This is a genomic window from Paenibacillus silvae (assembly GCF_014639235.1).
GTDB lineage: Bacteria > Bacillota > Bacilli > Paenibacillales > Paenibacillaceae > Paenibacillus > Paenibacillus silvae.
In genome coordinates this window covers 1-115343 of sequence record NZ_BMFU01000012.1, presented here as the reverse complement: position 1 = coordinate 115343, position 115343 = coordinate 1, and the positions used below count along the sequence as shown (strand labels likewise).

General features: G+C 45.7%; 93 protein-coding genes, 1 tRNA gene, 1 other RNA gene and 2 pseudogenes (1 of these 97 running past the window's edge). 73 read left to right on the top strand and 24 right to left on the bottom strand.

Annotation, left to right across the window (positions count from 1 at the left end; translation table 11 throughout):
- The 9 genes from trxB to IEW26_RS25560 all read left to right on the top strand — a co-directional run.
- A protein-coding gene (gene trxB / locus IEW26_RS25600; protein WP_145405837.1) for a thioredoxin-disulfide reductase crosses the window boundary here: on the top strand, positions 1-110 show its end. 850 nt of this gene lie to the left of the window's left edge; only the last 110 of its 960 coding nucleotides appear in the window; the start codon falls outside the window, past its left edge; it ends in the stop codon at positions 108-110.
- Between the two features lie 163 nt (positions 111-273).
- Positions 274-1305, top strand: a complete 1032-nt coding sequence (locus IEW26_RS25595; RefSeq protein WP_145405860.1) for an AI-2E family transporter — start codon at positions 274-276, stop codon at positions 1303-1305.
- Positions 1306-1581: 276 nt separating this feature from the next.
- A complete protein-coding gene (locus tag IEW26_RS25590; RefSeq protein WP_145405836.1) occupies positions 1582-2532 on the top strand; it encodes an ROK family glucokinase in 951 nt (316 codons plus the stop codon).
- 51 nt (positions 2533-2583) lie between these two features.
- Complete coding sequence (rapZ, locus tag IEW26_RS25585) at positions 2584-3483, top strand: RNase adapter RapZ (RefSeq protein WP_111270238.1); 900 nt, start codon at positions 2584-2586, stop codon at positions 3481-3483.
- A gap of 13 nt (positions 3484-3496) precedes the next feature.
- A complete protein-coding gene (gene mgfK / locus IEW26_RS25580) occupies positions 3497-4483 on the top strand; it encodes a gluconeogenesis morphogenetic factor MgfK (RefSeq protein ID WP_111270237.1) in 987 nt (328 codons plus the stop codon).
- Positions 4484-4489: 6 nt separating this feature from the next.
- On the top strand, positions 4490-5428 hold the full coding sequence (gene whiA, locus IEW26_RS25575) for a DNA-binding protein WhiA (RefSeq protein WP_188594430.1): 939 nt from the start codon (positions 4490-4492) through the stop codon (positions 5426-5428).
- Positions 5429-5531: 103 nt separating this feature from the next.
- Entirely contained in the window at positions 5532-5801 is a 270-nt protein-coding gene (locus IEW26_RS25570) for an HPr family phosphocarrier protein (RefSeq protein ID WP_090924792.1), read from the top strand.
- 218 nt (positions 5802-6019) lie between these two features.
- The gene (locus IEW26_RS25565) at positions 6020-6772 is read left to right on the top strand and encodes an SIMPL domain-containing protein (RefSeq protein WP_188594429.1); all 753 of its coding nucleotides are present in this window, start codon (positions 6020-6022) and stop codon (positions 6770-6772) included.
- Positions 6773-7237: 465 nt separating this feature from the next.
- Positions 7238-8335: a stalk domain-containing protein gene (locus IEW26_RS25560; protein WP_188594428.1), complete on the top strand. Its 1098-nt coding sequence runs from the start codon at positions 7238-7240 to the stop codon at positions 8333-8335.
- A 250-nt stretch (positions 8336-8585) separates the two neighbouring features.
- Here IEW26_RS25560 and clpP read toward each other — a convergent pair whose 3' ends face one another.
- On the bottom strand, positions 8586-9182 hold the full coding sequence (clpP, locus tag IEW26_RS25555; protein ID WP_090924795.1) for an ATP-dependent Clp endopeptidase proteolytic subunit ClpP: 597 nt from the start codon (positions 9180-9182) through the stop codon (positions 8586-8588).
- A 180-nt stretch (positions 9183-9362) separates the two neighbouring features.
- Positions 9363-9437 (bottom strand) — tRNA-Arg (locus tag IEW26_RS25550).
- A 503-nt stretch (positions 9438-9940) separates the two neighbouring features.
- Between IEW26_RS25550 and IEW26_RS25545 the strand changes: the two genes are divergently transcribed.
- The 10 genes from IEW26_RS25545 to ssrA all read left to right on the top strand — a co-directional run bounded on the left by IEW26_RS25545 (position 9941) and on the right by ssrA (position 22835).
- The gene (locus IEW26_RS25545; protein WP_145405832.1) at positions 9941-10966 is read left to right on the top strand and encodes a sugar-binding transcriptional regulator; all 1026 of its coding nucleotides are present in this window, start codon (positions 9941-9943) and stop codon (positions 10964-10966) included.
- A 125-nt stretch (positions 10967-11091) separates the two neighbouring features.
- On the top strand, positions 11092-12099 hold the full coding sequence (gap, locus tag IEW26_RS25540; RefSeq protein WP_111270233.1) for a type I glyceraldehyde-3-phosphate dehydrogenase: 1008 nt from the start codon (positions 11092-11094) through the stop codon (positions 12097-12099).
- A 149-nt stretch (positions 12100-12248) separates the two neighbouring features.
- Positions 12249-13430 carry a phosphoglycerate kinase gene (locus tag IEW26_RS25535; RefSeq protein WP_188594427.1) on the top strand — a complete coding sequence of 394 codons (1182 nt, stop codon included), beginning with the start codon at positions 12249-12251 and terminating at the stop codon, positions 13428-13430.
- Positions 13431-13463: 33 nt separating this feature from the next.
- Complete coding sequence (tpiA, locus tag IEW26_RS25530; protein WP_188594426.1) at positions 13464-14216, top strand: triose-phosphate isomerase; 753 nt, start codon at positions 13464-13466, stop codon at positions 14214-14216.
- Between the two features lies 1 nt (position 14217).
- Positions 14218-15762: a 2,3-bisphosphoglycerate-independent phosphoglycerate mutase gene (gene gpmI / locus IEW26_RS25525; RefSeq protein WP_188594425.1), complete on the top strand. Its 1545-nt coding sequence runs from the start codon at positions 14218-14220 to the stop codon at positions 15760-15762.
- Positions 15763-16005: 243 nt separating this feature from the next.
- The gene (eno, locus tag IEW26_RS25520; RefSeq protein WP_110898842.1) at positions 16006-17292 is read left to right on the top strand and encodes a phosphopyruvate hydratase; all 1287 of its coding nucleotides are present in this window, start codon (positions 16006-16008) and stop codon (positions 17290-17292) included.
- Positions 17293-17477: 185 nt separating this feature from the next.
- Entirely contained in the window at positions 17478-17711 is a 234-nt protein-coding gene (gene secG, locus IEW26_RS25515) for a preprotein translocase subunit SecG (protein ID WP_111270229.1), read from the top strand.
- 545 nt (positions 17712-18256) lie between these two features.
- A complete protein-coding gene (gene rnr, locus IEW26_RS25510) occupies positions 18257-21073 on the top strand; it encodes a ribonuclease R (RefSeq protein WP_188594424.1) in 2817 nt (938 codons plus the stop codon).
- A 171-nt stretch (positions 21074-21244) separates the two neighbouring features.
- The gene (gene smpB, locus IEW26_RS25505) at positions 21245-21727 is read left to right on the top strand and encodes an SsrA-binding protein SmpB (protein ID WP_111270227.1); all 483 of its coding nucleotides are present in this window, start codon (positions 21245-21247) and stop codon (positions 21725-21727) included.
- Between the two features lie 743 nt (positions 21728-22470).
- Positions 22471-22835: a transfer-messenger RNA gene (gene ssrA / locus IEW26_RS25500) on the top strand.
- A 157-nt stretch (positions 22836-22992) separates the two neighbouring features.
- Here the strand turns inward: ssrA and IEW26_RS25495 are convergent.
- The 4 genes from IEW26_RS25495 to IEW26_RS25480 form a co-directional block, all read right to left on the bottom strand.
- Positions 22993-24594 carry a recombinase family protein gene (locus IEW26_RS25495; RefSeq protein WP_188594423.1) on the bottom strand — a complete coding sequence of 534 codons (1602 nt, stop codon included), beginning with the start codon at positions 24592-24594 and terminating at the stop codon, positions 22993-22995.
- Positions 24595-24674: 80 nt separating this feature from the next.
- A complete protein-coding gene (locus tag IEW26_RS25490; protein WP_188594422.1) occupies positions 24675-25526 on the bottom strand; it encodes a recombinase family protein in 852 nt (283 codons plus the stop codon).
- Positions 25527-25858: 332 nt separating this feature from the next.
- Positions 25859-26500: a hypothetical protein gene (locus IEW26_RS25485; protein ID WP_229730037.1), complete on the bottom strand. Its 642-nt coding sequence runs from the start codon at positions 26498-26500 to the stop codon at positions 25859-25861.
- Positions 26493-27047, bottom strand: a complete 555-nt coding sequence (locus IEW26_RS25480) for a hypothetical protein (protein ID WP_188594420.1) — start codon at positions 27045-27047, stop codon at positions 26493-26495. Before IEW26_RS25480 ends, IEW26_RS25485 begins: the two co-directional genes overlap by 8 nt.
- 313 nt (positions 27048-27360) lie before the next feature.
- On the opposite strand from IEW26_RS25480, the gene IEW26_RS25475 reads away from it, so the two are divergent.
- Positions 27361-28617, top strand: coding sequence for a reverse transcriptase domain-containing protein (locus IEW26_RS25475; RefSeq protein ID WP_188594419.1), 1257 nt, complete (start codon positions 27361-27363; stop codon positions 28615-28617).
- A 278-nt stretch (positions 28618-28895) separates the two neighbouring features.
- On the opposite strand, the gene radC is transcribed toward IEW26_RS25475, so the two are convergent.
- The 3 genes from radC to IEW26_RS25460 all read right to left on the bottom strand — a co-directional run bounded on the left by radC (position 28896) and on the right by IEW26_RS25460 (position 30958).
- Entirely contained in the window at positions 28896-29501 is a 606-nt protein-coding gene (radC, locus tag IEW26_RS25470) for a RadC family protein (protein ID WP_188594418.1), read from the bottom strand.
- Between the two features lie 408 nt (positions 29502-29909).
- Positions 29910-30470 (bottom strand): hypothetical protein, encoded by a 561-nt coding sequence (locus IEW26_RS25465; RefSeq protein ID WP_188594417.1) that lies wholly within the window; start codon positions 30468-30470, stop codon positions 29910-29912.
- A 143-nt stretch (positions 30471-30613) separates the two neighbouring features.
- On the bottom strand, positions 30614-30958 hold the full coding sequence (locus IEW26_RS25460) for a helix-turn-helix domain-containing protein (RefSeq protein ID WP_188594416.1): 345 nt from the start codon (positions 30956-30958) through the stop codon (positions 30614-30616).
- 676 nt (positions 30959-31634) lie between these two features.
- Between IEW26_RS25460 and IEW26_RS25455 the strand changes: the two genes are divergently transcribed.
- The 4 genes from IEW26_RS25455 (at position 31635) to IEW26_RS25440 (ending at position 38697) form a co-directional block, all read left to right on the top strand.
- Positions 31635-32708 (top strand): DUF3993 domain-containing protein, encoded by a 1074-nt coding sequence (locus tag IEW26_RS25455; RefSeq protein WP_188594415.1) that lies wholly within the window; start codon positions 31635-31637, stop codon positions 32706-32708.
- A gap of 280 nt (positions 32709-32988) precedes the next feature.
- On the top strand, positions 32989-34485 hold the full coding sequence (locus IEW26_RS25450) for a type I restriction-modification system subunit M (protein ID WP_188594414.1): 1497 nt from the start codon (positions 32989-32991) through the stop codon (positions 34483-34485).
- Positions 34478-35761 (top strand): restriction endonuclease subunit S, encoded by a 1284-nt coding sequence (locus IEW26_RS25445; RefSeq protein ID WP_188594413.1) that lies wholly within the window; start codon positions 34478-34480, stop codon positions 35759-35761. The genes IEW26_RS25450 and IEW26_RS25445 overlap by 8 nt, the downstream gene beginning before the upstream one ends.
- Positions 35758-38697, top strand: coding sequence for a type I restriction endonuclease subunit R (locus IEW26_RS25440; RefSeq protein WP_188594412.1), 2940 nt, complete (start codon positions 35758-35760; stop codon positions 38695-38697). The genes IEW26_RS25445 and IEW26_RS25440 overlap by 4 nt, the downstream gene beginning before the upstream one ends.
- A gap of 41 nt (positions 38698-38738) precedes the next feature.
- Here IEW26_RS25440 and IEW26_RS25435 read toward each other — a convergent pair whose 3' ends face one another.
- Positions 38739-39467, bottom strand: coding sequence for a M48 family metallopeptidase (locus IEW26_RS25435; RefSeq protein WP_188594411.1), 729 nt, complete (start codon positions 39465-39467; stop codon positions 38739-38741).
- A 127-nt stretch (positions 39468-39594) separates the two neighbouring features.
- Here IEW26_RS25435 and IEW26_RS25430 point away from each other — a divergent pair, with 127 nt between their 5' ends.
- The 5 genes from IEW26_RS25430 to IEW26_RS25410 all read left to right on the top strand — a co-directional run bounded on the left by IEW26_RS25430 (position 39595) and on the right by IEW26_RS25410 (position 44967).
- A complete protein-coding gene (locus tag IEW26_RS25430) occupies positions 39595-40347 on the top strand; it encodes a hypothetical protein (RefSeq protein WP_188594410.1) in 753 nt (250 codons plus the stop codon).
- A gap of 293 nt (positions 40348-40640) precedes the next feature.
- The gene (locus tag IEW26_RS25425; RefSeq protein WP_229730036.1) at positions 40641-41309 is read left to right on the top strand and encodes a vWA domain-containing protein; all 669 of its coding nucleotides are present in this window, start codon (positions 40641-40643) and stop codon (positions 41307-41309) included.
- Between the two features lies 1 nt (position 41310).
- Complete coding sequence (locus IEW26_RS25420; protein WP_188594409.1) at positions 41311-42108, top strand: PP2C family serine/threonine-protein phosphatase; 798 nt, start codon at positions 41311-41313, stop codon at positions 42106-42108.
- Positions 42109-42159: 51 nt separating this feature from the next.
- Positions 42160-44064, top strand: coding sequence for a protein kinase domain-containing protein (locus IEW26_RS25415; protein ID WP_229730035.1), 1905 nt, complete (start codon positions 42160-42162; stop codon positions 44062-44064).
- Positions 44065-44130: 66 nt separating this feature from the next.
- The gene (locus IEW26_RS25410; RefSeq protein WP_188594407.1) at positions 44131-44967 is read left to right on the top strand and encodes a TIR domain-containing protein; all 837 of its coding nucleotides are present in this window, start codon (positions 44131-44133) and stop codon (positions 44965-44967) included.
- Positions 44968-45216: 249 nt separating this feature from the next.
- Here IEW26_RS25410 and IEW26_RS25405 read toward each other — a convergent pair whose 3' ends face one another.
- Entirely contained in the window at positions 45217-47070 is a 1854-nt protein-coding gene (locus tag IEW26_RS25405; protein WP_188594406.1) for a hypothetical protein, read from the bottom strand.
- Positions 47070-47672, bottom strand: a complete 603-nt coding sequence (locus IEW26_RS25400) for a hypothetical protein (protein ID WP_188594405.1) — start codon at positions 47670-47672, stop codon at positions 47070-47072. Before IEW26_RS25400 ends, IEW26_RS25405 begins: the two co-directional genes overlap by 1 nt.
- A 1188-nt stretch (positions 47673-48860) precedes the next feature.
- Here IEW26_RS25400 and IEW26_RS25395 point away from each other — a divergent pair.
- The 20 genes from IEW26_RS25395 to IEW26_RS25290 all read left to right on the top strand — a co-directional run bounded on the left by IEW26_RS25395 (position 48861) and on the right by IEW26_RS25290 (position 72868).
- On the top strand, positions 48861-49490 hold the full coding sequence (locus tag IEW26_RS25395; protein WP_229730034.1) for a response regulator transcription factor: 630 nt from the start codon (positions 48861-48863) through the stop codon (positions 49488-49490).
- A gap of 201 nt (positions 49491-49691) precedes the next feature.
- A complete protein-coding gene (locus tag IEW26_RS25390; RefSeq protein ID WP_188594403.1) occupies positions 49692-49871 on the top strand; it encodes a class II lanthipeptide, LchA2/BrtA2 family in 180 nt (59 codons plus the stop codon).
- Between the two features lie 35 nt (positions 49872-49906).
- Complete coding sequence (lanM, locus tag IEW26_RS25385) at positions 49907-53053, top strand: type 2 lanthipeptide synthetase LanM (RefSeq protein WP_229730033.1); 3147 nt, start codon at positions 49907-49909, stop codon at positions 53051-53053.
- Positions 53050-55254, top strand: coding sequence for a peptidase domain-containing ABC transporter (locus IEW26_RS25380; RefSeq protein WP_188594401.1), 2205 nt, complete (start codon positions 53050-53052; stop codon positions 55252-55254). The genes lanM and IEW26_RS25380 overlap by 4 nt, the downstream gene beginning before the upstream one ends.
- The gene (locus IEW26_RS25375; RefSeq protein ID WP_111270220.1) at positions 55211-55447 is read left to right on the top strand and encodes a plantaricin C family lantibiotic; all 237 of its coding nucleotides are present in this window, start codon (positions 55211-55213) and stop codon (positions 55445-55447) included. The genes IEW26_RS25380 and IEW26_RS25375 overlap by 44 nt, the downstream gene beginning before the upstream one ends.
- Positions 55448-55516: 69 nt before the next feature.
- Positions 55517-58768: a type 2 lanthipeptide synthetase LanM family protein gene (locus tag IEW26_RS25370; protein ID WP_188594400.1), complete on the top strand. Its 3252-nt coding sequence runs from the start codon at positions 55517-55519 to the stop codon at positions 58766-58768.
- Between the two features lie 111 nt (positions 58769-58879).
- Entirely contained in the window at positions 58880-59077 is a 198-nt protein-coding gene (locus tag IEW26_RS25365) for a helix-turn-helix transcriptional regulator (RefSeq protein ID WP_111270267.1), read from the top strand.
- Positions 59078-59084: 7 nt separating this feature from the next.
- Entirely contained in the window at positions 59085-59372 is a 288-nt protein-coding gene (locus tag IEW26_RS25360) for a hypothetical protein (protein WP_111270218.1), read from the top strand.
- An 11-nt stretch (positions 59373-59383) separates the two neighbouring features.
- On the top strand, positions 59384-60307 hold the full coding sequence (locus IEW26_RS25355) for an ABC transporter ATP-binding protein (protein ID WP_188594399.1): 924 nt from the start codon (positions 59384-59386) through the stop codon (positions 60305-60307).
- Positions 60307-61254 carry a DUF2705 family protein gene (locus IEW26_RS25350; protein ID WP_229730032.1) on the top strand — a complete coding sequence of 316 codons (948 nt, stop codon included), beginning with the start codon at positions 60307-60309 and terminating at the stop codon, positions 61252-61254. The genes IEW26_RS25355 and IEW26_RS25350 overlap by 1 nt, the downstream gene beginning before the upstream one ends.
- 185 nt (positions 61255-61439) lie before the next feature.
- On the top strand, positions 61440-62414 hold the full coding sequence (locus IEW26_RS25345; RefSeq protein ID WP_188594397.1) for a helix-turn-helix transcriptional regulator: 975 nt from the start codon (positions 61440-61442) through the stop codon (positions 62412-62414).
- 100 nt (positions 62415-62514) lie between these two features.
- On the top strand, positions 62515-63147 hold the full coding sequence (locus IEW26_RS25340) for a type 1 glutamine amidotransferase family protein (protein ID WP_188594396.1): 633 nt from the start codon (positions 62515-62517) through the stop codon (positions 63145-63147).
- Between the two features lie 366 nt (positions 63148-63513).
- The gene (locus IEW26_RS25335; protein WP_145405815.1) at positions 63514-63810 is read left to right on the top strand and encodes a hypothetical protein; all 297 of its coding nucleotides are present in this window, start codon (positions 63514-63516) and stop codon (positions 63808-63810) included.
- A 370-nt stretch (positions 63811-64180) separates the two neighbouring features.
- Positions 64181-64543 (top strand): hypothetical protein, encoded by a 363-nt coding sequence (locus IEW26_RS25325; RefSeq protein ID WP_188594393.1) that lies wholly within the window; start codon positions 64181-64183, stop codon positions 64541-64543.
- Positions 64544-64876: 333 nt separating this feature from the next.
- Positions 64877-67099, top strand: coding sequence for a cache domain-containing sensor histidine kinase (locus IEW26_RS30465; protein ID WP_229730031.1), 2223 nt, complete (start codon positions 64877-64879; stop codon positions 67097-67099).
- On the top strand, positions 67087-68697 hold the full coding sequence (locus IEW26_RS25310; RefSeq protein ID WP_188594392.1) for a response regulator transcription factor: 1611 nt from the start codon (positions 67087-67089) through the stop codon (positions 68695-68697). Before IEW26_RS30465 ends, IEW26_RS25310 begins: the two co-directional genes overlap by 13 nt.
- Positions 68698-68836: 139 nt before the next feature.
- Positions 68837-70156 (top strand): extracellular solute-binding protein, encoded by a 1320-nt coding sequence (locus IEW26_RS25305; RefSeq protein ID WP_229730030.1) that lies wholly within the window; start codon positions 68837-68839, stop codon positions 70154-70156.
- A 183-nt stretch (positions 70157-70339) separates the two neighbouring features.
- The gene (locus tag IEW26_RS25300; RefSeq protein ID WP_188594390.1) at positions 70340-71209 is read left to right on the top strand and encodes a carbohydrate ABC transporter permease; all 870 of its coding nucleotides are present in this window, start codon (positions 70340-70342) and stop codon (positions 71207-71209) included.
- A 14-nt stretch (positions 71210-71223) separates the two neighbouring features.
- Positions 71224-72102, top strand: coding sequence for a carbohydrate ABC transporter permease (locus IEW26_RS25295; protein ID WP_206098645.1), 879 nt, complete (start codon positions 71224-71226; stop codon positions 72100-72102).
- 151 nt (positions 72103-72253) lie between these two features.
- The gene (locus IEW26_RS25290; protein ID WP_188594389.1) at positions 72254-72868 is read left to right on the top strand and encodes a polysaccharide deacetylase family protein; all 615 of its coding nucleotides are present in this window, start codon (positions 72254-72256) and stop codon (positions 72866-72868) included.
- Between the two features lie 165 nt (positions 72869-73033).
- Here the strand turns inward: IEW26_RS25290 and IEW26_RS25285 are convergent, their stop codons facing one another.
- The 4 genes from IEW26_RS25285 to IEW26_RS25270 form a co-directional block, all read right to left on the bottom strand.
- Complete coding sequence (locus tag IEW26_RS25285) at positions 73034-73621, bottom strand: nitroreductase family protein (protein WP_229730029.1); 588 nt, start codon at positions 73619-73621, stop codon at positions 73034-73036.
- Between the two features lie 48 nt (positions 73622-73669).
- A complete protein-coding gene (locus tag IEW26_RS25280) occupies positions 73670-74692 on the bottom strand; it encodes an ABC transporter substrate-binding protein (RefSeq protein WP_188594388.1) in 1023 nt (340 codons plus the stop codon).
- A 160-nt stretch (positions 74693-74852) separates the two neighbouring features.
- A complete protein-coding gene (locus IEW26_RS25275) occupies positions 74853-76568 on the bottom strand; it encodes a helix-turn-helix domain-containing protein (protein ID WP_188594387.1) in 1716 nt (571 codons plus the stop codon).
- A 210-nt stretch (positions 76569-76778) separates the two neighbouring features.
- The gene (locus IEW26_RS25270) at positions 76779-77372 is read right to left on the bottom strand and encodes a hypothetical protein (protein ID WP_188594446.1); all 594 of its coding nucleotides are present in this window, start codon (positions 77370-77372) and stop codon (positions 76779-76781) included.
- A gap of 309 nt (positions 77373-77681) precedes the next feature.
- Here IEW26_RS25270 and IEW26_RS25265 point away from each other — a divergent pair, with 309 nt between their 5' ends.
- The 4 genes from IEW26_RS25265 (at position 77682) to IEW26_RS25250 (ending at position 82330) form a co-directional block, all read left to right on the top strand.
- Positions 77682-78941: a mechanosensitive ion channel family protein gene (locus IEW26_RS25265; RefSeq protein ID WP_188594386.1), complete on the top strand. Its 1260-nt coding sequence runs from the start codon at positions 77682-77684 to the stop codon at positions 78939-78941.
- Positions 78942-79122: 181 nt separating this feature from the next.
- On the top strand, positions 79123-81120 hold the full coding sequence (locus tag IEW26_RS25260; RefSeq protein WP_188594385.1) for an AraC family transcriptional regulator: 1998 nt from the start codon (positions 79123-79125) through the stop codon (positions 81118-81120).
- A 148-nt stretch (positions 81121-81268) separates the two neighbouring features.
- Positions 81269-82120 (top strand): aldo/keto reductase, encoded by an 852-nt coding sequence (locus IEW26_RS25255; protein ID WP_188594384.1) that lies wholly within the window; start codon positions 81269-81271, stop codon positions 82118-82120.
- A 30-nt stretch (positions 82121-82150) separates the two neighbouring features.
- Positions 82151-82330, top strand: a complete 180-nt coding sequence (locus IEW26_RS25250; protein WP_188594383.1) for a hypothetical protein — start codon at positions 82151-82153, stop codon at positions 82328-82330.
- An 83-nt stretch (positions 82331-82413) separates the two neighbouring features.
- Here the strand turns inward: IEW26_RS25250 and IEW26_RS25245 are convergent, their stop codons facing one another.
- Positions 82414-85593, bottom strand: coding sequence for an alpha-mannosidase (locus IEW26_RS25245; protein ID WP_188594382.1), 3180 nt, complete (start codon positions 85591-85593; stop codon positions 82414-82416).
- A gap of 216 nt (positions 85594-85809) precedes the next feature.
- On the opposite strand from IEW26_RS25245, the gene IEW26_RS25240 reads away from it, so the two are divergent.
- Entirely contained in the window at positions 85810-86739 is a 930-nt protein-coding gene (locus IEW26_RS25240) for a helix-turn-helix transcriptional regulator (protein ID WP_188594381.1), read from the top strand.
- Positions 86740-86901: 162 nt separating this feature from the next.
- Here IEW26_RS25240 and IEW26_RS25235 read toward each other — a convergent pair.
- From IEW26_RS25235 to IEW26_RS25225, 3 genes and pseudogenes are all read right to left on the bottom strand, one after another.
- A pseudogene (locus tag IEW26_RS25235) lies at positions 86902-87588 on the bottom strand (ABC transporter ATP-binding protein).
- Positions 87588-88064: pseudogene (locus IEW26_RS25230) on the bottom strand (ABC transporter permease); the annotation flags it as partial. The pseudogenes IEW26_RS25235 and IEW26_RS25230, both read right to left, overlap by 1 nt.
- A gap of 26 nt (positions 88065-88090) precedes the next feature.
- Entirely contained in the window at positions 88091-88426 is a 336-nt protein-coding gene (locus IEW26_RS25225; protein WP_188594380.1) for a winged helix-turn-helix transcriptional regulator, read from the bottom strand.
- A gap of 105 nt (positions 88427-88531) precedes the next feature.
- Between IEW26_RS25225 and IEW26_RS25220 the strand changes: the two genes are divergently transcribed.
- The 3 genes from IEW26_RS25220 (at position 88532) to IEW26_RS25210 (ending at position 90515) form a co-directional block, all read left to right on the top strand.
- Positions 88532-88912, top strand: coding sequence for a RidA family protein (locus IEW26_RS25220; RefSeq protein ID WP_145405801.1), 381 nt, complete (start codon positions 88532-88534; stop codon positions 88910-88912).
- Between the two features lie 78 nt (positions 88913-88990).
- Complete coding sequence (locus IEW26_RS25215) at positions 88991-89974, top strand: carbohydrate deacetylase (protein WP_188594379.1); 984 nt, start codon at positions 88991-88993, stop codon at positions 89972-89974.
- A gap of 265 nt (positions 89975-90239) precedes the next feature.
- Positions 90240-90515 carry an AbrB/MazE/SpoVT family DNA-binding domain-containing protein gene (locus IEW26_RS25210; protein ID WP_229730028.1) on the top strand — a complete coding sequence of 92 codons (276 nt, stop codon included), beginning with the start codon at positions 90240-90242 and terminating at the stop codon, positions 90513-90515.
- Positions 90516-90685: 170 nt separating this feature from the next.
- On the opposite strand, the gene pdxA is transcribed toward IEW26_RS25210, so the two are convergent.
- The 4 genes from pdxA to IEW26_RS25190 all read right to left on the bottom strand — a co-directional run bounded on the left by pdxA (position 90686) and on the right by IEW26_RS25190 (position 96166).
- Entirely contained in the window at positions 90686-91687 is a 1002-nt protein-coding gene (gene pdxA / locus IEW26_RS25205; protein WP_188594378.1) for a 4-hydroxythreonine-4-phosphate dehydrogenase PdxA, read from the bottom strand.
- Complete coding sequence (locus IEW26_RS25200) at positions 91684-92979, bottom strand: four-carbon acid sugar kinase family protein (RefSeq protein ID WP_188594377.1); 1296 nt, start codon at positions 92977-92979, stop codon at positions 91684-91686. The genes pdxA and IEW26_RS25200 overlap by 4 nt, the downstream gene beginning before the upstream one ends.
- Positions 92980-93241: 262 nt before the next feature.
- Positions 93242-94228 (bottom strand): 2-keto-3-deoxygluconate permease, encoded by a 987-nt coding sequence (locus IEW26_RS25195; protein ID WP_188594376.1) that lies wholly within the window; start codon positions 94226-94228, stop codon positions 93242-93244.
- A gap of 249 nt (positions 94229-94477) precedes the next feature.
- The gene (locus IEW26_RS25190) at positions 94478-96166 is read right to left on the bottom strand and encodes a PrpR N-terminal domain-containing protein (protein ID WP_188594375.1); all 1689 of its coding nucleotides are present in this window, start codon (positions 96164-96166) and stop codon (positions 94478-94480) included.
- Between the two features lie 146 nt (positions 96167-96312).
- On the opposite strand from IEW26_RS25190, the gene IEW26_RS25185 reads away from it, so the two are divergent.
- The 16 genes from IEW26_RS25185 to IEW26_RS25110 all read left to right on the top strand — a co-directional run bounded on the left by IEW26_RS25185 (position 96313) and on the right by IEW26_RS25110 (position 114968).
- Positions 96313-96531, top strand: coding sequence for a hypothetical protein (locus tag IEW26_RS25185; protein ID WP_188594374.1), 219 nt, complete (start codon positions 96313-96315; stop codon positions 96529-96531).
- Positions 96532-96682: 151 nt separating this feature from the next.
- A complete protein-coding gene (locus tag IEW26_RS25180; protein WP_188594373.1) occupies positions 96683-97390 on the top strand; it encodes a PspA/IM30 family protein in 708 nt (235 codons plus the stop codon).
- 42 nt (positions 97391-97432) lie between these two features.
- Positions 97433-98464, top strand: coding sequence for a TFIIB-type zinc ribbon-containing protein (locus IEW26_RS25175; protein WP_188594372.1), 1032 nt, complete (start codon positions 97433-97435; stop codon positions 98462-98464).
- Positions 98461-99258 (top strand): TPM domain-containing protein, encoded by a 798-nt coding sequence (locus tag IEW26_RS25170; protein ID WP_229730027.1) that lies wholly within the window; start codon positions 98461-98463, stop codon positions 99256-99258. Before IEW26_RS25175 ends, IEW26_RS25170 begins: the two co-directional genes overlap by 4 nt.
- 21 nt (positions 99259-99279) lie before the next feature.
- Positions 99280-100317, top strand: coding sequence for an SPFH domain-containing protein (locus IEW26_RS25165; protein ID WP_145405794.1), 1038 nt, complete (start codon positions 99280-99282; stop codon positions 100315-100317).
- An 859-nt stretch (positions 100318-101176) separates the two neighbouring features.
- Positions 101177-101404 (top strand): DUF896 domain-containing protein, encoded by a 228-nt coding sequence (locus IEW26_RS25160; protein ID WP_090924289.1) that lies wholly within the window; start codon positions 101177-101179, stop codon positions 101402-101404.
- Between the two features lie 150 nt (positions 101405-101554).
- Positions 101555-102514: a ring-cleaving dioxygenase gene (locus IEW26_RS25155; protein ID WP_188594370.1), complete on the top strand. Its 960-nt coding sequence runs from the start codon at positions 101555-101557 to the stop codon at positions 102512-102514.
- 74 nt (positions 102515-102588) lie between these two features.
- A complete protein-coding gene (locus IEW26_RS25150; RefSeq protein WP_145405792.1) occupies positions 102589-103677 on the top strand; it encodes a low temperature requirement protein A in 1089 nt (362 codons plus the stop codon).
- Positions 103678-103873: 196 nt separating this feature from the next.
- Positions 103874-106657, top strand: a complete 2784-nt coding sequence (locus tag IEW26_RS25145) for a glycoside hydrolase family 3 C-terminal domain-containing protein (RefSeq protein WP_188594369.1) — start codon at positions 103874-103876, stop codon at positions 106655-106657.
- Positions 106658-106849: 192 nt separating this feature from the next.
- On the top strand, positions 106850-107041 hold the full coding sequence (locus IEW26_RS25140) for a hypothetical protein (protein WP_090924244.1): 192 nt from the start codon (positions 106850-106852) through the stop codon (positions 107039-107041).
- A gap of 404 nt (positions 107042-107445) precedes the next feature.
- The gene (locus IEW26_RS25135; protein WP_188594368.1) at positions 107446-108468 is read left to right on the top strand and encodes a sialidase family protein; all 1023 of its coding nucleotides are present in this window, start codon (positions 107446-107448) and stop codon (positions 108466-108468) included.
- 96 nt (positions 108469-108564) lie between these two features.
- A complete protein-coding gene (locus IEW26_RS25130) occupies positions 108565-109317 on the top strand; it encodes a copper homeostasis protein CutC (protein ID WP_188594367.1) in 753 nt (250 codons plus the stop codon).
- Positions 109318-109548: 231 nt separating this feature from the next.
- Positions 109549-111015, top strand: coding sequence for an alpha-L-fucosidase (locus tag IEW26_RS25125; RefSeq protein WP_188594366.1), 1467 nt, complete (start codon positions 109549-109551; stop codon positions 111013-111015).
- A 1-nt stretch (position 111016) separates the two neighbouring features.
- Entirely contained in the window at positions 111017-112840 is a 1824-nt protein-coding gene (locus tag IEW26_RS25120; RefSeq protein WP_188594365.1) for a glycoside hydrolase family 35 protein, read from the top strand.
- A 109-nt stretch (positions 112841-112949) separates the two neighbouring features.
- Positions 112950-113816, top strand: coding sequence for a sugar phosphate isomerase/epimerase family protein (locus tag IEW26_RS25115; RefSeq protein WP_188594444.1), 867 nt, complete (start codon positions 112950-112952; stop codon positions 113814-113816).
- Between the two features lie 93 nt (positions 113817-113909).
- A complete protein-coding gene (locus IEW26_RS25110; protein ID WP_188594364.1) occupies positions 113910-114968 on the top strand; it encodes a Gfo/Idh/MocA family protein in 1059 nt (352 codons plus the stop codon).
- Positions 114969-115343 lie beyond the last annotated feature (375 nt).

Sequence of the window (115343 nt, the reverse complement as noted above, 5' to 3'; positions counted from 1 at the left end):
ATCGCCAAGCCATTACAGCCGCAGGCTCGGGATGTATGGCAGCGATGGACTGTGAAAAGTTCCTGGAGGGAAGCATCGTTCACGATTGGAGCGAAACGCTGAATAAGTAATACGCATGTCAGGCTTCTGGCTTGGCATAAGCTAGATATAAGGGACGACGGGAAGTCTCATACACTGAGAGAAGCCGGAGGGCTTCTCTTTTTTTTCAACAATGGACATGATATGGACATACATATAGGTTATATTAGCTGTGAGGTGAAGAATTTGGGGGAAATGATAAAAGGGTGGTTACAAAATGCAACAGTCAGGCGTTTTTTGATTTTACTGCTGTTTTGCTTGATTTTGTTCAGTATGGGAAGCATGCTCCATATGATTCTGCTGTTATTCCTGGTGACCTATGTTATGAACAGGCTGCAGCATCTGATTACACGAGGGTTGAACCGATTTTTTCCAATTAACTACAAAGTTGTGGTTATCCTGCTTTACATGATTGTTATTGCCGGCATTGTGCTTGGAATATCAAGATATTCACCACGAATTGTTGATCAGGTTGTGCAGCTGACCAATGAAATTATGAAGTTCCTTGACACGGCAGATGGCGATAATGTTGCCTCCAAGATTGCAGGTTACCTGCAGTCCTTCGACATTAAAAATTATACGAATGAAGCATTGAAATACATTTTTGCTTTGAGTAAATGGCTGGAGTTCATTCTGCTGGTTATTATTTTGAGCTTGTTCTTCCTGTTGCAGAAGAAAGAGATTTATAAATTTACGTCCAAATTCAAAACGAGTAAAATCGGCTGGTTCTATAATGAAGTAGCATATCTGGGCGACAAGTTTGTATCTTCTTTTGGTAAAGTGATTGAAGCGCAGCTCCTGATTGCTGTATTTAATACGGTTCTCACGATGCTCGGTCTGTGGATTCTGGGGTATCCGTACCTGTTTGCCTTGACGATTATGGTATTTCTGCTGAGTCTCGTGCCGGTTGCGGGCGTGATGATCTCCCTTGTGCCGCTCTGTCTGATCGGGTATCAGTTGGGTGGACTGCAGATGAGTATTATCGTGATTATTATGATCATCATCATTCATGCCTTGGAGACGTATTTCCTTAATCCGAAGCTGATGGCGCACAAAACCAAACTGCCGATGTTCTACACCTTTATTGTGTTGATTCTATCGCAGCACTTTCTTGGAATCTGGGGATTGATTATTGGTATTCCCATCTTTGTGTTCATGCTCGACATTCTCGATGTCAACAAGATGGAGAGAACCGACGAGCCGGTGCGCGTTGAGTCGAAGCTGTAATTTTTGTTTCATCTAATGTTGAAAAAGGAAAAACGCCTCCATTACACTGGAAGGCGTTTTTTTGCGCTGTCTGCACCTGCGGATTCAACGCATGATGCGTTTTAAATAGATATAAAATCAGGATGTATGCGCATACAAAAAATGTGTGACATCGTTCACAATGCCTCAGGGACCGGGTATGTCCAGAGGTCTTCTCGTCTTGACCCCGGCGTATCCTTCAATTATAGTTGGTACGTAGGACTAAACTATTTTAGATAGATAAAGGTGGCTTGCAGCATGTCTGAGAAAATCTACGTTGGGGTCGATCTCGGCGGAACAGCAATCAAGGTCGGTATATGTGATGATCAAGGTCAGCTTATGCATACGTATGAAGGACCGACTGAAGTGGATCAGGGCGTTGACACGGTTATCGCCAACATCGAGAAGTATGTCCGTCATATCATTGCCGAATCGCCATACAGTTGGGAACAGCTTGAAGGTGTCGGTGCAGGAGTTGCCGGTTTCACGAATGTACGCGAGGGAATTATTGTTCATGCCCCTAACATCGGATTTCGGAATGTTGCCATTCGTTCGGTTCTGGAGGAACGACTGGGCAAGCCTGTCAAAATAGATAATGATGCAAACGTTGCTGCTCTTGGTGAAGCCTGGGCAGGAGCTGGCAAGGGCGTAGACGACTGTGTATGCTTTACACTCGGCACAGGCGTTGGTGGTGGTCTTATTTTGAATGGGAAAATCTATCAGGGCTTCTCAGGTATGGCGGGAGAGCTGGGCCACATCAGTGTTGTGCCAGATCTTGAGGCGATCAAGTGCGGCTGTGGTAAAATGGGATGTGTAGAGACGGTATCCTCGGCAACGGGTATTATTCAGATGGCCAAGGATGCTGTCGAGCGCGGTGACCACACATCGCTTGCACTGGTAGACAAGATTGCTGCCAAGGAAGTGTTTGATGCAGCCAAAGCAGGCGACGAAGTAGCGCTGCGTATTGTCAAGCGTGCAGCCTTCTATCTGGGTAAAACGATGGCGACTGTTGCAGCTGTGCTGAATCCTGAATTGTTCATTGTTGGCGGCGGTGTCTCCAAAGCGGGGGACTTCCTGTTTGATGAGATTCGTACAGTATTCGCGCAACTGACTCCAGAGCCTCTGCAGCAGGGTGTTCAGATTCTGGAAGCTACATTGGGTAATAATGCAGGTATCGTAGGTGCTGCAGGTCTTCTCTTGCGTTCGTAGTAACCTCGTAACAAGATCATCCGACAGCAATATGATAAGGAGGGGACATTTATGCTTGAAGGTGAGGGCTCACCGGGCACAGGCGCCACGCTCATTATCATTACGGGCATGTCCGGAGCGGGTAAAACGATAGCTGTGCAAAGCCTGGAGGATCTGGGTTTTTTCTGTGTAGACAATTTGCCGCCTGTTTTGATTCCCAAATTTGCAGAGTTGATTGAACAATCAAATGGCAAGATTGGCAAGGTGGCATTGGTCATCGATCTGCGGGGACGTGAATTCTTTACTGCATTGTCTGAATCATTGAACTACATTAAAGATCATTTTACGATTCACTGCGAAATTTTGTTCCTGGATGCCACCGATTCTGTGCTTGTGCAGCGCTATAAAGAGAGCAGACGCAGACATCCGCTGGCACCGGAAGGCATGCCGCTGGATGGCATCAAGCTGGAGCGCAAGATGCTGGAAGAGCTCAAAAACTCGGCAACGCAGGTGCTGAATACGAGCACGATGAAGCCTGCTCAACTGAAGGAGCGCATCATTTCGCGTTTCTCCCATCTGGAGAGCCAGATGTTATCGGTGAACATTACGTCCTTCGGATTCAAATACGGCATCCCGATTGATGCAGATCTCGTATTTGATGTTCGTTTTTTACCGAATCCGCATTATATTGAACATTTGCGGCCGAATACGGGGCAGAATAGTGAAGTATACGAATATGTTATGAAATGGCCTGAAACGCAAGCGTTTCTGACCAAGCTGCTGGATATGCTGCATTTTCTGATTCCGCAATACCGGAAGGAAGGCAAAAGCCAGGTTATTATTGGAATCGGCTGTACCGGAGGCAAGCATCGTTCGGTAGCAATATCGGAATACTTGGGCAAAATGCTCGGGAGCAGCGAGACTGAAGCTGTTACCGTAAGCCATCGCGACGCCGACCGGGACCGTCATTGAAGAGGGTGAAGGGATGAAAGAGGCCGGACCACGAAGAGAACGTCCGAGAATCGTTGTAATGGGCGGTGGAACCGGATTATCCGTGATGCTTCGCGGTTTGAAGGAAAAACCGATGGATATCACGGCCATCGTTACGGTTGCAGATGATGGTGGAAGTTCGGGCATCCTGCGCAGTGAGCTGCAAATGCCGCCCCCGGGCGACATTCGTAACGTGCTTACCGCGCTGGCAGATGTTGAACCGCTGCTCTCAGACATGTTAAAATATCGTTTTAATACAGGCGCTGGGCTTGCAGGCCACAGCCTGGGCAATCTCATATTGGCTGCAATGACGGATATATCAGGCGACTTTGTGACCGCTGTGCGGGAGCTTAGCCGCGTGTTTGCCGTTAGGGGTCAGGTGCTCCCGGCAGCTGGTCAGGCGGTTGTGCTGCATGCGGAGATGGAGGATGGTTCCATTGTTACAGGCGAGTCCAAAATTCCTGAAGCAGGCGGACGCATTAAACGGGTTTTCCTTGAACCGGATCACGTGGAGCCGTTGCCAGAAGCGGTAGAGGCGATTCGCCAGGCGGATGCGATTCTGATCGGCCCGGGCAGTCTATATACAAGTATCCTTCCCAATCTGCTTGTACCCAAGCTGGCAGAGGCCGTTGTTGAAGCGGATGCAGTAAAGATGTTTATCTGTAATGTAATGACACAGCCGGGAGAGACGGATAATTACACCGTGAGCGATCACCTTGTAGCCGTTCAGGAGCATATCGGTCATCAGCTCTTCGACTATGTGATCGTAAACAATGGTGAAATTCCGCTGCAAGTGCAAAATAAGTATGCGGAAAAAGGTGCAAAGCCAGTTGTGCTTGATATGAATGTACTGAAAAGCTCGGGTTATCAGGTTGTCGCAGATACGCTTGTACTGTTCAAAACTTATCTGCGTCATGACGCCGACAAGCTTAGTCATCACATTTACCAGCTGGTTCAAAATTGGATGTTACGGAAGAGGTGAAGTCTCATGTCATTTGCAGCACAAACCAAAAAAGAATTAACGATGATTGAAAGCGAACCGTGCTGCGAACAGGCGGAACTCTCAGCTCTTATCCGAATGCTCGGTGCAGTGCAGTTATCGAATAAAAAAGTCATCTTGGATATTTCGACAGAGAATGCTGCCATTGCAAGACGGGCATACTCTCTGCTTAAAAAGCATTTTCAAGTGCATACTGAATTGCTGGTACGCAAGAAAATGCGGCTGAAAAAGAACAATGTATATATTGTTCGTGTTCCGTCAATGGTGCAAGAGATTCTGAAGAAGCTGCATATTGTTTCTGAAGGGTTCCTGTTTACGCCCGGCATCAACGAAGAGCTGCTGGAGAAAAACTGCTGTAAGCGGGCTTATCTTCGCGGTGCATTTCTGGCTGGCGGATCAGTAAACAACCCGGAGGGTTCGTCGTACCACCTGGAGATTGCGTCGATGTATGAGGAGCATTGCCAGGCTTTGGTTGATCTGGCGAATGAATTTCATCTCAATGCCCGGTGTATAGAAAGGAAAAAAGGATTCATCCTATACATTAAGGAAGGCGAGAAAATCATTGAGCTGCTCAGCATTATCGGTGCGCACCAGGCTTTGTTCAAGTTCGAAGATGTTCGTATCATGAGGGATATGCGCAATTCAGTGAATCGGATCGTGAACTGTGAGACAGCCAATCTGAACAAAACAATCGGAGCGGCCGTCAGACAGATCGACAATATTCGTTTACTGCAAAAGGAAGTGGGCCTTGAATCGCTTCCAGATAAGCTGCGAGAAGTGGCAGAGGTAAGACTCGCCCATCCCGACATCAACCTGAAGGAAGTTGGCGAATTACTCAAGGGCACCGTCAGCAAATCTGGTGTCAACCATCGACTGCGGAAGATTGATGAGCTGGCTGAGAAAGTACGTGCAGAGCGTTATAGCTGATGGTTTTTTTTCTTCTAGTGTCCTGCACGGGTTAATGGTATAATGTTGTATAAATATAATTGTGTATTTAATGTCCAGATTTCATAATAGGGGGTAAGTTTCTATGACAAAGCACCCGGTAGTTGTCCGTTTGAAAACGGGTCTCCATGCCAGACCTGCAGCACTGTTCGTTCAAGAAGCGAATAAGTACTCATCTGAAGTGTTCGTCGAGAAGGACGATAAAAAAGTGAATGCTAAAAGTATTATGGGAATTATGAGCCTTGCGATCAGCACAGGTACGGAAATCCATATCAGTGCAGAGGGCGCGGACGCCGATCAGGCTGTAAACGCTTTAGTTAGTCTGGTTAGCAAGGAAGAGCTCGAAAACCAATAAGCATAAAGTTGTTATATGTTTTGAAAGTGATGAAGAAGTCCCGCAAGGGGCTTTTTTGCGTTATATATAAGTTGAACCAAGAATGTTTATACGTGCACACAGATATAAATTTGTATGTTATCGGCGCCGTCAAGTGCAACATTATGGAATTTGTCCCGTCTGTTAAGGTATCAAATCGCTTCAAGTTTGAGAAGTTAAATATGAGGAGGTTAATCGTAATGGGTAAACAATGGATGAAGCCGTTCGGCGCGGTACTGGTGGCAAGCTCTTTATTGGTTGGAGGCACAGCCTGGGTTGCACCAGGGAACTACGCATATGCGGCAGAGGTTCAGGGAGTGCAGCAAAATGTGATCAATGTTGTAGGTAAGGGTGAAATTCAGGTGAAGCCGGATATTGCCTATCTGTCCATTGGTGTGAACAGTACTGCAGAAACTGCGGCATCAGCGCAGAAAGCAAACGCTGCTAAAATTCAAAAGGTGACCATTCTGCTGAAAAACACTTGGAAGGTCAGTGCAGACGATATTCAAACAAGCCAATTCTACGTGCAGCCGAACTACACGTACAGTGAAAAAGACGGGCAGAAGATCAAAGGGTATACGGCTCATCACACGTTGACTGTGACGTATCGTGATATGGACAAGATTGGTGAGTTGCTGGATGCAGCTTCACAGGCAGGAGCCAACAATATCGAAAATGTGCGTTTCACAGTAGAGAACCCGGAGAAATACGAATCCGAAGTGATTGCTAAGGCAGTAGCTAATGCAGATGTGAAAGCCGGAGCAATTGCTAAAGCGGTTAAACGCCAGCTTGGTACGGTGCTTTCAGTCAGTCAGCCAGATGCTAACGTTCCAGTGTTCTATGTAGGGGAGGCAATGTCTTCAGCGAAGAGTGAATCCGATGCAGGTACACAGATTGAAGCCGGTCAGGTTAAGGTAAGCACGGTTCTTAATATCACCTATGAGATGAAATAAAAGCTTCTGACCCCTAATAAATAAAATAGTTAAAAATCAAAAATTTATAAAAATGACAAAGATGCTGTCCTCTGGACAGTGTCTTTTTTGTTGTATGAGCGCAATTTAAGGAAGCGAGAGAACATTATTCTCCTGGCAGTATGCAGGGGAGTGGAGCTAATCATGTCGTTTTTGTATAGATGTTCGTGACAAAATGTTCATTTTCTGCTTTTTTTTCAGCACGACTTTCATCAACATTGTAACTGGAGCTGTAAATCATTCAATGATGTGGCTAGTTATAATAAACAACGTAACCACGAGCAGCAGGAGTCAGGAGTATGTTCTCACAAACTTCAGCATCAGCTGCAAATCCAGCTCGAAATGGGTTAATGGTTAGTAAGAGTTGAGCGTATGACATATGCAATTACAATTGTGGCTGATATACGCAATAAAACTGATGGTGAATAAAAGAGAGGAGTTTTATAGATGAATACATGGAAAAAGTGGACGAGTGCATTATTGGCAGCAGGGGTAATTATGGGAGGCAGCACAGCGTGGGTGGATCAATCTGTTCAAGCTGCTTCGGTAACTTCCAAAGTAACTGCACCAGCTGAGGTGACCTTAAAATCAGGTGGCAAAACGCTCGCGCAAAAAGGATTGCTTCAAGGTGGTTCGACCTGGGTGTCACTGACAGCGGTCAAAGATGTAGCAGGTGGTACACTCAAATATGATGCCAAAACGAAGTCATACACGGTAACCGCAGCTAACAACGCGATGACCGTTAGTCTGATGGATGGACAGCCGAACGTGTACATTAACGGTTATTACCCTCAGGTGGAAGCAAAATTAATTCAGGGCCGATTGTACATTCCGTTCTCTGCCATGAGAGATTATTTGGGTGTGCAGGGCAGTTGGGATGCCAAAACGAAAACATTGACCCTGAACAAAGTGAAGCAAAACAACGTGAAGGTGAAATCGACGAAAGTAAATATGACGGTTAAAAATGCCGAGGTAGATGTACAGTATCCTCAGGTGAGCGGACTTGCCAGCAAAGAGGCTGAAGCGGCGATCAACAAAGTGCTCAAAGATGAAGTGGACAAGGCCGCTGCTGCTTTCAAAAAACAAACGTCTGAATTTGGTGGAGCAACCGCCAAACGTCCATATGCCTTTGAAACCTCGTATGTGGTGACATACAACGAAAATGGCGTACTGGGTCTGATCACCCAACATTATGAGGACTATGCAGGAGCACACGGCATGACATATCGTGCAGGACACACGTTTGCCCTGGATACAGGTAAAGAGCTGACACTGGATGATGTACTGCAAAACAGCAAATCCATGCGTGAAACGATCAGCAAAAAGGTTGGTGAGCAATTAAAAGCAAGTGGTGGATATTTAGACGGATACAAAGGCTTGAATAAAGACCAGGACTTCTATGTAACTCCAACGGGTGTCGTGGTGTTCTTCCAACTGTATGAGTACACAGCTTACGCGGAAGGCTTCCCGGAAATGACATTCTCTTATAAAGAAATTCTGCCTAAAGGTGCTGCACCGTTCGGCAACGTAACATCCGAAAAATAACCGGGCATTTCGAACAAACGTATATTCGCATCTCCACATCAAGAGCCCTTATTCATTTATACTTTTTGAAAAAGGTAAAGAGAAAACCCTCGTCATGTTTCAAGTGACGAGGGTTTTCTCTTTGTCAGGCAATGCACCCTGTTAACGGGTGGTGGTATTGCCTGTTCATATCAATATGGCACAGGGCGGATTCACCTATATATCGGTGAATCCGCCCTGTGTATGGAACGGCATGCCTCCAGGCTGCAGCTTAGATGCCTTGGGAGCCTACGTTTTGAATTACTTTATCGATGATACCGTAATCGGCTGCTTCAGCAGCACTCATGAAGTAATCACGATCTGTATCTTTTTCGATGCGTTCCAGTGGTTGGCCTGTACGCTCGGAGATGATGCGGTTCAACGTATCACGCATTTTCAAGATGCGGCGTGCGCGAATCTCGATGTCCGATGCTTGACCTTGTGCACCACCCAGCGGCTGGTGAATCATGATTTCGCTGTTCGGCAGCGCAAAACGTTTGCCTTTAGCCCCTGCGTTCAGCAGGAATGCACCCATAGAAGCCGCCATACCTACACAGATGGTAGATACATCCGGTTTGATGAATTGCATTGTATCGTAGATGGCCATACCCGCGGTGATCGATCCGCCCGGGCTGTTGATGTATAAGTGAATGTCTTTCTCCGGATCTTCCGCTGCCAGGAACAACATCTGTGCCATGATGGCATTAGCCACAACGTCATTCACGTCGCTGCCAAGGAAAATAATACGATCCTTCAGCAATCTGGAATAAATATCATAGGCGCGCTCACCCCGGTTGCTCTGCTCAACGACCATTGGAATATAACTCACGTGAAAAACCTCCTCGGAAATGTAAATGTTAAATTGGTGTTTATATTTAAACTGTTACCGTATTAACCACATCATAAACAATCTCAAACAAAAAGTCAAAGAAAGTCAAACTAACTTTGAAAAAAAAGAAACCTTTCCGGTTTCGTTGGTTAAATGCATTATGAGCTGTTGTAAAATAAGTGGCGCGCCCGCCAAGAATCGAACTTGGATCTCAGGCTTCGGAGGCCTACGTCATATCCATTGGACCACGGGCGCAAATTATGTGACAGCAATAATGATTATAGCCTATGGAGTAGGGAAATGCAAGCCATTGCTTTGCAGGGCAATGGTTTCACTTATTCGGCAGGTGGTTTGAATTGATTGCGAAATGATCATGATAAAGAAGAATGGATAAAGTCTGGTTGAGTACATGCTATAAGAAGCTTTGGACATGCCTGCCAGAAAGTAAAGTGCGCCACATATAGACGTTAATGACGCCTTTCTTCTATATGTAGTACGAAGCATCTCATCGTATGGTGTGAAACCATCTCATATTCAATGTGAAGCTTCGAGGTAGCTCATTGTGTCCATAACGAAAGTGCGGAGATTGTGAAAATAGGCGCGTACAGAAGCCCGCAAACGTATCGAAATAAGCCATCGAAACACTTGCATATCGCGTCAGTTTTAGGTAGAATAAACGTGGGACTTAAAAAGTTAACCCGGGACATTTTAGGGCCATGAAAGAAGCTTGGAGCGAGAAGCTTGCGGGAGTGGAAAGCATGCGAACGATTTTAGAAGTGCAAAAGCAGCTTCTGCCCGATCTCATGGATGTCTTGAAGAAGCGCTATACGATTCTGCAGCAGATCATGTTATCGGATGTGATCGGACGGAGAACGTTAGCCAATTCCATGCAGATGACCGAGCGGGTTCTGAGAGCTGAGACCGATCTGTTAAAGGCTCAGGGACTTATCGAAATTGACAGTGCCGGCATGAAGATCAGTGAGGCGGGTTATGAGTTGCTGCAGCAGTTGGAGCCTGTCGCAAAAGAGCTGTTCGGATTATCCGAGCTGGAAGAGCGAATCAAGCAAGCCTACGGCCTGCAAAAGGTAGTCGTAGTTCCTGGCGATTCGGACGTATCTCCTTTTGCCAAGAGAGAACTGGGAAGGGCCGGAGCGAAGGCTCTCGGCAGCGTTATGAATGACAACGACGTTGTAGCCGTCACAGGCGGATCAACAACGGCCGAAGTTGCAGAACAGCTCACACCACCCACTTCGCTCAAGGGTGTCTGGTTTGTACCAGCCCGTGGCGGACTGGGAGAAAGTCTTGAAATTCAAGCAAATACGATTGCATCCACGATGGCAAAGCGGGCAGGAGCTCAGTACAAACTTCTGCATGTACCGGATTTGCTTAGTGACCATGCCTATGAATCACTGCTTCAGGACCCGAGTGTTCAGGAGATTTTGCAGCTGATCAGGCAATCACGCATCGTTATTCACGGCATCGGTGATGCGGTAGAAATGGCGAAGAGACGCAAGCTTGCCCCGGAGATTATTGACGAACTTCAGGAGCAGGGCGCTGTATCGGAGTCTTTCGGGTATTATTTCAACGATCAGGGTGAGGTGGTACATACCATGCTTACACTGGGGATGCGGCTTCAGGATATCGAACGCACCGATGTGGTGATCGGCATTGCGGGTGGCACAAGCAAGGCAGCTGCCATTCATTCCGTACTGCGGTTCGGGCAGGAGGATATTCTGATTATTGATGAGGCTGCGGCCAAAATCATTGTCGCGGAAATGGAATGATTCCATTTTCAGAGCTGAAATGGTTTTATTTTCAACACAACTCTTGTTGTCTTGACGGACTTCACCGTCTGTCTTGAATATATAAGTTTCATAAAAATCAATCAAAACTTGGGAGGAACTTACTCATGATTAAAGTAGGTATTAACGGTTTTGGACGTATCGGTCGCTTGGCATTCCGCCGTATTCAAAATGTAGAGGGCATTGAAGTAGTAGCAATCAACGACTTGACTGACGCTAAAATGCTGGCTCATTTGCTCAAATATGATACAACTCAAGGTCGCTTTGACGGCGATGTTGAAGTACACGACGGCTTCTTCAAAGTGAACGGCAAAGAAGTTAAAGTACTCGCTAACCGCAACCCTGAAGAACTGCCTTGGGGAGACCTGGGTGTAGATATCGTTCTGGAATGTACTGGTTTCTTCACAACAAAAGAAGCTGCTGAGAAACACTTGAAAGGTGGAGCTAAGAAAGTCGTTATCTCCGCACCAGCTACTGGCGACATGAAAACCATCGTTTACAACGTAAACCATGACATCCTTGATGGAACTGAAACTGTAATCTCCGGCGCATCTTGCACAACAAACTGCCTGGCTCCTATGGCAAAAACACTGCAAGACAAATTCGGAATCGTTCAAGGTTTGATGACTACAATTCACGCTTACACTGGCGACCAAAACACTTTGGATGCTCCACACCCTAAAGGTGACTTCCGTCGTGCTCGCGCAGCAGCTGAAAACATCATCCCTAACACAACTGGTGCTGCTAAAGCAATCGGTCTGGTTATCCCTGAACTGCAAGGCAAATTGGATGGTGCAGCTCAACGCGTACCAACACCAACAGGTTCCCTGACTGAGCTGGTAACTGTTCTTGGTAAAAAAGTAACAGCTGACGAAGTTAACGCGGCTATGAAAGAAGCTTCCGATCCACAAACTTTCGGATACACTGAAGACGAAATCGTATCTTCCGACATCGTAGGTATCACTTACGGTTCCCTGTTCGATGCGACTCAAACTAAAGTTCTGACAGTGGGCGACCAACAACTGGTTAAAACTGTAGCTTGGTATGACAACGAAATGTCCTACACAGCTCAACTGGTTCGCACATTGGAGCACTTTGCAAAAATGATCAAGTAATAACTTGAAATAACATAGAGCGGAAACAGATTGCCATTGTTTCCGCTCTTTATATATGAAACTTTTGCAAATTTCTCATGAACACCAGGGCTGACAAGGGATGAGAGCCTTGAAAGTCCACCAAATACATGGGTGCGGAGGAAATAGAGATGAACAAAAAAAGTGTACGTGATATCGAATTGAATGGAAAACGGGCATTCGTGCGCGTAGATTTCAATGTGCCGCTCGAAGATGGTAAAATTACAGATGACAAACGTATTCGTGCAACACTGCCAACGATTAACTACCTGATCGAAAAAGGTGCTAAAGTCATCCTGGCAAGCCACATGGGTCGTCCAAAAGGCGAAGTTGTTGAATCTATGCGTTTGACTCCAGCTGCAGAGCGTTTGTCCGAATTGCTCGGCAAAACGGTTGTTAAAGCGGATGATTCCGTTGGCGAAGCGGTTAAAGCTCAAATCGTGGCAATGAACGATGGCGACGTATTGTTGCTTGAGAACGTTCGTTTCCACGCAGGTGAAGAGAAAAACGATCCGGAACTGGCTAAACAATTTGCTGAGCTGGCTGACGTATTCGTTAACGATGCATTTGGTGCGGCTCACAGAGCACATGCTTCAACAGAAGGAATCGCTCACTTGCTGCCGGCAGTATCCGGTTTGTTGATGGAGAAAGAGCTGGACGTGTTGGGTAAAGCATTGTCCAACCCTGAGCGTCCTTTCACAGCGATCATCGGTGGTTCCAAAGTTAAAGACAAAATCGATGTGATCGACAACCTGCTGAACATTGCAGACAACGTAATCATCGGTGGCGGTCTGTCCTATACATTCATGAAGGCTCAAGGTTATGAAGTAGGTCAATCCCTGCTGGATGAGTCCAAACTGGATGTTGCTCTGGGCTTCATCGAAAAAGCCAAAAAACTGGGCAAAAACTTCTACCTGCCAGTGGATATCGTAATTTCTGACGATTTCAGTGCGGATGCAAACACTAAAATTGTTGAAGTTGGCGACATTCCTGCAGATTGGGAAGGCATCGACATCGGTCCAAAAACACGTGAGATCTATGCTGACGTTGTTAAAAACTCCAAACTCGTTGTATGGAACGGACCAATGGGCGTATTCGAAATCGAACCTTTCTCCCATGGTACTCGTGCAGTAGCAGAAGCTTGTGCTACAACATCTGCTTACACAGTCATCGGCGGTGGCGACTCTGCAGCAGCAGCTGAGAAGTTCAAACTGGCTGACAAAATGGACCACATCTCCACAGGTGGCGGTGCATCGCTCGAGTTCATGGAAGGCAAACAGCTTCCAGGCGTAGTTGCATTGAACGACAAGTAAGCTTTAAGCTATAGCATGAAGGAGTTGAAACCAATGAGAACACCAATTATCGCGGGTAACTGGAAAATGTTCAAAACGGTTTCCGAATCCAATGACTTCATTCAGGAAGTTAAAGGAAAAGCGGAAGTCGAAGGCGTGGAAACGGTAATCTGCGCACCTTTTACAAATCTGCCATCCCTGGTAGAGGCTGTGAAAGGCACTAGCATCAAAATCGGAGCACAAAATCTTCACTTCGAAGACAACGGTGCATTCACTGGTGAAATCAGCGGTGTTATGCTGAAAGAACTGGGTGTAGATTACGTGATTATCGGTCACTCGGAGCGCCGTCAATATTTTGCGGAAACCGATGAGACTGTCAATAAAAAGCTGCATGCAGCATTCCGTCATGGATTGACTCCAATCTTCTGTCTTGGTGAAACGCTTGAAGAGCGTGAAGCGAACCAAACAAAAGACGTATGCAAAGTACAAACTGAAGCAGCTCTGGCAGGCTTGACTGCTGAGCAAGCAGCACAAGTGGTTATCGCTTATGAGCCAATCTGGGCGATTGGTACAGGCAAATCCTCCACATCCCAGGATGCGAATGAAGTTATTGCTTACATCCGCACGCTGGTGAAGGATCTGTACAACGAGAAGGTTGCAAATGCAGTTCGTATTCAATACGGCGGCAGCGTGAAACCGGAAAACGTAACAGAATACCTCGGACAAAGCGACATCGACGGCGCACTTGTTGGCGGTGCCAGCTTGCAACCGGCTTCGTTCATCGCACTTGTTGAGGGGGCGAAGTAAGATGACAGCTCCAAAACCTGTAGCACTGATCATTATGGACGGCTTCGGTCTGCGGAACACGGTGGAAGGCAATGCGGTAGCGCAAGCCAAAAAACCGAACTATGACCGTTTCATGAGCCAGTTCCCACATACAACACTGACTGCTTGCGGTGAAGCTGTAGGTTTGCCAGAAGGCCAGATGGGGAATTCCGAGGTAGGTCACCTGAACATTGGTGCCGGCCGGATCGTATATCAGGATTTGACCCGTATCTCCAAATCCATTCGTGACGGCGAGTTTTATGACAATGAAACACTTGTCAAAGCGGTGCGCGAAGCGAAGCAGAACGGTAAAAAGCTTCATCTCTACGGCTTGTTGTCCGATGGTGGCGTACATAGCCACATCGACCACCTGTTCGCTATGCTGGATCTGGCTAAAAAAGAAGAAATGAACGAAGTATATATTCATGCCTTCCTGGATGGCCGCGATGTTATGCCGGACAGCGGTAAAGACTTCATGCAGAAGCTGATCGCTAAAATTGATGAGGTTGGTGTAGGGAAAATCGCTACAGTCCAAGGTCGCTATTATGCAATGGACCGTGACAAACGCTGGGAGCGTGTAGAGAAATCTTACCGCGCCATCGTTTATGGCGATGGACCGAAATACACTGATCCGCTCAAAGCGGTTGAAGAATCATATGAGAAATCCGTATTTGACGAGTTCGTTGAACCAACGGTTATCGTTAAAGCGGATGGTGAGCCGGTAGGTTTGGTGGAAAGCGGCGATTCCGTTGTATTCCTTAACTTCCGTCCTGACCGTGCAATCCAGTTGTCACAAGTGTTCACCAACTCCGATTTCCGCGGTTTTGACCGTGGACCGAAGTTCCCTGTGGGCCTGCACTTTGTGTGCTTGACGCTGTTCAGTGAGACAGTTGAGGGTTATGTGGCTTATGAGCCGAAGAACCTCGACAATACCCTGGGCGAAGTGCTGGTACAGAACAACAAAAAACAACTGCGCATTGCAGAAACCGAGAAATACCCGCACGTAACCTTCTTCTTCAGCGGCGGCCGTGACGTAGAGCTTCCGGGCGAAACTCGCGTGCTGATCAACTCGCCTAAGGTTGCAACCTATGATTTGCAGCCAGAGATGAGTGCTTATGAAGTTGCGGATGCAGCGGTTCGTGAGATCGAAGCAGATAAACACGACGCAATCATCCTGAACTTTGCTAACCCTGACATGGTTGGACACTCCGGAATGCTGGAGCCAACGATCAAAGCGGTTGAAGTTACAGATGAGTGCATGGGCCGTGTCGTAGACGCAGTTCTTGCCAAAGGCGGCGTGGTACTGATTACTGCGGATCACGGTAACGCGGATATGGTGTTTGATGAGCAAGGACGTCCGTTCACAGCTCATACAACAAACCCGGTTCCATTTATCGTTACAGATCCGAACGTAACGCTGCGTGAAGGCGGAATTCTGGCCGACATCGCTCCAACCATTCTTGACCTGATGCAATTGCCTAAGCCGGAAGAAATGACAGGTACATCCGTTATTGCTTCCCGCAAATAAGTTGCACAGCCACTATATATGAAATCGGGAAGTTTGGCGTTTACCTCGAAACGAAGGCAGCAGAAATGGTCTGAAGAAGCGTTAGCGTTCGCCTTTATCACAGGATTCCAGCTTATGAAAATAAGTTCAAAGGAATCCGGGGATAACAGCGATCGGAGGACGATTCTGCTGACGAAGTGGATATGGGGAAACACAAGTGGTCCTGATTTTAAATAAACTTAAAATTAAAGGAGACTATCACTCATGACTATTATTACTGACGTGTACGCACGCGAAGTCCTTGACTCCCGCGGTAACCCTACAGTTGAAGTTGAAGTATATCTGGAGTCCGGCGCACTCGGACGCGCAATCGTTCCATCTGGTGCATCTACTGGTGCCCACGAAGCGGTTGAGCTTCGCGATGGTGACAAATCCCGTTACCTCGGTAAAGGCGTACTGCAAGCTGTTAAAAACGTAAATGAAGTTATCGCTCCAGAAGTTATCGGTATGGACGCTTTGGATCAACTGGGCATCGACAAAATGATGATCGCTCTGGACGGTACACCAAACAAAGGTAAATTGGGTGCAAACGCAATTCTGGCTGTATCCATGGCAGTAGCTCGCGCAGCTGCTGACGCTTTGGAAGTTCCACTGTATGTTTACCTGGGCGGATTCAACGCGAAAACTCTGCCAGTTCCAATGATGAACATCATCAACGGTGGTGAGCACGCGGACAACAACATCGACGTACAAGAGTTCATGGTACTGCCAGTTGGCGCACCAACATTCAAAGAAGCTCTTCGCGTTGGCGCAGAGATCTTCCACAACCTGAAATCCGTACTGAGCTCCAAAGGCTTGAACACAGCTGTAGGTGACGAAGGTGGTTTCGCTCCAAACCTGGGTTCCAATGAAGAAGCGATCACTACAATCATCGAAGCAATCGAAAAAGCAGGTTACAAACCAGGCGTTGACGTATTCCTGGGTATGGACGTTGCTTCTACTGAGTTCTACAAAGATGGTAAATACACACTCGCTGGCGAAGGCAAATCTTACACTTCCGCTGAGTATGTTGACCTGTTGGCTTCATGGGTTGAGAAGTACCCGATCATCACAATCGAAGACGGTATGTCCGAAGACGACTGGGAAGGTTGGAAATTGCTCACTGAGAAATTGGGAGACAAAGTTCAACTCGTTGGTGATGACTTGTTCGTAACAAACACAGAGCGTCTGTCCCAAGGTATTGAAAAAGGTATCGGTAACTCCATCCTGATCAAAGTTAACCAAATCGGTACGCTGACTGAAACTTTCGATGCAATCGAAATGGCTAAACGTGCAGGATACACAGCTGTTATCTCCCACCGTTCCGGTGAGTCCGAAGATAGCACAATCGCAGACATCGCGGTTGCAACAAACGCTGGACAGATCAAAACAGGTGCTCCTTCCCGTACAGACCGTATCGCGAAGTACAACCAATTGCTCCGCATCGAGGATCAACTGGATACACGCGCTCAATACATCGGTCTTAAAGGCTTCTACAACCTTAAAAAATAAGCTGTATTCACAGCTTTTTAGGCAAGCCGGGTGACCGGCTTGTCTTTTTCTTTGGAAAGGCAGAGTTAAATATCCGGGAAAACGTCTGCCGTGTACTACTTGTATCAAACCCGTTGCTATGCTACAATTATAGTAACTGTTTTTATGGTGAGATGTTATGCCCACATGGGTAGGAGGTGGAAAGAATGGATATTGCTTTGAAATTGCTGCTCGTTGTTTTCTCGATCGGTCTAATCACTGTAGTATTGCTGCAGCACGGAAAAAGCGCTGGTTTGGCGGGTGCCATCTCCGGTGGTGCGGAACATCTTTTCGGTAAAACGAAAGCGCGCGGACTGGATCTTTTCTTGCAACGTGCAACGGTGGTACTTGGTGCAGGATTTATGATCTTGGCTATTATTGTTACGGTGGTTTCCAAGTAACCTCAAGTTATCTGGATTCCCGAATTGAATTAAATAGCTGAAGCCCCATGGCTTAACGGATAAAAACCTTCGTTTCGTGCTGAAACGGAGGTTTTTTAATAGAAATTTATTGAACCAAAGTTTTCCAACTGTTAAATAAAAAATGAAGGAAAGTTTGAACTTTTTGCTTCTGTACGATTCCCCTTTTGCTGCGACGTATCCCCGAAAATAGCAGGGCATGCTCTTGCCAGTGCTGAATATTCCTAATGTATATACTCAGTTGTGCTTTTTTTTATAAAAATGCTGATGAAGTTCAGATCGGGCAGTCTGCTGGCTGCATAAACTGTGTGAAGAAATTCATTACTGCCGAGCGGGTGCAGTGGACCCTGTAGTTTTTTGGTGCGGTACGGATGGGCTGGATTGAATTCGTGTATACTAGGGTATGAGATAGTGAGGCCGCAGGTTTTAACATTTGTCCTATGGCACCTGTATGATTACGGCGCGAATTCCGATACATAAAGAGAAGAGATCAGACTACACTCTTACGTTTCCCGAGGTGAAAACTAATGATAACCGAACAACAATTACTTGACTTCATGCGGGAGACCGCTTATAAACCGATGACTTATCAGGAGCTGGAACAGCACTTTCAGATTGAGGATGCTGCGGATTTCAGAGCCTTTTTGATTATGCTGAACACGCTGGAGGAATCCGGCCAAATTTTGCTGACGAGCAATAATCGCTATGGTATGCCCGAACGTATGAATCTGGTGCGTGGGCGCTTGCAAGCGCATGCGAAGGGTTTTGCCTTTTTGATCCCCGAAGACCGGGAGCATCCGGATGTCTACATCCATGCCAATGATATGAAAAGTGCAATGAATGGGGACACTGTGCTTGTTAAAGTGACGTCCCAAGGCCCGTCTGGCGGACGGCTGGAGGGTGAAATTGTACGCATCGTGAATCGTGCGATTACACAGGTTGTGGGTGTTTTTCAGAGCCACGAAGTATATGGATTTGTTATTCCGGATGATAAACGGATTAATCGTGATATTTTTATCCCGCGTACGAATTTTGCAGGGGCTGTAGATGGACAGAAGGTCGTTGCCAAGATTGTCAGCTATCCAGAAGGCCGCGCGGCGGCTGAAGGAGAGATTATCGAGATTCTGGGTCACAAGGATGAGCCAGGCATTGATATTTTATCGGTCATACGCAAACATCAGCTGCCTGAGGCATTCCCGGATGAAGTGATGGAAGAAGCGGAGAAAGCGCCCGATTCCATTACGGAAGAAGAGATCGTTCAGCAGGGACGCCGCGATCTGCGCGGATTGAACATCGTGACGATTGATGGCGAGGATGCGAAGGACCTGGATGATGCAGTTAATGTGGAGAAGCTTCCGAACGGCAACTACCGTCTGGGTGTGCACATTGCCGATGTGGGTTATTACGTGCGAGAAAACTCCAAGCTGGATCAGGAAGCGTATAACCGTGGATGCAGTGTGTACCTCGTAGACCGGGTTATTCCGATGCTGCCACAGCGTCTGTCCAACGGGATTTGCAGCTTGAATCCGCAGGTGGATCGTCTGACGTTGTCCTGTGAGATGGAATTCAACGACCAGATGAAGGTTGTGAAACATGATATTTTCACCAGTGTGATCAAGACCAAGGAACGCATGACGTATTCGAATGTGCGTAAAATCCTTGAAGGCGAAGAGCCGGAGTTGCTTGAACGATATAAAGATCTCGTGGATGACTTCCACCTGATGAAAGAAATTGCTCTGAAGCTGCGTGCGATGCGTATGCGCCGCGGGGCGGTTGACTTTGATTTTGAAGAGTCCAAAATCATTGTCGATGAGAACTGCAAACCGGTTGATATTGTGAAACGGGAGCGTTCGATTGCGGAGCAAATCATTGAGGAGTTCATGCTTGCAGCGAATGAGACGGTTGCCGAGCATTTCCACTGGCTCAAAGTGCCGTTCATCTATCGTGTGCATGAGGACCCCGATCAGGAAAAGCTGCAAAATTTCCTCGCCTTTGCGGCGAATTTCGGACATCACGTCAAAGGACGTGGCAATTCCGTTCATCCACGCGCGCTTCAATCGCTCTTGGAAGATATCAACGGCACGAAGGAGCAGACGGTCATTAGCACGATGATGCTTCGTTCGATGAAGCAGGCGAAGTATGACTCTGAAATGTCAGGTCACTTTGGCCTGGCGGCAGAGTTCTATAGTCACTTTACATCACCGATCCGTCGTTATCCCGATCTCGTTATTCACCGCGTCATTCGTGAAGTCATCGAGAATAATGGAGCACTGCCGGAGAATCGTCAGGAATATCTGGCAAGCCGGATGTCGGATATCGCACAGCAGTCGTCGGAGCGTGAACGTGTGGCGGTTGAAGCGGAGCGGGATACGGAGAAAATGAAAAAAGCCGAGTACATGCTCGATAAGGTCGGCGAAGAATTCGAAGGCATGATCAGCAGCGTTACGAGCTTCGGTATGTTCATCGAACTGGAGAACACGGTAGAAGGTCTGATTCGTCTCAGCGCTCTGACCGACGACTATTACCATTTTGATGATCAGCACATGGCACTCATTGGGGAGCGCACCTCGAAGGTGTTCCGTATCGGTGACGAAGTGAAGATTCGCGTGGCTCGTGTAAGCATGGAAGAGTATACGATTGATTTCGAGATGGTCGATATGAAACCTCGCAGAGAGCGTGAAGGCGGCTTCGAACGAGGTGGTCGCTCTGGCGGTAAAGGTGGTCGCCCGGGAAGCGGCGGCGGACGAGGCGGAGCCAAAGGTGGCTTCGGTGGAGGACGTGGCGGTAAATCCGGTGCGGGTGCAGGCGGCGGCAAACGCGAGCGCGGTGGCCGATCGGCGAGCGAGGGTGGCAAAGGTGCTCGTGCGGGCCGCGGCGCTGCTCCTGCAGGAGCGAATGCTGGTTCAGGTTCAAGCGCGGGCTCCACGACAGGTGGTTTTACTGGCAAACGGGGTGGTAAACCGAAAGGTGAGCGCCGTGGAGGCGAACATGGTGGTGCGAGCAGCCGTGGGCAAGGTGCGGTTAGCTTTGGGTTTGGCTCGGGTAAAGGCGGCTACAGCTCTGCACCGATGGGCCAGGACAGTGCTTCTGCAGGCGGACAAGGAAGTGGCCTGAACGGCAGCGGCCGTGGCGAAGGCGGCTTCAAATCCGGTAAGGGCGGTAGCGGTAAAGGTGGCAAAGGCGGAGGTAAACGTAAGAATACATCGCCTAGTGGTATTTTTATCGGTGAAAATGCCACACCAGGCGGTACGCAGGAAGAAGGAGCGCCACGCCGCAAGCGCAAGAAAAACAAAGGCGGAGCCGGAAATGCCACAGCGGCGTTTGTACGGAAGAAAAAGAAGTAAGCGAGAAGCCTATAACGTGTATTGAGGAGGGGCGGCAGAGACCGCCTCTTTCTTGATTTTAACAGCCGTCCTTGCTACAATTAAGGTCTGGCACAGGGTATAATGGTGCATCATGGATGCTGGTTTAATACAGCATGGTACGGGTATATTTTACAAAGAAGGAGTGAGGACATGGGCAAGAATGACGGGCAAAATAAAGTGCTTGCACAGAACAAAAAGGCTTCCCATGACTACTTCATTGAAGATACGTATGAAGCGGGCATGGTACTGACCGGTACGGAGATCAAGTCTATTCGCAACGGTCGTGCGAACATCGGGGATGCGTTTGCTACGATTCGCAACGGGGAGATTCATATTCACAACATGCATATTAGCCCTTTTGAACAAGGGAATCGTCACAATCCGCTCGATCCGACGCGTACACGCAAGCTGCTGCTGCACAAGGCGCAGATTCACAAGCTGCTGGGGTTGTCGAAGCAGGATGGATACAGCATTGTGCCTTTGAAAATCTATGTGCGTAACGGGTATGCAAAGCTGTTGCTCGGACTTGGTAAAGGTAAGAAGCAATTTGACAAGCGTGAATCTGCTGCGAAGCGGGATGCTCAACGTGATATTCAACGTGCGCTGCGCGAGAAGCAGAAGGTTGCGCGTTAAGAGAGAATCACATTTCGTGCGAACCGAAAAGGTGTGCCCATCATGTGGCTGACTACCTTGTCATGAGGAAGGGCACCGCGTGCTGGGAGCCAGGTTACAATTAGTCTGCCGGCTAACCTGTTGGATGGAGTAATGAACGCTAGGAGTCCTCACATCTTGCCATGGGTTGACGCGAGTGGGGTTTTTTTATGATGGTTATTGCGTAAAGTGGTTTGATGGTGGGTAAGTTAATGTCACCAAGGGTGTCAAATTGGATTGGAAATGGATGAAGAAGAATAGGATCAGGTAAGAATGTATAGTGTTTTCGCTTGATAATTCTGGTGAATGGCGAAATCGACTTAGCATTATCTGTATGATGTGCGTTACAGGTGGTGCACGGTTTGCCGGATGTTAATCTTCAGGATAAAGGTGTGTCGGCACATAATTACAAGACATAATGTGTGTTTGGGCAAACTTTACTTCCGATGATTGACGCGGTATAATATGTAGACGATTGAGCTTGATGTGTCAGGTTGAGTGATCTGATCAAGTCGGATATTGGATAACCTTGCATCTGCGCTCAGTTTACTGGATTGCCTTCCAGCAATCTGCACTATATCGGTGATTCAGGCTGTGATATGATTATTCATGTAGCAGACAGGAATGCCGAGTATGAAAGAAGCATCTTTTCACCTTGGAGGGATTAGATGTGCAGCACCTTTGCTCCGTATTCACGGATTAATCCTGGAGCCCTTCTTATATGAGGGGGCGTTTATGGATTCGACGGGGATAGTTCGAGCATGGGTAGCGGGTAGTGGGGACGCGTCCGCTTCATCAACGCTAAAGCCTATTAAACGGCAAACAACAAACAAACTACGCTTTCGCAGCCTAAGAAACTGTGTGCGTGCTTCTACCCTGCATCGCCCATGTGACAGGACTAGGGGCTAACAAGTAGTGGGATACGCTGTCACATCTCCGCCTGGGGTGTGCTGAAGAAGACAATCAGGCTGACCCAACGTATAGCCGGTTACGGGGCGATACTCGGGTGACATCAAAACTGTGACTACACCCGTAGAAGCTTATGTGTCGTTATCTTCGGACAGGGGTTCGACTCCCCTCGCCTCCATTAGTAGTATCAGAAGAAGCACCTTGATGGGTGCTTTTTTTCTTTGTTCTTATACATGGTGGTTTGAGAAACCCTACAATTACTGGGGTTTTACCAGTAACTATAGGGCATCAGAATTATTTTGTTTGATTTAAGGTGTGGTGGCACAATGAATCAGAACTTACTTCCATTCGCTCACCATTGTTTTTTCATACATAAGCTTGTCATTCATAGTCAGTTGGAGACTCAAATAGATCTTTTTAGTATCTCTGTTGATGTAAAGCTTCGAGATATACTTACTAGCTAAAGCATGCAATAACTGTGGATTGGGCACTTCTTGATCTAGTAGACTAATGAAAGAATGAATATCATATCGGATACCTGCAACGTACTCCTTAGGCACATGGAATTCGGACCAGTTAGATGTTAGCCGTAGGTAAGACTCTGACTTCTCCCTCAACTCGTTTTGCATCTCTGCGAGCATTTCCTGATGATAAGGCTTTGCCTTTCCTATTGAGATGTCATCTTCGATTAACTCTATTCGTTTTTTCAAAAATTCGAGTTCGCTTTCCATAATTATTTTCTGAGTAGTATGTTGCTGATTACTCTCGGTGTAGAATTGTCGCATTTCTTCGACTAGATTATTCCCCATGAGCAGACTCATTATATGGATGCGTAAACGATTAGAGACAATCTCTTCTATCCGTTCCTTATTCCATCCAGCATATGGACAGAAGTCCTTACCTTTTCTAAGGTAACCGCCGCATACATAGTATTGTTTTTTTCCACCTTTCATTTTACTTGATGTGGAGTTACCTACCATTCGTGAACCGCACTTTTCGCATACCATAACCCCTCGTAACCAGAAAGGGGAGGCTAGTTTGCTATCAAAAGGCTTATGTGTTTCTCCACCGCCAGTATTTCTTTTCTTTGCGTTCTCTTGGCATTTGTTAAATATATCTTCCGATATAATTGAAGGGTGGGCATTTTCTGTAATGATCCACTCTGAACGGTCACGCCACTTTTTACCTTTGGTTTGATAATCTTGCTTGTTCCAGCAACGCCGACCAACATAAGCCTCGTTAAAAATGATGGCTCTGATTGTGCTGGATGCCCATGTGCCGCCTTTCTGGGAGGGGATTTGTCGGCGGTTAAGTTCAGAGGCTATCTTTGTATAACCAATTCCTTCATGAGCATACTGGTTGAAGATCCATTTTACGACATCTATCTCTTCACGTGGGCCGAGTACCCATACTGCTTTGGTTTTACTATTTCCAAGAGCAATATGTTCTGTACGATATCCATATGGTGGCGTGCCACCATTGTTGTATCCTAGCTTCGCATTCTGCGTCATACCCTTTCTTACCTCAGTAGCTAAGTTCGCATTGAAGAACTCTGAAATGACCTCCAGCATCCCTTCCAGCAACATGTCCTGCGGCGTCTCTGCCTCTGTCTGCTCCGTGACTGAGATGACCTTCACACCAGATTGATTCAGTAATGCTTTGTAGATAACGTGGTCATCTCGTTTGCGAGAAAACCGATCAAACTTGTGAACAACAACCGCGTCGAACGGTCGATTTGGACGTTTAGCTAATGCAATCATCTTCTGGAACTCTGGACGATCATCCGTCTTTGCTGATTTTCCTTTCTCAATGAACTCATTGACGATGATCCAACCTTTCTCCAGACAATATTGCTGAATGGCTTTAACCTGCGCTGGAACGGACAACTCTTTCTCTACTTGGCGATCTGAAGACACACGGACATAAATAGATACTTTCATTTGAAGACAGCTCCTTTTTCTTGTTTTAGGCATAAAAAAACAGGTACACCGTTTTGGAGTACCTGTGATGAAACTGCATACTATTTTGTTTTAGTGACTTTCCTTGCCATCAACGATGCATGAGCGGCATCCCAAGTCTCTTGATTAACAATGGCTGGATGTGCGTTCTCTGTGACGATCCACTCGGAAATATCATTCTGTTTCCCATGTGCATCCGACTTCTTATTCCATACACGCTTGCCGAGATACACTGGATTGTCGAGGATGGCAAGCACTGTGGATGGAGCCCACCTTCTCCCCTTAATAATGTTTTGATTATTCAATTCACGGGCAATTCGCTTGCCTCCATGACCTTCTGCCGCCATCTGGAACATTTGCTGGACTAGTTTGACCTCTTTATCCGTGCCAAGCTCATACGTGACTTTTCTGCCTGTCTGAACACGTCGATAACCGAATGGTACTCTGCCACCACAATGAAATCCTTGAGATGCATTTTCCCGCATCCCCTTCAATGTCTCGTGACGCAGGTTAACGTTGTAAAACTCACTGATTACTTCCAGCATCGACTCCAGCAGAAAACCATGTGGAGTATCCGCATCAACAGGCTCGGATGCAGATACTACGGTAACACCGTGCTTTTTCAGCAATGCTTTGTAGATGGCATGGTCAGCACGATTGCGACTGAACCGATCAAACTTGTGGACGACAATTGCATCAAAGTGTTTATCTGTTTTCTGAGCATCCGCAATCATCCGTTGAAAATCTGGTCTTCCATCTGTCTTTGCAGATTTTGCTTCATCTATATATTCATTCACGATAGACCATCCAAGCTCATCCGCATATGATTGCAGTGCTTCTCGTTGAGCAGGGATGGATAGTTCACGTTCTGCTTGTTGTTCAGATGATACACGAAGATAAGTCACTACATTCATTTTCCATCATTTCCTTTCCTCTGTGTCAGTCACTATTAAGTAAATGCAGTCTATCCACATTTCTTTTTTGAGCGCTTCTCACCACTCGATATTCACTGTGAAAAGCAAAAAGCCCGAATCCTATTGGATTCAGGTATATGAGATCGTTAAGTTGATAGTAAGGCAGTCAAGGCTGAGCGATAGCGAATTCATTTTAGCCTGGATTGGCGTTTTTACTAAGCCAACGCATGTATCATGCCCTTGGCTAAATGCCAAGGGGCGGCTCACGCCGAGTGCTGGGATTGCAAAGGGTAGAACCCTTTGTGTGTCCCCTCAGGGGACGGAAGGGGGACTTAAACTATTAAATCTAAAGGATGCTGATCGTAATGGAGCCATGCATAGTCGACTGTTTTCCAAAACAAGGATTCCACATGTGGTTTGTCAAAAAACACCCATCCATTTTTATATTTTCCCGATGATAGTTCAATTGGTAGTTCTATTGAGTTGGGTATATTCACGTGACGGTTACTTTTTTTGATCTCGCGAAAGTGGAGGGATCTTTTGGTGAGTACAAAACAAGATATGTTGTAACAAATTCCTCGAAGGTAAACTTGGAGATCAACACCTTGGGCTACATCATCATGAATTGAATACTCTACTTGATTAAACAGACATGACTCACTTACCAGACTATAGAAGTGTACCTCTCTGGTTATAGAAGGATAGGTGCGTAACACTCTGGCTTTAACCGCATTTTGAGGGAGGTTCTGGAGTACATCTTTGTGAACTTTTAAGTAGTAATCCAAGAACTGATTCTGTGAAGGATACTTTTGGAGGAGTACAATCAGAGACCAAAGAGTGATCATCATGTTTGGGAAGCGAGTAGTAAATTCGACTTTGCTATCCACCTCTGAAATGAAAACGGGCGCAACTGAAGTTACTGCTTCCTCTATATGTGCAGAAGATAGTGCTATACCCTTTGCAAGATCAATCATTCTCTTCATTCCTCATTAGTTTGTCATAGGCATCATCCAGTTGTCCCTGCTTAACCAGTCCTTTTTTTATCCAGCTCTCAAGCATTTTGATCATATCACACAGTTGTTCAAAATCCATGTGTCTTAAAGTAAGGTCAGATATAAGAGGTTGCGTTTCAACCTCACCGCTAGGTTTCTCAAGTGTGGCTGATAAATTGAGCCTATAGAATGGCCCACGTACATCTGAGGACTTTAATTTGGACTTTGGTTTTCCGAGATAGAAACGCTCAGGTGTTGGCTCGGTAAAAACCTCCAAGGGGATATTATAGAACTCTGAGAGTGCTTTGAGCGTGGAATGTCTAGGTCTTGATCCCTCTTCGTTCTCAAGTTTTCTAAGTCCTTGTGCTGTAATTACTTTACACTGATCAGCCACTTTGGGAGGGGTGTACTCTCCAGGATAGATTGCATTAAATTCATTTCTGATCCATGCCTCTCTTTGTCCAGGAGTGTTGTTTGTGTTGATAAAATGAAGCAATTCTTCTGTCTCGATCCATCTTGGTAAACTCATTACAGGCACGTCCCCTTTCAATATAGATATAGGGTAAGCTATATGGTTAACGAATGCAAGTATAAGTTTTTGTTATAAAGAAACAAAACAAACTAGTTGCTTTTTTTTGTGCGGGATAGTTTAATATACATTCATAACCCAGATGTACTCAAACGCATAACCTTCTTCTTAATGAGTACAAGGAGGAGGCGGCTTAGCTGGGATCGGAACAACAATTCGGACTTATCAAGGGAGGGAACGCGAGAATCAGAGCTCGAAGCAGAATAAGAGAACGATTTACTTGCTACCCCCTTGTAACAGAGGAGAGGATAGAATGGCAAGAAATCGAATAAAGGGTAAGCGGCTGGGTGGCCAAATCACCCCGACTCGCAAATCTTCCGAGAAGAACTTGTATGATCAAGTTACTTCATGGGATAACCTGCAAGCTGCTTCTAAGAAGGTGATTGCTAATAAGGGATCATACGGCACTGATGGAATGAACATTAAACAATATAAAGCAAACGAACAGACTTACCTAAAGGATATACAGGAACAGCTGATTAAAATGGAATATGTCACGAGTCCCCTTAGAACAGTGGAGATACCCAAGGATCTAACAAGCAAAAGATTGATATACATCCCCACGGTAACCGATCGTATTGCCCAGCAAGCAGTCCTTAATGTTATTGAACCACTCTTTGAAAAGATATTCCTAGAATGCAGCTATGGTTTCCGCCCGAGTCGTAGTGCGCACACGGCTTTAATAAGGGTAAAAGAATTAGCTGATTCAGGTTATCAGTATGTGGTCAAAGGAGATATTAGTCGATGCTTTGACACCATACCTCACAAGAAGTTAAGAAGAACCTTCGCTAATATAATTGAGGATGCAAACATAAATGAATTGGTAAACCGCATGATAGCAGGATGTGGAGGGGAAGAGGTTAGAGGTAAAGGGGTACCTCAAGGGAGCGTCATAGGACCAATACTAGCAAATGTATACCTACATGAGTTAGACGAGTACGCGGAAACTCAAGGGTGGAAGTTGATAAGGTACGCGGACGATTACCTGCTTATGTTTAAAAGCGAGCAGGAGGCCGAAATTGCGGCAAATAAGTGTAGGGCCTACATTGAGATGAACCTAGGATTGGAATCTAAGAACAAAGATGAGGTAGGTAAGAATGTCCTGAAGGTCACAGAGGGAGTCGCATTCTTGGGCTACCACATTTATAGAGGTGGAATAAAGCCATCCAGTAAGGCTAAGCAGAAGCTTATCAACGGTATTGAGAAGTTGGTTAGCGCGCCGATAAGGATGGGAGAAAGCCCCGAAAGCCTAGTAGAGGAATGTAATGGGGTTATCCGTGGCTGGCTCAATTACTACAGCTTAGGCAACGGAACAGCTGAAATAAGACAATTAGAAAGACAAGTCATGGCAATCATCCATAAAGGGATACAGAAGAGAATTTCGAGTAAAGAACCAGTTACAAAAGGTACTTTGAAACAACTCGGGATTATCCCAATGTATGAGGAGTTCAAGAGAGCACAAGAAAGAAATCAGGAGCTCCATAGCCAGACGGTTACAAGAGATAGTTGAGCCACCAAGCGCGGCCCGCCCAGCGCGAACAACGGTAGTAAGAGTAAGCACCTATCCTATGAAGATAACGTAGTACGATAGAGAGACCTACCTGTAGCCAATAGGAGTGCACCGTGGAGAGTAAGAGATACCTTGGGTAACCATAAGCTATCTAGAGATATCCTAAGTTAAGCTTGGGTTACTAGAATGAGAGGGTTTTTAGGTTTTAAGCATTATACTGAGGATTAGCTATTTGGCAGCTAGTCTTCTTTGTATTTGTGCTAACCTTGGGAAATGAGTTACATGTAGCCCCTCTCTTTTAATGATACATAGCTACCATCACCTATGATCATATGGTCGAGCAAGGGTATACCGATGAGATTTCCGACTTCAACCAGCCGTTTGGTAAGAATAATGTCTTCATTGGATGGTGTAGGATCGCCACTAGGGTGATTGTGAGCACAAATAACAGATGCGCTTGCCCTTTTTATAGCTGAGCGAAACAATTCTCTAGGGTGAACTATGGCTGCGTTAAGACTGCCTATGGATATGATTTCTTTGGCAATCAAGTAGTTCTTAGTGTTAAGAAACAAGCAAACGAAAAACTCCCTATTCTTTAGAGCAAGATCGTTGTGTAATACTTCATATGCGTTTTTAGGAGAGCGAATTATAGTCTTTGCCTGTCTAGGAGTGTTAAGCATTTTGACTATCTCAATTGCAGATATAATCTGACTTGCTTTGACTTTGCCTATACCTTGTATTTCCATCAATTCTTCCTGAGTAGTATCAAGCAGATCATGTGGTGTTGAGAATCTTTCAATGAACTGATTTACGGTATAACTTTCTATATTCTCACGCAAAGTTCTAGCGATAAATGTTCTGTACAGATGTGCATTGTGTTCCATTGATTTATTAATCCTCCGTTCAAGAATCAGGTATAGTGCCTTTCTTGTATGTTTTAGGAAATCCAAATAGCGTATTAGTATCAACCTTTAGGATCGCTTTGCGGAGCGATTCTTTTTATATCTGCTTTTCAGACTGACGATGATGCTTAGCTACTTGAGAGGGGAAGTATTTAGTAAAGTATCGGGAGACATAATAATCAGAAAGCTGATCATCGAGTTTCCAAGATCGTTTGAAGTATACGTAGAGAACTGTCCCAGCCATCTGGATGTGTCAGTTCATTACAAGTTGTCGCAGTGTAATTGTTAGATTCTCAGGTAAACCCTTCTTATCATTCAATAGATTCACGCTCCTTTCATGGACTACTCTCACTCATCCTATTTTCTCTGTATAGCAAAAAGGCCATTCCTCTAGTTATTAGAAGAATGGCCTTTATTTTTTGGATTTAATTTATCTGGAATTTTCAGTCCTCTTAAAGCTCCGTAGGCAGTTGTTAACCTCGTTGCCCGTGAAACATATTTCTCTGAATTTTTCACTGGTAGGGGTGGCGGTCCCTCGAGCTCTATTTGTGTCTTTCGAAGAAGTGTCTTCTCAGCAACTTTCCCAAAGGGGCTTTTCCAATGATTGTTGCACCAAGTCAAAGTCTCCTCTTTTACAGTGCGGTAAATCAGATTTCGATCCAGTATAGGGGAACGACATAGAAGATTACTTAGATAGTTAACTTCGTACTGTTGGCAAGATAGTGGGCCTAGGTCCCATTCATAGAACTCTAGTTCACTTCCATATACTGTTTGTCTAATCATTAGCCCATAAGTTTCAATGAGTGTGAACCCATGAAGCACCCCGTATTTTTTACTAAAGAAAGGAGGTACATAATAGTTTATAGGCTGTCTGTACAGAGTTATATTCCATTGAATATTATCATTACTAATGTGTTTTTTTACGAACAAAATCTCCTTTTGGTTGTCCATGTAATACACTCCTTCATTGTTATTTGAACTTTTTGTTTTTGAATTTCTATCTTAGTAATTTTAAGAAGCAAGTTTATGTTTTTCTCACCTCCTTTCATGTCAAAAGCAGTTTCCCCATGCTGAGAGAAACTGCTTTATTAAAACTAGTCATTCCAACTGAGGACAAGTTGAAGAAGTTCGAGCGCCTTTTGTTGATCTGTTTCAGTTCTATTTTGAAGCAGTGTTATGATCTTGGCTAATGTGTATGGAGCAGGTATATTTTCATGACCTATTGGTTTAATGTGTTCAAATAATTCTGATATAGGCATGTCCAATGCTGTGGTGACTTTCTCTAGGCTTCGAACTGTAATGTTCTTCTCTCCTCGTTCAATCTTACCAATATAAGAAGCGTTAAGCTCGGACATCTCTGCTAGACGTTCTTGGCTTAACCCTTTACTTATACGTGATGCTCTTATTCGGGCTCCGATTACAATGAGCCAATCAGACATATTATCACCTCTAGAGCCACGTTAACGAAAAGATAAGAATGGTTCTAGGGATTATAAGGACAATAAAACATTTTAATATACCTTTTAAGGACTATAAGTGATATAAATAAGATATATGAAAGGGACTAGTCTTTAGATTGATTAGAAAATACAAATTAGAATGCTTGAGTAAGAGGAGAGGAGGAAGTATTGGAATATATGCTGTAGGGGGACTTTACTATGATAATTGCATTATTGATTGGTCTAATATTTATAATTGGGTTATTTTTCTCTGCGACCACAAAGAAGGACACGTTTAAGTATGGCTGTCTAATCATTTTTATATTATTGATTGTCATTGCTGCTGGTATATTCAGCTTACTTCTATTGTTATAGATGACAATGGCAGGAGGGGGTGGCCGATTCTAAATGAATCACTGATTTATAATGATAAGTAACTAGGGTTGGAAAAATGTTGATTTTTAGCCTGGTAATAGAGAATTTATCATGTATACGATCATATTATGCAACAACTCCCCCTGTATTAGTCCGCTTGTTGTATAGAAAACCCCAATATATGATATCAACCTCGAAACGCTGTTCTAATAAGCTTTTGAAAACAAATTAGCGAACACAATGTGTAATGAAATTAAAATCTATATATTATATAGGTCTGCACCTAAAAGGAGATGTCAAAATGATAAGAAAAATCACTGCTGCATTATTGGTTACATCTATATTGGTACTGGGAATATCCTCATTGTCCTCAGTTTATTCTGCTGGCTCTGCTCAAATACAATCAGCGTATACTGCTCAGGCAAGCTTTGCGAAAGAGTTTCAATTAGACATCAAAACGGTCTCAAGCCCAATGTTCTATGATATCAATAATGATAAGTCTGAAGAGATAGTGATTACAGCTACAAGCAAAGTTCAAGGGGACTGGATTATTGGTTACATAGGTATTTACACTAAAGACGGAAAGAAAATAACATCTAAGAGTGTAGAAGGACAAAACGTTGTAGGGCTTAAGAAAATTAAAAATAAAACCTATAAAAATGCATTAGCTATAGTCTATGGTACTGGGAATGGTGGGGTATCCGTTGATGTCACTTTACTTCAATCTGGAAAGTTAAATAAGATTTATAGTACAGGGTCATTGGTGAGAGAAGAAGCCATCATTAAGGACTCTGATAAAGACGGAAGTGATGAAATTTATGGTTTGCAATATTATGATGCTTTAGAAACACGCTCTCTCTCCAAAGCAGATGGTATTTACGATAAGATGGTTTATAAATGGGATGTGAGCAAGAAAAAATACATTAAGGTCATCTATGGTCAGGATGGTATTGAGGATACTAAACGGAAAAAAGTAGATAGTATCACTTCTAAAACGGCTTTGAATCTTTTGCAAAATGCTCGTACAAGACAGGTGTCGATGTCAGTTCCCACAACCCTTAATAATTTTAATAAGAAACTAGAGCCACTTTTTACCTATAACTTCTTGGATCGAGTCAATGCAGAAGGGTTGTTGTCTGACAGTGAGGGGCGAGTGACCCCTCAATATTTGGGTAGTGATGATTACACTTGGCTACTGCCTGCTTTCAACCCGAATAAAAAAGCAACGTTCAAACTCTCATCCGATAAGCAATCAGCTACGGTGACTCAATCTATTACTGAGAATGTAGAAGGTGATCTGTATACTGTAACCTATAGTGCAACTCTGGTGAAAACAAAGTATGGCTGGAAAGTAGACAGATTTAAAACGATGTAGTAATTGAAGTATAGCTGTAGAGATTAAAATCCAGGGTACCCTTAAAAGGGTACTCTATTTTTTGTTAAGTCTATGGTTGATGCCAGACTGACTATCTTTTTAAATAGATTCCTTAGTTCAATTATATTTATATTCTGAAAAATTATGTAATATGGAATTGTAACTACATGAGGACAAAGGGATTGTAGTATGATGTAAAGGACAATGTTTGTTGAATTGACAACGCTAAGATATTTATATCAACTTGAAATTAAGCAAGACAAGGATTTAGGAGGCCAGCATGAGCGCACTTACTTTGCAACAACTTGAATCCCATTTATGGGAATCTGCTAATATTCTAAGAGGAAGTATTGATTCCTCTGACTATAAAAACTATATTTTTGGGATGCTTTTCCTCAAGCGTCTGAACGACGTATTCGTCGAAGTTGCTGAGAAGATCGAAAAAGAGGAAGGCGAGTCATATGGTTGGACGGACAGAGACGAGCACCAGTTCTTTGTGCCAGAACGTGCACGCTGGGCTTACCTGTCTTCGCTTACCAGCGACTTGGGCGCTGCTATCAATGTGGCTTTTGAGAAGCTGGAAGAAGAGAATTCGAAGCTTCAAGGCGTATTGGCCAGCATTGACTTCAATGATCGAGAGAAGCTGCCAGACAAGCTGATCTTGCGTCTAATTCAACATTTCGGAACTTTGAACCTTCGTAACGACAACTTGACCGAGCCTGATATGTTGGGACGCGCTTATGAGTACTTAATCAAACAGTTCGCTGACGATGCAGGTAAAAAAGGCGGAGAGTTTTACACGCCAAGCAAAGTCGTTGAACTGATCGTCAACCTGATCAAACCTGAAGAAGGCATGCGGATTTGCGACCCTACAGCAGGTTCAGGCGGTATGTTGATTCAGTCCGTCGATTATATTAAGTCCAAAGGCGGCAATCCTCGCAACCTGACGCTGCATGGACAAGAGCGCAACCTAAATACATGGGCAATCTGCAAAATGAACCTGCTCCTGCACGGACTGAGCGATCACCGCATCGAAAGAGGCGATACAATCCGCGAGCCGAAGCTGGTTGAAGACGGCGAATTGATCCTCTATGATCGCGTAATCGCGAATCCGCCGTTCTCCCTGAGTAACTGGGGACGCGAAGAAGCGGAAGTTGATCCTTACGGCCGATTCCGTTTTGGTATTCCACCGAAGGATAAGGGAGATCTTGGTTTTGTGCAGCACATGGCTTCGACGCTTAACTATAACGGCAAAGCAGGCGTTGTGATGCCGCATGGCATCCTGTTCCGCGGAGGGGCCGAACGAAAGATTCGCGAAGGTCTGTTGGAAGGTGTCTATGGCGAAGAAGGACTGGTTGAAGCTGTAATCGGCCTTCCATCCAACCTCTTTTATGGAACGAGTATTCCTGCTTGTATCGTACTCTTAAACCGTAATAAGGAAGAGCGTAAAAAAGGCAAAGTTTTGTTCATTAACGGCGCGCAGGGCTACCAAGAAGGCAAGAATCAGAATACGCTGAGAGAACAAGATATTGAAAAGATTGTATCCGCCTATGATACTTGGCAGGACGTTGAGAAATACGCTCGTGTAGTCAGCCTGGACGATGTCCGACAGAACGATTACAACCTGAACATCGCTCGTTATATTGATTCTGCAGAAGTCGAGGAAGAGATTGAGGTAGAAGAGGCGATTGCAGCTTTGCAGCAGCTGGAAATAGAGCGCAAAGAAATTGAAGCCAGGATGTACGGTTTTTTGAAGGAGTTGGGTTACAATGCATGAAAGAACAAAGGTAGCAGATTTTAAAAAAACAAAAATTGGCAACTTAGCAGAAGTTTATACAGGTGGGACTCCCAATAAGAGTATACCTACGTATTGGAATAATGGAACAATTCCTTGGATGGCTTCGGGAGATATACACTTGAAAAGAATTAAGAAAGTTCCTGGAAGTATAAGTAAACTGGGATTTCAAAATTCAAATACAAGAATGTTGCCTAAAGATACAGTGATGATAGCTATGAATGGTCAAGGGAGAACAAGAGGTACTGTGGCAATACTGGAATCAGAACTATGTTGCAATCAGTCTTTAGCAGGGATAGTGCCGAACGCTTCACTTGCAATTCCAAGGTATGTTTTTTATAACCTTGAATCAAGATATGAAGAGATACGAAATATAACAGGTAATGATACAAGATCTGGTTTAAACTTAAAGTTAATTCGTGACATTGATATTGACCTTCCTCCTCTTAAAGAACAACAAAAAATCGCTGAAATCCTTTCTTCTATCGATGAAGCCATTGAAAAAACAGAAGTGATTATCAAGCAGACGGAAATCGTAAAGAAGGGGCTTATGCAGCAGTTGCTGACAAAGGGGATTGGGCATACGGCATATAAGCATACCGAGATTGGAAAAACACCTGTAAACTGGAGTGTCGTTCCACTAAGTAAGCTTATAAACAATCTGCAAGCTGGTGTAAGTGTGAATTCGGAAAATCGCTCAGTATGTGAAGGAGAGAAAGGCATCCTTAAAACAAGTGCTGTAACCAATAGAGCATTTAATCCGAGCGAGCATAAAGCGATATTACCAACTGAAGTGGTGAGGGCTAAAACATCACCTAAAAAAAATTCTATCATTATAAGTCGTATGAATACTCCTGCATTAGTAGGAGCAAGTTCATTTGTAGATAAAGATTATACTGATTTGTATTTGCCTGATAGACTCTGGCAAGCTGAGATTAACTCGGAATATGCTATTTCTCTATGGTTAAGCTACGTATTAACATGGAGTACTATGAGAGAGCGTATCAGTAATATAGCCACAGGTACAAGTGGAAGTATGAAAAATATAACAAAAGCGGCCTTTTTGAGCTTATCTATTGCTCTCCCCTCGCTTGTTGAGCAAAAACAGATTGCGGATATTCTTTTCTCTATTGATCAGAAGTTGGAGAGTGAAGAGCAAAAAGTAGGAAAGCTAAATTCTTTAAAGAGATCCTTAATGCAATCTCTACTTACAGGAAAAGTCCGCGTCAACGTCTATCAACCTGAGGTGCTGATATGAGTATCAACAAAGAATGGAACGAAAAGAAACTGGTCGAGAACCGACTGATCCAGCAACTTCAGGAGATGGGCTATGCTTATGCGCATGGTCCTTCCCTAGATGCGGAGCGCAAGTCGGGACTTGAGGTCATTCTAACCGAACGATTATCACATGCTATCCTTCGCCTGAACCCATGGATATCTGAGAACAACCTGAGCAAGGTCGTCCGCTCTATCACTCACATCGATGCCGTCAACCTGATGGAAGCCAACGAAAAGATCCATAACATGCTCGTTAACTACATCTCCGTCCAGCAGGATCTTGGTAAAGGCAAAAAGGGACAAACTATCAAACTGATTGACTTTAATAATCCAGATAACAATGAGTTTCTGGTCGTCGATCAGTTCTCTGTAAAGGGCGGAGAAGAGAAGGGGATTCGACCTGACCTGATCCTCTTCATCAACGGCCTGCCGCTTGTTCTGATTGAATGCAAAAGTCCAATGGTTTCTATCGACGAGCAGATCGGCAAAGCAGTCAAGCAAATCCTTCGATACCAGAAGAACTATGAGCACCTTTTTCACTACAACCAGATCCTGATTGCAACCAGCAACGATAGAGCCAAAGCGGGAACCATCATGGCACAGTTACAACACTATGGAGAATGGAAAGATCCTTATCCTCTGACAAATCCAGAAGTAGGGGACAAACCTACACCGCAGGATATTCTTGTAGCGGGTATGTTGTCCAAGACCAACCTGCTTGACCTGATTCAGAACTTTATCGTCTTCGAACCCGAGGGTGGCAGAGTCATCAAGAAACTAGCTCGTTACCAGCAGTTCCGTGCTGTAGGTAAGGCGATCAACCGCATTCTTTCGGCAAAAAATTCGAGAGACCGCGGTGGAGTAGTCTGGCATACGCAGGGAAGTGGGAAATCGCTGACCATGCTGTATCTGGCTGTTAAGCTAAGGCGAATTGAAGAACTGCGTAACCCAACCATTGTCATTGTGACAGATCGCAAGGATCTAGACAACCAGATCACAAATACGTTCCGACGGTGTGGGTTCGCAAATCCTCAGCAAGCCGACGGGGTTAGGAACCTGAAGAAACTGCTGCTGCAGGGACCAGGGGCGACGATCATGACGTTGGTACAGAAGTTCCAGACTGATAAAGAAGAAGAGCATTTCCCTGAACTATCTACAGCTTCCAACATTATTGTCATGATCGACGAATCGCACCGTTCGCAGTACAAAGGCCTGGCGATGAACATGCGTACCGCTATGCCGAATGCTTGTTACCTCGGTTTTACAGGAACGCCGATCGACAAGGAAGACAAAAGCACGACGCGTACCTTTGGCTCGTACATAGACAAATACACTATCCAGCAGGCTGTTGACGATGGAGCGACCGTCCCGATCTTCTACGAAGCGAGAATGACCAATATGCATGTGGAAGGTGAAACGCTGGATCAGCTTTTTGACCGAAAATTCCGTGAATACGATGCCAAGACGCGGGAGCGAATTCAGGAGAAGTATGTTAACGAAGAAGCTATCATTGCCAGCCCGAAACGTATTGAACAGATTGTGCTTGATCTCATTAAGCACTATGAGGAACATATTCAACCGAACGGATTCAAGGCGCAGATTGTGGCTGTCTCACGAGATGCAGCAGCAACATATAAGGAAAAGATGGACGAACTGAGCGATCTGGAGTCGGCAGTGATTTATTCGTCCACAAATGATGATGACGATCATAAGAAGAGGTATGCCATCTCGAAGGATGAGGAGAAGGTACTAATTGAGCGGTTCAAGAAGCCGCTGGAGGAAGATAAGTTGGCCTTTCTAATTGTTTGCGACAAGCTGCTAACAGGATTTGATGCACCTATTGAGCAGGTGATGTACTTGGACAAGCCACTCAAGGAGCATAATCTGCTGCAAGCGATTGCTCGTACAAACCGAACATATAACGGTAAGGACTACGGCTTGATTGTCGATTACTTCGGCGTTTCTAGCTTTCTGGAAAAGGCGCTCGATATTTTCTCTAAGGACGATATTCAGGGTGCCCTTATGCCGATTGAAAGCGAACTGCCAAGACTACAGACTCGACATCGTGCCGCTATGCGTTTCTTTGATTATATTCGACGCGATGATCTGGAGAGTTGCATACAAATATTGCAGCCAGAGGATGTAAGAAATGAATTTGATCACCTTTTCAAACAATTTGCTAAGAGTATGGACATGGTGATGCCGAACCCCCTTGCGCAACCTTACGTCAATGATCTAGGGTTTCTAGGAAAGGTAAGACAGGCTGCTAAGTCGAGATACAAAGTGGAAGGCATGGATATTAGCGATTTGGGAGAGAAGGTAAGGCAATTAATAGCTGATCATCTTAGCGCTTCGAATGTCGAAATTCTTCATGATCCAATAGATATCCTGTCTAGTAAGTTCGAGAGTCATGTAAATCAGTTCCAGGGAGAGGCAAAGGCATCCGAAATGGAGCATGCAATTAAGCATGAAATCCGTATTAAGCTTGAGGAGAATCCTGTCTACTATACATCTCTTCGAGAACGACTGAAGAAGATCATTGATGCTCGTAAACAGAAGCAGATGGACATTTTCGAGATGATGAAGAAAATGCAGGACATTATCGACGACATGCGGAACACAGCCAAGCAGGGCGAGAGTCTAGGACTGGCTAAAGAGCAGTACCCGTTCTTCCTGATGCTGGAGAAGCAGCTTCCTGAGGAAAAAGACAAGGAGGCTCTCAAAGTCCTGACGGAGGTTATTACGGAGAAGATTCAGGAATTGGCTGTTATTGAATGGACACAGAAAGATGATGTTAAGCGTGAAATGCGCAAACAAACAAAGCGGCAGCTTCGTGTCTTTAAGTGTCCAGAAGATAAGTTGGAGTCGCTGACAGTCCAACTTGTTGACTTGGGAAGGATTCATTATAAAAAGTAACGGAAGAGGGCTGGTGACAGATTCCATCCTGATGAGGATATTTACAGGATAAGCGTAGGGCCATTAATTCTAAGCCATTCCTTCCGTTCCTCGTAATCTGGCATAACAGAGCGGAGGTAACTCCAGAATGCTTCGGAGTGGTCAGGGATTTTTAAATGAACCATTTCATGCAAAACAACATAATCGACAATGCGAAGGGGAGCCATCATGATGCGCCAGTTGATGAGAAGATCGCCATTCTTGGTGCAACTCCCCCATCTCTTTTCTTGATCTTTGAGTGTAACAGAAGTGGGCATGAGTTCAGTAAGCTTACTGTAATGTTTAATTCTCTCTCGAAGTTTAGAAGTTCCCTGGAGTTTGTACCAGTTGATGCAGAGTTGCTTCAATTCCTCGGTTTGCTGTTGTTGGTTATAGCACGAAGGGAGGGATGCAATGAATCTTCCGTTTTTAAAAGAGAGCGAAGGCTGACCAGTGTTCTGTTTTATTACTTTGAGTCTGTATCCTCTCCCTAGGTAACGAATTTTCTCGCCGCTCAAAAATTCAAGAGGAGTAGATTCAATTTCGATCTCACGGAAGGCATACTGCTTCTTTAAGATCCAGGGTGCTTTCTGATACATAATTTCATCAAGACGCTGCTGTGAAACCGAAACAGGCGCAACAACTTGGACTCCTTCAAGTAAGTCCACGATGATGGAAATGTCCTTTTTATTAGGTTTGTGTGTAAGCCTATATTCAATAACGGTTGTACCGTATTTAAGATGATGCAGCATATAATAATAGCTCCTTTTAATTATGTCTGTACTAATTATATTATGATTACATTCTAACGTCATAAACCATATTAATATCGATAATGTTAGTCTTCTTGTCATAATCTTTATAAGGAGATGGTAACAGATGTACAAGTTACTTACTTTTGAATCCTGGGTAACTCGAAATACATGGTACACATATGCAAAAAAGTTTGTAGAGAGAGTGCCTTATATGCTAGTGGATCGATCTCCTTGTACTGATCCCTTTTTTGATCCATTTGCTTTCTCAAGTGAGAGGCGTCCTTTAATAAGTGGACTTTGTAGAGCTCGCAAAAATTTTAATGTAGGAGATATCTACATTTATGTAACACGTATAGACAAAAGTATTCTAAAAGATCTAGGTATAGCTAACATAAGTAATTCCCCTACATATTTTGGGGTTGCTGCTATAAGAATAAAAAAAGTATATAATTCCCATGAGGAAGCATCTTTAGCATTCACTCCTCGTCGGTATATTGTAAATCCAAACTTAACACCGTATCCACCCAATCTTGCTTTTAATTCTTGCGGGAGTAAAGCATCGCCAGAAGCTGCTGTTGATAAAGATAGTTGTATAATATTTGATGAAAAAAGAAGGCCAAGAATACCTGGGGAATCATCGGTTGATCAGTGGAAAGCGCATTACAACGAGTATTACATACGGCAAAGGAACCGAAGTCTAAGAGCAGCTGAATGTGAAATCGTCAGTTTAGATAATAAAGAAGCTCTAAAGCTGGATACACATAGCGCTCCAATACTTACTAATAATGATTGGGACGGTATGCAACTCAATGTCCAGGGACTAAACCTGACAGATGATGTTGGGAGTAGGCTTGTAAAAAGGATTGCTGAAAATTAGGGACTCTTTAACTCAATAAGATTCATTAATATTTCAATAAAGAGTTTTTAAAAGTAAGTGGCATTGAGAACATTAATACAAAGAAGAGTTAACGAATGCATTGTTTAATGTAGTACTAATTTAAAGCTCTTAAAAGTAGAATTAGACAATAATTGAGGAGTTTCTTCCCACTAATGGAGGGGAAAAGTCGCATATAGTCGAATTGTTTCAAACAGAGGTGTTGGATTATGAGAATGATATTTAGCTCAAAGTCTTAGCACACATTTAAAGGATACAATAAGGAGTGTATTATAGTGAGTTTTGATCAGATTCCTTTTGCCGCTGAATTTGCGGAAAACCCAGAGCCAAGATGTCCGTGTATCTTATTGCTTGATACATCGTATTCTATGAATGGAAGTCCAATTACTGAGCTAAATAATGGGTTATCAATCTTAAAAGAAGAACTTACTTCTGATGCAATGGCAGCTAAAAGGGTTGAATTAGCAATAGTAACCTTTGGACCTGTTCAGAATGTATCTGACTTTCAAACACCAGATGAGTTTTATCCTCCAACATTGGTGGCTAACAACGATACTCCTATGGGAAGTGCAATTGAATATGCTCTAGAAATGTTAAGGTCACGTAAAGAAGTGTATAACCAGAACGGTATTTCCTATTATAGACCGTGGATATTTTTAATTACAGATGGTACTCCAACGGACAATTGGCAACGAGCTGCGTCACTTGTGAAGGATGGAGAAGAATCAAAATCATTTATGTTTTTTGCTGTTGGTGTGGAGGATGCTGATATGAACACACTTAAACAAATCTCTGTGAGAGATCCATTAAAGTTAAAAGGACTTAGATTCAAAGAACTTTTTTCATGGCTATCTAATTCCCTGAGCTCTGTTTCCCATTCTACTCCTGGTGATCAGATTAAACTTGAGAATCCAGCAAGTCCTGACGGGTGGGGCGTGATCTGAAGTGTGGAAATATGCAAATGCATCTGTACGAGGTACCTCACATGAAAAGAGTGGAATTCCTTGCCAAGACTATTCATTATGCCATTTAATTCAGACATCTAATGATAATGAAGTTCTTATAGCAGTATTATCTGATGGTGCAGGTAGCGCTAAGCATTCGGAAATTGGTTCGGAACTTGCGTGCTCGCTCTTCGTAGATGAAATCACTTCATATGTTAGTACAGGTAACTATATTCACGATCTTAATCGAGAATTTTATGAAGAATGGATAATACGCTTCCAGAATGAGATTAAAGTACGAGCTGAGGCCAAGGAACTATCTACAAGAGAATTTGCTTGTACATACTTGTCAGTGGTAATTGATCGTTCCTGTGCTGTGTTTGCCCAGATTGGTGATGGGGCGATCGTTACAAATAGTCCTGAGGAAGAAGATGAATATAACTGGCAATTTTGGCCTCAGCAGGGTGAGTATGAGAATACAACATTTTTTTTAACCCAAACAAATGCTAGGGAAATGCTTCAATTCAGCTTGTTATCAGGTAGAATTTGTTCTGAAATTGCTCTGTTTTCAGATGGTATTCAAAGATTGGCTCTTCATTATCAATCACAAAGTGCATACAGTCCTTTTTTCCGCCCATTTTTTTCAGCACTTAGAGATCAACAAGAAACTGAATCTATCAATTATATTAATTCACTTGGGGCTTTTCTGGATTCTGATAATGTGAATAGTCGTACCGATGATGATAAAAGCTTGATTTTAGCAACAAGAAGACAAACTATGAATTTTGAACATTATTGACTTATGAAAGTCTTAACAAGCGTAATCAACAGTACAGGTAATGTTGTGTATTTGGACAGTGAACTTGGTAGGGGCGGAGAAGGAAGCGTCTATTCTGTTAAGTCTAACAATAGTGTCGTTGCCAAAATATATCATCAGTCGATAACGAGCGATAAGCAAGAAAAAATAAAGACAATGGTGAATTTAAGAAAGGACTCACTCTCATCATTTACTACATGGCCTACTGATATATTATTTAATGCTAGTGGTAATGTAATAGGATTTCTTATGCCTAAGTTGACAGGAAAAGAGATTCATAAGCTATATGGGCCTAAAACAAGGTTGCAAGAGTTCCCTGATGCGACATATTCTTTCCTTGTCCGTACAGCAGCAAATTTAGCGCGTGCCTTTGCTTCGGTGCATGAAAGTGGACATGTTATTGGTGACATTAATCATGGGAATTTTTATGTTACAGATAAAGCTACAGTCAAATTGTTGGACTGTGACAGTTTTCAGATTGGAACAGCTAATAAGCTATTCAAATGTGAAGTTGGAATACCAATGTATCAGCCTCCAGAACTACAAAACATATCATCCTTTAGGGATATTACAAGAACTCCAAACCATGACAATTTTGGTCTAGCACTATTTATATTCCTGCTATTATTTATGGGGAGGCATCCTTTTGCAGGGCGGTATCTTGGTTCAGGAGATATGCCCATAGAGAAGGCAATTAAAGAGTACAGATTTGCGTATAGTAATTCAGCTTCATTAATGATGATGCAACCACCGCCAGGAACTGTTCATATGGAGGCAATACCTTTTGAAGTTTCTGATTTGTTCGAAAGGGCCTTTTCAAAAGAAAGTGGCAGAGAAAATTCCAGACCCAAGCCCGAAGATTGGATAAAAAAGCTGGATTTGCTGGAAAAGAAATTGCGAAAATGTAACCATAAGGAAGGACACCTATTCTCTGATGTTAATAAAGGGTGCCCATGGTGTGATCTAGAGCAAAAAACAGGAGTAGTTCTTTTTCATGCAGCTATAGCTACAGCCACACAACTTATCAGTGCTTTTAATTTACAACGAGTATGGCAACAAATAACTGGAGTTACGGAGCCTGGCGCCGCAAAACGTTTGCCAAATCCGATCACAGTTAGCGTAGATCCTGATCCACAACTCGTTGAGAAATACCAAAAATCTAAGGTTCGAAAAAAACTTTCTGCTATCCCTCCAGTCATTGGATTTGCGATGTTTTTGCTGATTCCAGAAGCTTGGTTTGTTATTGCACTAGTGGTCGCTATTGTTACGTCTGCAATCTATAGATCAGATGGATACTCTCAACTGAATCAAATTTGGGAGATAAAGAGGAGGGAAGCGCAGCAACGTTGGGAGCAGGTATCTCAACGCTGGCTTAGAGAAGCTAGTGATGAGTTGTTTACGCAAAAAAGATTTCAACTTGAGAAATGTAAGCAAGATTACGAAGGGCTAGAACAACTTAAGGCTGAAAAATTAAAACGATTGAAAAGTGAACGTCATAGAATGCAACTTCAATCGTATTTACAGCGACACAGGATAGAAAGTGCAACTATTGAAGGCATTGGTTCAAGTCGCAAGGCAACTTTGGAGTCATTTGGAATTGAGACTGCACTAGATATCAATTCTAATACAATCCTTAAAGTGCCAGGATTTGGACCAACCTACACTAGGAAATTAATGGACTGGAAAAACAAAATCGAGAAAAGTTTTGTCTTCAATCCGAATCAAGAGATACCTCAATCAGAGATCGCAAAGGTCGATAGAGAAATTTTCTCGTTGAAAAAGAAGTTAGAGCAAGAATTGTATTCTGGCTCAAGTGAGTTAATGAAGATATCTAACCAGATCAAGGTAAGGCGAAATGCTCTTTGGTTTGAGGTGGAGAAGAATGCTAAGGAGCTTGCTCAGGCAGCCTGTAATGTACAGTACTTAAAGGGAGAATAATGCGTTCAAAGAGAATTAGAATGTCTACTTAATAGAAGTTGAGATGGTAGCGTCGAGGAGGAAAAAATGGAGATTTTAACACTTGGAACTAGAGAAAGAACAAAAGATGGTAAGGAAAATAGACTGTACCGAGATTGGACTATTAGTGGTACAGGAGAATTTAGTGACATTAAAAAAGGTTTTTTTTACAATAACAAAAAAGTTAAAGAGTTATTGGATAGAAAAAGTAAGCCTTTCTATGCAATTGGACATGTTCATGATCATACAACTTCTGATGTTTCATTATTGTTAATCAAGGATTATTACTTAAATGAAGTTACAGGGTCCTTTACATTTAATTACGAATTCATTGAAAGAATACCTAACGTTACGACGAAAGATATAAAAACTAATCAACTTATTGCTTACATTAACGTAAGTAATCTAGAAATCCCACTTGATCTCAATGGTCCAAAAAAAGAAAAAATAAAATTATTCATAGGCTCTTCAACTGAATCAAAAGAAGATGTTAGATTTCTTCTCGGTTATCTAAACGAGCAGTTTGAGAATGAAATAGATCTATATCCTTGGTATGAGGAATTTAAGCCAGGAGACCATGTTGGAAATAGAATTTTAGAATTGGCTAGCGAAATGGACAAGGCAGTATTTATTTTTAGTGATGATGATATAACTAGTAATCCAAAAAGAGGAGAAAAAATAAAAACTCGTGACAATGTAATATTTGAATATGGCGTTATGGTTTCAAAAAAAGGTCTAAAGGACGTTATAGTAGTACGTAAAGGCAATGTAGTAAAACCCACAGATCTAGATGGGATTACAGATGTTTTGTTCAACAATGAACTGGAGAAAGCTTATAAAGCTCATAATATTATTAGAAAACACATAAAAGAGAGTTGGCTCTAGATGTATATATTTTGTGTGTATATTAAAGCTACAGGTAAGAAACCTTGTAAACAAAATTACAAAGGTTGAAATATGAACTGTTATTATCGACATCAGAAGTGTAACCCTATCCATAGATAACAATCGGGCTTTATCTTCGGGATAGGATTAATCCTCTCAGCTCAATATGAAAAGGAAAAAGACCCTCCTTTATTAGGAAGGTCTTTTTAGTTTGTGTCTGTGAATATGTTTACTTACTGAAATAACTGCTTACTGATTTATGAGTTTATCAACGTTAAGAATCTCGGCAACAGAAATAGCACGCTGTCTATTTTTGAGATAGACAAAAAAACAAATTCTTTTTTTGGCTCGAAGTAAAAAAGGTTTTATTTCATTCCAATAATGACGATCAATACCAACGATTCGAAAGTCATCTAAGCTAGGATTGTATCTCAGATATTCAACAGCATCCTGATTGGAAATAAAGAAAAGTGGATAATCTTGTTTTGTTACTGTTATAATGTCGCCCGTGTTATGCTTCCCCTTAAACTCCATCACAGCGTAAAAGGGCTGGGCTTCTGTCCATAAAGTTGGCAGGGCAGCTAATTGGCGGTAGTAATTTTTTTGCTTTATTTGGAAGACAGTGTTCATCAATGTACGAGTGAAATCAAAAGATAATTTTATGGCAGAATCTTGGAGTGATGAGAACTCTCCTTTAGTGTTGGTAAGAAAAACCATAAACCAATGAATAACTTTCAGCATGTTTGCCTCATTTGATAAATAAGAGAAAATTTTAAGGAATTCTTTTTGATTAGAATATAATACTCTATCACTTAATTTATTCTTTTCAATTAACTTCTTCCCTAATCTTTTAATTGTAGGGAACACAAAAATTGTATCGGGGTTATTACGTCGAGCAAAAAACAAAACTGTGAAAAAGTTATTTACAGATTCATCATAAAGGTCTCCAATATAAACCTCTCCCTTTGAAAGTTCGCAAGTTAACCAGTTGTCACATTCTTGATATTCTTCAAAAAGTACAATAACTAACTTACCAATTGATTCTAGATATCTAGGCTGGTTGTTGTTCAGGTCATACTCTCTCAAAGGTATAGCGACACATAGTCTATTTTGGATCAGTTTCATGGTAGATTTCTTCGAAGATTCCTCACTAATATACTTTGATTTTCCATCGTCGACTATATGGTCAATTAAATAAAAATTATTCTCGGCATCGTCGAGATTTGCACATTCCTTAATGGAAAAAAGTCCCACAGAATCACGTTCCGAAAATGAGGGATCCCTAAACACATTAATTGCACTTAAGTCAAATGCTTGAATGCTTTCTTCCATTCGATCATTATAAAGAGAAATAATATTTTTTATTTCACCACTTTCTTTGTGGGCCTTGTTATATTCCTTTAAAACTTCAGTCCAATCTAGATGTTTCAGTATGCCATCTAACTGAATTTGTTTTGCAAATTTGTTAATATCATATGCTGAATGTCCAGACAAGCTTTCTAATTTGCCTTGGTTATACATAATTATCGCTTTTTTTAGGCGTTGAGAAGGATGTCGTTCATTGTTAAAGAATTGCGAAAGTCTATCATTACGTAGCGAATCTATGAATTCTGTTAATAATGAATCAATGTTCATTGCATACATACATATTAGTTCTATATGTTGTTGCTTCTCTAAAGTGTTCATTGTTTTGTCTTCAGTAATAATTTTCAAGGTGTCACAATAATTCTGGTATTTCATAGTCTTAGAATTATAAGCTTTTCTTTCAAATTCTGGTCCGATATTCTCACGGATCCAAAGTAACTCCATATTATTAGCGTAAACTTCATGAACTTCCAGAGCCCTTTCACTCATTATATCTATAAATTTCTTGATCCGATTACTTTGTTTCATATCTAATTCTTCAGACATTACTCTTTCTAATTCAAAAATACTTATAATTGAACCTAGTGTTGTCATATTCGTAAGATGCATATGATACATTTCATGGACTTGTGTAGTATGTTCCGTACCAAATTCCATGTTGGGTCCAATAAAGAGCTGGATAGAGCCTCCTCCTCTAGTCTTGTAAAACCCTAAAACTGTAACATTTTCTGATTTCATTATCTTACCTCCAGTAAGTATACCCAGGTTTGATTTCTTGTATTTTGATCTAAATTTTTTGCGTAATTAATAATTTCTTGAAAGTTAAATTCTTGTTGCTCTTGAACTATTGTATTTTGAAGTGTGCTAGAAAATCTGGATGAGAAATCACTCCAGATTCTCAATGATTTCAAACTTGAGTGAACAATATTAGTTTTAGTTTCCTTCTTGTTTTGATTTTGTTTTAAAGAAAATGCGAGCCTATTGGATTCTATAAAATAAGTATTATCGATTCCGCTAAACCAAAGATTAGTATTAATGAAAGCAGGAAGGGCATAATACGTTTGTAAAGCGTAGGATTGGCTATTTATAACACTTAGTTGAGTTTTATCAATTTGCCAACTACATTTTGAGTCTAATACCTCGAAAGAAAATGGGCGTTTATATTGAATATAAAAAGACTTAGAAGAGAAAGTATAACCGAAATCAAAACCTTTACTATTTTCTTCAATTTGACTGATACTGAATGGATATAGAAGACGATCATATCTTTCCTTAAATTCATTAACTAAATGATGTGTTATGCAGGCTTCATAATATTTTTCTGGAGGGAAATTACCCATATGTAGCACTCCTATATTTTTAGTGGTAACGGGAAATAAGATAGAGCATATTTCAGGAGAAAATATGTATTCTTAAACCAACAAAATGCCCCTTACATTTCTTATGGTAAAGTGCTTCTAATTATTTTCCATGAAAGGGGCAGGTGTGTCGCTGCCTGCATCGGAATTCTGTAGGGGGTCTGAAGCGCTCAACTAACAGATAACATTCTCTAGAGCACTTTCTAGTTTGATGATTGTGAATGAATACCTCAGTGTTTGGTAAGCTCTTGATTATAATTCTCCTACGAGTGTACAAGACCATATCATTTCAGAATAAAGTGATCTCCTATGTTATGTGAATGCTTGACATAATTTCATTCAATGCGCAAAGCAAATAAATTTTTTTGGATTTACTGCATGTGGAAGCTATTTGTTTTTGATGATGTTGCTCCCTACATATCTTGTTTGGTAACTAGATACTAGCATAAACTTTACGAAGTGGGAATTACACCCTTTTTATTACGGGGCGATACTCGGGTGACATCAAAACTGTGACTACACCCGTAGAAGCTTATGTGTCGTTATCTTCGGACAGGGGTTCGACTCCCCTCGCCTCCATTAGAGTCAAGGAACCATCAACCTTTCTGGTTGGTGGTTTTTTCTTTTCATTATATAATCAAGCGTATTTTCAAGATTGGGATGCGATGTTAGAGAATCAAGAACAGCATTCAACATTCCAACATACTCCGTGAGCATGAGCACTAACGAAACACGGGGTAAAAATCATATAACAACTCATTTACAATTATAAAAGCGGTTACAAATGGCAATTTGTCATGGTATAATATGAGGAAATTTATAATAATTTCTATATTTTTTGCGGGAGGAGGACGTAGGAGGTAAGAAGTATGAAGGTAATGTTTCTGGGGTCAATTACGTTCGTTTAATATGCAGTGAAGTATAATTAGAATGGAGTGAATGACGCATGGACTTGAAAAAGTTATCGTTAGTGTGGTGTAACAGCTTGGATAAGTTGTTGCTACTGCTCGCCCCTATCTTTGTAACTGCGGAATCTTCTGAATCTCATTACGTATCCGGTATGGATCAATCTACAGGGTGGAATAAGGCATGTGTTGGAAACAGTCGATTAAATTGTTGCCCTTCCACACTTAATAGCCTATGACAATAGATACATTAGATACACAACAGATGTCGTTGCTGACGGGAAAAAAAGTGGTCAAGATTATTATGAACTATGGCTCCATTATATTCGGTCTCAAGCATATTATTGAACAATTTGAATTTATCGAGAATGTAGTTATAAGCCACGGCCTGGATTCGGGTGACGTTGAACGGATGAAGCCTGATATTTTAATGCTGCAAGATTCGATTGCTTATCGATATGCCTCCCAACTGGCGAAGTGGAAAAGCAATGGGATTGTTGATCATATTATCGTTTTGTACGATAAAGATAGTGAGCTGAGGGTAGACCAATTATGGAAATGTCAGATCGTCAGCTACTTGCCATCTTACTCAGATGCCAAACAACTGCTGATTGCGCTTGAAGGTCAATTGAGAGGTTTTTCTATTATACCTACGCATATTACCGAGCATATCGAATTAAGACAAAAATCGCAGAATTCGATGCGTTTACTGACTCAAAATGAGCAGCGGGTGCTCAAGCTGGTGGCAGCGGGGCAGACCAATACAGAAATTGCACAAGCCATGCATCTAAGTGTCCGTACGGTGGAGACATATCTGAACAAAATATACCGAAAGCTTGACGTACGTAACCGAGCAGAAGCGGTTTGCAAATATTATCAAATTAATGCACATTAATTCAACTTATATTAGCCGAAATCTGAGACATGAACAGTCTTGGTTTTCGGCTTTTTTCATCAAATTTTGTAGTTATATGGAAAACCACATGGAAAAATGTGGTTTATACGGATAGGCGGTCATGTCATCTTTGAATAATATAAATGTAACAGGATGCTGCTGAGTGAGACAGTTTAGATTAATGGAAGGAGGTGAGAACCTATGAAGGCGTTGGAAATGATAGGCGAAATTAATGAACAGGAATTGATGGAATTGTCGGGTGCCACAGAAGTACAAGCGGCTTCTTCCTGGCCTTGTGCCATTGTACCGCCAGTAGTCATTTGGACAATCACTGATTCGGCTAATTCTTGCCCGTCGACAGCATGTTCTTCAAGATGCTAATTTTTTCGAATTAAAAAGGAAGGTGGGGATATCAGATGGTTACTTTTCATTCGGATCATCCATATATGAAGGCCTCATATGTATCGGAGCGAATTCCGGCTGGAGCTAATCCTCTCCGTCTGAGAGATCGTTCGGACACATTGTTATCATGGATGGGACAATCCAAAGCAACCGAGCAGGAATTCGCAACAAGGTTACAATCGAAAGGCTTGAATCTTGACGAATTCAATCACTTGCTCGCTAACAAAGATATCCCCGCCACCTTACATACAGGGTGGATGGATGATCTGGATTCAATCTTAGACCAAACACCAGAATCATGGTTGACTCAATATGTACATATGGGAATCGGTGTTGTAGTACTTCCTTTTTTATACGAATATTCTGAACAAGTACGGCGTTGGTTTTCGCTCTCAACCACAGAGAAAATCCTGCAGGAACCCGTCTTGAATTCGTTGCAGGCAGGTTTCTTGCGTGACTTGCGAATGGTAGCTGATCGGACGAGTGTCTATATGTATCACTTGGCAAAGGAGCAGGAGGCTGAACTGACGCTCGATACGTATGTGAAACGGTTAGCTTCGGGAATGACTGAAATCAGAAAAATGTTAGAGCAGTTCCCTGTGTTGGCTAGAATTTTGACAGAGATGTCTCTTCGAGCGGCCAATAATACGATTGAAATGTTAGAGCGATTTCAGAATGATTATGACGAGATTGCTGCAATGTATTTTAATGGAAGACAGCTTCGATTGAAATCAGTACAGACCGGTGCAGGTGACAGCCATCAAAATGGCAGAACAGTCACTATTCTGGAATTTGATTCGAACATCAAGTTGATATACAAACCGCGTTCGCTGGATACAGATCTTGCTTTTGCCGGGTGGCTGCGTTATTTAAAGAATAAAGGACTCCGTTATGAGTTAAAGGGACCGCTGACTTTGTCTAAACAGCAGTACGGTTGGCAGGAGTTCGTGGAGCATCGTGCCTGCCAGAATGAAGCTGAAGTGAGAAAGTATTATTATCGCATGGGTATGCTCTGTGGAATTTTGTATGCGTTTCAATCTACGGACATGCATTATGAAAACATCGTTGCTTGCGGTGACATGCCTTATATTATCGATTATGAGACGCTTCTGGCGAATAATATATATGATGAAGAGAAGCTGGATTTCCCGATGTCCATGCTTTACCGAAGTGTATTTCTTTCAGGCTTAATCCCTGTTGGACAAGTGTTCCGCTCCCAGATTGATTTTGATCTGAGCGGGATCGGCGGCAAGCCAGACCAAACCTCAACAAATATGAAAGGTTGGGTGCTCAAACAAGACAATACGGATGAAGTCCAATTTGTAGAAGTGCCTTTTAAAACGGCTCAGCTCCAACACCTGGTACAACTGAATGGCCAGACGATTGAGCCAGTTCGCTATTTAGCAGAGATTAGCGAAGGTTTTAGGGAAATATATCAGATCATGGCGAATGAAAAGGAAACCATAAAAAGAGAAATTCGAGAGCGGTTTGGTAAGTTAACAGGGAGAGCCTTGTTGCGTCCAACATTTTTATACGGTCGTTTCTTGGCAGCATCCCAGCATCCGAAGTATTTACGAAACGGGTTAGATCGCGAGAAATTGCTTGAAATGTTATGGAATATCGTGAAAGTTGATAAGCGTTTTGAACAGATTGTACCCACTGAGATTGATGATTTGCTTAACAATGATATACCGTACTATACCTTTCCGATAGATGAAACATGTCTATACACGAGTGATCAAAGGAAGATACAGAATATATTCAAAAAAACGTGCTTAACATGGATTGAAGAAAAACTTGATCAGTACAGTGAAAGAGATTTAGCTAACCAGTTACACTTTTTGCAATACGCTATTCATTCCGCTCAGGTCGAACATATGGAATTGCCTGAAATGGAAGCCTTGGACTATGTGGAATCACTTCCTTTAACATTGAGTCAATTTGATCCTACAGCCACGGCAATCAATATAGCGGATTATCTACTTGATTACCGATTAACAGAGCAAGGTCATTCAACCTGGCTGGGTCTCAGAAATCAAGATAATCGCTTTCGCTTGACCTTGTTAGATTTCTCACTCTACAGTGGAACTTTGGGGATTTCTATATTTCTCGGCCTTATGTATGTGCAAACTGGAAATTCTGAATATAAAAATGTCGCCATGGAGAACTTTCGATACGTCATTTCCGTTTTTGAACGGGTTGCGGATGATGAATTACCACCATCGGTGTTTAATGGTAGAGGCTCCGTTGTCTATGCTGGATTTTTCCTGGATGCGCTCTTTGACTTTCCAGAAGCACGTGAAGCAGCCATATTGCAGTTAACAAAGGTAAAACAATATTCTGCGCAACCGCCGTCTGCTCAGCCGGTGGACGAACTGCAGTCAAATCTGGACTTTCTTGATGGATACGCCGGGATTATCACGTTATGTGTGCATATTTGGGAAAGGTTTGCTGAACCGGAGGCTCTTGAGACAGCACGCATATATGCGGAAAGACTCTGTCAGCACTTGAAACAGAATCAAGCAAAATTGGTCGGCTTCGCCCATGGTTCCTCGGGGATGATATATGCTCTTCGAAAGATAGAGGCATATGACTTGCTTTCTCCTGATGAAGACGTGCTGAACACTTTGTTGCAATTTGAGCGAAGTAATTATGACTTTACACGAGCCAACTGGATGGATTTGAGGGGTCATGTAGAGGACCCATTGGGCTCGTATTATTGGTGCCATGGAGCTCCGGGTGTACTGCTAGGTCGCAGTGAGTTAGATGAAACCATAGATGAAGCTGAGAGAGTGAAGATTCTGGCCGCTATGGTTGAACACGCAACAACCAATCCTAGACTATCTCTATGCCACGGTGTTTTTGGGATGCTGGAAATCTTGCTGAACTTAACTAATAATCCTGGTTGGCAAGCGTCGAGCTCGATGATTCATGATGCGATATGGGGTCTGGTCAACAGGGCGAGTGTTTCCTCCCAGATTGAGGGCATGAAAGATCGCGGTTTAGTAGGCATAATGCTGGGCGTTTCTGGAATTGGCTGGACCTGCCTGCGGCTTGCGGATGCAGAACTCCCCTCTGTGATGACGCTGCAATTTCCAGCCAGAACCGTCTCGATCACGGAACAGGCGAATGCCGTACTTGCTGAGGAGGGGGCGCGTTGATTCGAAAACGGAACATTCCGTTCATTGAACAGATGAGTCAAACGGAATGCGGAATTGCATGTATGGCGATGCTCTGTGCCTATTACGGAAAACATGTAACCTTGTTTGAATTGCGCGATCGCATTGGCAGCGGCAGGGATGGAAACACATTATATGATCTGAAACGGTTAGGCGAAGACCTAGGTTTGGAGGCAAAGTGCTACAAAATCGAGGATTTAAATTTATTATCCCAATTAAAAGAACCGTTAATTTGTTTCTGGGAACAAAAACATTATGTCTTATTGGAAAGGATTAGTTCTAAATATTACTACATTCTGGACCCTGCTCAAGGGCGAATGAAATTAAATAAAGAACAATTCATGCATTCTTTTTCTAACTATGTCCTGCATGGTAAACCGGGCACGGCGTTTCAACAACAAAAGCCGAAGAGTCTATGGAAGCCGTACTTGGAAATGTTATGGAAAAAACCGAAATTGCTCACATTTATGCTGTTCACCAACTTGTTGCTTCAATTATTTGTACTGATTTCTCCCATCTTTGTACAGCAGATGATTGATAATATCGCAATTCAGGATAATAGCAAGTACATAAATATCTACTTGCTTGGAATGATTGTTTCGTTCGCACTATATTTTGTTTTTGCACTCATTAAAAATGAAGTATCCATTCATGTGTTCAAATATTTAGATCGTTCGATGTCCTGGCAGTATTTTCGTCACCTGCTTGTGATTCCGTACAACTTTTTTCAGATTCGCAGCACAGGTGATCTGATGTATCGTTTCTCTAATTTGCGATCTATTCGGCTGATTCTGTCCAACCAGGTTATGAAAAGTATTTTGGATGCTATTTTGTTCATTGTCATTGTGAGTTATATGCTTGTGAAATCGCCATTGTTATCACTCTATGTATTCTTGTTTGCAGGATTGCTCTATCTCGGGATTCAACTGTTAAGGCCGCATTTACATGAAGCAAGCCGTAATGAACTGTCTAAAGATACCAAGCTGTTTTCCTATCAGAATGAATCTGTATCAGGGATTTTAAACATCAAAATTACTGGAGCCGAAGAGACGGTATCACAGCGGTGGAAATCATACTATGACCATTTTGTTAAAGCGTTTGTCACTCGCGAACGGCTGTATGGTATTTTAGGTGCATTTTCTGGCGGATTGACCATGTATATGCCTCTATTCATCATCTGGATAGGTGCGGGTCATGTAGCTGCAGGAGGCCTGTCCTTAGGGGAATTGATCGCTTTTCAAACCATTGCAGTTTACTTTATAAGCACGGCGAATTCACTGATTTTGTCCTTGGAAACATTTTATCAGCTAAAAGTGTATTTGCGAAGAATTCGAGATGTGGTAGATACCCCGGCTGAGGTTCCCCAAGAAACGAAGCTGCTTCAGGCAGAACTGACAGGCGATATTGCTTTTGACCAGGTATCCTTTGCCTACACAATGTATTCTGAACCCGTATTAAAGGATTTAAATTTTCAAATTCAAGCAGGTCAGAAAATTGCGATCATCGGGGCTTCTGGATCTGGAAAAAGTACATTGGCAAATTTACTTGTGGGCTTGTACCGACCAAGTGAAGGTGAGATTTACTATGGTCCGCATCGGTTGGAAGAGCTCGATAAACCGTATACTCGTCAACAGATGGGGATCGTTAACCAACAACCATTTATGTTCAACCAATCGATTGTTGACAATATTAAGGGCAATAACGAGCAAGTAACGATGGAAGATATCGTGCAGGCTGCCAAAGTGGCACAAATTCATGATGAAATTATGAACATGCCGATGAAATACGAAACTCTTTTATCAGAGAACGCTCAAAATATGTCCGGCGGGCAAAGACAGCGATTGGCCATTGCCAGAGCCCTCGTGCATTTGCCCAAAGTTATTGTGTTCGATGAAGCAACCAATGCGTTAGATAGCATTAATGAGAAGAAGATTGATGAATTTCTATCACAATTACAATGTACAAGAATTGTAATTGCACATCGCCTTTCAACGATTATGGATGCGGATCAAATCTTTGTGATGTCGAATGGAAGCATTATAGAGAAAGGAAGACATGATGAATTAATTCAAACGAGCACCTATTATCAAAATCTGGTTGAAGCCTATCGCTTTATGGATATGAAAGGAGGTGAGAAACATGTCATATCAAGCGTTGAAAAACCCGTATTCCAGAACTCATAACAACGTACTTCCCATTGAGAATCCGCTTGTCGAATTGAAAGAGGATGAACTTTTGAAAGCGGGCGGTGCAGCACAACCGGAATGGGTAGAAGTTATCATTACAAGCTTAGCATGTGCCGCTGCGAGTTATTTCATGGGTAACCCAGGGCATGTGTGCACATTGACAGTTGAATGTCAGAAGTCTTGTAACTGATTAGGCAAAAAATAGAGAGACCGAAGGTTTTTACCTCGTCTCTCTATTATCATTTTTGGGGGTGATTCGATGTCCAGCTTCAATTCGACGATCGCATACAATGCGCTTTATATTCAAGAACGTAAATTGTGCGGACCGATGGAGTCTAATGCTGATCTTTCTTTGGTTATTCCATATTGGCAGCAACTTTTGGATTTTGAAGACGAGCAGTCTTTCCAATCACATATTGAACGCCACTATCAGATCGATACTTCCTTTCTTCGTCGTCACTTTTCTGCAGGTTCATCTGGTTTCAGTAAAGTGACTTCCCTCGAATCTGCAGCATCAAGCTGGCTTGAATACATGACACACATTTTTGATAATCCGCTATTGCCACAAGATGATGGAACAGATTATAAGCGGGATATGGAAGGAACGAATTTATCCGCTTTTCCATTTCATAGCTTCTATGAATTTTTTCTTCGAGATTTATACTTTGATTTGTTTAGAGACAAAAGTATAACTGCCAAGACGACGATATCCCGGCTGGCAAAGCATAATATTATTCAGTATTACCTCGATCAATTGTACGCAGTCACACACAAGACCCTTATGTTGGAGATTAATTACTTGCGGATGGAAGGCAAGCTGAAAGGGGAAAGCCCCGAGCAAAGATATTCAGCCTACGTCACAGATTTCCTTGGAGATCACAACTATCTCCAGAGCTTGGTGGAAGAATATCCGGTCATGTTTAGGCTCATCGCAGAAAAAACTCGAAATCTCAAACAATTTGTTCGTGAGATCATCGCTCATCTGGAGCAGGATCGATCTGAATTACAGCAACAATTTGGTCTGAAAGAAACTGAAATTGTTCAATTTATGTTGGGGAGTGGTGATGCCCATAAACAAGGGAAAACGGTTGTTATTCTTGAATTTGCCTGTGGTACAAAGTTGGTTTATAAGCCTCGTCATATGGGAATTGATGAAACATTTCAGCAGTTTTTACAATGGATGAATGAGCAGGTGCATGATGGGAGACCGCTCCGGATCGTCGGCGTGTTGAACAAACACAAGTACGGCTGGATGGAGTTCATTCCTTACCAAGCTTGTATATCGAATGAAGAGCGCAAGCGGTTTTATTACCGTCTAGGTAAACTGCTGTCTGTGCTACATACGATGAATGCTACTGATTTTCACTATGAAAATATTATTGCGAATTCGGATCAGCCTGTATTAATTGATCTGGAATCGCTGTTTCATCATACGATTATTCAAGATCATAATTATACAGAGAGTGGCGCTATTAATAGGGCGCTTACCTTGATTCGGGATTCGGTTTTATCGACTGGAATAGTGCCCACTAACATCAATCGGGAGCAGACGTTTGACATTAGTGGAATCGGTGGGATAGGAGAGCAGCAAAGTCCCTTTCAAATTCAAAAAGTAGAAGGTCAGAATACAGATGAAATCCGCTTGGTCAAGCAATTCGGCACGTTAAATTCCGGGTATAATTCCCCTCTATCAACTAGTGATGGAAACGGAGAAAACGATGAAATTATGAACTATCTGGACGATCTGTCAGATGGTTTTCGCTCAGGATATAACTTATTTCTATCTCAGAGAGACGAAGCGGCAAGACAACTGGAAGCATTTAAGGATTGCGAAATTCGCAAGATATTAAAAAGTACAATGGTCTACGGTAAGTTGCTTCACTTGAGCTATCATCCTGATTTTTTGCGCAATCAGTTGGACCGGGAGCTCTTGCTTAATCGAATTGCTCTTTCAGCGGATCACTTGGATAAACAAATCATTCGAGCTGAGATTGCGGACTTGTTAGAGGGTGACATTCCATACTTTTCTGCAACGCCTTACGGCACATGGATACAGGATTCACGTGGTCAGATGATTAATGGTGTATTTGTTGAGGATGGGTTAACGAGAAGCTTGCAGAAGTTATCCCAGTTTTCCAAAAGTGATTTAGACCAACAGATACAGATTATTAGAGCAACCGTGTCCGCGGTGTATGCCAAGGAAGATATTAAGATTGTTCAGTTGAAAAACTGGAGAGTGCCTGAATCTGAACCGATTAATTTGCTCGATAAGGCAAAGATTATTGGAAGTATGTTAATCCGCGAGGCCATTCAATATGAAGGGGAGCAAGGTTTGGAATTTTGCTGGACCAGTATGGTGACCAAGGGAGGAAGGAAGCATTTTTGGCAATATTCCGTGACTGGGCCAGGTATATACGATGGTAACCCAGGTGTTGCCTTGTTCTTTGCTCAACTTTGGAACTTGACGAGGGAAGAAGTATATCGGGATGCGTGTCTGGCTACCATTCGACCGATTCAAATGATTTTGGAAGAATTAATCCATCCAGATCAGATCAATCTGGGGGCATTTTTGGGTTTAGGTGGTATGGCATATGGTTTTGCACAACTGAGCAGTGTGTTAAATGATCCAGCTATGAAGCAAAGTGCTGACCGCTTATTACAGGAAATCCCCAGATTGCTTCCGCAGGATCGATTGTATGATTTGATTGGAGGGAGTGCCGGGGCATTGGCTGTTATAGCAAGCATGCTTGAACAGAATCAAGAAGATACCTGGTTAATTGACATTGGGGAACAGATCGTAAAACATCTGATTCAATCCGCTGCTCCAATGGAGATCGGGGTAGCGTGGAAGCCGGGGAACTCTCCCGAGAGTCCGTATATCGGTTTTTCTCATGGAAACGCGGGCATTATCTTTGCGTTATGTCGTTTTATGCCTTGGTCTGGACAACAAGCAGCTATCCATAAGATTGTGCGGGAGGCGATTGATTACGAAAACCGCTTTTATGATGAATCGGTTGAAAATTGGTTCAGTGAACATTTGAATCACCATTCCATTGCGTGGTGTCATGGTGCGCCTGGTATTTTGCTTTCACGTATAGAAGCCGTCCGTCGTCAAGTTGATCACGGGTTACTGGAACGTGACTGTCAAGCTGCTCTGGCGACAACTCTCGATGTATCGTTAGGCAGCAATTTTTCATTATGTCATGGAAACCTGGGTAATCTCGATGTGTTGTTGCTGGCTTCACATAGTTTAAACACGCAACAACAATTCTTGATCAAAGAAAAACAAAGTGTAATATTGAATGATTTGTTCCGCTGTTCTGATGTCATTCATGCGGACATTAACGCTATAGGCGTGATGAATGGTTTGGCCAGTATTGGATATGGACTGTTAAGAATAGCGGAACCACAATACGTTCCCTCCCTCCTGACCTTAGAGCTAAAAGGGCCGAAGGGGGCGGTTACCCCAAGTGGAGACTTCTCTCGGTTAGCAAATGCAATGCGCCAATAGTAATTTATTTCTTACTTAATGTAATATATTCTTGACTTTAGGTAGGGAATAATTTACAATTGCTGTAAAGGAGGGAGTGACTTGTCAGAACTACTATCAAACAACATTTATATGCAGCGTGCCGAAAGAAGGTGGTCACAGCAGCATCTGGCCGATCTAGTCGGTGTCAGTAGACAGACCATCCTCTCACTTGAAGCGAATCGCTACAATCCTTCCTTAGTTTTAGCATTTCGCATTGCAGAGGTTTTCGAGGTGGGAATTGAAGATGTATTTCAATACCGTCCTCAACAACCGAAAGGGGATGAGTGATCTGTTTATGACGTATTTGCTGCCAGCCGCTTTGTTTATCTTCTTTTTGTCCAGCTTATATTTTTTGCTTGTTTTTCCTCGGGAAAAGGATGAACGCTACAATTTAATTATGATGTATTCTTTCAAGTATGCTTACTATGCCTTGATGGTGATGTTACTCGCAACATTTATTTTTTCTGAATTATTGAATTTTGAAGTCGTCAATGAATACTTTACTGAAGCAATTCTGGTCGATCTGCTTATATCTCATCTAGCCTTTACACTAACGGCCATCATTTTAAATAAAAGGATGTAGGTGATGATGGGATGAGCATGCAACCAGTTCTTGCTGTTAATCAGGTGACCAAAAAAATGGGCAACGAGCAGATTATACGCTCGGTTTCCTTTAACATTGAGCGAGGTGCAGTATTCGGTCTGATCGGGGAAAACGGTGCAGGAAAAACAACAACCCTCGGGATGATCTGCGGGCTGATTAGACCGACCTCCGGCTCCGTATATATTGAAGGGATTCCTGTGAGTTCGAGGCGAAAACATGTGCTCCGACAGGTTGGTGCATTAATTGAAGAGCCTCAGTTCTACAAGTACCTGACTGGGATGGAGCATCTGCTTTACGGAAGTCGTCTGTACGGTAAAGTCACAACCGAGCGTCTGGATGAGGTGCTTTCTTTATTGAAAATGAAGGACTTCATCCACAAAAAAGTGGGACACTATTCGCTGGGCATGAAAAAACGACTTGCGATAGCTCAATGTCTATTGCATCGCCCTTCATTGCTGATCCTGGACGAACCAACTAATGGACTCGACCCGGGAGCCATGATTGAATTCCGTGAACTTGTTCAAAGCATTACAAGCAAATTTGAAATTTCCGTTCTAATTTCCAGTCATCACCTCAAAGAAATTGAATCGGTATGTGACCAGTTTGGCTTGCTGCAAAAGGGTGAGTTAACATTGCTTGGCGGTAACAAATCCAGTTCTTCCAATAGTGTTGTCTTTGTTATTGAAGCGAAGGAGCTTGATAAGGCTCTTAACCTGCTCCAACAACAGAACTACATTTTTGAGCCGAAGCTTTATGATCACGATAAGATCACATTTAAGATGGACCGTACTCACTATTCTTCACTGCTTATGCTGCTTAGCCAAGTCGAAGTGCAGTCGATAAAGGAAAAGTCATTTGATTTAGAGGAAGCATATCTGGAATTGACCCGCGTGGATGAATGGGGTGGAAGCTGATGTTGGCATTGTTGCAGGGTGAATGGTTGAAGATTCGGCGGCAGAAAGTGTTATATCTGGTGCTTTCAGGACTTTTCGTGTTAACGCTTGTGCATGGGATATTTCAAGCGTTTCAACAACCTGCTGATCCAATACCGGAGTCGTGGCAACCAGCTTTGCAGAGTGAGTTGGCCCGATTGCAAGAAAAGCAGCCTGAGTTGAATCCGGGTACATTAATGTATGAGGTCAATCGAGATAAAATCTTACTGTATCAATATCAGCTTGAGCATCAAATTCCGCCGAACAACAGCCAAAGCGCATGGAAATTCCTCTCCAGCAACAAGATGCTGCTGACGATTTCAGGATTGTATCTCATTACGATGTCTGCTTATATTGTAGCGTCTGAATATCAACAGGGCACCGTCAAATTTCTTTTTTTAAAGCCAGTGTCTCGTGTGTCCGTCATGATAGCAAAATGGTTAATGATTTGCTTGTTGCTGTTGATAACTGTGGGCTTTTTTATAATCGTTTCGTTTCTAACCGGGCTTGTCCTATTCGGTAATTCCGGGCCAGCAGAAACTCTTGTGGTGGTGGGAGACGAGGTAATTGTTCAAAACGTAGCCTTTGCTACTCTCCGCTATTATTTTTTCTCGGTCTTAGGAATAGGCGTGTTGTGTGCAGGTGCATTTACGTTAGCTTGTGTGATAAGAAGTGTAGCTGTTGTCACGGCCATCTCGCTGTTCCTGTATTATTCGGGAGAGCTGGTAACCCGACTATTGGCTGCCAGATTCGATGTGGCTAAATATTTATTATTTGCACATACGGATTTGAATATGTACTTTGAAGGCAGGGCATTCGCCGAGGGAATGAGTATACAGTTTTCATTAACGATCCTGTCCATTTATCTGCTCTTCTTTGCTGCTGTTGTATGGAGGAGTGTTTATCGGAAAGATGTTCCCTTGTCTTGAACATGAGAGTTTATTGTGTTGTTCCAACTGTATAACATGTCAAGACAAAGAGCGGCTACTTATAAGATAGCTGCTCTTTTTTGGGAATGATGCGCTCACCAATGTATAATGAGCATATCAGTGAAGGGCTACGGCTTATCAGCTGGAAGATGAGATTACGGGTTAATCAAAAGTGAGGTCAGGTTATGTCCAAACATGATAATATGCTTGCCATTCTATGGATGTTAAACTCGGGAGAGAAATGCACGGCGAAGCACATATCGGAAAAGTTAGAAATACATATAAGGACGGTTTATCGGTACATCGATGCACTATGTGCAAGTGGCGTCCCGATTATATCTGACACAGGACACAATGGTGGGTATAGTTTGCTGCACAATTTTATCAAGTCTCCTCTATTATTCAGTATTGATGAAAAAAAGACATTGCTCCAAGCTGCTCAATTTGCCAAAGAAGCCGGATATCCTTCGAGTGAGACATTAGACAGTGCCACTTCTAAGTTGAAAAGGTATTCGAATCAGGAGCAGGAGGCATTGCTAAGCAATCATTTAACCGGCTTAGAAGTCATAAACCGTAAGGGGTACCCCGCTCTTCAGCCGGTTTTGCAGGAATTGGAATACGCTGTAGCTAAAGAATGGTCTGTCGAAATTTCTTATCGAAACAGTCATGAAGAGCATTCCTCCGATAGGGTCATAGACCCCTATGGCTTGGTTAATTGGAACAACAAATGGTACACCACTGCATTTTGCCATCTGCGTAATGAAATCCGCCGTTTTCGGGTAGATCGAATTATGAACATCACACGCACACCATTATCCTTTAAGCGTCCCCATGAATTTTCAGCTCGTAGTTTTTTTATGAAAAATCTGTTGCCAGATGTAGCGGATCAATCCGAATTCATTTCTTTTATTATTAGGGGCAGGGCAGAGTCACTGGATGATTTATGTATTCATTGGTTTCTGGAGCATCATCTGCAGGAGCGGACCTCAACACAAGCTATTTTTTTAATGGAGGAAAAAACACTGTACACACACATTCCGTATATCATTCTTCCCTATGGGAAATCCATTCAAGTTATCGAACCGCAGCGTTTGAAGAATAAACTTGTGGAAATTGCTTCAGAGCTAATGGAATATTACCAAGACGAACACGTTCACTGACAGGAGTTGTCAGTGAACGTGTTTTATTATAAGAGCAAGCAGGCACCCATCATAGATGAAGACTGCTGTCACCGAATGAACTATAAGAGGAGAGTTAAAAATGAATAGCAATAGTACAGTATATCTCTATGTGTTTGACACAATGGCCGATTGGGAAGTAGGTTATTTAACTGCCGAACTGAACTCTGGAAGATACTTTAGAAAAGGATTGGAAAGAGCAAAAGTAATTACTGTTGGAATGGAAAAAACACCAGTCACGACAATGGGTGGATTGAAAATTATACCTGATGTTATCGTACATGAATGCAACATTACAAGCATCGATGCACTGATTTTACCAGGTGGGAATACATGGACAGAAGCTGTTCACGGGCCCATATTAAAAATGGCCGAGATGTGTTTAAAGGAAGAGATAGTCGTTGGGGCAATTTGTGGTGCTACCTTGGGATTAGCTCAAGCAGGCCTGCTAAATTCACGTTGGCACACAAGCAATGACTTGGATTATCTTAAAATGGTGTGCCCTTCTTATACGGGAGAAGAATATTACAACAGGCAATTGGCTGTTACCGATGGGACATTGATCACTGCATCCGGAGTAGCTCCGTTAGAGTTTACTAGTCATGTTTTAAAAAGGCTTGATGTATTTTCTGACAGGACATTAGACGCTTGGTATCATCTTAATAAAACGCATGAGCCTAAATATTTCTACGAACTAATGAGTTCGATCCAATGATCCGGGCGATTCGATATCTGAATACTTCGGATTTCTTGAGACACTGCACTGGGAGGCGGGTTCCTGAGAATGGACTCGCTTTTTTTATTCATTAAATGCCTGAGAAGAGTTTGTTAAAACCTTGCGGGATAAGAAGAAGTATAAGTATAAGTAAACCTATAGTTGTTGATTAATAGTTTTCTAGATAATACAATATAAACAAAATATTTGGAGGTCAGAAAAATTAAACATATCACTACAATATTATTGTCATTATTGATTTCGATAGGTGCTTTTATCCTCTTGTACATATACGCTATTGATTCAACTAATGGGTCAGAGATAACAGATGTATCTGGTCCTATCCAGGTACTAACATCAACAGTAATGAGTAACGAAGACCTTGCTGGAACTTCAACAACAAAACAGTTCAATATTCCAGCAGGATATGGTTATGTACAAGTGACTTTTAGAAACACAGGCTCAAAACAATTCACGTTTACGATTAACCAAGGATCAGCTGCTGGCGCAATGCAGATGTCTGGTACTGTCCCAGCTGATGGCGAAGAATATGAATTTTCTAATGACGAAGCTTGGTCAACTGGAGAATTCTATATAAGCACATCTTCCGCACAAGGAATGTCAGGTACATTGGATGTACATTTGGGTACATTGAACTTTTGATGAAGAACTATGGCAGCCAATCCGTCGTCGCTAGCTTGACACACAAAGATACCGACAAAGTATATTTTTCTCAAAAAATACCTGGAAAAGGAATGATTACGTGGAGAAACTTTGAGCATGGTTACGAAATGGGACTACGCGGAGGAGATTATATACTTCAATGGAGTGGAGGCGGAAGCCGTGTGAATGGGGAGTTTTCGGGAGAAATGGGTTCTTCCATTTCAGTTTTCACCAATTGAATCATGTCTGAATCTGAGAGAATGCTTCTTGTTATTTATATAACTACATATAGAATTTATAGTATTTACGCTCAACTTGAATAGCGGGACATATCGATTTTAATATTAATAATGAATCGGAGGGAATCCAAATGACCGAGAAACATTGGCTTGTCGTGCAGTATCCGCTGAAGAGTGCCAAGGGCAGCAAGCGTGATCAGTGGTTGAAGGAGAAGGTCATGGAGTATCTTGAAGCTGCGCTGACTCAGCATGATCTGGGAGAGGTGGATGGATGTGACCTGGGGAGCAGTGTGGCCGATCCGAACAAATTTGTACTGAATATTTTTTGTGTGGTGACGGATGAAGATCGAGGTATAGCAATGGTTAAAAAGGTACTGCGAGAGAGTCGGCTGGATTATACCCGTATCAACATTGCGACCATGCCTTACGGCACAGAAGGAAGTTACACGCTGAAATATGCTTCCAAAAAGGGTATTACCGAGTTCTCGCTATAAATCGCAAGAGTAGCGTTTTTAACGAAGCTCCGCTTTCGCCTGTAGAGGTTAGCTACGCGCTTGCGGGAGTCAACGGGCCTATCCACATTCCCGACATAACTAATATGAGCGACGTTCACTTATGTACGGTGAGGGTCGTTTTTCTATGCCGTCCAATGTAAATTCATTCATTCCCTTTGGAAATCACCTAGCTTACCAGCTCTCTACCAAAACAAACCTGCTAAAGCGATAAAAACAGTTGAGGTCCTTCGAGATTCAAGCATATAATATACAATTGTATAAAATCCGAGAGAGTGTATACGCCCGGAAAATTTGAGCCGTTGGGAGGGCCTGATGTTGAGAAGGAAGCTCCAGCTAAAGTTTCATTGGAGAGAGTTGATGCAGCGTAAGCCCAGGACACTTGCTTTTAAAATCCCCTTTGCGTACTTTGTCATTATTCTGCTAACGGTGGCGTTCAGTGCGCTGGTGCTGAATCGTATTTCGGAAAATGATGCGCAGCAGAAAATTAACGAAGCATCTCTGCAGACGATTACCTCTATCCAGACAAACGTGAATCTCATGATGGAGAATGTGAACAATTATTCGAAAATGATTTTCTCCGACCCCAATCTGCAAAACCTGCTGCGGCAGGGCAATGTGTATTCAAATTTGCAGACACAATCCAAGGTCAGTGCTTATTTGACCAACCTTATGCAAGCGGTTCCAATTATTGATTCAGTCTATATCTATGATAACTCGGGGCATCGCTTTTCGGTAGGAACACAGCAATGGCCTGCTTTTCTCGAAGCAAAGGTGGAGGATGCGCCATGGTATGAGCAGGCTTTGAAGTACAAAGGGCGGTATCTGCTTAGACTTAATGGTGGGGACAGCAGCGAAAACGAGGTTGAATCGGTAACGGTGGCTGACAAGGAAACAAACAGGAGCTCGAAAAACAATGATCAAGGCATTGGGCAACCTGGTCGAAACAATCGTGATAACAATAGCGGGAATATTGGTGAAAACAGCAGTCCAAAAGGGAATGTCCCTCCAGCCGTTGGAATGAACGCGGAACAAGAATATGAACAAGAAAAGGAAAACCAGCAAGAAAATGAAAGGGACGCCGGGAGAGAAGTTGATAAAGAGAGAGTTGTCTCTTTTATTCGTTTAATGCGTGATCTGGATGACACATCCCCGCTTGGCTTTCTGGTCATGAACATTAAAGAGAAATCCATTGCTCAAGCTTACGCCAATCTGCCTGCATCTGATTCGTTTCAGGTGGCTATTCTGGATGAGCATCAGCGAGTCATCGCAACCAATGCCGCAGCAAACGTTGCTAGAAATACCGCTACAAACACGCCTTCTCCAGCCTACACAGCTGCGGCTCAGAAACAGGCAGGTATGCAGGAGATTTTACAGGCCAATCAGGCCAGGTTGTCCCAAGCATTTCAGGAACAGCCCTCGGGTGTTGTGACACTGCATTCCGGCGGGCAGGATTACGCAGTAACCTATCTCTCCGTTGGTGAAGATCAGTGGAAATATATCAGCATGAGTCCATACCGTGCAACAGATACCCGTAACAAATCATTGGTGCTGCTTGCACTTATGCTGCTTGCGGTGAACGGGTCTGTCTTTTTCATCAGCTCCTTTATCATCTCTCGAAGTGTAATCAAGCCCATCCATAAGCTGCTTCGGTCCATGCAGAAAGCACCAAGCGGTAATTTTCGCAAAGTCAAAGTGGAGCTGAACAGTTCCGAATTCGAACAGCTGTACAGCGGTTATAACCAGATGATCGAGCAGATTGAACAGATGCTGAAGCGTATTATTCAGGAGCAGCAGACGATCCGCCGAGCCGAGCTGAACACGCTTCAAGCGCAGATCAAGCCGCATTTTCTATACAATACGCTGGATTCGATCACATCCCTGGCAATGTCGGGTATGAACGACAAGGTATGCGAGTTGCTGGAGGCGCTCGGAAGCTACTACCGGCTAAGTGTAAGCAAAGGTAATGAGGTGATTACACTGCATGAAGAGGTTGAGATTGTTCGTCATTATCTGACCATTCAGCAGGTACGTTATCCGGGAGTATTTGAAGTGCAGTATGATATTGATCCTGGCTGCGAGCGGGTTATGATGCCAAAGCTCGTACTCCAGCCACTGGTGGAAAATTCACTGTATCATGGCATTCGTGCCAAAGGCAGCCCGGGCATGATGCGTATTCAGGCTCGGCAATCGGCAGATGCTGTCACCCTAACACTTACTGACGACGGAGTGGGTATGTCCGGAGAACAATTGCAGCAGATTCAGCGTTCAGAAAAGCAAAGATCCTTTTGGCCAATGCTCAAGCCATCGCAATCTGGCACCAACAGTTCCATTCAGGCCTCTTCTGTCTCGACTTCTGCCTCCAAATCCAAATCAGACGCTAATGTGAATGCGAGCTTTGGCCTGTGGGGAACGATGGAGCGGCTGCGTATTTATTATGATCGTGAAGATGTAATGAAGCTTGAGAGTGAGCCTGGAAAAGGAACCACCATAACCATTACCATCCCGAAGGGAGAAGGTGCACCATGGAACCATTAAAAGTATTGATTGTGGATGACGAGTATCTCATCCGAAATCTGCTGCGGATGCGCATCGACTGGAAGCAGCAGGGCATGCAGATTGTTGGCGAAGCCTCCGATGCTGCGGAGGCTCTGGAGCAGGTAGAGCAGCTGCATCCAGACATCGTGTTCACGGATATTTATATGCCCAAGATGGACGGCATTGAGCTGAGCAAACGGATTCTGGAGCGTTATCCGAACATTAAAGTCGTAGTGGTGACGGGACATGATGAATTTGAATATGCACGTCAGAGCGTGAAGCTGGGCATATCCGATTTTATTTTGAAACCGATTCGGGCCTCCGAGTTATTGCAGGTTACCGCCAAGCTGCGAGCATCCATTAAGCAGGAGAGAGGGAGAGAGATTGAACTGGTGAAGCTGCGGGAGGAGATGGAGCGCAGTCTGCCGTATCTCAAGGAGCGATTTGTGAACCAGTGGCTGCAGGGGGCGCTGCATGAAGAAGAGGTACGTGAGCAGATGCGTTTTTTCGACATTTCCATCCCGTCAGGCATGCCGGAATCTCAAATAGCTGTAATCGAGATCGATGCCCCTGTCCATCCATATGTCACAGAGGAGATCCCGATCATGCTGCGTTTGCAGGGTTTACAGCACGTCCAGGCCTACTACCATGAGAATCCGCACATCATTATCGTGAATGACACACATAACCGCATTGTCACCCTCTCGATCGCCTCTCAAGACAGTCTTGTTGCTCAGATGGAGCTTCTCCAGGAGAAACTGCAGCATTCGCTTGCCCTCGAAGGCATTGCAGTACAAGTAACGGTCGGGATCGGACAGAAGCATGCCGGGTGGGAGGGGGTCTGTACGGCGTATCGGGAGGCTTGTCGGGCGCTGGAATACCAGGCATTTGCGGGGAAAAATCAGGTCATTTGCTTCGAGGATCTCGTGATGGACGGACGCAATCACAATCAGCCCTATCGCTCCGACACCAGCCTGCTTCAGCAGCTGCAATTTTGTGTCAGTGTAGGTGCGGGGCAAGAGGCACTGTCTCTGCTCGCCAAAATCTTCGCTGCTCCATTCTCCAATGTGGCACAGTTTCGTATGGCTGCCATGGATGTAATTACGGAATGCCAGCGCGCCGCTATGGAGCAGCAGCTTGAGGGTGAGCAGGTGTTTAACAAGGAAGCTGTTGCCATGATGCTGACGGCAGAGCATCTGCCCGACCTGAAAATGCTGCTGGAGCAGCATGTCCGCACCATAGCGGATGTGATTCAGTCGAAACGTCAAGCGAGGGAAGGCAATCTGATTGATCAGGTCAAGGCATACCTTGAAGAGCAGATGGGCAATGCAGATGTGGGGCTGTCGAGCACAGCGGCGGCTTTTTACGTAAGTCCGGGTCATTTGGGGCGGCTGATGAAAAAAGAAACCGGGCAGACGTTTGTTGAATATTTAACGCAGCTTCGCATGAAGAAGGCAGAGTCGCTGCTGAAGCAGACCGATCTGAAGGGGTATGAGATCGGGGAGCAGGTAGGCATCCCGGACCCGCATTATTTCAGCGTGTTGTTCAAAAAACAGTTCGGCCGCTCCATGAATGAGTATCGGAACGTCAAGAGTTAGTGCTATCCGCACTCCGCAATTTGGTCGCGCTTTCATACATGTTTGAATATTACAAAGTGATGCCTGTTTTCTAAATGGAGCACACTGCACACGTTTACTAAAATGTGGATAGAACCAACAAAAAGATCAGGGAGGTCATATGATGAAAGCGCTATTAAAGAAATCTTTACATCTGTTTCTGGCTCTGGGGCTTGCGGGAAGTCTGGCGGCATGCTCGTCTGGATCAAGCGGCGGGTCACAGGGAGAAAGCAATGGCAAAATCAAGCTGACACTGTGGGATCAATCGGTCGGTACAACAGACCCATCAGCCAAGCTGCTGCCCGAGATTGTGGAGAAATGGAACAGCGAGCATCCCGACATCCAGGTTGAACGTACAGGCACCACAGGAGAGCAATATAAAACCAAGGTGAAAACCTCTATCGCGGCAGGTGAGGCGCCAGACCTGTTTTACGGAATGGGCGGGGGCAGCTTTATGCAGCCTTATATCAAATCCGGCAACATCCTGGAGATTACAGAATATTTGACAGACGATATCAAGGAGCGAATGGGTCCAGGGATGGCAGAGGCGATTAACATGGACGGTAAAATCTACACACTGCCTGTATACACACACATCGCTAATCTTTACGTGAATACAGACCTGTTTGACAAGGCGGGTGCCAAAATTCCGACAACATATAACGAGCTGCTGGATGCTGTCACCAAGCTGAAGGCGGCGGGGATTACGCCAGCTGTCATTGGCGAGAAGGATCGCTGGCCGGGCATGTACTGGTATGACATTATTGCGATGCGTCAAGCAGGCAATGCGGCCGTAATCGAGGCCTTCAAAGACCCGTCCAAGTGGGATTCCCCGGATTTTGTAGCTGCTGCCACCAAAATGCAGCAGCTCGCTAAGGCTGGAGCGTTCAACAGCAGTATGTTCAGTATGAGCTATGACGAGATGCTAGGGGCGTTTAACGCTGGCAATGGAGCGATGATGTTCCAGGCCAACTGGGTGAATGCAGGTATTGAAGACCCTTCGTCTTCGGCGGTAAAAGGCAAAGTAAAGGTCATCCCGTTCCCGGTATTTGAGGATGGCAAAGGCACCAATACCGAAATCTTCGGCGGAGCGGTCGATGGATTCTACATCAGTCAGACGACTCAGCATCCGAAGGAAGCCGTGGAATTCCTCATGTATCTGAGCGAGCAGCTGGGTACGCAGGGTTTTCTGGCAGGAGCCGGACTGCCGAGCTGGAAGACGGATTCCCTCGATACGTCCAGCCTGTCCTCTCTAGACCTGTCTGCTGCGGACATTATGAAAACGGCAACCTCCTTCATCGCCTGGTGGGATAACATTCTGCCTGCCGAATCGGCCGAAGCACATAAAAACCTGATCGCACAGCTGCTGGCTGGTGATGTGACGCCAGAGGAGTTCTGCAAGCAGATGGCACAGCTGAAGCCAACGGAGCTAAGCCTGTAGGTTAAGCAGGCAAACAAGTATATGCTTATGCAGCGTGCGCGTCCTTTCGAAGTTTCTACGAAGTTTGAATGCATATACATCTTGTATAACAGGCTCTCTCTGCTGCCTTCTAGCAATCCAAATAAAGCCCAAACGAGGCGTGGTCCGGGAGTTCCCGGTCACGCCTTTGAGAGGAGAAGAGTAATGAACGCTGTATTTTCCAATAAAGGCACGATTGCTGTTTTCGTCCTGCCCACACTGATTCTGTTCTGCGGCATTGTGCTGATCCCGATTTTCATCTCCAGCTATTACAGTCTGCTCGATTGGAACGGGGTAGGAAAGGGCACATTTATCGGACTGGACAACTATGTAGAGATGTTCAAGGATACCCGGGTGCTCAACTCGATCAAAAATTCCCTGCTCTTTGCAGGTGCCTCTGTATTCATTCAATTACCTATATCGCTGGTACTGGCGCTGATTCTGGCCTCCAACGTGAAGGGGGAAGGATTTTACCGGACGGTATATTTCATTCCTGTACTGATCTCCACGGTGGTCATTGCCCAGCTATGGTCCAAAATCTACAATGCGGACTACGGGCTGCTAAACGTCCTGCTGCAGAATCTCGGTCTGTCCAGCTGGGCGCAGGATTGGCTCGGACAGAAGCATACGGCTTTGACGGCTTCGTTTATCCCTACGCTGTGGCAGTACATGGGATATCATATGCTGCTTATGTACGCGGGAGCGAAATCTGTGTCCCAGGATGTGCTCGAGGCGGCCCGTATGGACGGTGCTTCCCGTATACGTGTGGCCTGGTCTATTATGATCCCGCTGATGAAGCCGATTCTCAAGGTGTGTCTCGTATTTTCGGTCATCGGGGCATTCAAAGTGTTTGACCTGATCTATGTCTTGACAGGCGGCGGTCCGTTCTACAGCACAGAGGTGCCAAGCACGCTGATGTACAGCACGATTTTTGACATGTTCCGGTACGGATACGGCAGTGCCATTTCAGTATTTATCATTGTGGAATGTCTGGTGTGCACCATTCTCATTAATTCGTTGTTCAAGACAGAGTAGAGGAGGGAAGACGTATGAGTACCCTTAATGTGATGCTGCAAAAAAAGCCCCGGCCTCAGCGCTCCATCACTGGAGCCATCGGCAAAGTGCTGCTGCAGGCGTGTCTGATGCTGATCGCCTTCATTCAGATTTATCCGCTGATCTGGCTGGCGCTGTTTTCCTTGAAGGATAACAGTGAAATTTTCAGCGGGGATGTGGTCGGGCTGCCCAAGGCCTTCTTATGGAGTAATTATAGCAGGGCGCTGTCTGACGGGCATGTGCTGAACTATTTTATGAATAGTGTGCTGGTTACGGTGGTATCCATTATTCTCGTGCTGATTCTGTCCTCGATGACGGGATATGCGATTACAAGAATGAACTGGAAGCTGAGCGGACTGACGATGACGCTGATTCTGCTGGGCATGATGGTGCCGATTCATGCGGCGCTGCTGCCGCTGTTTATTATTTTGAAAAACCTGAGTCTGCTCAACAGCTATTGGGCCCTCATTATCCCCTATGTGGCCTTCGGTATTCCGATGGCGGTATTCATTCTGGGCAGTTTTTTCAAAGGCATTCCGAGAGAGATGGAAGAGTCTGCGGTCATGGATGGGTGCGGCATATATCGCACGTTTTTCTCTATTATTCTTCCGCTCGTAACCCCGGCTATCTCCACGGTAGCGATTTTTACGTTTTTGTCGTGCTGGAATGAGCTGATGTTTGCAGTGACTTTTATTAACAATACCGCTTATCAGACGCTGACGGTGGGTATGATGTCCATGGTCGGAACGTACATTACGCAGTGGGGCATCATCGGAGCAGGTCTGATGATTACAACGGTGCCAACGGTGGTAATCTACCTGCTGCTGAATAAACAGGTGCAGAAGAGCATGATTGCAGGTGCAATCAAGGGGTAGCCTTTAAGGCTCCAAGGTTGCCTCCACTGTTCTGTCATCGGCGTGTTCGTGTACACATGTTCAACTTTTTATGGACTAGACCCGGGCTTTGGGCCATGGAATAATAAGGTAGAGTGAATCCGAGCAGTCAGAGAGAGGGGAACGAGGTTATATGGCAGAACAATCGATCATTGAGCAGGTATCGGTGCAGGAAAAGGTTGTAGCTTTTACATTTGATGATGGCCCGCATCCGGTGTATACCCCGCAAGTGCTGGACATTTTCCGCCGCGCAGGCGGTCATGCGACATTTTTTATGATTGGCGAGGAGATGGAGGCACACCCGGACATTGCGGCAGAGGTACACCGTGCAGGGCATGAGATTGCCAATCATACCTATACTCATCCGAACCTGACCGAGCTTACGCTGGAAGAGGCCGGGGAGGAGCTGCGGCGGGCAGAACAGCTGGTTCAGAAGGTCACGGGCGGGTCTGCCCGTAGCTTCAGGCCGCCTTATTTTGGCGTCAACGATGATATTCTGGCTCTGGCTGCGGAGCGTGGATATCGCACAATTGGTGCAGCGAACGGCGCCGCCAGGGATTGGGACAATCCCGGAACCCAGCATATTGTGGAACATAGCCGCTCGGCAGTGAAGCCTGGCAGTGTGCTGATTTTCCATGACGGATATGGAGATCGCTCTCAGACTGTTGAGGCCGTGCGTGTGCTGGTGGAGGAGCTGACGGCAGACGGATATCGTTTGGTTACAGTGAGTGAGCTGTTAGATATGTAATGCGCTGAAGTGAATATGCAGGTATGAAAATAAAACAAAAATACTCCCCGTAGAAGCGGACAGATCATTGCAAGCATGATAACCGTACCGTTCATGGGGAGTATTTCATTTAGTATGGACTTATTTGCTCGTGGCTATATTTCCGTTTACTAGATATTGGAAGTGTTATACGGAGTCCACCAATGTCAATAACTCGGATACAGGTGTACGTGGTCTGGCGCGGCGAACCTTCGACGGATCGAAATATCCCATATGCAGGGTTCCAACCACCTTCTGGCCTGGTTTCACACCCGCCGCCTCCCGGAATACAGGACTCCAGTTGTAGTCATTCGTTTTCCAGACAACGCCGATGCCTCGTTCCCAGGCTAACAGCTGCAAGTTTTGAATGAGAGCACTTGCCGCTGACAGAGCTTCTTCCCATTCCTTCCAACGGGGCTCCTCGTCAATCAGCACCAGCAGGTGCACCGGGACCTCGGAGCAGTAGGCCTGCTCAACTCGTTCGCCGTACTGCTCACGCTTGTCCGCGGTATATGTAGCAAGCACTGCATCCGAGAAACGCTTGCGCCCTTCGCCAACAAACATGAGGAACCGCCAAGGCTCCTTGCGGGAGTGAAAGGGTGCCCATACGGCGGCATCCAGCAGCTCCATGATGAGCGGTACAGGCACGTCCTCGCCTGTAAAATGATTCACGGTGCGCCGTTCGCGGATCGTTTTTTCAATAGCCTGGTAGGTTTCTTCCATCCTCTGCTCCATGCTCAATTCCCTCCTGATTATGCATATCTTCAGTACATACAATTACGATCATTTGACGAGTGCCTGCAGCACATCATCCACCTTTTTGTTGTAAGCGAGCGGCCCGAAGGTCATCCAATGATCCATGCTTACCTCGTAGGTGTGATTGTTTTTCACGGCAGGGAGGGATTTCCAGATATTGCTGTTGATCAACTCCTGCGCCAGATCTTTGCCGCCCTCATCGTAAGTGATGAACAGATGATCTGCTGTAATCTCCGGGATGACCTCTTGAGAGATGACCGCCATGCCGGAATCGTCACCCCAAGCCAAATCTTTAGCAATCTGCGGTGGGTTCAATCCCAGATCGGTATAGAGGACATTACCGACATATCCCCTTGGTCCGCCATAGAGCCGAATTTCCTTATTGCTGCGAACACGGACAAAACCGACCGTTTCATCTCCGATGGCGGCTTTAAGCTTGGCCTTGGCATCCTTCACCTTGCTGTTATAGCTCTGGAGAACCTTCTCTGCTTCGGCCTGCTTGCCCGTTAGCTCCCCGATGGTCCGTAAGGCTTCTCGCCACTGATCTGGAGCATCTGCTCCGAAAACATAAGTAGGTGCAATGCTGGAAAACTTGTCGTAATTCCCGTCATTCGCATAACTAGGGAAGGCAAGCAGGATCAGATCGGGTCTGGCAGCGAGCATCGCCTCGTAATCGATAGCGCTGGTATCCACTTTAGGCAAATCCCCGATGGATGACTGCAAGTATTTCAACGAGAACGAGCCGATAACCGTCTGCGTCACGGGTTTGATTCCCAGAGCTACAAGGTAATCTTCCAGATATAAACCCGCAATCCGCTGGGGGTGGGCAGGTACTTCAATACTTCCAAAGTCATGTTTGAAAGTGTTCACCTGAGCTCCGTCCTGCTGTGCGGTTGTTGTTGATGCTTGGTTGTCGCCGGATGCCTCTGCTGTTTGGTCTGAACGGCTATCCTGAGTGGAACTTGCTGGATTCGTGCTCCCACAAGCGGTTAGAACAGCGAATACTAAAACGATCAAGCACACCAGCAAGTGGTCACGTAGATTCCTCATGTTGTATCCTCCTATATGATAAAGATTATCATTATCATATGGATTCTAACATGGGCTCTGGCGAATCGACCATACAGAATTGTTCGATTTCATTTATGAGATTGTACGTTTCATCCGTGCACAGCCTTACTTCACCGTTGCCGAATCGCGTTTATAGAGTTTATTTTCTGCGGCTCCGTATAGAGTCCAGTAGCTGCTGGATTTTTCGTTCATGTCCGAGCACACCAAAGGTCATCCAGATATCGGTTGTACCCATGTACACCTGATTTTTTCGAACTGCGCCGAGTTCAGTCCAATAAGGACTTTGAAACAGCAGCTGTGCCTGTTCAGTCTGAGCATCGTCCACAATAACCAGCAGATGATCTGCTTCAAGCTGGCTTAGACTCTCGGGTCTGATCGGAATGACTACACCTGCAGGGTGGCGAGACCATTCCTGAAGCAGCGGAGGCATGTTCAGGCCTAAATCCTCGTATAACACAGAGCCGGTGTAGCTTTCAGGCCCACCATACAAGCATAATCCTTCTCTGAAATGAAACCGGAGCAAAGCCACGGATTCATCTCCGATCATGTCTGCCAACTCCTGCCTGGCCCTGAGTGCCTGCTCATCGTATCGTTGAACCACTTGCTGAGCTCGTTCCTCCTGGTGCACCAGATCTGCGATGCTCATTAACGTTGATCGCCAGTCCAACCCGGCTTGCTGGAATATATACGTGGGGGCAATCTCCGCGAACTGCTCGTATCGTGCATCTGCTGCAAAGTCGGGAAATGCAAGCAGGATCAGATCAGGACGCAAGCTTCGCAGCAAGCCAAAGTCGATGCGGCTTACATCCAGCTTCTGCACACCGTCCAGAGCGCTCGACAAGTATCTCTGATAGTAACCGGAGCGTGAATACTGCACAATAGGCTGGATGCCCAGTACAGTTAAGTAATCTTCCAGAAAGAGACCGACAATTCGCTCAGGCGGTCGGTTTTCGGCTGCTGCCGGAGAAATGGAAGCACGCAGATGAGTAGTATACAGCAGGGAGCTGGCGATGCTTCGTTCTTGATTACGCTGCACATATGCCGTCGGTGGCAGGCCCACCACCTGTTTAAAGCGTGAGCTGAAGTAATATGGCGTACTGAAGCCAACAGATTGGGCGATCTCGCGTATAGGTTTATCGGAAGAGACCAGCATTTGTTTTGCATGTTTGATTCGAATCTCGGCAAGCCTGTCCATCGGGCTTGTACCCGTTTCTTTGCGAAATAGAGATGAATAATAACCAGGGCTCATATCAGCGATCTGTGCAAGCTGCTCGCGAGTCAGCTCCTGATCATACTGTTGCTCCATATAGAGAATGGACCGCTGGATGGCCGGGTTGATGTCTGGAGCCGAGGTCTCCAACCAGTCTGCCTGTTCCCACACATGATCCAGCAGATCCATGAAGAGCCGTTGCCTCTGAAACTCCTGTCGTTCATCAGACTGCCCACGTCTCGCATATAATTGATCTATCATCTGGCCGATCTGTGGCTGCTCGTACCAGCAGATTTCTCCTTCGTACGGGAATCTTGCGGGTACACGCCTAATCTGTCCTTTTGCATGATAAGCTTCGATGATGCGTATCCCGTCAAAGACGAGTTCATACCCTTGCAGAGGTGCTTCTTCTTCCTCCATAGAGAGATAATATGCCGTTTCCGGCGAGAGCAAAAAGCAGCTTCCCGAACGCACGGGACATGACGGCTTGTCCTTCCATTGGAGCCATCCCTGCCCTGAAGTAATATAGATCAACCTGTGGCCGTCGAAGCGAGGTGTATTTCCCTCCTGTCCGTACAGCTGTCTTATATGTAGAAGCACAAAGGTCAGAGATGACGGTCCATGCGATGTATATGAATTCATCATGATGGGATTCCATTCCTTTCACATATCGTGGACGAGTTAATTCCTTCGTCTATCGTCCATCGTTTAAAGCCATTATAGAAACTTGCAGGCAAGGAGGCAATGCATCAACCTAATCATAACCAAGGGAAACAAGACAAAAGGACGAAGCCAGTTACGTCGCTGCTTCGCCTCTTTTATCTCCAGTGTTTGATTCATCTCAGTACTCCGTGCTTACTGGTTATTGAACATGGGCTCTGTCCGCAGCAGATAGTTGCCTCTGACTTCAGCTGTCCAGTTGGCAAAGACCTCTCTCCACTGCACACTGTTAAAAAATTCATCAACGGACTGGTTGTCAGAATCCCAATCGACGAATATGTTAAGCGGGGTAATCCCTCCTGCCCAGATACCGTTGCTGACGTCCGTTCCTGTCTCTCGTACCAGCAGGATCGGGATGCCAAATTGGAATGCCATGGCAGGTTCAATCTGCGAAAAGGTCGAGCCCTCCCAGAACGGTGTTGTCGTTGGAGGATCACCTACATTGGAGCGAAGAATCTCCACATAAAATCTGCGGAAATTGATAGCCAGCAGACCATAGCTGGAAAATACGAGCCGCCGGATATTCGTCAGAATATTTTCCGGGTATTGTTCACTAACAGGCAGTGTGCGCGGAAATAATAACGCATCTTCAATCTCCAATACGAGACGGTTCAAAAACAGCCCCTGTACATCATTGACCGTATTGGTTGTACTCAGGAAGATCGGAATACGAAAAGCACGATCGACACAGGTCTGGATCGAGGAAGGTGCGTCCTTCACCACAGACATCGATTTGCTGCGCGGGGTGGAGGCAAGAGCAGATGTCCGCACCTGTCCACGGACGTGCGGCAGTTCGGTTACAAAGCTGACAGGTGAATGGTTTTTCATCGGAACCTGCTGTGTTTTGGTGGTTTTCGCCTTACCTTTGGATTGATTCAATGTTCACATCTCCAATGCACAAGATTCGGGTTCAATCGTTAACCCCAGCCTATGCACATTAGCCCATCCGTGTGACCGGGCAAGTGTATTGAAATTTTACTTCGTGCAGGAATCTACTTTATAATAGTAGGCTAAACCAGACTGCGTCAGGAGGTAATCATGGATTTTATCAGAAAACAGCTAGAGGAACTTGGCATGAGTGAACCCTCCATCGGGTATCTTTCCAACGTCATTATGGTTGTATGGATCGCACTAATCTCGATTATTGCCAATTATATCGCCAAAAGACTTGTATTGAAGACCGTGCATCGGATCGTGAGCCACAATCGGTTTAAATGGGGACACATCGTTGTTCAGAAACAGCTATTCCAGAGGCTGTCCCATCTTGTACCGGCTGTTATTATCTATTACACTGCGTATATTTTCCCGGCCTATCAGGCTTTGATTGAAAAAGCGGCAATGACCTACATGATTGTGATCATGATAACGGTACTGAATGCACTGCTTAATGTGTTTGACGATATTTATCGTACCTACGAAGTGTCCAAAATTCGCCCAATCAAGAGCTACATTCAGGTAGCTAAAATTGTCCTGTTTATTATCGGCGGCATCATCGTCATCTCCAGCCTGATTGGACAGAATCCGTTAATTATTCTTAGTGGACTTGGTGCGTTATCAGCGGTGCTGATGCTGATCTTCAAGGATTCCATTCTGGGTCTCGTTGCAGGTGTGCAGCTGTCGTCCAATGATATGGTGCGTGTTGGCGACTGGATTGAGATGCCCAAGTACAACGCCGATGGCGATGTAATCGACATTACCCTGAATACAGTGAAGGTCATGAATTTTGATAAGACCATTACGATGATCCCGAGCTATGCGCTCATTTCGGACTCGTTCCGCAACTGGCGAGGTATGCAGGTGTCAGGCGGAAGAAGAATCAAGCGAAGCATTTTTATCGATATCAGCAGTATCCGTTTTTGCAATGAAGAGATGGTGGCCGATTTTGAGAAAATTCACTATTTATCGGAGTACATCACATCCAAATTGAAGGAAATTGAAGCCTATAACACAGAACACCAAGTGAACAGGGAAAGTAATGTCAACGGTAGACAGCTCACCAACATCGGTGTGTTCCGTGAATATATTCATCAGTATCTGAGACATCATCCGAAGATCAATAAGGATATGACCATGATTGTGAGACAGCTGGCCCCTGAAGATCGGGGACTGCCTCTCGAAATCTACGCATTCAGTAACGATACCAACTGGGGTGTGTACGAGAATGTACAGGCAGATATTTTTGACCATATCTTTGCGGTGGCACCAACGTTTGGGCTGCGGGCATTCCAGAACCCGACGGGTCATGACATTGTGCAGCTCAAGGAGACACGGGAAAAGGAATATGTTAGCGAGTATTAACGTCTTGTCTTCAAGCTCTTTTATCTATGATATTTTCGAATCTCGGCATGATAGAAAGCCATGAACCTCCTCGGTTGATGGCTTTTTGTCTGTGATATAATAGGCGTATTTAAGGGACGCAGGATAAGAAGAAGAAGCCGTATGGGTCATGAGGGAAGGATATAGGCAGGGGGAAGGTTTGATGGAGATGTTAGTGGATTGCAACGCCCATATCGAGCAATGGAGCCATGCGGCTGTTCGCCTGCAAAGTATCCGGGCCTATCGTGAGCAGGGGCAGGGTAATGGTGAGGTTGTGGGGGAACAGTTTGATTCGCAGCCTGAATTCGAGTCTGGGTCAGAGCCCACTTTGGATGCACATATCGGGTGTTTCTTCGTTCTTACGCAAGGAGAGGTCAGGATCAGGATGGCAGATGAGGTGTATCATTGCCGCTCACCGTATATTTTGCATGGGGGTGAGGCTACAGGGCTGAGCTTTGAAGCACCCGATCAGACTCATGTATGGACTGGTTATCTCGTCGTATATGAGGTGGTACCAGCATCTTCAAAGGATCGGCAGAGGCTGGCACAATCGTATAGTTTTGCTCCCGCTGCACTATTGCCGATTCAGGAGAAATGTGAAGCCATGGAGCGCTTGCTGCAAGCCAATGATTCGCTGGACAAGCTGCAGGCCCAGTCCTATTTTGTGCCCTTCGTGCACGAGATTCTCAGACAAAGAAAACAGCTGCTCACTGAGACCGGGAACACTCGCGCCAACATGGTTTCTCAAGCCATTCAATATATACAGGTGCATTATAGTGAACCGATTACTGCGGAGAAGCTGGCGAGCAGGTATCATTGCAGCACCAGTTATTTATCTCGTTTATTCCGAAGTCAGATCGGTCTTGGGCCGATCGAGTATTTGATCCATGTACGTGTGCACCGGGCCAAGCAGTTGCTTCTGAAGTCAGGTGCCAAAATTCAGGACATTGCAAGCCAGGTGGGTTATGCAGATGTCTATTATTTCAGTCGGTTGTTTAAAAAATATACCGGTCATTCCCCGCTTCGATATCGCGCAGAGCATCAGGAGAAATTGAACACTCGGGTTCAGAATAATCCATTGCGTGCGTTAGAATCGTCTATTGTCTCCAACTCCTCACCTTCTCATAATGAGAATGAATCTTATTATCAGTGGAGTTGGGAAGGGGATACATCCATGTTTCGATTTTCAAGACCAGCCTTTGGAGCCATGATGGTACTGTGCACATCATTGATTCTGAGCGCTTGTCAGGCAAGCACAACTACGGGGGGAACTACTGCTCAGCAGCCCGCCAGCTCTGCGGCTGCAGCGACTGTATCAGACAGCACAGCTGTAGAAATGCGGACATATACACATCTGAAGGGCCAGTCGGACATTCCTGTGCACCCGCAGCGTGTTGTCAGCCTCTTTCATCTGGGGGAGCCTATAGCACTTGGCGTGAAGCCAGTGGGCACAACGACATACGTTATGGATAATCCGCATATCAGTGACAAGACCGGCATTACTGATGTTGGAGTTCCGCCGGATGCAGAGAAGATTCTGGCGCTGGAGCCTGATCTCATTGTCACGACACCAACCTTTGCCGAGCTTGTGGAAGGCGGGTATGAAGCGTTGAACCGGATTGCCCCGACAATTGTTGTCGAGCAAAAAAATGATCCGATCAAAGATGTGGAGATGTTCGGTGATATTCTTGGAAAGCAGGAAGAGGCGAAGGAATGGATTGCGCAATTCGAGGCCAAGATTGCAGCCTACAAGGAGAAAATCAAACCTTATGTCAAAGAGGACGAGACTTTCACGATCCTGAATGTGCGTCCAGACACACTGATGGTATACGGGGATACCAACATGGGAGGCAATATTTTATACAAATACCTTGGTCTGAAGCCAGCGGCGAAAGTTGATTCGGATGTCATCCATGGCGATACGTGGGAAATCTCGAGCGAGGTCATTCCCGAATATATCGGTGATCGTTTGTTCCTGGCGGTAAACAAGGGAGCAGAGGAGAAGGTCAAGGATGTGCAGAAGCTTATCGATGCCTCACCAGCAGGGAAATCGGGGCATGTGTACTTTATTGATTTTGATGAATTCCTGCCAAGTGACGCTATTGCGGTAGAAAAACAGCTGGACATCATTACAGACATATTAACGGGGAAAGCTCAGTAATTCTGTTTTTCCGGAACGTTATTCGGGGTGGAGCGTTGTTTGCATTGATTCAGGCTTGTGTGCAGGGGTAGAATAACGAGAGAGCGGTTCAGCTTTTCCATTTTATTCAGGAAGAAGGATACTACCTTATACAAAGGAGAGTTCTCGAATGAATCATATCCCGGAGTACACATTAAATGATGGCCTGAAGGTACCTGCGATTGGATTTGGTACATACAGTCTGAAAGGGGAGGCTGGCGTTCAATCGATTGCTTCTGCACTGGAAGCAGGGTATCGCTTGCTGGATACGGCTTATAACTATGAAAATGAGGCGACCGTTGGCAGAGCAATCAAGAACAGCTCTATTACGAGAGACAAGCTTCTCATTACCTCCAAGCTGCCCGGACGATATCATGCCTATGACAAAGCGCTGGTCGCAATTCAGGAGTCGCTGTACAGAGCCGATCTGGACTATTACGACCTGTATCTGATCCACTGGCCGAATCCCAAGCAGGATAAGTATGTTGAGGCGTGGCAGGCTTTAATCGAAGCGAGAAAACGTGGATATATCCGCTCCATCGGTGTTAGCAACTTCCTGCCGGAGCATAATGAACGGCTGATTCAGGAGACAGGCGTGGCGCCGAGCCTGAACCAGATCGAGCTGCATCCGTTCTTCGATCAGGCGAATCAGCGGCAGCAGGATGCGAAGCATGGCATTGTCAACGAATCTTGGAGTCCGATTGGACGGGGTAATGATGCGGTGCAGGATATTTTGAAGCATGAGGACATTCTTCGGATCGCAGAGACACATCGCAAAACGCCAACTCAGATTATTCTGCGCTGGCATGTGCAGCTCGGTTCCATTCCTATTCCCAAAGCAGGCTCGTTGCAGCATCAGCAGGAGAACATTGAACTTTTTGATTTCGAGCTGAGTGCAGAAGAGATGAAGATTCTGGCCTCGTTTAACCGCCCGGATGGACGATTGTGGAATCAGGACCCGAGTGAGTACGAGGAATTTTAATAAGCTGCTGCAGGAGAGGACGATGAACATTTGGCGGCGAATTGGTGGCTTGCGCTAATCATTATGGTTGTGGTTAACGGAATTACAGCCTGGAGTCTATGGACAGGCGAACGAATCAGCCCGATAGCGAGAAAATGGTTTTTTGCTGTGACCAATGTGATCGGATTAGGTCTGGCCATCTCTCAATTTTTCTGGATGGATTTTAGCTAAAATAAAGAAGGGCTGCCTCCGTGTCGGAATGACAGGAAGCAGCCCTTTTCTAGTGGTTGCAGTTAGTTGGTACGGCCATTGATTCAGTTGTTTACCCGTGGAATGCGGAACGTTAAAATCTCATATGGCTTGATGTCAAAAGTAATACGTGCATTCTCTACGTGGAACTCCGCTTCGATGTTCTCCATCAGATCACATGCGTACGCTGTTGAAGCTGCTTGCTCAGGCAATTGCAGGGAGGCACGGCTGCGGCGGCCATGGGCTTCATACACACGGATGATCGTGTCATCGTTGTCCTCGGCTTTTTTAATAACCTCAAGCACCACATTTTCCTGATCTACGGAAGCAAGGGACCACGTACCCGGCAGCGTACCGCTTTGTGAACCTATTTCCAGACCGACCAGCGGACGGTTCAGATCATAAGCGGCCTGAATGACACGTCCCTCACGGAAATCACCCTGATGCGGATAGAGCGAGTAGGTGAATACATGCTGCTCTTTATCGGCATTTTCGTTCGGATACGTCGCGCTTTTGATCAGGGACAGGCGCATCACCGAATTGTGAATGTCGTATCCGTATTTGCAGTCGTTAAGCAGGGCAGCACCGTATCCGCTCTCGGCGAGATCCGCCCACTTCTGACCACATACCTCAAACCGCGCCTGATCCCAGCTGGTGTTGCGGTGTGTAGCACGTTCCACGTTACCATACTGAATTTCGTAGACGGCTTTTTCACTCCAGATATCGAGCGGGAATGCAACTTTGAGCAGCAGGTGCTCCTGTTTCCAGTCTACAAAGGTACGGAAATCGATTCGCCGTGTATGTGCATAGAAAATGATCGTCTGTTCAACGACAGAGTCCAGGAACTGTCTCTTCACTTGAAGCACGGAACGAACCGGCCCGTTTTCGAGCCATTCCATCGACTGCAGGTCGTTGATCTCCCACATATGCTGTTCGTAATAATCGTCAATATTCCATGCCTCATACTCGGCAGGACGATCCTCGAATACTTGCAGCACGTTGCCACGCTCGCCGGCTTGAAGCAATTCACGGCCCTCAAGCTTGTCCCATACCGATACGAATTCGGCACTGTCATTCAGGCGAATATCGTACCAAGGGGTTTCGATGGAGCGCTGTTCGGACTGCCACTGGGCAACGGATACCCCTGCGATGCCAAGTTCAGCGGCGGTATCCGGTATGATTCGGAACGTTTTGTATCCTGCGGCCGGCACGTGCTCAGCGAGGAACACAAGGCCGCCTTCCGGTGTGAGCTGGCTTGGTACAGGATGCTCACCATCATACACCGTTACTTTTTTGGCCAATGAAGGCAGCTCCACCACATCGGTCCGGGCAAAGCCGGTTGTGTTAAACACAACAATCCCTTCACCGTCTGACGTAATCCGGCTTACGATTCCGTTCAGGGCACTGTCCTTCAGCTCGTCCGTGACACGCAGCACCTCTTCATACTGCTCCTGCGAATCGACGTAAACCTGCTCGATCGAGCTGCCTGGCAGAATATCATGAAACTGGTTCAGCATCGTCAGTTTCCATGCATGCTCCAAAGCGTCGGTTGGATATGCTGCCTGTGCATCCGCCTGACGTTGAATCATAGAGAACAGCTCTGCATCTGCCAGCGCAAATTCACTGTGGCGGTTGTAGCGTTTGTTGCGGGCCATCGATGTGTACGTACCGCGATGGTACTCCAGATAAAGCTCCCCTGACCAGCGAGGAACGGAACGGACTCCGTCCAGATTCTGTTCCAGCTTCTCAAAAAATTCACGTACAAAGGTGCGCTTCACCGCCGGTACGCCTGGCAGTCCCTTTTCAAGCCGTCTGCCGTGTTCCAGCATTTCTTCCGTTGGCCCGCCGCCGCCGTCTCCAAAGCCGAAGCACTGCAGCACATCGGTGTTGATATTTTTGTTCTGATATCGCTGCCACGTGCCCTTCACTTGTGAAGCATTAAAACGTCCGTTGTACGTTGTTTCGAAACGGTGCTTGCCGAATTCCGGGTGGGGAATATAGTCTTTGGCCGTAATGAAATGCGTCAGCACCTCTGAGCCGTCAATACCTCTCCAGTACATCGTGTCGTTAGGAATCTGGTTGGTATCATTCCAGGCAATTTTGGTCGTCATAAAATAATCGATCCCGCTCTTGCGCATAATCTGCGGCATCGCTGCACTGTATCCGAATACATCGGGCAGCCAGAGCACGCGGTTCTCTACGCCAAATTCTTCTTTGAAGAAACGTTTGCCATAGATAATCTGACGGATCATCGATTCGCCCGAGATCAGATTGCAATCGGCCTCCAGCCACATCGAGCCTTCTGCTTCCCAGCGGCCTTCGGCAACTTTTTCTTTGATTTTCTCATATAAAGACGGGAAGTCGGCTTTCAAGTATGCATAGAGCTGAGGCTGGGAGGACATGAATGTATACTCCGGGAACTTGTCCATCAGATAGAGCACACTCGCAAAGCTGCGAATGACCTTCTCCCGTGTCTGATCGAGCGTCCACAGCCAGGCCACATCGATATGGGTATGTCCGATACAGTGAACGGTCGGGATATGATCAGCTGCAGGGCGAGTTTCGCCATAGATATGGTTTTGCAAATACTCGCGAGCTTTCAGCACGGATGCATGGAACGCTGGGCTGTTTTCCTGACGTAAATCGAGCAGATTCACCGCTTTGTTTAGTTGTTCAATCAGCTTCAGGCGCTCCAGGTCATCCTCGCGCAGCAGGTCTGCAGCATCCAGTGCAGCCTTGATGTCATAATACAAATCGGAGACGGCCTGATGCTGCTCGGCAATATAAACGTTCAGGAAAACATCAGCAGCGGATGTGCTGCAATAGGCATACAGGGCAAGCTCGAACTCTTCGCCTTTGACAGCTGCAGGAGTCAGGTCAATTTCAGTATGGTTCACATCCAGGCCGCAGATCAGCTCACCATTCAGGAAGGCCAGAAACTGCGGATTATCATAGTTCCAGATGTCGGTCGCACCGGTTACGATGGCACATACGACTTTTTTGCCTTCCAGATGATCAGGAATGCGGATGCGTGTCTTGAAGCAGCTGTGCACATCCTTGCCGCCCCACCCGTCACCCTTGCGGAATATGTTCCACGAAGAAGGGTCTTCATATACGAGGTCCCACGAGTGGTAACCACTCTCTTTATGATAAAGCTCTGGTATATACGTTTTGGAAGTCAGGCGTGCGCTTTCCAAATGTTTAACAATCGTATGGATTCGAGTGGACAAGGAGTTAGCTTTCATATTGGTTTCCCCACCTTGAGATTTAGTAAGTAGACTGTAAGCCTAACTGTGACGGTTAGCTGTATAAAAAGAACAATGTTGAAAACGCTGACATTCAGCTCCATCATATCAAACCCACAAAGCTTCAAACTACGTAATGTATGCTGAAAATACCGTCTTTTTATTGCATTTCATGCTAAAATAAAGTCAGGCATGATCAAGAAAGGAGGCATATCCATGACATCGTCGGTTCTGTCATATGAGAAGGGATATGCGATCCAGGTGAACCAGCCGGGTGATCCACTGTTCTATCATCTGGATTATGACGAGCGCTCGCATGATCTCAATATGGAGTTTCAGCATTTTCACGATTTTTATGAAATCTGCATTCTGTTGGATCGCAGTGCGGCACATATTATTGAAGGCAGTTTGTACGAGATGCAGCCCTATGATATCGTTCTGCTCCGGCCTTCCTTGCTGCATAAAACCCAGTATCCCAAAGGCCTGCCGCCCAAAAGGTTAATGATCAACTTTGCTATGCCTCGCAGCTTGCCTGGACTTGAGAGCGATTACAGGGAGCTGTTTAACCTATTTCATGCGCAGGTTCCGATCTTTCGCTTCTCGGAGGAGCGACGGGGGGAAATCCTCGCGCCTATAAACGATATTTTTGCGATATCACAGCATCCTTCACCTATTCAGTCGGTGGCTATTCATCATAAATTTGTTGAGTTTCTATGTGGTCTTCATCGTTACGCGGCAGAGAATGCTTATGTACGTGAGGAAACAGGCTCATCCATGTCACGGCGTATGTATGCCATTGCATCGTATATTCACAGCCATTATCAGCAGGAACTGTCGCTGGACGAGGTGTCCAGACGTTTTTATGTAAGTGCTCATCATTTATCTCGCCAGTTTAACAAAGTAACAGGTTTTACGTTTACGGAGTACGTGCAAATGACCCGGATTCGTAATGCGCAGCAGCTGCTGCTGCATTCCAGTGAGAAAATCACAGATATTGCTGCCAAGTGCGGCTTCGCCAGCTTCTCCCAGTTCAATCGTATCTTTAACAAGCAGAGCGGTATGTCACCAAGTGCCTATCGCCGCAGCAGACCCGCGCAGGATGAGCGTCAGTCGGTGTTTGCAGCGGCAGGGCAGAAGGTGAACTGAGCGAACCCGACCGGGTGTAGCGCATAGAGCGTCTGAACGGGATAAACGAATAGAGTGAGGAAGCCTCACGCCAAAACAGGAAGAGTCAGCTGCCAAGAAGCGTGCTGACTCTTCACCATATAGGGGAATGATATCATTTTGATTCAGTCGGTCAAGCTTGGTTTAAGATGATGCGGCTAGCGGTAAAGTTCCGTCATTCATCCTGTATACCTTATCGCAATAAGCGAGCATACGTTCATCATGAGTAACCATAATCGCGGCTTTTTGGCGTGATTTTACCTCTTGCGTCATTAGACTGACCACTTCATGTGCCCGTTTGGTATCCAGGCTTGCTGTCGGCTCGTCCGCCAGGATCAGATTCGGATCATTCATCAGAGCACGAGCAATGGCTGTCCGCTGTTTCTCCCCGCCTGACAATTCCTCCGGGAATTTTCGCAGCTTCTGTCCAAGCCCCAGCTCTTCCAGCAGCTTCGTGGCAAATTGCTGGTCTTCCTTATTGATGGCTCCAGACATTCGTTTTACGACGAGGAGCTGATCCAGAACATGCAGATAAGGAACTAGATTCGAGGATTGCATAATAAAGCCGATTTCTCTTAATCGGATGTAAGATAATTTTTTCTCTGTAAGTGTCGATATTATATTTCCGTTCAGTCTGACTTCTCCTTCGGATGCTTTCAGCATCGCTCAAGCAATAGACAAGAAGGTACTTTTACCAGACCCGGAAGGTCCAACGACAGCGACAAATTCTCCCGGCTCCACGGATAAGGATACATGATCGAGCGCCTTAACCTGATGACTCCCTTCACCGTAAACCATTGTGACTTCATTCATCTGTAATCCCTTATTCATCATTCAACCCTCCCGAGCGCTTTAAGTGGATCAATTTTTGTGATTTTGCGAACGGATACCATCGAGCTTAACATGGCTATTACGAGCAGGATGATGGAGTAAGTCACGACAAGACTTGTCTCCAGCTTGAACGGCATGCTTTTAGGCATAATTGCGGCAGTGGCATAAGTCAGCAGGATTCCAACAACTATACTCGTCAGCGACAGTATGAATACTTGCGATACAATCGCTTTACTCAGAAACCGGTTGCTGGCACCGATCGCTTTCATAATGCCGAACTGATTGGTCTTTTGCATCGTGATGACATAAAAGAATACACCAAGTACAAACGCGGAGATGGCAAGCAAGAAGGCAAGCATCATCAAAATTGTGCCGTTCTCTTCCTTGTATCCAGGCATGCCTTGCACTGCCTCTCCCCGGGTAACGGTATCCGTACCGGACAGCTTGTTGTTGATTTCAGCTGAATCTATATTTTTGCATGACGAGGTAACACAAACAAGCTTTACTGATTCTGTGTGCCCCACTCGCACAGCTGTTCCAGCACAGGTAGAAGCGTCTGAGCTTTGGGTGTCAGTGAATATTCTACCTTGGGAGGAATTTGCGGAAACTCCTTGCGCTTGACTAATCCATCGGTCTCCAGCTCTTTGAGCTGTGCACTTAAAACCTTGTAAGTGATCGTTCCAATCTGCCGCTGCATTTCATTGAAACGAACGGGTTGTTTGGCAGCTAACAGATATAAAATGATCATCTTCCACTTCCCACCGATGACTGACATCGTGTAGCCAAAAGGTGTATCTTGAATAGCCATATTCTCGCTGTTTAAGTCGGATATGCCCATGCTTACACTATCCTTTCAGATAGTACCTATCATCATTGTGCGTACTATCCTAATCTTTTTGCCCAGTCTATACTAGCCTTAATTCAAAGTAAAGGGGCTAGGAACATGACCACCATTCAAACATACAATCACCACCTTTGGGATCATGGCATCTCTCAAGGCTACTGTGTCGATAACACGTTATATATCTCTGGACAATTTTCTCATAATACAGAAGGCAGCTTTGTTGGAGAGGGTGATATTCAGGCGCAAGTATTACAGACATTAGAGAATCTGGATACCGTGTTAGCACAGTTTGGTGTTACGAAGTCCAATCTTGCATATGTTGAAATATACTTGACCCGGGCGCAGGAGCATGGGGAGACTGCCATCGAACTGTTTAAACAATATGTTGGCGAGCATCGGCCAGCAGGCAGCATGATCGGGGTGAGTGATCTGGCCTTTCCAGAACAATGGGTAGAGATCCGAGCCGTTGCTAAAATATAAAAGGCATGTGCCCCAATCTATCCTCTGATCTATTGCATTTAATATGGGAAACAGGTGAGAGAACGGAGCGATCACGTCATGAAACATTTGATCATCAATGCCGATGATTTCGGTCTGTCACCGGGCGTGAACCGAGGAATTATTGAGGCATATCAGGCTGGAGGGATCAGCAGCACGACGCTAATGGTGAACATGCCCGGCTTTACAGATGCCGTAAGGCTGGCACACTTGCATCCAGAACTGGGGGTGGGTCTGCATTTTAATCTGACCTATGGTCGACCTGTATCTGATGTGAGGCTTGTTCCGTCTCTTGTTCAAAAGGACGGCTGCTTTCATTCAATTAGCGAGAACAGCAGTAGGGAGCGGAGCGAGATCGAGATTGAACTGTCAGCTCAGTGGGATCGGTTCATCGCCTCAGGCTTGTACCCGACACATCTGGACGCACATCATCATTTGCACCAGGTTTTGCCGGAAGTATATGAAGCTATGGCACAGTTAGCTGTCAAAGAAAACATTCCGATGCGGCGACTCCAGCAGCCACATACCTTGAGTGGAAACCCGGTTTTGATTCCAATCCAGGTTGATCAGGTTTTGCTGGACACTTATGATGCGGAGCATGGGTTACAGAAGCTGCTCGGTTATCTTCAACATCTGCCACAAGGTTCGACTGAAATCATGTGTCATCCCGGATATGTCGACGAGACATTACAGGCGTTGTCCAAATTAATCAAAGAACGGGAGTCCGAGCTGGCTGTGTTTTGCAATCCCGCCGTCAGCAAAACCATTCAGAACCTTGGCGTTCGCATGATCCATTACGGGTTGCTTGAATCCGCCATAAACGAACCTGTTCCTACATCTTCCATTGCCGTATCCGAAACAGACAATGCATCTCCCGTAGTACCCGTACAGTCTCTGAGGCTAAAAAGATCCGTATCGCAACGGAAGAGCCTTGGGAAGCGAAAGCTCAAGTTTCACTCGTTGCAAAGGAGGAAGGGGCATCAAAGGGTACTACCAAGAAAAAAGACAAGAATCACTATGAGGAAAAAGGAGAAAAACAGGTGAGCAACCGCTGCTTTTGCATCTAATTATATGCTGTTTATGCAATCTGCATAGCAGCTTTCCATACATATGGATTATGCCGGGTACAGGCTGTTTCAGATTCATTTCTACGAAATTATTTCTTGCGGTTCTTCCTTCTTGATCTGGCTAGGGATTGTTCTGCTGAGATGGATTATAGGTTTAGATGCAAAATCACTAGTTCAACTTATATAGTAGATTCATGTTTTGAATGTATATACTATGTGTATACGAAAGAGGGCGTGATAAAATGAAACAAAGAACTCTAAATCAAGAAGGGGTATGTATGTCAACGACCGTACAGAAATGGGGAAACAGTCTGGGTATTCGAATTCCTGGTCATATCGCTGGCAAAATTGGGGTTCATCAAGGGACGGAAGTTGAGCTGATTGTAAGTGACGATCGTAAACTTATCATAGTACCTCAAAAGAAAAAGCCAACGTTGGAGGAATTGTTGGACAAATGCAAGCCAGAAAACCGTCATGACGAAATTGATTTTGGTAGAGAAGAGACTGAATTAATCTAAATGAACGCAGATCGGGGAGATTTAGTCTGGATAAAGTAAGCACGTTTTTGTAGTCATCTGAGTCATACATAAATTAAATTCAAAAGAGCAAACCCGCTGAAACAAACGGGTTTGCTCTTTTCTCTAATATTAAATTGTCTATATAGGTATATGTGAAAATAGTGCTCTCCTTACACCAAGTCCTTCGGTGCAAGCTCAATGGCGGAACGAATAGCAGCCAACATGCTTTTATCGTCGGCAATGTTTTTGCCTGCAATGTCGAAGGCAGTACCGTGGTCAACCGATGTGCGGATAATGCCGCCTTTCAGGCCAACCGTGATGTTCACCCCTTCTTCAATGCCCATCACCTTAATTGGGGCATGGCCCTGGTCATGGTAGCAGGCTACGACAATATCGAAGTCACCCCGGCCGGCGCGGAAGAAGAGTGTGTCCGCCGGAAGGGGACCAACGACGTTAATGCCTTCCTGCTGTGCGCGCTCAATGCCGGGCTGGAGCTTCTCTTCTTCTTCCCCGTTGCCGAACAGGCCGTTCTCTCCGGCATGAGGATTAATCCCGCAAACTGCGACGCGCGGATTCTCAAAGCCTGCTTTTTTCAACGTATCATGAGCCAGCTTAACAACCGTGTAGGTTCTTTCCGGGTTAATGCTCGCAATGGCATCAATCAGGCCCATATGTGTGGTCAGGTGTATAACGCGCAGATTCGGCGTGGTCAGCATCATGGAGAAGTCCTCGGTGTCCGTCAGGTCTGCCAGAATCTCTGTATGGCCTGGATACAAATGGCCTCCCATATGCAAGGCTTCCTTGTTGAGTGGTGCGGTGCAGATCGAGTGAATCTGTTTCTTTTTCGCCAAGTCAATGGCTTTCGCAAGAAATTGGAAGGCCGCATCGCCCGCAGCAGCAGATACTTTACCGTACTCCAGATCAGCAGGCACGAGATTCAGGTCGATGACATCCACTGTGCCGAATTCGTATTTTGCTTCCGTTGGCTCCTGAATCGCATTCACCTTCAACGTGGAACCGATCAGGGGCAGCACACGCTCCAAGATTTTGGCGTCACCGATGACAAGCGGGTTGCACTGATCATACACCTCTTGATGTCCCAGTGCTTTCATAATAATCTCGGGTCCAATGCCTGCAGCATCACCCATCGTAATACCTACGGTTGGTTTCATACGAGAATGCCTCCTTTTAATTTTTGAATCGCATGGATAAAGACGTCCGGTTTGCCGAATCCACCTGCTTTGGTAATCACATATAAATCTTCAATACCCATAAATCTGGAGATCGGCACGCCGATTTCAAGCTCGTCCAGCAGCTCAAAGCCGCTGATGTTCCATTTCATACAAATCTGTTTGGCTGTATCGCCACCTGTCATGGATACCCCTTTGAACAGTCCTTCCTCCAGCAATCTGGCACAGATTTCACCGATGGCACGTACAATTTCGTTGCTCACTTCGGTAGGGTTCAACCCCCGATTCTCACCGGTGGCCCGTGCCAGCTCGATATCGATCGATTCAGCGGTGGAGTAGAGCACCACATCTTGTCCCTCCAGCGCTTTGGTTCTGATCTCGTCGTAGACCCGTTCCATTTCCGCTGTACGGTCTTCCTCTGCCGATACGGCTTTGAACGAGTGGAAGGATACGGATGCAATCCGGGACTGGCGAAGCAAGCGATATAACTGCTCACGAGAGTTTTTGTTCACGCTGCCGACAACGGTCAGGATTGGTCCTGAATTCGGCGTTATCGTTAGCGCTGCTGGTTTGGATTCAAGCTCGTAGTGAGCGGGCAGATAGTTGGCAATTCCTGCTGAACCCGCCCAGGCAAAGGTATAGGGCATGTCATGCGTCATCTGCAAAATCAGCTCCAAATGCCTTTCCTCAGTCGAATCCACCAGCACATACGGAATGTTGTTTTGTTTCAGCTGCTCCAGTTTGGCATGAACTTGCTGTTGTCCGGCTTCCAGGTCGTTCACGCTAATCTCGCCCACGTTGTACTTGGTCTGCTGTTTGAGCAAGTCCGGCAGGTAAGAGATCGTCACAGGTGTCTTGGGATCAAGGGCAATCTCCGTTTCCGCGAGCGGTACACCGTTCAGGTAATGAATACCCTCGCGAATGGTGCGGTTATTTTTCGGATAACCTGGAGCAATCATCATAAAGTCCGGCTGTACAACGTCATATACTGCATCAATTTCGATGCCGATATTGCCGCGAATGGTGGAGTCCATTTTTTTGAAAAGTGTATCAAATCCGTTATCCATCAGCAGCTTGGCTGCACGATACACGCGATCATAAGCTTCCTCTGCCGAGATGGAACGGCTGTCTGTATCAAAAACAACGGTATCATACGATGCCAGGGATGCTTCATCCATATTAAATAGAACACTGGTCTTCAAGCCGTGGCGGGCAAGCTGCACCCCGCTGTCATTGGCACCGGTCAAATCATCTGCAATAATGGCCAGTTTCATGCAGTTATCCCCTCCTTATTATTTCGTTCGTTACATTACCCATATCAATTGAATTATTCTTTTACACGTTAACGGAGAGGACAGAAAAAACCTGAAAAAGCGGAGCGTTCGCCTTTATCACCGGATTTTTCCCTTTGGAAAAGGGAATCCAAAAAAATCTGGGGATAACAGCGATTGGAAGGTTATTCTGTCATCGGAGTGGACTGTGTAAAATCTTAACTCAACTTATATAAAATGAAATATCTCAGTTTCACGTCTGCATTTATGTGGTCGGTCGTTCATTATATTTGGCGACACCGCCTGATTTCTCCAGTCGTTTGGAGAGGAAGCCAATAAAGATCGGCAGCAGAATCGCCGTTGTCACAACACTTGCTGCAATTTGCACCGTAGCGATCTCTGCAATGGGACCAAAGGAAGCGTTGGCAGCCACAATCGCCGCTGGAGTGCCTACCGCATTACCAGCCGTAGAGCCTTCGGATGCTCCGACAATCGGATTCCAGCCGATCGCTTTGAAGAGCAGGTATCCAATACCACCTGTCAGAAGCACGGTCAGCACCCCAAGCAGAATTCCGCCAAGTCCACCCTTGATAATGGAAGAGAAGTTAATCCCCATACCTAGTGCAAATGCAAAGAACGGAACGAGCTTGTCACTGCCTTTGTGCAGCCATTCAGCCAAATTGCGATCCAGATTACCAATAATGACACCAACGATCAGTGGAAGCAATACCGCAACAAAGGACATCGGAGAGAACATTCCGTTGGCAAAGCCCATTGCGCCGAAGATCGAGAGCGCTACCATCGTGAGAAACGGTCCGTCACTAAGTGCAAGGAACGGATAGGCTGCCTTGTCATCTTCTTTGCCGTATTGGCCTGCAAGTGCAATGTACAGACCACCGTTGGAATTCGTCATGGCCGCGATAATGGCAAGTGGGGCAAGACCCAGGAACAAGCCGCTCGAGTCGGCAAATAAAATTGCGATAAAACCAAGGCCTGCACCGATTGCCCATTTGAACGTAAGCAGGGTCAAGCCTTTGCCGACAGAGGAGCCGGCTGTTTTGAACGTAATTTGTGTACCCGCGATCAACAGGAATAGCGCAATGAGTGTGCTGGCGCTGTTGACAAAGAGTGCTTCTGTAAATCCGCCGATACGCAGGGCATTCGGGAAAAATGTATTGATTGTTGCACCAAGCAACAGGGGAACAACCATCATACCGCCAGGGATGCGATCAAGAGTAGCTTTAATGTTCATTGTCGTAGCTCCTTATGAAGTAATCGTTTTCTTGAAGCGCTTGCAGGGATTATGTTAACGCATGTTGTTTAATTTAGCAACAATAAATTATTGTAAATTTAAAATATATTTATAATTGTTTAAAAATGCAACACATTAGCTTGTGGATAATTCCAATCAAACGATCAAATAAAAGGACAACGAAAAATTGATATAACAGCTCGTAGAGATACCCTGAAAAAAGTCCATAAAAAAGACGTAAACTTAAAGTTAATCTTTAAGTTTACGCCATAATGTGGCCCGGTTAATCCCCAGGCGCTCAGCAGCTTTGGATTGATTGTTATTTTCCTCTTGCAGCACGAGCTGAATCACTTCTTTCTCAATCTCTTTCAGCGTGCCATTCAGCTTCATCGCACCTGCATTTACCGCAGACTGTTGGTGGAGCAGACGGGTTAAGGTTCCGCTTGTGATCACATAATCCGGCTCGTTAAGCGCGGCTTGCTTGATCAGATGTTTCAGCTGATTGACGTTCATATGTGCAGCCTCATTGCGGATCAGCTGAAGCGCATCCTCCTTGATTCGTACCGCTGTTGTGCCGTATTTATGATAATATCCGGTCAGAAAATGCTGCATCAAGGGCTCAAGATCCTCGGCACGGTCAGCAAGTCCTGGCATGATGAGGATGTTTAGCTCTAACTTGAGTGTCCAGTCTGGATCAGGCACGTTATCGCTCAGAATAAACAGACCGATGTTATTCTGTAGACACGACTGGATAAAGGTCAGCAGCTCGGGATCATTCATCCGTGACTCAATCTGATTCAGCTCTACCGTTTTTACCTTGGCTAGTGGAATTTTGTGCAAATGACCTGAAGGCACCTGAGAGAGATCGATCTGTAACAGAAGTCCGCCACCATAGTGCATCTGATGCATGTGTTTGACCAGAAAAGATTTACCCGAGTCGGCTTCACCCAACAAGTATATCGGTTCATGATGCGTATACAGCGCGCGAATATTCTTGACTATCGCCTGCATGGCAGGTGATTCGGCAACGATGGGTTCCATTGAGGAATCGGTAAAGGTGGTAATGCCGAATTGTGCAAAGGCATAGGGCTCTCCTTTTTCCAGCAGATACACCTTGTAACTCTTGTTATCCAGCGTTGTTTCGTAAGCCTGCACCGTTAATTGATAATCGTCTACCATGAATACGTTCTGAATTCTGGATTGGTGGAATTCCAGGCTTGTATTTATCAAATACAGGTGGTTTGCGGTGAGTGGATTGTGGTCAAAATCAGTCAGGTTCTCCAGCACCATTTCATTCTGTTCGCCCATGATGAGCAGGTTCGGGTGCTCTTGGGTAACGAGGTCATTCAGAATGACGGATACCGTCTGATTTTTGCTCAAATACCGGTATACCAGTTGTGCATCCTCCATGGCTCTGAGAATGGATTCCGTGCCGGACTGGATCAATAAACCTTCCAGACCGTAGGCCTTGGCCGTGTTCACCGTGATGACATCACCCACAATCTGCTGGTAACCGGACGCTTTCAGCTCCAGCAGCAGCCGGGCAACCTCCTCCGAGCTGTGGATCGTATACACCTTGAGCGGCAGATCCATCAGGTCGATAATAGACTGTGCACCCGATGTAATATTGGAAAAACCCACGATCGCGGTATGTCCGTTGAACTGACTTGCGAGTGTGAGGGAACGGATCATATCATAGCCGGACAGCTGCACATCAATGACCGGTACGGTCACCGCCTGTTTGATGAGCTGCGCGGTTCCGCCGCGGCTGATAATGATCTCGGCACCATTTTTTTCAGCCTGCACGGCCAGCTCCACACCCTTCGCCAGGTCGCCCACATCGGTTTGAACGACTAACTGAGGGTAGCGGGGAATACAGTCTTGTATAATAGGAATCATCGACTCGTAAGGAGCAATGAAGTGAACTCGTGTACGCATAGTTTTCCTGCCTTTTATGGATTCATTGATCCCCTTATTATAGCTAACTTGAAGAAGAAAGGCATCCTTGGAGCGATGTGATGAACTGCACTGAAGGGAGGGGAAATCTTTTTCAAAATTAAAGCATTCGGAAGGAGTGGGGACATATGGCGAATATTCATAAAGCAGCTGATCCTGATCAGATTATCGAGAGTGTGGTGGGGCGTTTTCCGTGCAGAGTGCTGTGGAGCGAAGGCCGCCCGTGTCTCGAGTATCAGCGGGAGGAGGATGTGGCATTGATCACCGAATATGTTCAGACGACATATGGGGTGCAGCTACTGGATGTATTTTTCACAGCGGTAGAGCGTTTGCCAGAGGAGATCTAGCCGGAGCTGGAGCTGTAGAGTGCATGGAAGAGTTATTTCTATTGGGAGAACGAGACAATGGTGGCGTGTAGTCGTATGAAAAATGAAACGTATGCCGTCCTATTCATGTATTATAGTATACATATGAACACACCCGAAGGAGGAACGAATGATGGGAATCTTATCGAGGTTTAGAGACGTGATGAAAGCAAACGTGAACCACATGCTTAGCCGGGCCGAGGACCCGGAGAAGACCGTGAATGAGTATATGCGCAGTCTGAGCAGTGACTTGGGACAGGTGAAGGCAGAGACGGCAGCGGTGCTGTCGGATGAAAACCGGGCAAAGCGGGCACTGGATGAGTGCCAGGCTGAGGTGAACAAGCTGCAGCGTTATGCGGAGAAATCCGCCGAGTCGGGTGATGTTGACAAGGCACGCAGTTTTCTGGAAAAAAAGGTAAAGCTGGCGGATAAACGCAACGAGCTTCAGACCGCTTACGACCGGGCATCGGCTAAAGCACAGATGATGAAACATATGAACGACAAGCTCGTTGCCGATCTGGAAAAGCTGGAAGCGAGACATGCCGAGCTGAAAGGTCGAATGGCAGATGCAAAGGCACAGCAGCAGTTAAATGAACGGAATGTGTCTGCGAGCCGTGCAGAATCCGCGTTTAAAGCGATGGAGGATCAAGCGAATCAGGCTCTGAATGAAGCGGAAGCATTGGCTGAGCTTCGTGCGGGCACGCAGGAGGACGATCTCGACGAACTTATTGCACAGCTGGAGCGGGATATGAACGCAGACGCGGGTAATAAGCAGAGTGAGCAACGGACTCCAAGCGCAGACGAGGAGCTGGCAGCGATTCAGGAGAAGCTTGGGAAATAGAGGGGAAGCCAGTACATTTGATTTAGACATGGAGGTGAGCAGATGCCGGTAGTAGAGTATAAATGTCCAAACTGTGGCAGCGGCATGATCTTTGACAGTGTATCCGGTGCATTGTCTTGTCCGAGCTGCGGAAGAGAGGACAATATTGAACAGCTCCCCGATCCGATGAAGCGACAGGTATTCACGGAGGATGAGGTGAAGGAATACCACTGCAACAGCTGCGGAGCAGATATTGTCACCGAACCGGAGACGAGTGCAACGACATGCAGTTTCTGCGGTGCGGCGGTCGTTCTGAGTGATCGACTGACGGGCAAGCTGGCCCCGGCGATGGTGATACCTTTTTCCATCAACAAGGAGCAAGCGAAACAGGCATTCAAAAAATGGTGCAAAAACGGTCTGCTGACGCCAGGAGGTTTCATGACCGCTGATCGAATCCAGAGCATTACCGGCATCTATGTACCGTTCTGGCTGTATGATTTACATAACCGAATTGAAGTCCATGCTCAGGGGACCAAGGTCAGGTCCTATACGCAGGGTGACTACCATTATACAGAGACGCAGCATTTTGATATTTATCGTAAAATTCGGTTGGAGTATGTGAATCTGCCTATAGATGCGTCCGAGAAAATGAATGATGAGCTGATGGATAAGCTGGAGCCGTTTCCATACAGGGAGCTGAAATTGTTCAAAACCCCGTATCTGGCGGGATACATCGCGGAAAAATACAGTTATACCGAAGACGAGCTGCTTCCCCGAGCCAAGGATAAAACCAGATCTTATATTGACTCATACATTGCGTCTACCGTCTCGGGATACACCAGTGTGAGCTATACGGATAAACAGATTGATACAACGATGAAAAATGCAGATTACGTGCTGCTGCCGGTATGGATGGTGAACTATAATTACAATCGGAAACAGTATACCTTTGCGATGAATGGACAAACGGGTAAAGTGGTGGGCAAACCACCGATCAGCAAAGCCAAAGTAGCAGGATGGTTCACAGGTGTTTCTGCGGTGTCGTTAATATCGCTGAAGCTGGTGTCCTGGATGATGGGAGGCGGATTCCTGTGATTAAAAAAAGGCCCCTGACTGCCCTGGCTGCGCTTATTGTCCTTATAGTGACCCTGTTCGCTCCGATCTTGCCGATGTCATCGGCTTCCGCAGCGGAGAACAAAAATCTCATCTATGATGAGGCCAACCTGCTTAGCGAGCAGGACCGTAATGAATTGAATGCACTGGCGAATCAGTATTCGGCAGAGCGGCAGACAGACTTGATCATTTATACGACCAACAACGAGGAACAGAAAAGTGATAAGCTGCTGACCGAGGAATTTTATGATGATCAGGCACCGGGATATGACAAGCCGCACGGCAACACGGTGATTTTGACACTGGATATGTATCATCGGAAAATGTACGTAGCGGGTTTCTATAAGGGTGAGGAGTACGTTGATAATAGTCGGGCAGATAAAATTACAGCTAAAATTGCCCCGGAGTTGACAGATGGTAATTATCGCATGGCTTTTGAGAAGTTTCTGAACCTGTCTTATGAATATCTGGATCTCAAGCCTGGGGTGAATCCAGATAATATTCTTTTTAAAACATGGTTTCAAGTGGCTGCATCTTTGGCTGTTGGTGGCATTGTTGTGGGAGTGATGATGTATCGCTCCGGCGGACGTGTGACGGTGAACCGTTCAACCTACGAGGATTCGGAGAATTCTCATGTGATAGATCATCAGGACCGTTATATTCGCACAACCGTCACGAAGACCAAAATCAAGAAAAATAATAATAACAGTGGAGGCGGCGGTGGAGGTAAAACCGCGGGTGGACATTCACACAGCGGCAGCAGCCGGTCTTTCTAAATAGAAGGGATGGGATCGAGTATGGGATTTTTCAGAAATCAGTTTTCCAACGTGGTGGAGTGGGAAGAATTCAGAGATGACATGATCTTCTGGAAGTGGAGCAATCGCGAGATCAAGAAAGGCAGTAAGCTGATTATTCGCGCAGGGCAAGATGCGATCTTTCTGAATAACGGCAAGGTGGAAGGGATTTTTGAAGACGAAGGTTCCTTTAATATTGATTCAGAGATTATTCCGTTTCTGTCAACGCTGAAGGGCTTCAAGTTTGGATTTAACAGTGGGATGCGTGTTGAAGTTCTGTTTGTAAACACAAAAGAGTTCACCGTACGTTGGGGCACGCAAAGTCCGGTGCTGATTCCGACACCGCAGCTTCCGGGCGGTATGCCGATTCGGGCGAACGGGACGTTTAACTTCAAGGTGAGCGACTATGTGACGCTGATTGATAAGGTTGCGGGCATTAAGCAGAGCTATCTGGTGGAGGATGTCAAAATCCGCATCACATCGGTGCTGGATCAGCTGCTGATGAAGTGGATTAGCCGTGAGGGTAAAGATATGTTTAATCTACAAGCAAATGCTTCGGATATTGCACGCGGTATTCAGGAAGACTTGGATATGCAGATGATGGATATCGGGATTGGCATTACCGGCTTCCAGGTGATGAGCTTCAATTATCCGCAGGAGATTCAGGATATGATCACCAAAACAGCCTCGCATGAAATGATCGGCAATCTGCAGAAGTATCAGCAGGTGAGCATGACGGATGGCATCTCATCCGGTAAAGTGCAGGGCGGCGGCGCAGCCTCGGATATGGCGGGCATGATGATGGGCATGAACATGGCGAATGAAATGATGAAAAACATGAACCAGAACAACCAAAGCTCGAATAATCAAAACCAAGGTCAAAACCAAAATAATCCTAATCAAGGTCAACAACAAAATAACAATGCGAGTGCGTCTCAGGCTTCCAATGGTGATGGCAAGAAGCCAAACTTCTGCCCGAACTGTGGCGCTAAAAATGAAGGAGCTAATTTCTGTCCGAACTGCGGACAAAAGCTGGCCTAGAGATAGGAGTACACCGATGATCAGGCTTTAGTTATATAATTGAACTAAAGAAACTTCATTAAGCCGATCAACTGTACATGATTGTTAAAGAGCGCTGTCGTCGCTGTATTGAGGCAAGAATTCCAGCCTTGGCAGACTGCTCAAGTCGATGATGAAAAGCTAACGATTCCTACGGAGCTTAATTGCTCTGAATCGGGGACAGTTGAAATCTAACGATCTCCAGAAAGCTTAATTCATTTAAAATCCTGAAAAATGAGCCTGATTAGTCTCATTTCAGCAAAATAGCGTCTCTGGGGATCGTTAGAATGTTCCAAAGCCCGAATATGCCGAAATAAGGTCTCTCCTGATCGTTAGCGCTCGCAGTAGAGGGTGACAGTACTGGCAGAGTTGTACTAACCACGGGCGATATTTGACTAACGCCCTGGATTGATGAGCATATCGGAGCAGGTTGTGCACATTCCTTAGTTCAACGTATCTAGTATTGGATTTGATATTAGGACGTGTCTTGAAACCTACTGGAGTGCATCTTTTACTGCCTTTTCGCCCCCTGCTGCGTCAAACGGATCGAGAGCAATTCCGAATGTAGAAAGGGTTATATGATGAAGGGGTTAGTTCACAGGAGTTGTTATAACTGTGGGCTAACCCTTTTTGCTTTGAACCTATAATGAAGCGAGATGCTCGAGCGAGGGTAAAGCACTTTTTTACAAAAAACAAAGTGTTGACATTCGTTCTGATATCATTTATCTTTATATTAAGATATTTAATTTGAATACAACAAAGAATAGTGACAGCAACCGCAAGGCAAGAATATACTCAAATAAATATCTTTAATCCATGTACAGGAGGAGAGGTCCAGATGATGATTCCAACATTGACGCGAATTAATGAGCTCGCGCGAAAAGCGAAAGCGGGTGGGTTGACGGAGATGGAGCAGGCAGAGCAGACTCGCCTTCGGCAGGAATATCTGCAGACCTTCCGTGGTTCGGTCAACGACATTTTGCTGAATGCGACCATCTATGATCCAAACGGCGATGACGTGACTCCAGATAAATTGAAACAAGAGCAGGCTTCCAGACAGAATCCATAGAGGAACTGCTCGGAAGATAAATACTAGTGCGGATGAGGCATTATCTCTGCACTAGTTCTACAGATCATATATCTTAATTTAAAGATAATAATATAAATAACTTATAAAATTGCGATATCAACGCATATACAATCCAAGGAGGAAATAATCATGAACATTCAAACAACAGGTATCCACCACATTACGGCTTTTGCCGGAGATCCACAGGCCAATGTTGACTTCTACGCAGGAGTTCTGGGACTTCGTCTCGTGAAAAAAACAATAAACTTTGATGCACCGGATGTATACCACCTGTACTTTGGAGATGAACACGGCAGCCCTGGAACAATCATCACCTTTTTCCCGGCAGCAGGGTCACCTCGAGGTCAGATCGGCGGCGGGCAGGTTGGCATCACTTCCTATGTCATCCCACCAGGCTCAATGAACTTCTGGCAAAATCGTCTGGAAGGTTTTAATATCGAAGTAACCAGTACCCAGCGCTTCGATGAAACGCTGCTGCAATTTGAAGATAGCGAAGGTTTGCGTCTGGAGCTGGTTGAACGGGAAGAGGGCGCAGCCAATACGTGGGTGCAGGAAGGCATCCCGGCTGAACATGCGATTAAAGGTTTCGGCGGAGCTGTACTGTTCAGTGTGAACCCGCAGCGAACCATGGATGCACTCGAGCGCATTCTCGGATTTGTGAAAGTAGGCGAAAATGAAGAGTTTGCCCGCTTCCGTTCCATCGGTGATATCGGAAATATTGTGGATGTACCCGTTACCCGTGTGCCGCTGGGTATGGGCGGTGCAGGAACTGTGCACCATATCGCATGGCGCGCGGTGGATGATGCACAGCATGCACAGTGGAGCGAGGCTGTGCGTGACTACGGATATCAGCCAACCCCGGTGCGAGATCGTCAGTATTTCAACGCGATTTATTTCAGAGAAGCAGGGGGGATACTGTTTGAGATCGCAACCGATCCTCCGGGCTTTGCAAGAGATGAACCGGCTGAAGCGCTGGGACAGAAACTGATGCTGCCGGAATGGTTCGAGCAATACCGTACTCAGATTGAGGATAATCTGCAGCCGATCCAGGTCAGAACACTCACACCTGCAACAGCTGTGACGGAGTAAAAAGGTAAATAAGATGTGCCCGGAGCACGTTCTCTGGGCACATCATGAATTTTAACCCAAAGGAGCATTGAGGGATGATGGAGAAAAAGGTCACCTGGCTGGAGCTGTTCTATGATTTGCTTTTCGTCGCGGCAGTCTCCAAAGCTGGCCATGTACTGCTGCATGCCGAGCATGGCGTAATACCATTTGAATATCTATTGAAATTCGTGCTGATCTTCATCCCGGTATGGTGGGCATGGGTGGGGCAGACCTTGTTTATTAACCGCTATGGTCAGGATATTCTGAGCCACCGGATTTTCCTCATCCTTCAACTGCTGTCCGTGCTGGTGATGACGGCGAGTCTGTCCACTCATTTTGACGAACACTATCTGGCCTTCTTTGTTGGATATATCGGTTCCAGAGCGTTTACCGCGATTCAGTATCTGACCATCCATAAGTCGAAAAGCAAGCATCAGCAGCAGGCTGCCCGTTTTCTGGGCCTCTCGTTTATCATTGGCATCGTGATCTCATCCGGCTCCCTGTTCTTTGATTCATGGGTGCGTTATGTGATCCTGTACGCGGGAATTGCTGTAGATATTATTTTACCGCTGCTTGGTCGTAAAAACCTGGTCAAAGTGCCTGTGCAGACACATCATCTGCTGGAACGTTTTGCTCTGTTTACCCTGATCCTGCTGGGAGAGTCCGTGGTCAGTATTATCGCGGTATTGTCAGCGGATCATTGGGATCTGCCGTCTATTCTGTTTACCGTCTTCACATCGTTGTTTGTCATTGCTATGTGGTGGCAGTACTTTGATAACGTGGAGAAAAAGGTGAGCAAAGAGATGCAGACAGCCGGGCAGGCCATTATCTACGGTCATCTGTTTATCTACATCTCGATGAGTATGATTGCCGCGTCCATTCAACTGCTGTACTTGAATCAACTGAACTATGAGTTTATGCTTGCGTTTGTATTTGGCTCGGTGCTGCTGTATTTCCTGTCAACGACGCTTGTGTTCCATCGCTACAGACACCCGCATCTTCGCCTGGGTCCACGTCATATGGTAATTATGCTGGGATTGTTAGCTGTCTTTGTGGTGGTGGATCTGATCTACCGTGTTCCCGGATATGTCATCATGGGTGAGGATATGCTGTTTTTCCTGGTGTATGCGAAGCTGACGACCTGACCTGTGCTTATATAAAATAAGAGAGCCGTGAACAGAACCTGTTCGCGGCTTTAGTATTTGTTATATGAACATAAATATTTCTCATATATTTTCATACCTGCAATCTGTTAATATGAGACTATGTACAAGTAAGTCTGCCATATTCACGAATTTCGTTATTATACAGATATGGGGATGACAATCAGGAGGGAAATCTTTGAGTACAAATCGAATTGGTGTTCCATTGGAAGGGTTTGCAGAGTTTAGCAGAACGGTAGCTGCAGAAGGAGCTGTTTTGCTTAAAAATGAAGGACAGGTTCTTCCACTCGGACGTTCCGAAAACGTTTCAGTTTTTGGCCGAATTCAAGTGAATTATTATCGCAGCGGCACAGGGTCAGGCGGCAGTGTGCACGTCGCGTACACAACGAATCTGCTGGACGGACTGCGCAGCAAACAGAACATCACAGTTAACGAAGAATTAGCGGCCATTTATGAGAAATGGATCGAGGAAAACCCATTTGATGATGGCGGGAAGGTTTGGGCAGCCGAGCCGTGGAACCAGAAGGAAATGCCGCTCACAGATGAGCTGGTGGCACAGGCCAGAAGACAATCGAGCAAAGCGATCGTGGTGATTGGACGCACCGCAGGGGAAGACCAGGATAACGCAGATGCACCCGGAAGTTATCGTCTGACCGACGATGAGAAGGCGATGCTGAAGCATGTGACGAACCATTTTGAACATACGATTGTGGTTCTTAACGTCTCGAATATTATGGATATGAGCTGGCTGAACGAAACGGTTCTGCATCCGATTCAAGGTGTAATCTACTCCTGGCACGGGGGCATGGAAGGCGGTAACGCCATTGCGGACGTATTGGTGGGAGACGTGACGCCAAGCGGTAAATTGACGGATACGATTGCTTATTCTATTGAAGATTACCCGTCCACAAGCAACTACGGCAATGAGTTCAAGAACCTGTATCAGGAAGATATTTATGTAGGTTATCGTTTTTTCGAAACGTTTCGACCTGAAAAAGTACAATTTGAGTTCGGTTATGGTCTGTCTTACACGACATTTGCGACTCAAACCGAGGAAGCTCGAACGGTTACCGAGAACGGGGAGACGTTGATCGAGGTTCGGGTGAATGTGACCAACTCAGGCACGACTTATGCGGGTAAAGAAGTGGTTCAGGTGTATTATGAAGCACCGCAGGGAGAACTGGGACAACCGGTGAAGGCGCTCGCGGCTTTTGGCAAAACAGGACTGCTGCAGCCCGGCGACTCCGAGCTGTTAACGATCCGCTTCCCTGTTTATCGCATGGCTTCCTATGATGATGCGGGTGTGACGGGATATGCTTCTGCCTATGTGCTTGAAGCGGGAACATATCGTCTGCACGTGGGTACGAGTGTGAAGCAGACCAGTCATGTTGGCATCGATGGCCAGGAGGGTTATGTTGTAGACAGCGTTCAACTGGTAGAGCAATTGCAGGAAGCGATGGCACCAACGGAAGACTTTACACGGTTGAAACCGGGCGCACGCAAGCCAGATGGAACCTACGAGCTGACTTATGCAGCTGTACCAAAACGCAGCGTGTCCATCGCGGATCGCATCGCACAAAACCTGCCGCAGACGCTGGAGCAGACGGGCAATCAGGGCTATAAGCTGAGCGATGTGAAGGAGGGTAAAGTGAGTCTGGAGGCTTTTGTAGCTCAGCTGAGCGATCAGGATCTGGCAGCGCTGGTGCGCGGGGAAGGTATGAGCAGTCCGCTGGTTACTTCGGGAACCGCCTCGGCTTTTGGCGGCGTAAGCGACAGTCTGTTTGGTTATGGCATTCCAGTGGCGTGTACGGCAGACGGGCCATCCGGTATCCGTATGGATAGCGGCGAGAAGGCGACACAAGTCTCCATCGGTACACTGCTGGCGGCAACGTGGAACGCAGATTTGGTGGAAGAGCTTTATGTGATGGAAGGACAAGAGCTGCTGCGCAATCAAGTGGATACCCTGCTCGGGCCTGGACTTAACATTCGCCGCAGCCCGCTGAACGGTCGCAACTTCGAATATTTCTCGGAAGATCCGCTCATCTCGGGTGTATTTGCCGCGGCATGTACGAAAGGCATTATGAAAGGCGGCTCCAACGCCACACTGAAGCACTTCGCCTGCAACAACCAGGAGAAACACCGCAGCAAGGTCGATGCGGTTGTGTCCGAGCGTGCCCTGCGTGAAATCTACCTGAAAGGGTTCGAGATTGCAGTCAAAGAGGGTGGAGCGAACTCCATCATGACCTCTTACAATCCGATCAACGGACACTGGGCCGCGTCCAACTATGATCTGAATACCACCATCCTGCGCGGAGAATGGAATTTCGACGGCATTGTGATGACCGACTGGTGGGCCATTATGAACGATGTAGTAGAAGGCGGAGAAGCGGATCGCAAGTTCACGAACTGGATGGTTCGCGCACAGAACGACCTTTATATGGTCGTGCCAAACTATGGTGCAGAGATCAACGGCTGGGATGACAACACGATGGAATCATTGGAAAATGGAACCCTGACCCGCGGTGAGCTGCAGCGCTCCGCGATCAACATCTGCAAATTCATCATGAATGCGCCGGTGTCCTCACGCAAACATGAAATTGTAGAGAACGTGACTTCCTTCCAGGCCAATGCGTCTCTGTCCGCTTCGGACGCTCAAGTGCTGGCTGAGAATGCACAGGTGAAACCTGAGGTAACAGGGCCTGTGTATATGAAAGTGGAGGATGCAGGCCAATATCGGATCATTGTGCAGATCATGTCTCCAGAGCCTGAGCTGGCACAAAGCGCATGTAATGTGCTGCTGAACGGTCAGCTGGCAACAACGATTCAAACGAATGGTACCGAAGGGAAATGGATCAGACAAAAGCTGGTGAAAGTACAGCTGGAAGCCGGACTGTATGAGCTGAAGCTCGACTTTACCAAACCGGGCTTGCAGATCGACTGGATTGAGTTTAAACAGGTCTGATATAGATGTGTTTAATCTCTCCTTGAGGTCGGGCTGACCAAAGTGGCCTTCGTTCTTACTTAATCAGGCTGGTTTAATAACAGAAGACACTGCTTGCGGTGTCCTTTTGTTGTAACCGGAGAAGCGTGCTGTTATGATCAAGGTACGGGATCGTGGAGAAATCGAACAATGGGGTCAGGGGTGTGGTAATCAATGAAAAGATACAATTATTTAAGTCCAATTCTGCTAATTGTTGTGGCGTTGATCGTTCGGGGGCTGGTCACGAATGTGTGCATGCTGTTTGGACTGTCTCAAGAAGTATCCAGCAATATAGCTATGCTTGCGATGATTATTGTGGCTTTGATTATGTTTAACCGAATGACAAAAGCCCGGCGTAACAAGTAGATGTGCGTGAATTAATATGTGATGTGCTGAGATGGCTGGAAATATGAAAGCCCTTTAATTAAACAAGGTGTAAAACACGTATACTTGAAACAGATGATCAAGACGGAGCAGAGATTTTTTCTGCCTCGTCTTTTTTTATTTTCCACAGGATTGCTTTTTTACTGTTAGAAGGGAGACATATCGTTTATTAAATGACATTCAGAGATCGCGCTACAGGTATTGACGGGAGTTACCTAACGTTTTAGACTGATGGTATATTTTAATAACAAAACAGATAACAAAAATAACAAATTTAAAATCAAAATCTGCAAAAGGAATGAAGCATGTAAAAGTGTAGAATTTGACCACACGTATCAACGATGAATGACTGTATTCATGATTCCATCTCATCAGGAGGCCCGCTTATGAAGATTGAAGCTGATAAACAATATGTTTTTCGGGAAGGTCAGCCGTTTCAGAGCAGTCATGGTTCTACGATAGCGGTTCTGCCAACGGGTGTTGTTATTGTGGCGTGGTTTGCAGGGCTGCATGAGAAGTCGAGTGACACGGCCATCTGGATGGCAATACAGGAGCAAGGTGGTTCGTGGTCAACACCGCACAAAGTAGCGGATGAGGAAGGCGTTGCGCATTGGAACCCGGTGCTGTATGCACAAGGCAGTTCACTGGTACTCTTTTACAAGGTAGGGCACGAAATTACACATTGGCACACTCGCTTCATACGCTCGGAGGATGGCGGGCAGACGTGGACTGCTGCTCGTGAGCTGGTATCGGGTGATATGGGCGGTCGTGGTCCGGTGCGTAATCATCCTGTGCAACTGGCGAGTGGAACGATACTGGCGCCAGCTTCTATAGAACGCTTGGACCCGGAGATGCCGGGCAAACAGGTGTGGGAAGCCTTTGTTGATATTTCAATGGATGAGGGCAGGACATGGACCAAAAGCGCATCTGTGCCGATGAATTTATCTGTTTATGTAGGAGCCGGGCATTGGTTTGCCAAAGGTCTGATTCAGCCTGCCCTGTGGTCTGCTTCGGATGCTGAACACGTACATATGCTGCTTCGCAGCACCGAGGGATGGATTTACCGCAGTGACTCGGCGGATGGCGGGCGCACGTGGTGTGAAGCTTACCCGACAGAGCTGCCAAACAACAACAGCGGAATCGATGTCACTCGGCTGGAGAGTGGATTGCTTGCGCTTGTTTACAATCCAATTAGCGGATATTCAACAGAGAGCCCCCGGACCCCGCTGGTAGTTGCTTTTTCGAATGATAATGGTGAGACCTGGGGGCATGAATGGGTGCTGGAGGATGAACCCGGAGAGTATTCTTATCCTTCCATCGGTTTTCAAGGGCAAAGTCTGTACATTACGTATACGTGGAAAAGAGACCGGGTTGCGTTCTGGAAACTGAACGTTCAATCATCGGAATAAGGAAGGACCGCAGAGACGCTGAGCAGGCGTTTATTCGGTCCTTTATGGCGTGGTTTGCTGGATGTTCTATGTCGATCAGCGTGAGGAGGTGTCTCTATGAAGAAGCAGTCTAAAAGACAGCCCATTTTAGAAGTCATTGCTACAGACACAGCAGATGCCCGAGCGGCAGAGCAGGGCGGGGCCGATCGTATTGAGCTTGTAGCGGCAATGACCAAAGACGGGCTTACACCCAGCTATGGTGTGATAGAACAGGTTGTAGCGAGCGTTTCGATTCCCGTGTATGTAATGATTCGCCCTCATAGCCGCTCGTTCTGCTATAGCCCGGACGATATGTGCGTGATGATACAAGATGTACGTGTGGCAAGAGCACTGGGAGCGGCGGGTGTTGTGATTGGGGCACTGACGGCAGAGGGAGAGATGGATCTTCCATCTATACAATCTTGTCTGTCCGAAGCCAACGGACTAGGGGTTACGATCCATCGCGCTATGGATGCAAGCTCAAACTTGCTGGCAGCACTGAGGGACCTGGGACGTATCCGTGATGCGAGTGAGAGAAATGTTGTGGAACGGGTGCTTACATCGGGAGGAAAGTCAGCGGTATCCGAAGGTCTGCCTGAGCTGAAGCGGCTTCAGGAGCTGGGACAGGCGCTGAACATCGCTGTTATGGCGGGATCGGGTGTGACCATTGAAGGCATATCAGACCTCGTGAGTGCAACCGGTATTACAGAAATTCATATGGGATCAGGCGTGCGCCAAGGAGGCAGCTTTCAGCAGCCTGTTGACACACAGCTTGTTACCGAGGCCAAAGCACGGCTAATACGTGCCGTGCAGCAGTTGGAGTCGTACTAGCAGAAAGCGATGAGGGTTGCGAGGTGTAGTAGGTTATCGAGAAAGTGCAGTGACATCAATCGAGATCAGAACCACGTGAAACACGTAACGTAAATTGTAAAGCGAACAGAAGCAAAAACGACAGAACGACAGCAGCCAAGGAAGAACGATGGATTAAACATGGGATCATCAATGTAGGTATAGACAACTTCTAGTAAAGCAAGGCACATGCACACAAAGGAGTGAGAGTCCATGAGCTCAACGAAATCACCAGCCGATTGGATTAAAATGGCGGCACAGGTCACCCCATCAGAAAGGCAGTTAAGATGGCAGGAGATGGAGTTCTATGCGTTTATTCATTTTACCGTGAACACCTTTACAGATCGGGAGTGGGGCACAGGGGAGGAAGACCCGGCAATCTTTAACCCTTCCGAGCTAAGTGCGGAGCAGTGGGTGACGTCCTGCAGGGCAGCAGGCATGAAGGGACTGATTCTGACGTGCAAGCATCATGACGGGTTCTGTCTGTGGCCGAGCCGTTATACAGACCATACCGTTGCTGCGAGTCCCTGGAAAGAGGGCAAGGGTGATCTGGTGCGGGAGGTTGCGGATGCCTGCCGTGAAGCTGGCTTGAAATTTGGAGTATATCTCTCTCCCTGGGATCGCCATGAAGCTTCATACGGGGATTCGGAGCGGTATAATGCATTCTTTCTATCACAGCTGCGCGAGCTGCTTACGAATTATGGCGACATTTTCTGTGTGTGGTTCGATGGGGCATGTGGTGAAGGTCCGAACGGGAAAAGACAGGTCTATGATTGGGACGCATATTACGCGCTCATCCGTGAACTTCAGCCGGAGGCTGTCATTTCAGTGTGCGGCCCGGATGTCCGCTGGTGCGGTAATGAAGCGGGACATACGCGGGAATCAGAATGGAGCGTTGTACCTGCGCATATGCAGGATAATGAGAAGATTCAGGAGCAATCGCAGCAGGTGGATGATGGTGAGTTTGCCAAAAGAATTAATACACAGGACAGTGATCTGGGCAGCAGGGGTATTATCCGTAATTATGCAGACAGGCTGGTGTGGTATCCGGCCGAGGTGAATACCTCGATTCGCCCAGGCTGGTTCTATCATGCCCATGAGGATGATCAGGTCAAAACACTGGAAGAGCTGCTCTCCGTATATCACGGTGCCGTAGGTGGCAATGCCTGTTTTCTGCTGAATCTGCCGCCAGATCGGCGTGGATTGATTCATGAAAATGATGTCGGGCGGCTGCGCGAGATGGGCTCAGTGCTGCGTGCAACGTTTAGCGAGAATTTGGCTGCAGGTGCGCAGGCAGCGGCTTCGGAGACGATGGACGACGCGCATGGAGCATCAATGATACTGCATTCAGGTGAACAGAGAGAGGTCTATTGGTGTCCGCCCGAAGGGACGGAGCAGGCCTGGATTGAATTGCTTTTGCCGGAAGAACGGACATTCGACCGTGTAATGCTGATGGAGCATATCCAATCAGGGCAGCGGATTGAGCGATTTACGCTGGAGGTGTGCGAAGGGGAGGGTCTGTGGCGGGATATTTACGCTGGAACAGTCGTGGGGTATAAGCGTATCTGTTGTTTTCCCAAAGTGACAGCTCGCCGCGTCAGGCTAACCATTCAGGAGTCCAGGTGGTATCCAACATTATCGACATTCAGCCTACATAACAGTAAGCGGGAGGGCGTGTAGGATGGCAGTGCTGACATATCAGGGATCACAATTCATGCTGGATGGCAAACCGATTCAGCTTCTGTCGGGTGCCATTCATTATTTCCGGGTTGTGCCGGAATATTGGGAAGATCGGCTGTTGAAGCTGAAGGCCTGCGGATTTAACACGGTGGAGACGTATGTGCCGTGGAATATACATGAGCCGCAGCCGGGAGTGTATTGTTTTGAAGGTATGGCCGATGTGGAGCGGTTTATTCAGCTGGCAGGAGCATTAGGCCTGCATGTGATCATTCGACCCAGTCCATATATCTGTGCGGAGTGGGAGTTTGGCGGCCTGCCATCTTGGCTGCTGGCAGATGACAACCTTCGGCTGCGCTGTACTGATCCGACCTTTCTGGCGCATGTGGATCGGTACTATGATGTGCTTTTGCCCAGATTAAAACCGTTTCTGAGCACTCATGGCGGGCCCGTTATTGCCATGCAGATTGAGAATGAATATGGCAGCTTTGGCAATGATGCGAGTTATCTGAGCTATTTGCGGGATGGCATGGTACAGCGTGGGATCGATGTGCTGCTCTTTACCTCGGATGGACCAACTGATCATATGTTACAGGCCGGTTCGGTGCTTGGGCACTTGGCAACCGTTAATTTTGGCTCAGGTTCGGAATGGGCTTTTGCCAAGCTGCGTGAATACCAGGGAGAGGAACCGCTAATGTGTATGGAATTCTGGAATGGCTGGTTTGATCACTGGGGCGAATCTCATCATACCCGGGAATCTACAGATGTAGCTCAGGTGCTGGAGGAAATGCTTGAAGCTGGCGCGTCGGTGAATTTTTATATGTTCCATGGCGGTACAAACTTCGGATTTTATAATGGCGCCAACTGTCAGCAGAAGCATCAGTATGAACCGACCATCACAAGTTACGACTACGATTCGCTGCTTGGTGAGTCAGGTGAGCCGACAGCCAAATTTTACGCGGTGCAGGACGTTATTTCACGATATCGTCGTTCGAAAGAACAGACTAATGGATCTAAATCGGAAAATAATGGATCTAAAGATGAAGATATGGCCTTGCCAGAACCCATGAAAACATCTGCCTATGGCAGAGTGGAGATGACGCAAAGGGCAGCGTTGTTCGAGCAGCTGGCTGCGCTGGCTGTACCGATGCAGCGTACCAATCCCGAGCCGATGGAGAAGCTGGGGCAGGATTATGGTTTTATCAGCTACCAGACACGCATATCCGGGCCAAGAGAGCGGCAGGAACTGGTTCTTCAGGAAGTGCGAGATCGTGCATTGGTGTATGTGGATGGGCAGCTGTTAGGTGTTCTTGAACGTGGGACCGGGGGAGCGACCGTATCATTTGAAGTCCAGCCGCAGGGTGCAGACCTTTGCATTCTGGTTGAAAATATGGGGCGAATCAACTACGGTCCGTACCTGAGAGACCCGAAGGGCATCACGGAAGGGGTACGGCATGGATTTCAGTTTTTATATGACTGGACCATTCACTGTCTGCCGATGCGTGACCTTTCAGGTCTGAAATTTACGGAGCAGCAGCACGGCATGACGGAAGATGCAGCAGACACACCATTTTTTTATAAAGGCAGCCTTCATATTCAGGACACAAGTGATGTAAAGGATACATTTCTGCGTCTGGATGGCTGGACGAAGGGTGTTGCGTATGTAAACGGATTCAATCTGGGGCGCTACTGGAGCATAGGACCGCAGCAGACGTTGTATGTACCTGCGCCGCTTCTTCGTCAAGGAGAGAATGAAATTATAGTATTTGAACTTCATGGAACAGCCGATGCAGCTGTAATGTTCGCAGATAAGCCGGATTTGGGATAGAAAAGGAAAATCGTTGAGCCATGCGATTATTGGCAATTGCTCTGTGTGCTGGAAAACGGTATACGTTGGGTATGGACACCCATCACAGGAGAGGGAGAGGATGAGCAAGATGAAAGTTGGACTTAGCACGTACAGTTTACAGCAAGCTTTGGATCGTAAGGAGCTGAGTGTGCCGGATGCCATTCGCTGGATTGCCGAGCAGGGTGGTCAACATGTGGAGATCGTGCCGATGGGCTTCAGTCTAATTGACAATCCAGAGCTAATTGAAGAGATCAAAACGGCTGCGCAAGAGGTGGGCATTGAACTCTCCAATTATGCGGTTGGAGCAAACTTTGCTGTTCAGGAAAGTGCCGAGGCGGTGGAGCAGGAGATTCAGAGCGTTATGCGTCATGTGGACGTGGCGGCGGCTCTGGGGGTGAAGCTGATGCGGCATGATGTTGCTTTCCGGCCTGCAGCCGAAGGAACAGTAGCTCAGTTTGAAGCAGACCTGCCCGTACTGGTCAAAGCATGCCAGCGCATTGCCGATTACGCGGCGGGTTTTGGAATTACGACGAGCGTGGAGAACCACGGATATTATGTACAGTCGAGCGAGCGCATCCAGCGTCTGCTGCATGAGACGGGGCGGGATAATTTCAAAACGACGCTGGACATCGGCAATTTCCTCTGTGTCGATGAAGATCCGGTGAGTGCGGTGAAAAACAACATCCCTTATGCGTCCATCGTGCACGCCAAAGACTTCTACTGGCGACCTTCTACCCGCAATCCTGGTGAGGGCTGGTTCCAGACATCCCACGGCAATTATTTGCGCGGAGCCATCGTGGGTCATGGCGATATCAACATGCCTGAGGTATTCCGCGTGCTGAAGCAATCCGGGTATGACGGTTACATCTCGATCGAATTTGAAGGTATGGAACACTGTCAGACCGCTTCGCGGATCGCCATGGACAACGTGCGTCGTTTGTGGGAAGAGGTGTGATCTGAGGTAACATCGGGCTTGACTTGTCTTATATATATAGCTCTGCGGAGCTGAGCATTATAAATTCATTTTTTCCAATGGAGGGATAGTGAAATGTCCAAATTAAAAGTCGCCGTTATCGGTGCCGGTTCTATATCGGATTGTCACCTGCAAGCCTATGCCAGCAACCCGGAAGTAGAGATTTATGCGATCTGTGACTTGAATGGAACTCGTGCTGCCGATGTAGCGAAGCAATATGGTGCATCCCATGTGTTTACGGACTATAGAGACCTGCTTGCCCTTCCGGAAATCCATTCCGTCAGTATCTGCACATGGAATGATTCACACGCCGAGATTAGCATTGCCGCTCTGGATGCAGGAAAAAACGTGCTGTGCGAGAAACCGCTCTGCCAGACCGTTGAGGATGCGTTGGAGGTTGAAAAGGCTGTGCGCCGCAGCGGAAAGCTGCTTCAAGTTGGCTTTGTTCGCCGCTATAGTGACAATGCTCAGATTTTGAAAAAGTTCATCGACGAAGGCGAGCTGGGTGAAATCTATTATGCCAAAGCCTCCAGCCTGCGCCGACTTGGCAATCCGGGGGGGTGGTTCTCAGATAAGAGCCGCTCCGGGGGCGGCCCTTTAATTGATATCGGCGTACACGTCATTGACATCTGCTGGTACCTGATGGGCAGGCCGAAGGTGAAGTCCGTCTCTGCCAACGTCTCCAATCGGCTGGGCAATCGTGCCAATATTCGTAACCTGTCGTTCTATAAGGCCGCAGACTATGATGCGGAGCAGAACAACGTGGAGGATATGGCCAATGCATTAATTCGTTTTGAAAATGGAGCAAGCCTGCTGGTCGATGTCAGCTTTACCCTGCATGCCAAGGCGGATGAAACCTCCGTCAAGCTGTATGGCGACAAAGGCGGCGCCGAACTGGAGCCGGAAATCTCGATCATTGGCGAGAAGTTCAACACCATTCTGAATATGACACCACAGGTGGACTTTAAGTCCTTTGACTTTATGGGCTCGTTCCGCAACGAAATTAACCATTTTATCGACAGCACGCAGGGTCGCAAAGAAACCCTCAGCCCCGTAGAGGACGGCGTAGAGGTAATGAAAATGCTGTGCGCCATCTATGAATCCGCACACGAGGGACGGGAAATTTCGTTATAGATTACACAAAACGGAGTGCCCCAGTGTAAATCTGTTTTTGAGCCCCCTAACCGGAGGGACAGATAACCCGACGTACTCAAGTTACCCAAACGACAAGGTAAACCCGTCTGTGCCGTTGTAAAAGCATCCATTTACACGTGAAACGGAGAGTGCAGAACCAATCTGGAGAAGCGAAGCGTGTGCCTTTATCCCCGGATTTCCCCATCAGGGAAATAGTTCAAAGAAATCCGGGGATAACAGCGATCGGAAGATGGCACTGCAATCGGAGTGACCGAGTGTAAATCTGCATTAGGCGAACGTTAAGGTTTTTGATCCCACCTAAACGGAGGGAACAGATAACCCGACGTACCCAAGTTACCCAAACGACAAGGTAAA

Bases quoted from the DNA above. Each gene is read 5' to 3' on its own strand.
- IEW26_RS25560 (WP_188594428.1), top strand. From the start codon at position 7,238: ATGAATACATGGAAAAAGTGGACGAGTGCATTATTGGCAGCAGGGGTA.
- IEW26_RS25455 (WP_188594415.1), top strand. From the start codon at position 31,635: ATGATAAGAAAAATCACTGCTGCATTATTGGTTACATCTATATTGGTA.
- IEW26_RS25450 (WP_188594414.1), top strand. From the start codon at position 32,989: ATGAGCGCACTTACTTTGCAACAACTTGAATCCCATTTATGGGAATCT.
- IEW26_RS25430 (WP_188594410.1), top strand. From the start codon at position 39,595: ATGTACAAGTTACTTACTTTTGAATCCTGGGTAACTCGAAATACATGG.
- IEW26_RS25130 (WP_188594367.1), top strand. From the start codon at position 108,565: ATGAAGAAGCAGTCTAAAAGACAGCCCATTTTAGAAGTCATTGCTACA.
- IEW26_RS25125 (WP_188594366.1), top strand. From the start codon at position 109,549: ATGAGCTCAACGAAATCACCAGCCGATTGGATTAAAATGGCGGCACAG.
- IEW26_RS25440 (WP_188594412.1), top strand. From the start codon at position 35,758: ATGAGTATCAACAAAGAATGGAACGAAAAGAAACTGGTCGAGAACCGA.
- IEW26_RS25255 (WP_188594384.1), top strand. From the start codon at position 81,269: ATGAATCATATCCCGGAGTACACATTAAATGATGGCCTGAAGGTACCT.
- lanM (WP_229730033.1), top strand. From the start codon at position 49,907: ATGGTTACTTTTCATTCGGATCATCCATATATGAAGGCCTCATATGTA.
- IEW26_RS25110 (WP_188594364.1), top strand. From the start codon at position 113,910: ATGTCCAAATTAAAAGTCGCCGTTATCGGTGCCGGTTCTATATCGGAT.
- IEW26_RS25435 (WP_188594411.1), bottom strand. From the start codon at position 39,467: ATGCTGCATCATCTTAAATACGGTACAACCGTTATTGAATATAGGCTT.
- IEW26_RS25400 (WP_188594405.1), bottom strand. From the start codon at position 47,672: ATGGGTAATTTCCCTCCAGAAAAATATTATGAAGCCTGCATAACACAT.
- IEW26_RS25270 (WP_188594446.1), bottom strand. From the start codon at position 77,372: ATGTCTGTGGTGAAGGACGCACCTTCCTCGATCCAGACCTGTGTCGAT.
- IEW26_RS25535 (WP_188594427.1), top strand. From the start codon at position 12,249: ATGAACAAAAAAAGTGTACGTGATATCGAATTGAATGGAAAACGGGCA.
- IEW26_RS30465 (WP_229730031.1), top strand. From the start codon at position 64,877: ATGTTGAGAAGGAAGCTCCAGCTAAAGTTTCATTGGAGAGAGTTGATG.
- pdxA (WP_188594378.1), bottom strand. From the start codon at position 91,687: ATGAAACCAACCGTAGGTATTACGATGGGTGATGCTGCAGGCATTGGA.
- IEW26_RS25285 (WP_229730029.1), bottom strand. From the start codon at position 73,621: ATGGAGCAGAGGATGGAAGAAACCTACCAGGCTATTGAAAAAACGATC.
- IEW26_RS25160 (WP_090924289.1), top strand. From the start codon at position 101,177: ATGATTCCAACATTGACGCGAATTAATGAGCTCGCGCGAAAAGCGAAA.
- IEW26_RS25345 (WP_188594397.1), top strand. From the start codon at position 61,440: ATGTCCAAACATGATAATATGCTTGCCATTCTATGGATGTTAAACTCG.
- IEW26_RS25215 (WP_188594379.1), top strand. From the start codon at position 88,991: ATGAAACATTTGATCATCAATGCCGATGATTTCGGTCTGTCACCGGGC.
- IEW26_RS25390 (WP_188594403.1), top strand. From the start codon at position 49,692: ATGAAGGCGTTGGAAATGATAGGCGAAATTAATGAACAGGAATTGATG.
- IEW26_RS25295 (WP_206098645.1), top strand. From the start codon at position 71,224: ATGAGTACCCTTAATGTGATGCTGCAAAAAAAGCCCCGGCCTCAGCGC.
- IEW26_RS25490 (WP_188594422.1), bottom strand. From the start codon at position 25,526: ATGAATGTAGTGACTTATCTTCGTGTATCATCTGAACAACAAGCAGAA.
- rnr (WP_188594424.1), top strand. From the start codon at position 18,257: ATGATAACCGAACAACAATTACTTGACTTCATGCGGGAGACCGCTTAT.
- IEW26_RS25120 (WP_188594365.1), top strand. From the start codon at position 111,017: ATGGCAGTGCTGACATATCAGGGATCACAATTCATGCTGGATGGCAAA.
- radC (WP_188594418.1), bottom strand. From the start codon at position 29,501: ATGGAACACAATGCACATCTGTACAGAACATTTATCGCTAGAACTTTG.
- IEW26_RS25140 (WP_090924244.1), top strand. From the start codon at position 106,850: ATGAAAAGATACAATTATTTAAGTCCAATTCTGCTAATTGTTGTGGCG.
- IEW26_RS25360 (WP_111270218.1), top strand. From the start codon at position 59,085: ATGACGTATTTGCTGCCAGCCGCTTTGTTTATCTTCTTTTTGTCCAGC.
- gap (WP_111270233.1), top strand. From the start codon at position 11,092: ATGATTAAAGTAGGTATTAACGGTTTTGGACGTATCGGTCGCTTGGCA.
- IEW26_RS25165 (WP_145405794.1), top strand. From the start codon at position 99,280: ATGGGATTTTTCAGAAATCAGTTTTCCAACGTGGTGGAGTGGGAAGAA.
- IEW26_RS25365 (WP_111270267.1), top strand. From the start codon at position 58,880: ATGCAGCGTGCCGAAAGAAGGTGGTCACAGCAGCATCTGGCCGATCTA.
- mgfK (WP_111270237.1), top strand. From the start codon at position 3,497: ATGAAAGAGGCCGGACCACGAAGAGAACGTCCGAGAATCGTTGTAATG.
- IEW26_RS25190 (WP_188594375.1), bottom strand. From the start codon at position 96,166: ATGCGTACACGAGTTCACTTCATTGCTCCTTACGAGTCGATGATTCCT.
- IEW26_RS25495 (WP_188594423.1), bottom strand. From the start codon at position 24,594: ATGAAAGTATCTATTTATGTCCGTGTGTCTTCAGATCGCCAAGTAGAG.
- smpB (WP_111270227.1), top strand. From the start codon at position 21,245: ATGGGCAAGAATGACGGGCAAAATAAAGTGCTTGCACAGAACAAAAAG.
- IEW26_RS25150 (WP_145405792.1), top strand. From the start codon at position 102,589: ATGATGGAGAAAAAGGTCACCTGGCTGGAGCTGTTCTATGATTTGCTT.
- IEW26_RS25300 (WP_188594390.1), top strand. From the start codon at position 70,340: ATGAACGCTGTATTTTCCAATAAAGGCACGATTGCTGTTTTCGTCCTG.
- IEW26_RS25310 (WP_188594392.1), top strand. From the start codon at position 67,087: ATGGAACCATTAAAAGTATTGATTGTGGATGACGAGTATCTCATCCGA.
- IEW26_RS25595 (WP_145405860.1), top strand. From the start codon at position 274: ATGATAAAAGGGTGGTTACAAAATGCAACAGTCAGGCGTTTTTTGATT.
- IEW26_RS25480 (WP_188594420.1), bottom strand. From the start codon at position 27,047: ATGAGTTTACCAAGATGGATCGAGACAGAAGAATTGCTTCATTTTATC.
- IEW26_RS25305 (WP_229730030.1), top strand. From the start codon at position 68,837: ATGATGAAAGCGCTATTAAAGAAATCTTTACATCTGTTTCTGGCTCTG.
- IEW26_RS25475 (WP_188594419.1), top strand. From the start codon at position 27,361: ATGGCAAGAAATCGAATAAAGGGTAAGCGGCTGGGTGGCCAAATCACC.
- tpiA (WP_188594426.1), top strand. From the start codon at position 13,464: ATGAGAACACCAATTATCGCGGGTAACTGGAAAATGTTCAAAACGGTT.
- IEW26_RS25445 (WP_188594413.1), top strand. From the start codon at position 34,478: ATGCATGAAAGAACAAAGGTAGCAGATTTTAAAAAAACAAAAATTGGC.
- IEW26_RS25185 (WP_188594374.1), top strand. From the start codon at position 96,313: ATGGCGAATATTCATAAAGCAGCTGATCCTGATCAGATTATCGAGAGT.
- IEW26_RS25350 (WP_229730032.1), top strand. From the start codon at position 60,307: ATGTTGGCATTGTTGCAGGGTGAATGGTTGAAGATTCGGCGGCAGAAA.
- IEW26_RS25375 (WP_111270220.1), top strand. From the start codon at position 55,211: ATGTCATATCAAGCGTTGAAAAACCCGTATTCCAGAACTCATAACAAC.
- IEW26_RS25405 (WP_188594406.1), bottom strand. From the start codon at position 47,070: ATGAAATCAGAAAATGTTACAGTTTTAGGGTTTTACAAGACTAGAGGA.
- IEW26_RS25220 (WP_145405801.1), top strand. From the start codon at position 88,532: ATGACCACCATTCAAACATACAATCACCACCTTTGGGATCATGGCATC.
- IEW26_RS25460 (WP_188594416.1), bottom strand. From the start codon at position 30,958: ATGTCTGATTGGCTCATTGTAATCGGAGCCCGAATAAGAGCATCACGT.
- IEW26_RS25290 (WP_188594389.1), top strand. From the start codon at position 72,254: ATGGCAGAACAATCGATCATTGAGCAGGTATCGGTGCAGGAAAAGGTT.
- IEW26_RS25155 (WP_188594370.1), top strand. From the start codon at position 101,555: ATGAACATTCAAACAACAGGTATCCACCACATTACGGCTTTTGCCGGA.
- IEW26_RS25210 (WP_229730028.1), top strand. From the start codon at position 90,240: ATGAAACAAAGAACTCTAAATCAAGAAGGGGTATGTATGTCAACGACC.
- IEW26_RS25135 (WP_188594368.1), top strand. From the start codon at position 107,446: ATGAAGATTGAAGCTGATAAACAATATGTTTTTCGGGAAGGTCAGCCG.
- IEW26_RS25115 (WP_188594444.1), top strand. From the start codon at position 112,950: ATGAAAGTTGGACTTAGCACGTACAGTTTACAGCAAGCTTTGGATCGT.
- IEW26_RS25590 (WP_145405836.1), top strand. From the start codon at position 1,582: ATGTCTGAGAAAATCTACGTTGGGGTCGATCTCGGCGGAACAGCAATC.
- IEW26_RS25245 (WP_188594382.1), bottom strand. From the start codon at position 85,593: ATGAAAGCTAACTCCTTGTCCACTCGAATCCATACGATTGTTAAACAT.
- IEW26_RS25265 (WP_188594386.1), top strand. From the start codon at position 77,682: ATGGATTTTATCAGAAAACAGCTAGAGGAACTTGGCATGAGTGAACCC.
- IEW26_RS25180 (WP_188594373.1), top strand. From the start codon at position 96,683: ATGGGAATCTTATCGAGGTTTAGAGACGTGATGAAAGCAAACGTGAAC.
- IEW26_RS25175 (WP_188594372.1), top strand. From the start codon at position 97,433: ATGCCGGTAGTAGAGTATAAATGTCCAAACTGTGGCAGCGGCATGATC.
- IEW26_RS25355 (WP_188594399.1), top strand. From the start codon at position 59,384: ATGAGCATGCAACCAGTTCTTGCTGTTAATCAGGTGACCAAAAAAATG.
- IEW26_RS25340 (WP_188594396.1), top strand. From the start codon at position 62,515: ATGAATAGCAATAGTACAGTATATCTCTATGTGTTTGACACAATGGCC.
- gpmI (WP_188594425.1), top strand. From the start codon at position 14,218: ATGACAGCTCCAAAACCTGTAGCACTGATCATTATGGACGGCTTCGGT.
- whiA (WP_188594430.1), top strand. From the start codon at position 4,490: ATGTCATTTGCAGCACAAACCAAAAAAGAATTAACGATGATTGAAAGC.
- IEW26_RS25240 (WP_188594381.1), top strand. From the start codon at position 85,810: ATGACATCGTCGGTTCTGTCATATGAGAAGGGATATGCGATCCAGGTG.
- rapZ (WP_111270238.1), top strand. From the start codon at position 2,584: ATGCTTGAAGGTGAGGGCTCACCGGGCACAGGCGCCACGCTCATTATC.
- eno (WP_110898842.1), top strand. From the start codon at position 16,006: ATGACTATTATTACTGACGTGTACGCACGCGAAGTCCTTGACTCCCGC.
- IEW26_RS25225 (WP_188594380.1), bottom strand. From the start codon at position 88,426: ATGGGCATATCCGACTTAAACAGCGAGAATATGGCTATTCAAGATACA.
- secG (WP_111270229.1), top strand. From the start codon at position 17,478: ATGGATATTGCTTTGAAATTGCTGCTCGTTGTTTTCTCGATCGGTCTA.
- IEW26_RS25260 (WP_188594385.1), top strand. From the start codon at position 79,123: ATGGAGATGTTAGTGGATTGCAACGCCCATATCGAGCAATGGAGCCAT.
- IEW26_RS25410 (WP_188594407.1), top strand. From the start codon at position 44,131: ATGGAGATTTTAACACTTGGAACTAGAGAAAGAACAAAAGATGGTAAG.
- IEW26_RS25200 (WP_188594377.1), bottom strand. From the start codon at position 92,979: ATGAAACTGGCCATTATTGCAGATGATTTGACCGGTGCCAATGACAGC.
- IEW26_RS25570 (WP_090924792.1), top strand. From the start codon at position 5,532: ATGACAAAGCACCCGGTAGTTGTCCGTTTGAAAACGGGTCTCCATGCC.
- IEW26_RS25325 (WP_188594393.1), top strand. From the start codon at position 64,181: ATGACCGAGAAACATTGGCTTGTCGTGCAGTATCCGCTGAAGAGTGCC.
- IEW26_RS25195 (WP_188594376.1), bottom strand. From the start codon at position 94,228: ATGAACATTAAAGCTACTCTTGATCGCATCCCTGGCGGTATGATGGTT.
- IEW26_RS25545 (WP_145405832.1), top strand. From the start codon at position 9,941: ATGCGAACGATTTTAGAAGTGCAAAAGCAGCTTCTGCCCGATCTCATG.
- IEW26_RS25565 (WP_188594429.1), top strand. From the start codon at position 6,020: ATGGGTAAACAATGGATGAAGCCGTTCGGCGCGGTACTGGTGGCAAGC.
- IEW26_RS25395 (WP_229730034.1), top strand. From the start codon at position 48,861: ATGTCGTTGCTGACGGGAAAAAAAGTGGTCAAGATTATTATGAACTAT.
- IEW26_RS25335 (WP_145405815.1), top strand. From the start codon at position 63,514: ATGAGTAACGAAGACCTTGCTGGAACTTCAACAACAAAACAGTTCAAT.
- IEW26_RS25465 (WP_188594417.1), bottom strand. From the start codon at position 30,470: ATGGACAACCAAAAGGAGATTTTGTTCGTAAAAAAACACATTAGTAAT.
- IEW26_RS25370 (WP_188594400.1), top strand. From the start codon at position 55,517: ATGTCCAGCTTCAATTCGACGATCGCATACAATGCGCTTTATATTCAA.
- IEW26_RS25275 (WP_188594387.1), bottom strand. From the start codon at position 76,568: ATGATGAATTCATATACATCGCATGGACCGTCATCTCTGACCTTTGTG.
- IEW26_RS25280 (WP_188594388.1), bottom strand. From the start codon at position 74,692: ATGAGGAATCTACGTGACCACTTGCTGGTGTGCTTGATCGTTTTAGTA.
- IEW26_RS25485 (WP_229730037.1), bottom strand. From the start codon at position 26,500: ATGATTGATCTTGCAAAGGGTATAGCACTATCTTCTGCACATATAGAG.